The organism is Ruegeria meonggei, assembly GCF_042768335.1.
GTDB classification, from domain to species: domain Bacteria; phylum Pseudomonadota; class Alphaproteobacteria; order Rhodobacterales; family Rhodobacteraceae; genus Ruegeria; species Ruegeria meonggei.
In genome coordinates, this window is sequence record NZ_JAXHBT010000001.1 from 282,366 (window position 1) to 394,721 (window position 112,356).

General features: G+C 57.9%; 113 protein-coding genes and 1 pseudogene (2 of these 114 running past the window's edge). 72 read left to right on the plus strand and 42 right to left on the minus strand.

What is annotated here, in order from left to right; genetic code table 11:
* Nucleotides 1-793: the 5' portion of a c-type cytochrome biogenesis protein CcmI gene (ccmI, locus tag SJY13_RS01410; RefSeq protein ID WP_377186766.1), read on the minus strand. The gene continues 434 nt to the left of window position 1, outside the view; only the first 793 of its 1,227 coding nucleotides appear in the window; it begins with the start codon at nt 791-793; its stop codon lies off the left edge, out of view.
* Between the two features lie 196 nt (nt 794-989).
* Between ccmI and SJY13_RS01415 the strand changes: the two genes are divergently transcribed.
* The 5 genes from SJY13_RS01415 to SJY13_RS01435 all read left to right on the plus strand — a co-directional run bounded on the left by SJY13_RS01415 (nt 990) and on the right by SJY13_RS01435 (nt 7,001).
* Nucleotides 990-2,234 carry a sarcosine oxidase subunit beta family protein gene (locus tag SJY13_RS01415; protein WP_377186769.1) on the plus strand — a complete coding sequence of 415 codons (1,245 nt, stop codon included), beginning with the start codon at nt 990-992 and terminating at the stop codon, nt 2,232-2,234.
* A 76-nt stretch (nt 2,235-2,310) separates the two neighbouring features.
* Nucleotides 2,311-2,640 carry a sarcosine oxidase subunit delta gene (locus tag SJY13_RS01420; protein ID WP_377193527.1) on the plus strand — a complete coding sequence of 110 codons (330 nt, stop codon included), beginning with the start codon at nt 2,311-2,313 and terminating at the stop codon, nt 2,638-2,640.
* A gap of 43 nt (nt 2,641-2,683) precedes the next feature.
* Complete coding sequence (locus tag SJY13_RS01425) at nt 2,684-5,698, plus strand: sarcosine oxidase subunit alpha family protein (RefSeq protein WP_377186772.1); 3,015 nt, start codon at nt 2,684-2,686, stop codon at nt 5,696-5,698.
* Nucleotides 5,691-6,257, plus strand: coding sequence for a sarcosine oxidase subunit gamma (locus SJY13_RS01430; protein ID WP_377186775.1), 567 nt, complete (start codon nt 5,691-5,693; stop codon nt 6,255-6,257). The genes SJY13_RS01425 and SJY13_RS01430 overlap by 8 nt, the downstream gene beginning before the upstream one ends.
* Nucleotides 6,258-6,518: 261 nt before the next feature.
* Entirely contained in the window at nt 6,519-7,001 is a 483-nt protein-coding gene (locus SJY13_RS01435) for a hypothetical protein (RefSeq protein ID WP_377186778.1), read from the plus strand.
* Between the two features lie 492 nt (nt 7,002-7,493).
* Here SJY13_RS01435 and SJY13_RS01440 read toward each other — a convergent pair whose 3' ends face one another.
* Complete coding sequence (locus SJY13_RS01440) at nt 7,494-8,255, minus strand: FkbM family methyltransferase (protein ID WP_377186781.1); 762 nt, start codon at nt 8,253-8,255, stop codon at nt 7,494-7,496.
* 101 nt (nt 8,256-8,356) lie between these two features.
* On the opposite strand from SJY13_RS01440, the gene SJY13_RS01445 reads away from it, so the two are divergent.
* The 3 genes from SJY13_RS01445 to SJY13_RS01455 all read left to right on the plus strand — a co-directional run bounded on the left by SJY13_RS01445 (nt 8,357) and on the right by SJY13_RS01455 (nt 10,611).
* A complete protein-coding gene (locus tag SJY13_RS01445; RefSeq protein WP_377186784.1) occupies nt 8,357-8,956 on the plus strand; it encodes a superoxide dismutase in 600 nt (199 codons plus the stop codon).
* Nucleotides 8,957-8,960: 4 nt separating this feature from the next.
* Nucleotides 8,961-9,056: a twin-arginine translocation signal domain-containing protein gene (locus SJY13_RS01450; RefSeq protein ID WP_377186787.1), complete on the plus strand. Its 96-nt coding sequence runs from the start codon at nt 8,961-8,963 to the stop codon at nt 9,054-9,056.
* A 1,102-nt stretch (nt 9,057-10,158) separates the two neighbouring features.
* Nucleotides 10,159-10,611, plus strand: coding sequence for a host attachment family protein (locus SJY13_RS01455; RefSeq protein WP_085821091.1), 453 nt, complete (start codon nt 10,159-10,161; stop codon nt 10,609-10,611).
* A gap of 42 nt (nt 10,612-10,653) precedes the next feature.
* Here the strand turns inward: SJY13_RS01455 and SJY13_RS01460 are convergent, their stop codons facing one another.
* The gene (locus tag SJY13_RS01460; protein WP_377186790.1) at nt 10,654-11,205 is read right to left on the minus strand and encodes an LOG family protein; all 552 of its coding nucleotides are present in this window, start codon (nt 11,203-11,205) and stop codon (nt 10,654-10,656) included.
* Nucleotides 11,206-11,331: 126 nt separating this feature from the next.
* On the opposite strand from SJY13_RS01460, the gene SJY13_RS01465 reads away from it, so the two are divergent.
* The 3 genes from SJY13_RS01465 (at nt 11,332) to SJY13_RS01475 (ending at nt 14,962) form a co-directional block, all read left to right on the plus strand.
* Nucleotides 11,332-12,624 carry a LysM peptidoglycan-binding domain-containing protein gene (locus SJY13_RS01465; RefSeq protein WP_377186793.1) on the plus strand — a complete coding sequence of 431 codons (1,293 nt, stop codon included), beginning with the start codon at nt 11,332-11,334 and terminating at the stop codon, nt 12,622-12,624.
* A gap of 78 nt (nt 12,625-12,702) precedes the next feature.
* A complete protein-coding gene (locus SJY13_RS01470) occupies nt 12,703-14,508 on the plus strand; it encodes an ABCB family ABC transporter ATP-binding protein/permease (protein WP_377186796.1) in 1,806 nt (601 codons plus the stop codon).
* Nucleotides 14,509-14,563: 55 nt separating this feature from the next.
* Nucleotides 14,564-14,962 (plus strand): DUF2147 domain-containing protein, encoded by a 399-nt coding sequence (locus SJY13_RS01475; protein ID WP_377186799.1) that lies wholly within the window; start codon nt 14,564-14,566, stop codon nt 14,960-14,962.
* 39 nt (nt 14,963-15,001) lie between these two features.
* Here SJY13_RS01475 and SJY13_RS01480 read toward each other — a convergent pair whose 3' ends face one another.
* Together SJY13_RS01480 and SJY13_RS01485 are read right to left on the minus strand one after the other, a co-directional pair.
* Complete coding sequence (locus SJY13_RS01480; protein WP_377186802.1) at nt 15,002-18,799, minus strand: efflux RND transporter permease subunit; 3,798 nt, start codon at nt 18,797-18,799, stop codon at nt 15,002-15,004.
* Nucleotides 18,796-20,028 carry an efflux RND transporter periplasmic adaptor subunit gene (locus SJY13_RS01485; RefSeq protein WP_377186805.1) on the minus strand — a complete coding sequence of 411 codons (1,233 nt, stop codon included), beginning with the start codon at nt 20,026-20,028 and terminating at the stop codon, nt 18,796-18,798. The genes SJY13_RS01480 and SJY13_RS01485 overlap by 4 nt, the downstream gene beginning before the upstream one ends.
* Nucleotides 20,029-20,252: 224 nt before the next feature.
* On the opposite strand from SJY13_RS01485, the gene SJY13_RS01490 reads away from it, so the two are divergent.
* The 5 genes from SJY13_RS01490 (at nt 20,253) to SJY13_RS01510 (ending at nt 25,736) form a co-directional block, all read left to right on the plus strand.
* Entirely contained in the window at nt 20,253-20,924 is a 672-nt protein-coding gene (locus tag SJY13_RS01490; protein WP_377186808.1) for a hypothetical protein, read from the plus strand.
* Between the two features lie 39 nt (nt 20,925-20,963).
* Nucleotides 20,964-22,286 (plus strand): PQQ-like beta-propeller repeat protein, encoded by a 1,323-nt coding sequence (locus SJY13_RS01495; protein ID WP_085820918.1) that lies wholly within the window; start codon nt 20,964-20,966, stop codon nt 22,284-22,286.
* 48 nt (nt 22,287-22,334) lie between these two features.
* A complete protein-coding gene (der, locus tag SJY13_RS01500) occupies nt 22,335-23,798 on the plus strand; it encodes a ribosome biogenesis GTPase Der (RefSeq protein WP_377186811.1) in 1,464 nt (487 codons plus the stop codon).
* A 164-nt stretch (nt 23,799-23,962) separates the two neighbouring features.
* The gene (locus SJY13_RS01505) at nt 23,963-24,949 is read left to right on the plus strand and encodes a fatty acid desaturase (protein WP_377186814.1); all 987 of its coding nucleotides are present in this window, start codon (nt 23,963-23,965) and stop codon (nt 24,947-24,949) included.
* A 91-nt stretch (nt 24,950-25,040) separates the two neighbouring features.
* The gene (locus SJY13_RS01510) at nt 25,041-25,736 is read left to right on the plus strand and encodes a helix-hairpin-helix domain-containing protein (RefSeq protein ID WP_377186817.1); all 696 of its coding nucleotides are present in this window, start codon (nt 25,041-25,043) and stop codon (nt 25,734-25,736) included.
* A 61-nt stretch (nt 25,737-25,797) separates the two neighbouring features.
* Here the strand turns inward: SJY13_RS01510 and serS are convergent, their stop codons facing one another.
* Nucleotides 25,798-27,090 carry a serine--tRNA ligase gene (gene serS, locus SJY13_RS01515; RefSeq protein ID WP_377186820.1) on the minus strand — a complete coding sequence of 431 codons (1,293 nt, stop codon included), beginning with the start codon at nt 27,088-27,090 and terminating at the stop codon, nt 25,798-25,800.
* A gap of 85 nt (nt 27,091-27,175) precedes the next feature.
* Nucleotides 27,176-28,831, minus strand: coding sequence for a mechanosensitive ion channel family protein (locus SJY13_RS01520; protein ID WP_377186823.1), 1,656 nt, complete (start codon nt 28,829-28,831; stop codon nt 27,176-27,178).
* 226 nt (nt 28,832-29,057) lie between these two features.
* Between SJY13_RS01520 and yajC the strand changes: the two genes are divergently transcribed.
* The 10 genes and pseudogenes from yajC (at nt 29,058) to SJY13_RS01570 (ending at nt 36,050) form a co-directional block, all read left to right on the plus strand.
* Nucleotides 29,058-29,345 (plus strand): preprotein translocase subunit YajC, encoded by a 288-nt coding sequence (yajC, locus tag SJY13_RS01525; protein WP_085820913.1) that lies wholly within the window; start codon nt 29,058-29,060, stop codon nt 29,343-29,345.
* A 33-nt stretch (nt 29,346-29,378) separates the two neighbouring features.
* Nucleotides 29,379-31,040, plus strand: coding sequence for a protein translocase subunit SecD (secD, locus tag SJY13_RS01530; RefSeq protein ID WP_377186827.1), 1,662 nt, complete (start codon nt 29,379-29,381; stop codon nt 31,038-31,040).
* A gap of 1 nt (nt 31,041) precedes the next feature.
* On the plus strand, nt 31,042-32,010 hold the full coding sequence (gene secF / locus SJY13_RS01535; RefSeq protein WP_377186830.1) for a protein translocase subunit SecF: 969 nt from the start codon (nt 31,042-31,044) through the stop codon (nt 32,008-32,010).
* A complete protein-coding gene (locus SJY13_RS01540) occupies nt 32,003-32,749 on the plus strand; it encodes a TSUP family transporter (protein WP_377186833.1) in 747 nt (248 codons plus the stop codon). The genes secF and SJY13_RS01540 overlap by 8 nt, the downstream gene beginning before the upstream one ends.
* Nucleotides 32,750-32,758: 9 nt before the next feature.
* On the plus strand, nt 32,759-33,112 hold the full coding sequence (locus SJY13_RS01545; RefSeq protein WP_377186836.1) for an Mth938-like domain-containing protein: 354 nt from the start codon (nt 32,759-32,761) through the stop codon (nt 33,110-33,112).
* 148 nt (nt 33,113-33,260) lie between these two features.
* Nucleotides 33,261-33,875 (plus strand): annotated as a pseudogene (ccmA, locus tag SJY13_RS01550) (heme ABC exporter ATP-binding protein CcmA).
* Entirely contained in the window at nt 33,872-34,528 is a 657-nt protein-coding gene (ccmB, locus tag SJY13_RS01555) for a heme exporter protein CcmB (protein ID WP_377186839.1), read from the plus strand. Before ccmA ends, ccmB begins: the two are co-directional and overlap by 4 nt.
* Before the next feature lie 61 nt (nt 34,529-34,589).
* Nucleotides 34,590-35,363, plus strand: a complete 774-nt coding sequence (locus SJY13_RS01560) for a heme ABC transporter permease (RefSeq protein ID WP_085820906.1) — start codon at nt 34,590-34,592, stop codon at nt 35,361-35,363.
* Nucleotides 35,360-35,518 carry a heme exporter protein CcmD gene (ccmD, locus tag SJY13_RS01565; RefSeq protein ID WP_377186842.1) on the plus strand — a complete coding sequence of 53 codons (159 nt, stop codon included), beginning with the start codon at nt 35,360-35,362 and terminating at the stop codon, nt 35,516-35,518. The genes SJY13_RS01560 and ccmD overlap by 4 nt, the downstream gene beginning before the upstream one ends.
* Nucleotides 35,511-36,050, plus strand: coding sequence for a DsbE family thiol:disulfide interchange protein (locus SJY13_RS01570; RefSeq protein ID WP_377186845.1), 540 nt, complete (start codon nt 35,511-35,513; stop codon nt 36,048-36,050). The genes ccmD and SJY13_RS01570 overlap by 8 nt, the downstream gene beginning before the upstream one ends.
* A 109-nt stretch (nt 36,051-36,159) precedes the next feature.
* Here SJY13_RS01570 and acnA read toward each other — a convergent pair whose 3' ends face one another.
* Nucleotides 36,160-38,850 carry an aconitate hydratase AcnA gene (acnA, locus tag SJY13_RS01575; protein ID WP_377186848.1) on the minus strand — a complete coding sequence of 897 codons (2,691 nt, stop codon included), beginning with the start codon at nt 38,848-38,850 and terminating at the stop codon, nt 36,160-36,162.
* A gap of 235 nt (nt 38,851-39,085) precedes the next feature.
* Between acnA and SJY13_RS01580 the strand changes: the two genes are divergently transcribed.
* Nucleotides 39,086-39,787 (plus strand): DUF1223 domain-containing protein, encoded by a 702-nt coding sequence (locus SJY13_RS01580; protein WP_377186851.1) that lies wholly within the window; start codon nt 39,086-39,088, stop codon nt 39,785-39,787.
* On the opposite strand, the gene SJY13_RS01585 is transcribed toward SJY13_RS01580, so the two are convergent.
* The 5 genes from SJY13_RS01585 to purB all read right to left on the minus strand — a co-directional run bounded on the left by SJY13_RS01585 (nt 39,788) and on the right by purB (nt 44,200).
* Nucleotides 39,788-40,711, minus strand: a complete 924-nt coding sequence (locus SJY13_RS01585) for a lysophospholipid acyltransferase family protein (RefSeq protein ID WP_377186854.1) — start codon at nt 40,709-40,711, stop codon at nt 39,788-39,790. It lies immediately after the preceding gene.
* A gap of 100 nt (nt 40,712-40,811) precedes the next feature.
* A complete protein-coding gene (locus tag SJY13_RS01590; RefSeq protein WP_377186857.1) occupies nt 40,812-41,903 on the minus strand; it encodes a flagellar motor switch protein FliG in 1,092 nt (363 codons plus the stop codon).
* Nucleotides 41,904-41,971: 68 nt separating this feature from the next.
* Nucleotides 41,972-42,514: a tetratricopeptide repeat protein gene (locus SJY13_RS01595; protein ID WP_377186860.1), complete on the minus strand. Its 543-nt coding sequence runs from the start codon at nt 42,512-42,514 to the stop codon at nt 41,972-41,974.
* A 104-nt stretch (nt 42,515-42,618) separates the two neighbouring features.
* Nucleotides 42,619-42,771: a hypothetical protein gene (locus tag SJY13_RS01600; RefSeq protein WP_377186863.1), complete on the minus strand. Its 153-nt coding sequence runs from the start codon at nt 42,769-42,771 to the stop codon at nt 42,619-42,621.
* Nucleotides 42,772-42,895: 124 nt separating this feature from the next.
* On the minus strand, nt 42,896-44,200 hold the full coding sequence (purB, locus tag SJY13_RS01605) for an adenylosuccinate lyase (RefSeq protein WP_377186866.1): 1,305 nt from the start codon (nt 44,198-44,200) through the stop codon (nt 42,896-42,898).
* Between the two features lie 88 nt (nt 44,201-44,288).
* On the opposite strand from purB, the gene SJY13_RS01610 reads away from it, so the two are divergent.
* The 5 genes from SJY13_RS01610 (at nt 44,289) to SJY13_RS01630 (ending at nt 46,740) form a co-directional block, all read left to right on the plus strand.
* Nucleotides 44,289-44,621: a hypothetical protein gene (locus SJY13_RS01610; RefSeq protein ID WP_377186869.1), complete on the plus strand. Its 333-nt coding sequence runs from the start codon at nt 44,289-44,291 to the stop codon at nt 44,619-44,621.
* Nucleotides 44,618-45,040 (plus strand): DUF6314 family protein, encoded by a 423-nt coding sequence (locus tag SJY13_RS01615; RefSeq protein ID WP_377186872.1) that lies wholly within the window; start codon nt 44,618-44,620, stop codon nt 45,038-45,040. The genes SJY13_RS01610 and SJY13_RS01615 overlap by 4 nt, the downstream gene beginning before the upstream one ends.
* A 75-nt stretch (nt 45,041-45,115) precedes the next feature.
* Nucleotides 45,116-45,703, plus strand: coding sequence for a biotin transporter BioY (locus SJY13_RS01620; protein ID WP_377186875.1), 588 nt, complete (start codon nt 45,116-45,118; stop codon nt 45,701-45,703).
* 141 nt (nt 45,704-45,844) lie between these two features.
* Nucleotides 45,845-46,402 carry a hypothetical protein gene (locus SJY13_RS01625; protein WP_234995107.1) on the plus strand — a complete coding sequence of 186 codons (558 nt, stop codon included), beginning with the start codon at nt 45,845-45,847 and terminating at the stop codon, nt 46,400-46,402.
* An 11-nt stretch (nt 46,403-46,413) separates the two neighbouring features.
* Nucleotides 46,414-46,740: a hypothetical protein gene (locus SJY13_RS01630; RefSeq protein WP_377186878.1), complete on the plus strand. Its 327-nt coding sequence runs from the start codon at nt 46,414-46,416 to the stop codon at nt 46,738-46,740.
* A gap of 22 nt (nt 46,741-46,762) precedes the next feature.
* Here SJY13_RS01630 and SJY13_RS01635 read toward each other — a convergent pair whose 3' ends face one another.
* Complete coding sequence (locus SJY13_RS01635; RefSeq protein WP_377186881.1) at nt 46,763-47,977, minus strand: bifunctional alpha/beta hydrolase/OsmC family protein; 1,215 nt, start codon at nt 47,975-47,977, stop codon at nt 46,763-46,765.
* Nucleotides 47,978-48,215: 238 nt separating this feature from the next.
* Here SJY13_RS01635 and SJY13_RS01640 point away from each other — a divergent pair, with 238 nt between their 5' ends.
* Nucleotides 48,216-48,431: a hypothetical protein gene (locus SJY13_RS01640; protein ID WP_377186884.1), complete on the plus strand. Its 216-nt coding sequence runs from the start codon at nt 48,216-48,218 to the stop codon at nt 48,429-48,431.
* On the opposite strand, the gene dddP is transcribed toward SJY13_RS01640, so the two are convergent.
* Nucleotides 48,415-49,758, minus strand: a complete 1,344-nt coding sequence (dddP, locus tag SJY13_RS01645) for a dimethylsulfonioproprionate lyase DddP (RefSeq protein WP_377186887.1) — start codon at nt 49,756-49,758, stop codon at nt 48,415-48,417. The genes SJY13_RS01640 and dddP overlap by 17 nt on opposite strands.
* A gap of 153 nt (nt 49,759-49,911) precedes the next feature.
* On the opposite strand from dddP, the gene SJY13_RS01650 reads away from it, so the two are divergent.
* Nucleotides 49,912-50,625, plus strand: a complete 714-nt coding sequence (locus SJY13_RS01650; RefSeq protein ID WP_377186890.1) for a heme-dependent oxidative N-demethylase family protein — start codon at nt 49,912-49,914, stop codon at nt 50,623-50,625.
* Between the two features lie 36 nt (nt 50,626-50,661).
* On the opposite strand, the gene SJY13_RS01655 is transcribed toward SJY13_RS01650, so the two are convergent.
* The 5 genes from SJY13_RS01655 to SJY13_RS01675 all read right to left on the minus strand — a co-directional run bounded on the left by SJY13_RS01655 (nt 50,662) and on the right by SJY13_RS01675 (nt 55,156).
* Entirely contained in the window at nt 50,662-51,576 is a 915-nt protein-coding gene (locus SJY13_RS01655) for a hypothetical protein (RefSeq protein ID WP_377186893.1), read from the minus strand.
* 199 nt (nt 51,577-51,775) lie between these two features.
* Complete coding sequence (locus SJY13_RS01660; protein ID WP_377186896.1) at nt 51,776-52,564, minus strand: lytic murein transglycosylase; 789 nt, start codon at nt 52,562-52,564, stop codon at nt 51,776-51,778.
* Between the two features lie 67 nt (nt 52,565-52,631).
* Nucleotides 52,632-53,276 (minus strand): MSMEG_1061 family FMN-dependent PPOX-type flavoprotein, encoded by a 645-nt coding sequence (locus SJY13_RS01665; RefSeq protein ID WP_377186899.1) that lies wholly within the window; start codon nt 53,274-53,276, stop codon nt 52,632-52,634.
* 100 nt (nt 53,277-53,376) lie between these two features.
* Nucleotides 53,377-54,783: a type I glutamate--ammonia ligase gene (gene glnA / locus SJY13_RS01670; protein ID WP_085820889.1), complete on the minus strand. Its 1,407-nt coding sequence runs from the start codon at nt 54,781-54,783 to the stop codon at nt 53,377-53,379.
* Between the two features lie 34 nt (nt 54,784-54,817).
* Entirely contained in the window at nt 54,818-55,156 is a 339-nt protein-coding gene (locus SJY13_RS01675; protein ID WP_050602105.1) for a P-II family nitrogen regulator, read from the minus strand.
* Nucleotides 55,157-55,325: 169 nt separating this feature from the next.
* On the opposite strand from SJY13_RS01675, the gene SJY13_RS01680 reads away from it, so the two are divergent.
* The 3 genes from SJY13_RS01680 to tig all read left to right on the plus strand — a co-directional run bounded on the left by SJY13_RS01680 (nt 55,326) and on the right by tig (nt 59,887).
* Nucleotides 55,326-56,945: an NAD(P)H-hydrate dehydratase gene (locus SJY13_RS01680; RefSeq protein ID WP_377186904.1), complete on the plus strand. Its 1,620-nt coding sequence runs from the start codon at nt 55,326-55,328 to the stop codon at nt 56,943-56,945.
* Nucleotides 56,946-57,247: 302 nt separating this feature from the next.
* Entirely contained in the window at nt 57,248-58,372 is a 1,125-nt protein-coding gene (locus SJY13_RS01685; protein WP_377186907.1) for a porin, read from the plus strand.
* 183 nt (nt 58,373-58,555) lie between these two features.
* Nucleotides 58,556-59,887, plus strand: a complete 1,332-nt coding sequence (gene tig, locus SJY13_RS01690) for a trigger factor (RefSeq protein ID WP_085820886.1) — start codon at nt 58,556-58,558, stop codon at nt 59,885-59,887.
* Nucleotides 59,888-59,984: 97 nt separating this feature from the next.
* Here the strand turns inward: tig and SJY13_RS01695 are convergent, their stop codons facing one another.
* The 6 genes from SJY13_RS01695 to rpsF all read right to left on the minus strand — a co-directional run bounded on the left by SJY13_RS01695 (nt 59,985) and on the right by rpsF (nt 63,725).
* A complete protein-coding gene (locus tag SJY13_RS01695) occupies nt 59,985-60,842 on the minus strand; it encodes an acyl-homoserine-lactone synthase (protein WP_377186911.1) in 858 nt (285 codons plus the stop codon).
* Nucleotides 60,843-60,939: 97 nt separating this feature from the next.
* Nucleotides 60,940-61,641 (minus strand): helix-turn-helix transcriptional regulator, encoded by a 702-nt coding sequence (locus SJY13_RS01700; RefSeq protein ID WP_085821084.1) that lies wholly within the window; start codon nt 61,639-61,641, stop codon nt 60,940-60,942.
* Between the two features lie 212 nt (nt 61,642-61,853).
* The gene (locus SJY13_RS01705; RefSeq protein ID WP_085820885.1) at nt 61,854-62,330 is read right to left on the minus strand and encodes a lytic transglycosylase domain-containing protein; all 477 of its coding nucleotides are present in this window, start codon (nt 62,328-62,330) and stop codon (nt 61,854-61,856) included.
* A 153-nt stretch (nt 62,331-62,483) separates the two neighbouring features.
* Nucleotides 62,484-63,104 carry a 50S ribosomal protein L9 gene (gene rplI, locus SJY13_RS01710; RefSeq protein ID WP_085820884.1) on the minus strand — a complete coding sequence of 207 codons (621 nt, stop codon included), beginning with the start codon at nt 63,102-63,104 and terminating at the stop codon, nt 62,484-62,486.
* Nucleotides 63,105-63,116: 12 nt separating this feature from the next.
* Entirely contained in the window at nt 63,117-63,344 is a 228-nt protein-coding gene (rpsR, locus tag SJY13_RS01715) for a 30S ribosomal protein S18 (protein ID WP_005982441.1), read from the minus strand.
* 27 nt (nt 63,345-63,371) lie between these two features.
* Nucleotides 63,372-63,725, minus strand: a complete 354-nt coding sequence (rpsF, locus tag SJY13_RS01720; protein WP_085820883.1) for a 30S ribosomal protein S6 — start codon at nt 63,723-63,725, stop codon at nt 63,372-63,374.
* A gap of 282 nt (nt 63,726-64,007) precedes the next feature.
* Here rpsF and SJY13_RS01725 point away from each other — a divergent pair, with 282 nt between their 5' ends.
* Nucleotides 64,008-64,526, plus strand: a complete 519-nt coding sequence (locus SJY13_RS01725; protein ID WP_377186918.1) for a hypothetical protein — start codon at nt 64,008-64,010, stop codon at nt 64,524-64,526.
* A 127-nt stretch (nt 64,527-64,653) separates the two neighbouring features.
* Nucleotides 64,654-65,226, plus strand: coding sequence for a YceI family protein (locus tag SJY13_RS01730; protein ID WP_377186921.1), 573 nt, complete (start codon nt 64,654-64,656; stop codon nt 65,224-65,226).
* 57 nt (nt 65,227-65,283) lie between these two features.
* On the opposite strand, the gene SJY13_RS01735 is transcribed toward SJY13_RS01730, so the two are convergent.
* Nucleotides 65,284-66,510: a cytochrome b/b6 domain-containing protein gene (locus SJY13_RS01735; protein WP_377186924.1), complete on the minus strand. Its 1,227-nt coding sequence runs from the start codon at nt 66,508-66,510 to the stop codon at nt 65,284-65,286.
* A 170-nt stretch (nt 66,511-66,680) separates the two neighbouring features.
* On the opposite strand from SJY13_RS01735, the gene fabD reads away from it, so the two are divergent.
* From fabD to mltG, 7 genes are all read left to right on the plus strand, one after another.
* A complete protein-coding gene (fabD, locus tag SJY13_RS01740; protein WP_377186927.1) occupies nt 66,681-67,619 on the plus strand; it encodes an ACP S-malonyltransferase in 939 nt (312 codons plus the stop codon).
* A 42-nt stretch (nt 67,620-67,661) separates the two neighbouring features.
* A complete protein-coding gene (gene fabG, locus SJY13_RS01745) occupies nt 67,662-68,399 on the plus strand; it encodes a 3-oxoacyl-[acyl-carrier-protein] reductase (protein ID WP_085820881.1) in 738 nt (245 codons plus the stop codon).
* Between the two features lie 210 nt (nt 68,400-68,609).
* A complete protein-coding gene (locus SJY13_RS01750) occupies nt 68,610-68,843 on the plus strand; it encodes an acyl carrier protein (RefSeq protein WP_005982462.1) in 234 nt (77 codons plus the stop codon).
* 142 nt (nt 68,844-68,985) lie between these two features.
* Nucleotides 68,986-69,525: a GNAT family N-acetyltransferase gene (locus SJY13_RS01755; protein WP_085820880.1), complete on the plus strand. Its 540-nt coding sequence runs from the start codon at nt 68,986-68,988 to the stop codon at nt 69,523-69,525.
* 121 nt (nt 69,526-69,646) lie between these two features.
* The gene (locus SJY13_RS01760) at nt 69,647-70,390 is read left to right on the plus strand and encodes a 1-(5-phosphoribosyl)-5-[(5-phosphoribosylamino)methylideneamino]imidazole-4-carboxamide isomerase (RefSeq protein ID WP_377186932.1); all 744 of its coding nucleotides are present in this window, start codon (nt 69,647-69,649) and stop codon (nt 70,388-70,390) included.
* A gap of 204 nt (nt 70,391-70,594) precedes the next feature.
* The gene (gene fabF / locus SJY13_RS01765; RefSeq protein ID WP_085820878.1) at nt 70,595-71,860 is read left to right on the plus strand and encodes a beta-ketoacyl-ACP synthase II; all 1,266 of its coding nucleotides are present in this window, start codon (nt 70,595-70,597) and stop codon (nt 71,858-71,860) included.
* A complete protein-coding gene (gene mltG, locus SJY13_RS01770; protein WP_085820877.1) occupies nt 71,861-73,021 on the plus strand; it encodes an endolytic transglycosylase MltG in 1,161 nt (386 codons plus the stop codon). It abuts the gene before it with no gap.
* 43 nt (nt 73,022-73,064) lie between these two features.
* Here the strand turns inward: mltG and SJY13_RS01775 are convergent, their stop codons facing one another.
* On the minus strand, nt 73,065-74,327 hold the full coding sequence (locus SJY13_RS01775; RefSeq protein WP_377186936.1) for a DEAD/DEAH box helicase: 1,263 nt from the start codon (nt 74,325-74,327) through the stop codon (nt 73,065-73,067).
* A gap of 270 nt (nt 74,328-74,597) precedes the next feature.
* Nucleotides 74,598-75,425: a LysR family transcriptional regulator gene (locus SJY13_RS01780; protein ID WP_377193529.1), complete on the minus strand. Its 828-nt coding sequence runs from the start codon at nt 75,423-75,425 to the stop codon at nt 74,598-74,600.
* 901 nt (nt 75,426-76,326) lie between these two features.
* Between SJY13_RS01780 and SJY13_RS01785 the strand changes: the two genes are divergently transcribed.
* The 18 genes from SJY13_RS01785 to SJY13_RS01870 all read left to right on the plus strand — a co-directional run bounded on the left by SJY13_RS01785 (nt 76,327) and on the right by SJY13_RS01870 (nt 91,066).
* On the plus strand, nt 76,327-77,613 hold the full coding sequence (locus SJY13_RS01785; protein ID WP_449314364.1) for a DNA-packaging protein: 1,287 nt from the start codon (nt 76,327-76,329) through the stop codon (nt 77,611-77,613).
* A 76-nt stretch (nt 77,614-77,689) separates the two neighbouring features.
* The gene (locus tag SJY13_RS01790) at nt 77,690-78,352 is read left to right on the plus strand and encodes a hypothetical protein (RefSeq protein ID WP_377186939.1); all 663 of its coding nucleotides are present in this window, start codon (nt 77,690-77,692) and stop codon (nt 78,350-78,352) included.
* Between the two features lie 168 nt (nt 78,353-78,520).
* Nucleotides 78,521-79,684, plus strand: coding sequence for a phage portal protein (locus tag SJY13_RS01795; RefSeq protein ID WP_377186942.1), 1,164 nt, complete (start codon nt 78,521-78,523; stop codon nt 79,682-79,684).
* Entirely contained in the window at nt 79,677-79,895 is a 219-nt protein-coding gene (locus SJY13_RS01800) for a GTA head formation protein, RCAP_rcc01685 family (protein WP_377186945.1), read from the plus strand. Before SJY13_RS01795 ends, SJY13_RS01800 begins: the two co-directional genes overlap by 8 nt.
* 26 nt (nt 79,896-79,921) lie before the next feature.
* Nucleotides 79,922-80,467, plus strand: coding sequence for an HK97 family phage prohead protease (locus tag SJY13_RS01805; RefSeq protein WP_377186948.1), 546 nt, complete (start codon nt 79,922-79,924; stop codon nt 80,465-80,467).
* 34 nt (nt 80,468-80,501) lie between these two features.
* Nucleotides 80,502-81,680 (plus strand): phage major capsid protein, encoded by a 1,179-nt coding sequence (locus SJY13_RS01810; RefSeq protein ID WP_377186951.1) that lies wholly within the window; start codon nt 80,502-80,504, stop codon nt 81,678-81,680.
* A 177-nt stretch (nt 81,681-81,857) separates the two neighbouring features.
* Entirely contained in the window at nt 81,858-82,457 is a 600-nt protein-coding gene (locus SJY13_RS01815) for a head-tail connector protein (protein ID WP_377186954.1), read from the plus strand.
* Nucleotides 82,454-82,792, plus strand: a complete 339-nt coding sequence (locus SJY13_RS01820) for a phage head closure protein (RefSeq protein ID WP_377186957.1) — start codon at nt 82,454-82,456, stop codon at nt 82,790-82,792. The genes SJY13_RS01815 and SJY13_RS01820 overlap by 4 nt, the downstream gene beginning before the upstream one ends.
* Nucleotides 82,789-83,202: a DUF3168 domain-containing protein gene (locus SJY13_RS01825; protein ID WP_377186960.1), complete on the plus strand. Its 414-nt coding sequence runs from the start codon at nt 82,789-82,791 to the stop codon at nt 83,200-83,202. Before SJY13_RS01820 ends, SJY13_RS01825 begins: the two co-directional genes overlap by 4 nt.
* Before the next feature lie 20 nt (nt 83,203-83,222).
* Nucleotides 83,223-83,636: a phage major tail protein, TP901-1 family gene (locus SJY13_RS01830; RefSeq protein ID WP_377186963.1), complete on the plus strand. Its 414-nt coding sequence runs from the start codon at nt 83,223-83,225 to the stop codon at nt 83,634-83,636.
* Nucleotides 83,637-83,640: 4 nt separating this feature from the next.
* Complete coding sequence (locus SJY13_RS01835) at nt 83,641-83,961, plus strand: gene transfer agent family protein (RefSeq protein WP_377186966.1); 321 nt, start codon at nt 83,641-83,643, stop codon at nt 83,959-83,961.
* A complete protein-coding gene (locus tag SJY13_RS01840; RefSeq protein ID WP_377186969.1) occupies nt 83,958-84,167 on the plus strand; it encodes a rcc01693 family protein in 210 nt (69 codons plus the stop codon). Before SJY13_RS01835 ends, SJY13_RS01840 begins: the two co-directional genes overlap by 4 nt.
* On the plus strand, nt 84,154-84,816 hold the full coding sequence (locus SJY13_RS01845; protein ID WP_377186972.1) for a phage tail tape measure protein: 663 nt from the start codon (nt 84,154-84,156) through the stop codon (nt 84,814-84,816). Before SJY13_RS01840 ends, SJY13_RS01845 begins: the two co-directional genes overlap by 14 nt.
* Before the next feature lie 15 nt (nt 84,817-84,831).
* On the plus strand, nt 84,832-85,464 hold the full coding sequence (locus SJY13_RS01850; RefSeq protein WP_377186975.1) for a phage distal tail protein, Rcc01695 family: 633 nt from the start codon (nt 84,832-84,834) through the stop codon (nt 85,462-85,464).
* Nucleotides 85,464-86,351: a DUF2163 domain-containing protein gene (locus SJY13_RS01855; protein WP_377186978.1), complete on the plus strand. Its 888-nt coding sequence runs from the start codon at nt 85,464-85,466 to the stop codon at nt 86,349-86,351. Before SJY13_RS01850 ends, SJY13_RS01855 begins: the two co-directional genes overlap by 1 nt.
* Nucleotides 86,348-86,794, plus strand: a complete 447-nt coding sequence (locus tag SJY13_RS01860; RefSeq protein WP_377186981.1) for an NlpC/P60 family protein — start codon at nt 86,348-86,350, stop codon at nt 86,792-86,794. The genes SJY13_RS01855 and SJY13_RS01860 overlap by 4 nt, the downstream gene beginning before the upstream one ends.
* Nucleotides 86,795-90,760: a baseplate multidomain protein megatron gene (locus tag SJY13_RS01865; protein WP_377186984.1), complete on the plus strand. Its 3,966-nt coding sequence runs from the start codon at nt 86,795-86,797 to the stop codon at nt 90,758-90,760.
* A gap of 9 nt (nt 90,761-90,769) precedes the next feature.
* Nucleotides 90,770-91,066, plus strand: coding sequence for a DUF7742 family protein (locus SJY13_RS01870; protein ID WP_377186987.1), 297 nt, complete (start codon nt 90,770-90,772; stop codon nt 91,064-91,066).
* Here SJY13_RS01870 and SJY13_RS01875 read toward each other — a convergent pair.
* Nucleotides 91,047-91,385 carry a TraR/DksA family transcriptional regulator gene (locus SJY13_RS01875; RefSeq protein WP_377186990.1) on the minus strand — a complete coding sequence of 113 codons (339 nt, stop codon included), beginning with the start codon at nt 91,383-91,385 and terminating at the stop codon, nt 91,047-91,049. The two genes, SJY13_RS01870 and SJY13_RS01875, sit on opposite strands and share 20 nt — an antisense overlap.
* Before the next feature lie 84 nt (nt 91,386-91,469).
* On the opposite strand from SJY13_RS01875, the gene cysE reads away from it, so the two are divergent.
* The gene (cysE, locus tag SJY13_RS01880) at nt 91,470-92,279 is read left to right on the plus strand and encodes a serine O-acetyltransferase (protein ID WP_085820872.1); all 810 of its coding nucleotides are present in this window, start codon (nt 91,470-91,472) and stop codon (nt 92,277-92,279) included.
* Between the two features lie 70 nt (nt 92,280-92,349).
* On the opposite strand, the gene SJY13_RS01885 is transcribed toward cysE, so the two are convergent.
* The 5 genes from SJY13_RS01885 to SJY13_RS01905 form a co-directional block, all read right to left on the minus strand.
* Nucleotides 92,350-93,648, minus strand: coding sequence for a pyruvate dehydrogenase complex dihydrolipoamide acetyltransferase (locus SJY13_RS01885; RefSeq protein WP_085820871.1), 1,299 nt, complete (start codon nt 93,646-93,648; stop codon nt 92,350-92,352).
* A gap of 12 nt (nt 93,649-93,660) precedes the next feature.
* On the minus strand, nt 93,661-95,031 hold the full coding sequence (locus tag SJY13_RS01890; protein WP_377186995.1) for a pyruvate dehydrogenase complex E1 component subunit beta: 1,371 nt from the start codon (nt 95,029-95,031) through the stop codon (nt 93,661-93,663).
* A gap of 15 nt (nt 95,032-95,046) precedes the next feature.
* Nucleotides 95,047-96,036 carry a pyruvate dehydrogenase (acetyl-transferring) E1 component subunit alpha gene (gene pdhA / locus SJY13_RS01895; protein ID WP_085820869.1) on the minus strand — a complete coding sequence of 330 codons (990 nt, stop codon included), beginning with the start codon at nt 96,034-96,036 and terminating at the stop codon, nt 95,047-95,049.
* A gap of 133 nt (nt 96,037-96,169) precedes the next feature.
* Nucleotides 96,170-96,469 carry an FtsB family cell division protein gene (locus tag SJY13_RS01900; RefSeq protein ID WP_377186999.1) on the minus strand — a complete coding sequence of 100 codons (300 nt, stop codon included), beginning with the start codon at nt 96,467-96,469 and terminating at the stop codon, nt 96,170-96,172.
* A gap of 126 nt (nt 96,470-96,595) precedes the next feature.
* On the minus strand, nt 96,596-97,786 hold the full coding sequence (locus SJY13_RS01905) for a phosphoglycerate kinase (protein WP_377187002.1): 1,191 nt from the start codon (nt 97,784-97,786) through the stop codon (nt 96,596-96,598).
* Between the two features lie 134 nt (nt 97,787-97,920).
* On the opposite strand from SJY13_RS01905, the gene SJY13_RS01910 reads away from it, so the two are divergent.
* Both SJY13_RS01910 and SJY13_RS01915 read left to right on the plus strand, forming a co-directional pair.
* Nucleotides 97,921-98,427: a peptidylprolyl isomerase gene (locus SJY13_RS01910; RefSeq protein WP_085820867.1), complete on the plus strand. Its 507-nt coding sequence runs from the start codon at nt 97,921-97,923 to the stop codon at nt 98,425-98,427.
* Nucleotides 98,420-98,968, plus strand: coding sequence for a peptidylprolyl isomerase (locus tag SJY13_RS01915; RefSeq protein ID WP_377187006.1), 549 nt, complete (start codon nt 98,420-98,422; stop codon nt 98,966-98,968). Before SJY13_RS01910 ends, SJY13_RS01915 begins: the two co-directional genes overlap by 8 nt.
* A gap of 52 nt (nt 98,969-99,020) precedes the next feature.
* Here the strand turns inward: SJY13_RS01915 and aqpZ are convergent, their stop codons facing one another.
* From aqpZ to SJY13_RS01945, 6 genes are all read right to left on the minus strand, one after another.
* Nucleotides 99,021-99,707 carry an aquaporin Z gene (gene aqpZ, locus SJY13_RS01920; RefSeq protein WP_377187011.1) on the minus strand — a complete coding sequence of 229 codons (687 nt, stop codon included), beginning with the start codon at nt 99,705-99,707 and terminating at the stop codon, nt 99,021-99,023.
* 90 nt (nt 99,708-99,797) lie between these two features.
* A complete protein-coding gene (locus tag SJY13_RS01925) occupies nt 99,798-100,607 on the minus strand; it encodes a M90 family metallopeptidase (RefSeq protein WP_377187014.1) in 810 nt (269 codons plus the stop codon).
* Nucleotides 100,608-100,728: 121 nt separating this feature from the next.
* A complete protein-coding gene (locus tag SJY13_RS01930) occupies nt 100,729-101,229 on the minus strand; it encodes a bactofilin family protein (RefSeq protein WP_085820863.1) in 501 nt (166 codons plus the stop codon).
* On the minus strand, nt 101,219-102,544 hold the full coding sequence (locus tag SJY13_RS01935; protein WP_085820862.1) for a M23 family metallopeptidase: 1,326 nt from the start codon (nt 102,542-102,544) through the stop codon (nt 101,219-101,221). The genes SJY13_RS01930 and SJY13_RS01935 overlap by 11 nt, the downstream gene beginning before the upstream one ends.
* Before the next feature lie 182 nt (nt 102,545-102,726).
* Entirely contained in the window at nt 102,727-103,539 is an 813-nt protein-coding gene (locus SJY13_RS01940) for a ferritin-like domain-containing protein (protein WP_377193533.1), read from the minus strand.
* Between the two features lie 84 nt (nt 103,540-103,623).
* A complete protein-coding gene (locus tag SJY13_RS01945) occupies nt 103,624-104,085 on the minus strand; it encodes a peroxiredoxin (protein ID WP_377187018.1) in 462 nt (153 codons plus the stop codon).
* A 68-nt stretch (nt 104,086-104,153) separates the two neighbouring features.
* On the opposite strand from SJY13_RS01945, the gene SJY13_RS01950 reads away from it, so the two are divergent.
* The 4 genes from SJY13_RS01950 to SJY13_RS01965 all read left to right on the plus strand — a co-directional run bounded on the left by SJY13_RS01950 (nt 104,154) and on the right by SJY13_RS01965 (nt 110,705).
* Nucleotides 104,154-107,543 carry a YhdP family protein gene (locus tag SJY13_RS01950; RefSeq protein ID WP_377187021.1) on the plus strand — a complete coding sequence of 1,130 codons (3,390 nt, stop codon included), beginning with the start codon at nt 104,154-104,156 and terminating at the stop codon, nt 107,541-107,543.
* Between the two features lie 44 nt (nt 107,544-107,587).
* A complete protein-coding gene (gene queA / locus SJY13_RS01955; RefSeq protein WP_377187024.1) occupies nt 107,588-108,634 on the plus strand; it encodes a tRNA preQ1(34) S-adenosylmethionine ribosyltransferase-isomerase QueA in 1,047 nt (348 codons plus the stop codon).
* Nucleotides 108,635-108,745: 111 nt separating this feature from the next.
* The gene (locus tag SJY13_RS01960; RefSeq protein ID WP_377187027.1) at nt 108,746-110,017 is read left to right on the plus strand and encodes an MFS transporter; all 1,272 of its coding nucleotides are present in this window, start codon (nt 108,746-108,748) and stop codon (nt 110,015-110,017) included.
* Nucleotides 110,018-110,126: 109 nt separating this feature from the next.
* Nucleotides 110,127-110,705 carry a DUF924 family protein gene (locus SJY13_RS01965; protein ID WP_085820857.1) on the plus strand — a complete coding sequence of 193 codons (579 nt, stop codon included), beginning with the start codon at nt 110,127-110,129 and terminating at the stop codon, nt 110,703-110,705.
* On the opposite strand, the gene SJY13_RS01970 is transcribed toward SJY13_RS01965, so the two are convergent.
* Nucleotides 110,702-111,136, minus strand: a complete 435-nt coding sequence (locus SJY13_RS01970; RefSeq protein WP_377187031.1) for a hypothetical protein — start codon at nt 111,134-111,136, stop codon at nt 110,702-110,704. The genes SJY13_RS01965 and SJY13_RS01970 overlap by 4 nt on opposite strands.
* A 216-nt stretch (nt 111,137-111,352) precedes the next feature.
* On the opposite strand from SJY13_RS01970, the gene lpdA reads away from it, so the two are divergent.
* Nucleotides 111,353-112,356 carry the 5' portion of a dihydrolipoyl dehydrogenase gene (gene lpdA / locus SJY13_RS01975; RefSeq protein ID WP_085820855.1) on the plus strand. 391 nt of this gene lie beyond the right edge of the window, so only the first 1,004 of its 1,395 coding nucleotides appear in the window; the start codon lies at nt 111,353-111,355; its stop codon lies beyond the right edge, outside the window.

Genomic DNA, 112,356 nt, shown 5'->3' on the forward strand with positions numbered 1-112,356 from the left:
CCTGAACCATCATCTGCCCAAGGTAATACTGGGCCGGTCCGTGGCGTGGATCGCGTCGCAACACTTGTCTCAGGGCCTCTTCAGCCTCGGGTGAGACATAGCCGTTCGCAGACAAGATCATCATCTCGGCCAGATGCGAGTAAGCATCGGCAGGCGCAGTCTCGCCGGTCAGCTCAATCACGCGTTGTTGTGCTTTGTAGGCCGCAGGGTAATTTCCTGTATTCGCCTCATGCTGTGCCAGCAGGATGTGGCCCTGCAGGTCATCGGGGCGTGCGGCAACTGTTTCACGCAGCTGACCCAACAGCGTGGCATAGCTTTCTTCCAGCTGCGGCAACGGGGCGGCCGGGGCTTCCGCCTCGGCTTCGGCCTGACTGGGGCGTTCCGCGCGCAAGGTCTCGGCCATTTCCTTCCGCAACGACAAAGGCTGATCTGGCAGCCCTGCGGCGCCCATCTGACGGTACATCCAGCCTGCGCCGCCCACCAATATGATCGTGACACATGCAATTGCGGTGAAACTGACCCAGCGGGGCGGGCCAGCTTTTTCGGTTTGAGACTGCATTTGCGTGTCAGCCGCCAGAATACGGCGCGAGATTTCTGTCCGAACCCGTTCCGCGTCGGCTTCACCAATGACGCCCCGGGCCAAGTCCCGGTCCACGCCCGCCAGCTGTTCGCGGTACACGCGCAGGTCATAGGCCGCAGCAGGCTCTCGCGTTTTGCGACCGCGCAGCATGGTATAGCCGAGGAAAACCGCGATCAGCAACGCGACTAGAATGGTCAGGGCCCAGAATGACATGGCTTCTCCGATATGGCTGTCCTGACTTAGACCTCTCGGCGCAGGGAAAAAAGGGACAAATGGCCGCGAGCGGACGTCATGTCGCAATAATGGGGGCTATGTCGCAATAATGCGATATTACGGCGTTGCACGGCAGGGGGATGACGTCGTTACGCGGCATATCTTCGCCCAATCACCGAACCGGATGGATTCGCCTATGAAACACTATTCAGCCTTTGCTGTGGCGCGTGAGGCGCTGCGCTATCACACTGGGTGGGAGCGCGCCTGGCGTTCGCCCGAGCCAAAGAAACGCTATGATGTCATCATCATCGGTGCAGGCGGTCATGGTCTGGCGACGGCGTATTATCTTGGCAAGAACTACGGCATCCAGAATGTCGCAGTGATTGAAAAGGGCTGGTTGGGCGGTGGCAACACCGGTCGGAACACCACCATCATCCGTTCGAACTATCTGCAGGATCCCTCCGCGGCGATCTATGAAAAGGCGCGTGGGCTGTACGAGGATCTCAGCCAGGACCTGAACTACAACGTCATGTTCAGCCCGCGCGGCGTGATGATGCTTGCTCAGACTCAGCATGAGATTCGCGGCTATCAGCGCACTGCGCATGCCAACGCGCTACAGGGCGTTCAGACCGAATGGATCGGACCCGACCGCGTCAAGCAATTGGTGCCGATCATCAACATCGACGGACCGCGGTATCCTGTACTGGGGGCGCTGTGGCAGGAACGCGGCGGCACGGCACGCCACGATGCAGTGGCGTGGGGCTATGCCCGCGCCTGTTCGGCCATGGGCATGGACATCATCCAACAGTGTGAAGTGACCGGCGTTCGTTCGCAGGACGGCCGCGTTGTTGGCGTGGATACCACCAAAGGCGCGATTGATTGTGATAAGCTGGGCGTCGTGGTCGCAGGCCATTCCGGTCAGCTGGCCGAGATGGCGGGCTTCCGTCTGCCGCTCGAGGCTATCTCGCTGCAGGCGCTGGTGTCCGAGCCGATCAAACCTTGCATGGACGTGGTTGTGATGGCCAACACTGTGCATGGCTACATGTCGCAATCCGACAAGGGTGAGATGGTGATCGGCGGCGGCACCGACGGGTTCAACAACTACACCCAACGCGGTTCGTTCCACCACATTGAGGAAACAGTCCGCGCCCTGGTCGAAACCTTCCCGATGATCTCGCGCCTGAAAATGCTGCGCCAATGGGGTGGGATTGTGGACATGACCGGTGACCGCTCACCCATCCTGTCAAAAACGCCATTGGGCGGCTGCTTCATCAACTGCGGATGGGGCACCGGTGGATTCAAGGCCATCCCGGGCTCGGGCTGGGGCATGGCGCAACTGATGGCCACGGGCCATTCACCGCTGACCGAAGCCTTCTCGCTGGACCGTTTCAAAGAAGGCCGCTTTATCGACGAAAGCGTCGCGGCTGGGGTGGCGCACTGATGGTGCTGCACGAGGTTTTGAAAACTAAGAACACAAGGCGGCCGACGTGCCTATCAACCGCCAAAAGGATGAACATATGCTGATCCTGAATTGCCCCTACTGTGACGTGGACGCCGAAGAAACCGAACTGTCAGCCGGTGGCGAGGCGCATCTGAAGCGTTTCGGACCGGGATCGTCAGATGGTGATTTTCACGACTATCTGTTCATGCGGGAAAACCCACGGGGCGTGCATTTCGAACGCTGGCGCCATGTGAATGGTTGCGGAAAATGGTTTCACGCGGCCCGCTGCACCCAATCGCTGGAAGTGTTCGGAACCTATTCCGCGCAGGTCACCGAGCCGCCCAAAGAAATCCGCGAGGCGATCTCTGCCAAGCGCCCCGGCTGGACGTGGAGAGAGTTCGAATGATCTGCGCCGCCACATGTAAATCTGCCTGCGAAAGGTCCGCACCATGAGCACCCGTCTCGCAAAACAGGGCCGGCTGATTGACCGGTCGAAACAGGTCACTTTCTCGTTCAACGGCACATCGATGCAGGGATACGAAGGTGACACGCTTGCCTCGGCCCTTCTGGCCAATGATCAGATGATGATGGGCCGGTCGTTCAAGTATCACCGCCCTCGCGGAGTCGTCGCCAGCGGCGCGGAAGAGCCGAACGCTCTGGTCGGGCTGGGGCAGGGTAACCGGTTTGAACCGAACCAGCGCGCCACCACGACAGAGCTGTTCAATGGTCTGACTTCAATTTCTCAGAACCACTGGCCAAACCTGGAATTCGACATTGGTGCTGTGAACACCGCGTTTGCGCGGTTCCTGCCGGCCGGTTTTTATTACAAGACGTTCATCCATCCTAAACCGTTCTGGAAACACGTCTATGAGCCGTTCATCCGACAGTCCGCCGGTCTGGGAAAAGCGCCCGACAAGGACAATCGCGACGCGGACACGTATGAACACTTCTATGCCTTCACCGATATTCTGGTGATCGGCGGCGGTGTGGCTGGTTTGCAGGCGGCAAAAGCGGCGGCGCAATCCGGTGCCAAGGTCATGTTGGTTGAGCAGACTGCACATTGGGGCGGTCGCGCTCCGGTTGATGGCGGCACGATCAATGGCGGGTCTGTGGATAAGTTCGTGGAGCAATTGGTTTCCGAACTCGAAACAATGGACAATGTTACGATGCGATTGCGCTGCATGGGGGCGGGGGTCTATGACCACGGCTATGTGCTGGGATATGAGCGTCTGACCGACCACACTCCGGGCAAACATGGCCCGCGCCATCGCCTGTGGCGCATCCGCGCCAAGCAGGTCGTGACCGCCACCGGCGCGATCGAACGCCCGCTGTCTTTTGCGGGCAATGACGTGCCGGGCGTGATGCTGGCCTCTGCTATGCGCGACTATGTGGTCAATTGGGGCGTGACCCCGGGTGATCGGGTCATCGTAGCCACCAACAATGACGACGCCTATCGCACAGCCATCACCCTGAAACAGGCGGGTGTGGATGTTTTGCGCGTGGTTGACGCGCGCGACACGGCTGGTCCCCTGGCCGAAGAGGCGCGCCAGCTTGGTATCCGTGTTGATCCCGGCAAGGCCATCGCCAAGGTCAAGGGGGGCAAGCGGGTCAAGAAGGTTGCGATCTGCAATCAGGAAGGCATCGGGGGTGCTCGCGAAGAGGTTGAGTGCGACGCGGTTGCCATGTCAGGTGGCTGGTCTCCGGTTGTGCATATGTGGTCCCATTGTGGCGGCAAGCTGATCTGGGATGAAACCCAGGCCCATTTCCGCCCCGATTCCTCGCGCCCGCCGCTGGGCGCGGACGGCGCAGGGTTTGTTGTGGCGGCTGGTGCCTCGAACGGCCCTCTGGCGCTGGGCGATGTGCTGACCGACGCGCAAGCAGCCGGCAAGGCTGCGGCAAAGGCTGCGGGCTTCAAGCCAAAAAATACCAAGGTACCTGTGGGTGAGACCACGGCCGAGGCTCCGATGGCGGCTGTCTGGCTTATGCCCGCCAATGCCGAAATTCAGTTGCGGATGAAATCCTGGCTGGACTTCCAGAACGACGTCAAAGTGTCCGATGTCCAGTTGGCTGCACGTGAAGGCTATGAAAGTGTTGAGCATACCAAGCGGTATACCACGCTGGGTATGGCAACCGACCAGGGTAAATTAAGTAATATAAATGGTTTGGCGATCCTTGCTGATGCGTTGGATTCAGAGATTCCCAAAGTGGGTACGACCACCTTCCGCCCGCCTTACACGCCGATCTCGCTGGCATCCATTGGCGGTGAGGCGCGTGGTGAGGTGTTCCAGCCAATCCGTCAAACCCCGTTGCATGACTGGCACGACCGGAACGGTGCCGATTGGGAGCCGGTCGGTCATTGGCGCCGGACATACGCCTATGTCCGCCCCGGTGAATCGGTGCATGACGCGGTCAATCGCGAGGTCAAGAACACCCGTGAAAACCTCGGACTTCTAGACGCCTCAACGCTGGGCAAATTGATTGTGAAGGGTCCGGATGCAGGCAAGTTCCTGGACATGATGTACACCAACATGATGTCCACGCTGAAGGTCGGAAAATGCCGCTATGGCCTGATGTGTTCGGAAAACGGCTTTCTGATCGACGACGGCGTTGTTGCCCGTATCGACGAAGATACCTGGCTGTGTCACACAACTACGGGTGGAGCGGAACGTATCCATGCCCATATGGAAGAATGGCTGCAGACGGAATGGTGGGACTGGAAAGTCTATGTCGCCAACGTGACCGAGCAATACGCGCAAGTCGCCGTGGTCGGCCCCAACGCCCGCAATGTGTTAGAGAAGCTGGGCGGCATGGATGTCAGCAAGGACGCGCTGCCGTTCATGGAATGGCGCGACGGTCAGATCGGCGGTTTCGACTGCCGCGCCTACCGCATCTCGTTCTCAGGTGAGCTGTCTTATGAGATCGCGGTGCCTGCGTCTCAGGGCCAGGCGTTCTGGGATGCTTTGATGGAGGCCGGAAAAGAATTCCGCGTCATGCCCTACGGTACAGAATGTCTGCATATCTTGCGGGCAGAAAAGGGCTTTATCATGATCGGGGATGAGACCGACGGCACCGTGATCCCGCAAGATCTGGGGCTGCACTGGGCGCTTTCGAAAAAGAAAGAGGACTATCTGGGCAAGCGTGCCCATTCGCGCAGTTACATGTCCGATCCCGAGCGCTGGAAACTGGTCGGGCTTGAGACTGTGGATGGTTCTGTCATTCCCGACGGGGCTTACGCAGTGGGCGAGGGCGTCAACGCCAACGGTCAGCGCAACATGATCGGGCGCGTGACCTCGACCTATTACTCGGCCAATCTGGGCAAGGGCATCGCTATGGGGCTGATCAAGCACGGTCCGGACCGCATGGGTGAGATTGTCGAGTTCCCGGGCACCGACGGCAAATCCTACAAAGCAAAGATCGTGGACCCGGTCTTTTTCGACAAGGACGGGGAGAAGCAGAATGTCTGAACCCATCAGTGCACTGAACCACGCAAGCTTTGACGGCATCGCCAAGGTTGAAGAGATCGGCCTGCAAGGGATGATCACCCTGCGCGGAGATTTGTCGGACAAGGTTCTGGCCAAGGCGGTCAAGGACGCCACCGGGCAGAAAGTCCCCGGCCAGCGTGAGGCTTTGGTCAACGGGGATACCGGGGTTTGCTGGATGTCGACCGACGAATTGCTGATGCTGCTGCCTTACCAAGAGGTTGAGACCAGACTGGCGGCAATGGCCAATGCCCTTAGCGGGACTCATGCGTTGGCGGTCAACGTCTCGGACGCGCGGGCGGTGTTCCGGATCTCAGGCGCCAGCGCGCGCGAGGTTCTGGGCAAACTGGCGCCGGTTGATCTGTCGCCAGAGGCATTCCAGCCCGGTCAAATCCGCCGCTCGCGTCTGGCGCAGGTTGCCGGGGCGTTCTGGATGGATGATGGGGAAACCTTGCGCGTTGTCTGTTTCCGTTCGGCTGCGGATTACGTGTTCAAACTACTGAAAATCGCAGCCCAGCCGGGCAGTGAGGTTGGGGTTTACTGACCTAAGTCTGTTTGCCGACAACTAGAAGGCCGTCCGCATAGCCGGGCGGCCTGTTTGCAGTGTGTGTCATGTTGCCCACAGTAGGAAAAACCCGGACCCATTTTCCTCGGCGTCGTGTTTGTGCGAAACACGTAAGCTTCTTATTGAGACATAAGAGCGCATAGGCAGAAATTCTCCTGCTTTACTTCCTCGTAGCGTGTACGTGGCAAAGGAAAGCCGTTACGTGCTGAAACCGTCATAAATCTGGAGAAGAGTAGAGTTTTGACCATTAAAAAAGTGCTGGCGGCAGGTTTAGCCGCTCTGATAATTACACCTCAAATCGCCGTTTCTGAAACTTATGAAGAAAGTTTCGAGTGTAAATTTGGACCTGGCCTTGTGAATCGCCCTACACCAACACGCGTGGTGTTCTCAGTGGATGAGTTTGGCCGTTCTGCTCTTTTGCATAGGGTTGATATCCCGAAAATCGACACGGGTGTTGGACCTGCTCGGATTAAGCGGGACACACCTAAGGTGTTGTCAATTGCTTGGGTGGGCCAAAACTATGTGTATTCAGCAAGTGGACGCACTTATGCAACAAATAAGTCGCGGTATGACGCTATTGATCTGCTCGATCTAGAGTTTTCGGTGATGTTGAATAGATCAACACTGAAGGCTACCGCCAAGTCTGCGACTTCTATTGCCTATGCTCCGCGAGACGGTTTCGCAAAGGGCGCATGTAAACCTATCACAACCCCGAATTCCTGATTGAGAGGACTAGTTTTGAAACTAATATCTTTGGCCATCGCCGTAGGGTTATGTGCAACAGCGGTACAGGCAGACGTCGTGAACTATGAGTGCGAACTTCACAGCATGGAATCGCGAGGATGGATTCCATCCAAAATGTTCATGAGTGTGGATGCTGCGAGCAAGAAGGCTCGGGTCTATGACGGGGCTATCCGTTCTTCGAATGAACTGGCTGGTCGCCCCGATGAAAAGCCTGCTGATGCAAAGTTCAAAGTGACGCGTAAAAGCCAATACCAGATGTCCTGGCGTGTTAGGCTGAGAGCCAATTCATCGCGCCGGTTCAGAATTGCATACACGGCAACTCTGGACCCCCAAACCAATGCCTTCAAGGTGTCCGCTAGTTTCCCACAGGCCAATGTGACAAACCGTCCAAGCGGTGTCGGTGCATGCAAGCCTGTCTCGTCGCCAACCTTGTTTTAAGATGCAAGCTGGCTGGGTGGCCTTTCGGGTCACTCAGCCGGTCAGCAAAAACGTCTGAAACCCTTCAATTGCCGGGGTCTTCGTAAGACTATGTATTCCTTCGTCGGCACCAGTACTTGTTTGGCAGGACTGGTAAAAGGAAAGAAGACCAGCAAGGTCAGTCATGCGGTTTAACCTCTCATATTCACTGATAAGTGGCGCATGGGTGGACAGGTATAATGCCGGACGGTGCTTTCTCAGAAACGGAATGAGTGTTGGCAACACGGCATATTCAGCCCCCTCGATATCCATCTTGACCAGTGACACGCGAGACAGGTCATTCACCGCCTCAAACTGATCCCACGCGATGGTCAGGGCATCTGTCCCGTGTACGCCGTCATGCAGCAGAGAGCTGGTGGAATCGCCCGGCTCCCCGCGGACCGACGCCATGCGGGCCACTCCGAATTGGTCTGACAGCGCAACGCTAAAAGCCGAGACGTTGCGGATATCGTTCAGGTCCAGGTTCCACGCCAGATGGCGGAATGCGGTGGGGTCGGGTTCAAAGCACCAGACGTGACGCGCCTTACGGGCGCCGTACAGAACCGTTGGGCCGATCCATGCTCCAATATCAATGTAATCGCGATCCGGCGACAGGAACTGGTCGAGCACAGCAAAGGTTTCCGGCTCCCACACGCCAGCGGAGGCTTTGCGCCAGAACTTGGAATGATAGGGATCCAGGCGGAATGGTTCGCCGTTCAGGTGCCCGGCATAGTATCCGCGAGCGCGGTAAAACATCTTGCGCGCCTGTGTCAGCATCGCGGACCTCCGGGTTTTGTGATCTCTGCCCTTGACCTGCGGCCCTTGCCACAGCATTTAACCTGTGGAACCGCAACAATCATTTTCAACAGGGGGCCGAGATGGCTTTTGAACTTCCTGATCTTCCTTATGCACATGACGCGCTGGCAGCCAAGGGCATGTCCGCGGAAACATTGGAATATCACCACGATCTGCACCACAAGGCCTATGTCGACAATGGCAACAAGCTGATCGCCGGCACCGAATGGGACGGCAAGTCGCTGGAAGAGATCATCACCGGCACTTATGATGCGAATGCTGTCGCGCAAAACGGTATCTTTAACAACATCAGCCAGTTGTGGAACCACAACCAGTTCTGGGAAATGATGGGCCCCGGCGGCGCTGCCATGCCCGGTGAGCTGGAAAAAGCTCTGACCGAGAGCTTTGGATCGGTTGACGAATTCAAGTCGCAGTTCAGCGCTGCAGGTGCCGGTCAGTTCGGCTCGGGCTGGGCTTGGCTGGTCAAGAACACTGATGGCTCGCTGGCCGTGACCAAGACCGAGAACGGCGTGAACCCGCTGTGCTTTGGTCAGACCGCGCTGTTGGGTTGCGACGTGTGGGAGCATTCGTACTACATCGATTTCCGCAACAAGCGTCCAGCGTACCTGTCGAACTACCTCGACAATCTGGTGAACTGGGAAAACGTCGCATCGCGGATGTAATCCATTGACCCGAAGAGGGTTCATCAAGGGTCTGCTGGCGGTGACGCTGGCAGGCCTTTTCTGTTTGGGGTGGCTGTTTCTGGTATCGACTTCGCGTTAGCAACCGACATCGAATGACTGCTTGGAGCCCAAAGCGTCCGGTCAACGATGGGCCGCTTGCGCCTTAGGAGAATAAGAAATCCAGCCATGCACTCAGACTATGTGTCTCTCTCTTCATTGGGGTTTGAGCAATGATAACTTACTGAATGGTCAATGAGCGCGTCCCTAAACAAAACTAGGTTGCTACGCTCATGATACGTCATCCGAAATACAGGAGGGAGCAATGTCAATGAACCGGTCTTCCAATGACTGGTCCACCAATTCATATACTTGATCTGCGGCAATCTGTTCCATAATTCAGCTTCAATTTCTGCTGCCTCGTGACCTTCAATGTTTGAAGAAGTATGCGGCCAATTCGACTTTGGGTAATTGCGTCGGACCCAGGACCTGAAGCTGTATATTTGAGACTCGTACTGGTAATGCTTATTTTTTAGAGGCACTTCGGCAATGTAGAGATATCCGTGATCAGTTGCCCTGCCGCGAACTTCATAAGCTTCGCTGAGGTCTAACGTTCGTAGGTTAACGTGCCGATCATACTTCGTTAGATAATTGTTGCCTTCCGTAGGAACGGTTTCTCTTGAAAAGGAAACTGTACATCCATCGATGAAAATATCGGAGTAACCCATGCCTTGTAGCGAACTGAGAACCTTCGCATCGCTGGATGTTTCAGAGGTAGACAGACTTGGAGCGAACGCTACAGCCCAAAAAGCGATACCTGAAATGGCTAGAGTTACTCGCGACGGCCTTTTTGTCATGTTCAACTCATCTTAGTTCAGTGTGGCTCAGACGGTGTAGTATGACGTGACCAGATAGTGGCTTCAACGGCGGTTTTGTCCGCATAACAGGCTTTAGGCAAAAGCCCTTCGACAATGCTGAAGCGCCTCGGTGCCATCACCACTGGAGAAATCCTGCCGACGCGTCAACTTTCGAATTGAGACCTATTGTACCCTGCCCCGCAGTGCATAGCTAAGATGGGCGGAGGGAGAGAGCCGCAAACCACTAAGAAAACCGTCAGGCAACGCGCTGAATGACCTCGGCGCGTCTCGGGTGAGCTGTGCCTGATGGATGAGGGAAAATCACACGAACCATAACAGGAGATCATGATGGTCGCACTTGCACAGGGAACATGGGTTGTCATAGCTGACGGGGAAAAGGCGTTGTTGATGGAGAATATCACCGACGCAGAGGACCCCAATCTGGTGGTCGTTTCGGTTGAGCAGAACGACGTGCCCAGCAACAAACCCTCGGATCGGGCGGGCCGCCGTCCGGATACAGGGCCAAACCAGAAATCGGCCGTCGAAGAAGCCAAATGGAAAACCCATGCGAAATCTCTGTTCGTGCAGGACCTGGCCAATCTGCTGAACCGCAAAGGTCTGAAGGGCGCGTATAAGCGGCTGGTTCTGGTCGCCAGCCCTCATGTACTCGGGTTGCTGCGCAGACGGCTGCACAGCGAAGTGCTGAGCAAGGTAGTCGCCGAGGTTGATAAAACGCTGACCAACCATCCGCTTCACAAGGTAGAACAGATACTGACAAGCCGTCTTAAGCCGGCGGTTTAAGAGATCACCAGACAGCGGGTGGGTTACTGCACCCGCTGCCTTTCAGTTCAGGACCTGACGCAAGGCTGCCATTGCAGTCTCAGGATCATCAACCCAGGTGATGAAGTCCGCCAGCGAAGTATCTGCAAACCCGTGACCGATGACCTGCTGCACCAGTTCGCGCAACGGGTCCCAATATCCGTCCACATTCATGACCAGAATGGGTTTGTCATGCAGGCCAAGTTGCCGCCATGTCAGCGCTTCGAACAGCTCATCCAGTGATCCCGGACCGCCCGGCAGGACCACTACGGCATCCGCGTTCATGATCATGACCTTCTTACGCTCGTGCATCGTCTCGGTGACCACGAAACGCGTCAGGTCTGTCTTGCCGACCTCGCGCTGCAACAGATGTACCGGGATAACGCCAAACGTGTCGCCTCCGGCCGCTTGGGCGGCGCGCGCAACCTCGCCCATCAGCCCCACATCACCGGCACCGTAAACAAGGCGCCAGCCTTCTTGCGCCAGCAACTGGCCAAATCTGTGGGCAGCTTGGGAATATGCGGAATTTGCACCATTGCGTGACCCGCAATACACACACACCGATGTCTGAGACACAATAGGGCTCCTCCGGGCTTGTATCTGGGCTTTTGACCCCTGATAGCGGGATTGATAGATTGGCTCAACCGTCAGGCAGAATGTGTTATAGCCAAAGCACTTGCGCTGCGGAGTGAAAGGAAGCACATGAACGCCAAGTCGGGAAGCGAAAGCTCTGGCATCTCCACATGGTGGGTGATCGCGGGTGTTGTGATTATCGCCGGAGCTGGTGGGTTGTACTTGTCCGGCATCCTTGAAAGTGATCCGCAAGAGGCCGCACCGCAAGCGGATACCGCCACACCAACCGCATCAGATAGTGCTGAGACCACAACACCGGCCAACACAGTCGAGGCCGGTGAACCTGCGCCTGAAACGGGGTCCGATACCCCAGAGGTCGCAGTAGCCGAAGCGCCAACCAATCTACAGGACACGTCGCCAGAAGACGTGGCGCAGGCAGCCGCACCCACGCTGGATCAGATATTTGTCGAACCGGATGGCAACGCGGTTCTGTCCGGCAATGCCGAACCCGGATCCGATGTGCGAGTGTTGCTGGACGGAGAGCAGGTACATAGTTTCACCGTCGACCCCAGCGGTCAGTTCGCCGAATTCGTATCGATCCCGTTCTCTGAGAATGCGCGTGGCTTAACTCTTGAGACCAGCGGTGATCAACCATTGCAGTCGGACGACTATTTGATCGCCGCATTGCCTGAACCCGCGCCCGCAGATGAATCTGTCTCGACCACTGATACGGCAGAGGCCGCGCCTGTCCCCAACTCTCCTTCTCAGACAGAGAGCGCTGAGACGGCCCCACAGGCAACCGCGGACGATACCGAACAAGTGGCAGAGGCCGCACCCGAGGAAAGGGCGGAGGACCCACAGGATCAACAGGTGGCCATATTGCGCTCTGGCGAGGACGGGGTGGAACTTGTGCAGGCCCCAACCGTACAATCGCAGGCACCGGAACAGGTTGCGCTGGATACGGTCGGTTACTCCAGCACCGGAGACGTTGAGCTGACAGGCCGGGTTCCGGACGGCTCGGTCGTTCGGTTGTATCTGGACAACCAGCTTGTCGACGACCTGACCCCGACCGACGACGGCAAATGGCGCAGTGAGTTGCAGGGCATCGATCCCGGCATCTATAACTTGCGTGTGGATGAGGTCGCAGCCGATGGCACGGTCGTCAGCCGATTGGAGACCCCGTTCAAGCGCGAGCCTGTCGAGGTTCTGCGCGCTGCTGAAGCGCCCCAGACCACCGGAGAGGAGCCTCAGGCAGCGCCTATCCGCTCGGTTACCGTGCAGGAGGGCGACACCCTCTGGGCGATCTCGCGAGAGCGTTTTGGTGACGGTATCCTCTACGTGAAGCTGTTCGAAGCCAACCGGGATGCGATTCGCGATCCTGATCTGATCTATCCCGGTCAGGTTTTCACGTTCCCCGAATAAACCTTGCCTCTGGCCCTTCCGGGGGCAGGGGGCTATCTCTGACCGCAGACTAGGTACGTGATGAGACGGACAGCCCAGATGCAATCTGACGACATCCCCCAAACCGACGAGCGCAGTTCAGGCTGGCGCACGATCCGTAAAGTCGCTCCGTATCTGTGGCCCGAGGATGAGCCCTGGGTAAAGCGTCGCGTAGTATTAGCCATGTGTATGTTGGTCGTGGCCAAGCTGATCGCGGTCTATACGCCGATCCTGTACAAAGGCGCGGTTGACGGTCTGGCCGGCGAGGGTGTGCCGCCCTTGGCGCTGGGCGCGGTTGGGTTGACTGTGGCCTATGGCGTTGCGCGGATGATGACCGTGGGCTTTCAGCAATTGCGCGATGCGGCCTTTGCGCCGGTCGGTCAGCGCGCGCTGCGCGCACTGGCGTTGGTGACGTTTCAGCATATCCATCAGCTTTCGATGCGTTATCACGTGACCCGCCGAACCGGAGGCCTGAGCCGCATTATCGAGCGCGGCGTGAAAGGTGTAGAATTCCTGTTGCGGTTCTTGCTGTTTTCCATCGGACCGCTGATCCTTGAGCTGTTGTTGGTCGCGATCATCCTGATGTGGCTGTTCGATGTCTGGTATCTGGTCGTCGTGGCGGTGACCATCGCGCTGTATATCTGGTTCACCTTTGCCGTGACCGAATGGCGGGTGAAGCTGCGGCGCGAGATGAATGATCAGGACACCGAGGCCAACCAGCGCGCGATAGACAGCTTACTGAACTTTGAAACCGTCAAGTATTTCAACGCAGAAACCCGCGAAGCTGCGCGCTATGATGTGTCGATGAAGGCCTATGCCGGAGCAGCGCTTAAGACTGCCTATTCGCTGGCCTTCCTGAATTTCGGGCAGTCTTTCCTGATCACCTGCGGCCTGATCGGTGTAATGGTTCTGGCGGCGGTGGGGGTGCAGAACGGCACGTTGACCGTTGGCGATTTTGTTATGGTCAACGCCTACATGATCCAGATCACCGTGCCATTGAATTTTCTGGGTACGGTGTACCGTGAAATTCGCCAGTCGCTTGTGGATATGGGTCAGATGTTTGATCTGCTGGAACAACCCGCCGAGGTGGCCGACAAGTCCAACGCCGCTGATCTGGCTGTGACCGGGGGTGAAGTGACGCTGGACAACGTCCATTTCGGCTATGATGCGGATCGGGAAATCCTCAAAGGAGTCTCTTTGACGGTTCCGGCGGGACAGACGGTGGCCATCGTTGGGGCCACAGGGTCTGGGAAATCCACCATTGGACGGCTGCTGTTTCGCTTTTATGATGTAACCGCCGGAGCATTGAAGATCGATGGGCAAGACGTGCGGGACGTGACGCAATCCAGTCTGCATGCGGCAATCGGCGTGGTGCCGCAGGATACGGTTCTGTTCAACGACACGATCCGGTACAACATCGCCTATGGCCGCGACGGGGCCACGCAAGAGGATGTCGAAGCTGCCGCCAGGGCTGCGCAGATTCATGACTTCATCGCCACGCTTCCCGAAGGCTATGACACCACAGTGGGTGAGCGCGGGTTGAAACTGTCAGGCGGAGAAAAACAACGCGTCGGCATTGCACGCACCTTGCTGAAGAACCCGCCGATCTTGCTGCTGGACGAAGCGACCTCGGCGCTGGACACGGATACCGAACAGGACATCAAGGACGCGCTGGCGCGGGCGGGCGAGGGTCGGACCGTTCTGACCATCGCCCACCGTCTCAGCACCATTGCCGAAGCGGATCGTATCGTAGTGCTGGAGCAGGGCGAGATTCTGGAACAGGGCACCCATGATGAGTTGCTGCAGCGTGAAGGCCGCTATGCCCAGCTGTGGAGCCGCCAGCAATCGGATGCGCAAGCTGCCTGAGCGGCGTTGCGGTCAGCCCGTGCTATACTGACGAACACAAGCGAAAGGTGATGCCATGTCAAAACGCATACACGGCCTTGCGATCGCAGCGGCTTTTGCCCTGCTAATGCCTGCTCTGGCGGCGGCGGATCCAATCGTCGGCGTCTGGAAGACGGAACCGGATCGCAAGAACCTGACCTCTCACATCAAGATCACGGCCTGTGGCAAGAACTTCTGTGGCCAGATTCAATCTGCTTATGACAGTTCGGGTAAAGAGGTTCAGACCCCCAATATCGGCAAAAAGCTGTTTTGGGATGTGTCCAGCCAGGGGGATGGCGCATACGGAGGAGGTGAGTTCTGGGTGCCGCTGATCAATGTTGATGCGGTGCCGCAAATGACCCTGCAGGGCGATACGCTCAAGGTTAAAGGGTGCGAACATCACCTGTGCGCGCATCAGACCTGGACCCGCCTTTGACGAAAAACGGGGCCGGTGAAACCCGACCCCGCTTAATAGTCATTCCGCAGCTTTCAACGGGGACCCCGGCGGCTGATCCGCGGTCGCGGTACGGTCTGGTTCGGCGGGCTGAAAGGTCGGGTCGTCGCTCCAGACAACCTCGGTCGTTTGGGCCTGTCGTGCAGCCTTGCCAATCGCCATGTCCTGCGCAGCAATGCTGGATTGCCCGCCTGTGGCGCGTGCCAGAAGCTTGCCCAGCCACACCGCATAGGTTGTCACCCACACCCGCAAGGCCAGGAACGCGGGCGTCAGGATCAGTGTCAGAACCGTTGCAACACCCAACCCGAAGACAACGGCCGTTGCCAGTTGTTTCCACCACAGCGCGGTCGGGCTGTCGATGGAATACCCGCCGTTGATAAAGTCCAGAGACAGTCCGAACATCATCGGCGTCAGACCTGCCATTGTGGTCAGGGTGGTCAGCAAAACCGGACGAATGCGCGCCTCGGCCGTGCGGACAATCGCCTCGATCCGAGGCATATAGCGGCTATATTCCTGGTAGGTGTCGATCAGAACAATGTTGTTGTTCACCACGATCCCCGCAAGCGCCACAATCCCTGTCCCGGTCATGATGATCGAGAAGGGCTGTTCCATCAATATCATCCCGAGCAGCACGCCTGTGGACGACAGCACAACGGCCAGCAACACCAGAACCGAGTTGTAGAACGAGTTGAACTGCGCGAGCAGGATGACGAACATCAAACCCAGCGCGCCCATGAACGCATTCACAAGGAACGCACCAGATTCTGCCTGATCTTCCTGATCGCCGGTCCATTCCCAGCTGATGGTGTTGCCGAATGGCGTGGTGTTCAACCATTCGGTCAGAACCGCAATTCGTTCGTTCGGATTGATAAGCGAGATCAGCGCGTCGCCGGACGTCATCGCCGTACGCAAGTCATCCACATTGTCGGCGCCGGTCATCAGTACCAGTTCGAAATCGGCACCACCGGGGCCGGTTAGAACCGTGCCTGTCGAGGTGTACCCTTCGGTGACTGCACGCACGACGGCAAGGCGTTGTTCCGTCCCATCCGGGTTTGTGGTCACAACTTTGCTGAGGCCAGGTTCGACATCAGCCTTAACGTCGTAATAACGCTGTTGGTCGACCCTGTTGATCTCGGCCAACTTGGCCACGGGTTGGCGCGTTACGAAGTTCGACAACGGCACCAGCCCGTCCAGCGTGCGTACCTTGAGCGTATCAAGGGTGGACAGAACCCGATCCTGATCGGGAAGACGCACACGTATCTCGATCTCTTCATCCACGTTGTCGGGCCGCATCTCACCCAGCAATAGGCCGCGTGTGACCAGCTGTACCATCGCGCCTACGGTGGCCACATCCGCGCCAAAGCGGCCCGCCTTGGCCACATCGACGTCGATCTGCCAGTCGATGCCGGGCAGGGGCAGGGTGTCTTCGATCGTAATCAAACCCGGAGTCGTATCGAACATCTCACGCGTGGTTTTGGTGGCTGCTGTCAACTCCTCCCAACTGTCACCTTTGATCCGAAGGTGAACGGGTTTGGCTGAGGCAGGACCCTGTTCCAGGGGCAGGATCTCAACCACAATGCCGGGCAACGTCGCCAGTTCCGCATTCAACTGGTCCAACACAAAGTCACCATCGTAATCCGGCGCTATGGTCTGACGGTCCAGTAAGCCTCCAAGGATCGGTTCCGAGATATTCGGGCGATCCTCCCATGGTATGATCTCGAACTGCACCCGACCAACCGTGTCGGCGGGGGCTTGCGCGCCGCCATTGTTTTGGTCCAATCCGCCTTGTCCGGCAAAGGAAAAGACATTGATCACCGCAGGGTGTGCGCTGATGATCTGCTCGGCGGCCAGCACCATTTCGTCCTTTTCGGTCAGCGATATGTTGCCGCGCGCACGGACATAGGCCGTGGCCTGTTCCGGCTCGCTTTCGACAAAGAATTCGACACCGCGCGATTCCTGCGGGAACCAAACAAACGCGACGAAGTAAACAAGCCCAAAGACAGTGGCGATTGATACAACTGGCATGATCGGATTGCCGACCAGAAACCTGATTACTACGCCAACAACAGTGTGTTCACGTGCAGAATGGACGTGCTGATCCGGCGCGCGTTCGATTTTTGCAGCACTCAGTGTGACCGACCCGGCAAAGGCCCCGAACAGGAACAGCAAGGCGCCGAATACCACGCCTCCGGATGCGCCTTCCGGCATCAGGTATCCGGGGTTCAACATCTGCATGGCACCCAGGAAAATCAAATACAAAGACGGAGGTACCATCACCGCCCGTACCCACCACGGGGTACGCCCGCGCAACCAGGTTGAGGTCCGGTCGAACACGCGGCTGAGGCGACCGGATACACCGCCCATCACGGGCAGATAGATCAGCGCCACGATCAGCGAGGCGGACAGAACGAAGATCAGTGTGACGGGCAGCATCCCCATGAACTCACCAGGAACACCGGGCCAGAACAGCATGGGCAGGAAGGCGCACAGCGTGGTGGCTGTCGACGAAACGATGGGCCAGAACATCCGCTGGGCGGCCTCGACATAGGCGTGCATCGGGCCGACGCCATCCTTGATGCGCTTGTCAGCATATTCGACGACCACAATGGCCCCGTCGACCAACATCCCGACGGCCAGGATCAATCCGAACATCACGATGTTGGAAATACTGACCCCCATGACGGCAAGAAACGCAAAGCACAACAGGAACGAGGTCGGGATTGCAAAACCCACCAGCAACGCGGCACGCGTGCCCAATGAGGCCAGCACCACAATCATCACCAGCGCAATAGCGGTCAGAACCGAGCCTTCCAGCTGTCTGACCATCGAGCCGACAATGCGGCTTTGGTCATTTGACGTGCCAAGCTCGATTGCGGCCTGCATCTCGGGCGGCCATTTGGCTTTGGCTGCGTCTATGGTCGTTTTGACCTCATCGACCGTGTCGATCAGGTTATAGCCTTTGCGTTTGACCACCTGCAGAGCAACCGTCGGTTCGCCGTTAAAGCGGGCAGTGCCTTCGCGGTCTTCAAAGGTATAGTTGATCTGGGCGAGTTCTCCCAACGTCACGACACGGTCGCCGTTGACCTTGACCGGCAACCCATAGACGTCCTGTGTGGTTTTGAACGACGATGGTATCTTGACCGAAAAGGTGCCTTGTTCAGTTTCGACCTCACCAGCCGCAATCAACTGGTTGTTGTTCTGCACGACCGTGATCAACTCACCTGCGGTGACGTTGTAGGCTTCCAGCCTCAGAGGGTCGATGATGACTTCAAGCAATTCGTCTCGGTTACCAGCGATACCGGCTTCGAGCACCGAATCCATCGCTTCCAGATCGTCCTGCAAATCTTTGGCCACGCGCGCCATTGTGCGTTCGGGCACTGCGCCGGTCAAATTCACGATGACGATTGGGAATTCAGAAAAGTTGATCTCGGTCAGCGAATATTGCTCGGCCCCTTCGGGGAAATCAGCCTGTGCACTGTTCATGGCGTCGCGTACATCCGCCATGATCGCGGTTTTGTCCCAGCCGAAATCGAACTCCAGCGCCACGCCAGCATACCCTTCTGCGGCGGTCGAGGTCATCTCTTTCAGGCCGTCCAGATCCGCCAGTTCGGTTTCCATCGGTTTGACCAGAAGGTTTTCCAAATCCTCGGCAGAGATGCCGGGGAACTGGACGGAAACGAACAGGGCCGGAATCTCAATATCCGGCTCACCCTCTTTGGGAAGGCCAACATAGGCGAACCCGCCGACAATCAGTGAGATCACCACAAAGGCGATAACCATTCGGGCCCGGCCAGCGGCCCAACTGACGATACCGGTCATTGTTGAGTTTCCCTATAGTTTGGCACTACTTTGACGCCCTTGGTGACAAACTCGTGCCCGACGACGATGATGTCGACCTCTTCTGGCAACCCGTCGACCCAGACGCCTTCGGCTGTGTCGCGCAGCAGGCGGATCGGCATAAAATCCACGACATCGCCTTCGCCAACCGTGCGGACGCCAACCTGACCTTCGTTGTTCAGGGTCAGGGCAGATTGCGGTAGCATATGTGCTTTTGTGCCCTCGGCCGCGATGCGGATATCGGCGGTTTGGCCGTCACGAATGGCCAGATCGGGGTTCGGGACGGTGATTTCGACTTCGAAGGTGCGGGTGGTTTCATCTGCTGACCGGCTGAGGAAGGTCACCAGACCCGCAACCTGCGGGCCCGTTATCAGATGCGCCGAAGCCTCAGAACCGACGACAACCCGGTTGACCTCGGCCTCGGGCACAAACCCAACCAGCTTGATGGGATCCAGTTGAATGACGGTCGCACATAGCGATCCCGGCTGCATCAGGCTGCCCAATTCGGCGGTGTCGCTTTCCAGCAGGCCCTTGAAGGGCGCTTCGATGGTTTGACGCTCGATCTCTCGTTGCGCGGCTTCGACTTCAGCCGATGCGGCTTCGATTCCGGCGCGGGTAGCTTCAAGCCCTGCCTCGGCGGTTTTGATGCCGGCCTCAGCGGACCGCATCGCCGCTTCGCTTGAAATCCTGCGGGTTTCCGACCCGAAACCCGTTTCCGACAGCTTGTTGGCCGCTTTCAGGTTGATCTCGGCTTCGGCAACCAGCGCATGGGCTTCTTCCAGACGGGCCTCGGCCTCGGGGACACGGCTTTTGGCCTCAAGCTTGCCTGCCATCGCTTCGGCCAGACTTGCCGGGCGGGTGCCTGGATCCAGCTCGCACAGCAGGTCGCCCGGTTCGACAAATGTGCCTTTACGCTTGGGTTCCGAGATCACGGTCGAGGTCGTCTCGGCCAGAACCTCAACCTGACGATTGGCCTTGGTCTGGCCGCGCAGCAGCACCGCGCTGTCAATTTCCTGTGCAGATGACCTAAGGGCAACTACACCCATAACGGTCTGATCGACGGGATCGTTCCCACCAGATTCTGTAGCAGAGGCGGTATCCGACTCTCCTTCGCCGCGACCCGCGAAGGCGAAAAGGGCGTCTCGTTCAAAGACCAAAAAGAACAGGGCGACAACCACCAAAATCGCATTCACGAATGAAATCAAACGCATACAGAATATCTCCCAAAATTCTTCGCCGACTTTTCAACGACGTGCATGCCTAAAAATGGGGGCACGAATGTCCCTTTTCCATACTGAACTGAATAGTTCGGTTCAAATATTTGCGCAAGGGTCGCTTGCCGCGGCGGAAATGTACGAATTCGAGCCCTTGGCTTAATCAAGGCACCGGGGTATGACATGGCGCTAAATAGCAGAATACAGCCCAGGGAGCGGGGATGAGCGACACCGACAGTTTTATTGAAGAGGTGACAGAAGAGGTCCGCCGTGACCGTCTGTTCCTGTTGCTTCGCCGTTGGGGGTGGATTGGTGTTCTGGTTGTGGTTCTGATCGTTGGCGGAGCCGCGTTCAATGAATTCCGCAAAGCCCGGACCACCGGTCAGGCTGAAAGCCTTGGGGACGCGATCCTTGGTGCGCTGGAACAGAACGACTCGGCCGAACGCGCCGCGGCGTTGTCCGGTGTTGATGCGGCAACGCCCGGTGGGGATGCGGTTCTGAACATGCTGCTGTCTTCTTCACAGATTGAGGCCGGATCCCGTCAAGAGGCGGTGGACAGTCTGAACACCATTGCCGTTCAGGGCGACCTGCCGGACATCTATCGCGCCATTGCATCCTTCAAGGCGTTGTTGCTGCAATCCGAATCCATGCCGGTGGCTGATCGTCGCCAGCAATTCGAAGCTTTGGCTGCGCCAGGCGCTCCCTTGCGGTTGCTGGCCGAGGAACAACTGGCCCTGATCGACGTCTCGGAAGGAAAAGTTGATTCGGCCATCGAACGGCTGCAAGCAATGCGTCAGGACGCAGAGATCGGTGTGGATCTGCAACAACGTGCAGCACAATTGATTGTCGCGCTTGGCGGCGAACCGGAACCGCTGGTGGCCCAGCAGGGTTGATCAGGCGGCGGAAATAATGACAGGCGAGTTCGGAGTATCATGGTGACAAGTCTTTTCTCCCGCATTGGATTGTCGGTTGCGGCCGTTTCACTGACCGCGCTTGCCGCCTGTCAGGAACCCGAGGTTATTCTGCCGGGCGCGCGTGAAGACATTCGCCCTGCATCTGACACCGAGACCGTAGAGACGCGCGGCGCAAAACCGATCAGCCTTCCGGCGCAGAAGACTAATGCCAGCTGGTCGCAAAGCGCTGGCACACCGGCCTTCCGTACGACCAACGCTGCGCTGCGTGCCACGCCGCAGCGGCTGTGGTCTGCCTCGATCGGCAAGGGTGATTCACGCAAGCAACGGATTACGGCTGAACCGGTAGTGGCGGGGGGGCTGATTTATACGCTGGATTCCGGCGCGACTGTTTCTGCGGTGTCACCGCAGGGGCAGGTCGCGTGGAACACGAACCTGATCCCTGCAACAGACGGCGACGCGGATGCAACGGGTGGCGGTATGGCCTATTCCAATGGCGTACTTTACGTCTCGTCCGGGTTTGGGCGACTGACTGCACTGGACGCCAAGACCGGCGCGATCCGGTGGCAAAAGCGCCTGAATGCAACCGGCAGCGGCGCGCCGCTGATCAGTGATGGGCTATTGTATCTGGTTGCCGGGGACGAAACCGGCTGGACCATCGACACCAAGGATGGTCGCATCGCCTGGCAGATTGAAGGCACGCCCAGTGTCGGAAACGTTCTGGGCGCTCCGGCCCCGGTCATCGCTTCGGAATTTGCAGTCTTTGCCTTTGGTTCGGGTGATATCGCCGCAACCTTCAAGCGCGGCGGTATTCGCCGCTGGAACGCCTCGGTCGCGGGTGGGCGTCGCGGGCGTGCAGCTGCTCAGATTGTGGATGTCACCGGTGGGCCGATGGTTGTTGGGGACACGATCTATATCGGTAACCACTCTGGCCGGACCGTCGCGTTCGACGCTGGCTCGGGTGAGCGGAAATGGACAGCGGATGAAGGCGCTGTTGATACGGTCTGGGCTGCAGGCAACAGCATCTTCCTGATCAGCGACCGCAGCCAACTGGTGCGGTTGGACGCCTCAGATGGCTCAATCGTCTGGGCGCAGGACTTGCCGGGCTTTGTCAAAGACAAACCCAACAAACGCGGTCCGATCTTTGCCCATTATGGCCCGATCCTTGCGGGTGGACGCATTGTGATCGCATCAAATGACGGTTATCTGAGGTTCTACAATCCGGTTGACGGCGCGCTGGTTCACCGTGCCGAAGTGCCTGGCGGCGCGACAACGGCCCCGGTTGTGGCAGGGCAGACGCTGTACGTCGTTTCCACCAAAGGTGATCTACACGCTTTCCGTTGACGACAAGATGCGCTAAAGGGCGCGTCTGAGTCTTGAAAGTTGAGTATCATGTCGCTGACCCTCGCCATCGTGGGGCGCCCCAATGTGGGCAAATCCACCCTGTTCAACCGCCTTGTGGGCAAACGTCTGGCCCTGGTCGATGACCAGCCCGGCGTAACGCGTGATCTGCGCGAAGGCGAAGGGCGTCTGGGCGATCTGCGCTTTACCGTGATCGACACCGCCGGGCTTGAGGACGCAACCGACGACAGCCTTGAGGGCCGTATGCGCCGTCTGACCGAGCGTGCGGTGGACATGGCAGATGTCTGTCTGTTCATGATCGATGCCCGTACGGGGCTGACACCCACCGATGAGATGTTTGCCGAGATCCTGCGCAAACGGTCCAAGCACGTGATCCTGGCCGCCAACAAGGCCGAAGGCAACGCAGCCGATGCCGGTGTGCTTGAGGCCTATAATCTGGGCCTGGGTGAGCCTGTCCGCCTGTCGGGTGAACACGGTGAGGGGATGACCGACCTTTATGCCCACCTGATGCCACTGGCCGACGCAGCCGAAGAGCGGGCGGTGGATGATACCCCCCAAACCGACATCGAACTGGACGAGGACGGAGAGGGTGAGTTGCCTTTGATCTCCGCTGCAAAACCGCTGCAAGTGGCGGTTGTCGGACGCCCGAACGCGGGCAAGTCTACTCTGATCAATAAGATCATTGGCGAAGAACGCCTGCTGACCGGCCCTGAGGCCGGGATCACGCGCGATGCCATCAGCCTGCGCCTTGACTGGGCAGACCCCGATGGGGGCAGCACGCCGATGCGTATTTTTGACACGGCTGGGATGCGCAAAAAGGCCAAAGTACAAGAAAAGCTGGAAAAGCTGTCCGTCTCAGACGGGTTGCGGGCCGTAAAATTTGCCGAGGTTGTGGTGGTTCTGTTGGACGCTGCCATTCCTTTTGAACAGCAAGACCTGCGCATCGCCGATCTGGCCGAACGGGAAGGCCGCGCCGTTGTCGTGGCCGTCAACAAATGGGACATCGAAGAGGATAAGCAGGACAAGCTGCGCGACCTCAAAGAGTCGTTCGAGCGCCTGTTGCCGCAACTGCGGGGCGCCCCTTTGATCACCGTATCGGCCAAGACAGGCCGGGGGCTGGAACGGCTGCGCGCCGCCATCCTGCGCGCCCATGATGTTTGGAATCGTCGCGTCCCCACGGCAGCACTGAACCGTTGGCTGACAGCCATGCTAGAGCAGCACCCGCCACCAGCACCGCAGGGCCGCCGGATCAAGTTGCGTTATATGACGCAGGTCAAGACCCGCCCGCCGGGTTTTGTGGTCATGTGCTCGCACCCCGACAAGATGCCCGAAAGCTATTCACGCTATCTGGTCAACGGTCTGCGCGAGGTGTTTGACATGCCCGGAACGCCCATCCGCCTGACGTTGCGAGGGCAGGGCGACAAGAACCCGTATAAGGGACGGCGCAAGAAAAACGCCGGTGCCTTGGCAAAACATCTCAAGGGCAGGGCGTAACTGCGCCAATTTTCAGCATTTTAAGCTCAGGGGCGTGACACTCCCCTGACTGCGCGCTAGCATTCAGTGGCGTGCATCTGTTTTTGCGCGCGCTGCATGTATGCGGGCGTTCCGCACTTAATTTTGAAATCACATTGAACCGGGCCATCGTGGGAGCGGACTGGATGGATCTGAGGGAATACACTCGACAATACGCGGTGCAGGACAACAGATTGGCCGCGATAAGCTATTTTGGAACTTTTGCGGTGTATTTCACATCGCTTGCGCTTGCGATTTCTTATGTGGATCGGTGGTACATCATGATCCCCGCAGGGATCGCTTTTGCCTTTTCCGCCGTGCGCCTTTATGTGCTGCAACACGATTGCGGCCATCACTCCCTGTTTGAAATCCGTCTGCAGAATGAATGGGCCGGGCACGGTTTGTCGCCCTTCACATTTGCCCCGTTCGAGGTGATGAAGCAGAACCACAATCTGCACCATTCCGGGATCGGTAATCTGGAACATCGCGAAACCGGTGAAATCCACACCATGACGGTGCGGGAATGGAACGCTGCAGATTGGAAAAGCCGATTGTTTTACAGGCTTTACCGCAATCCATTCATCCTGGTGCCTCTGGGATCGTTGTTCACCTACTTCATCCGCTATCGCTGGCCCAAGAACACGGTGCGCTTTGGCGTGACGGGGGTGCTGTTGCATAACCTGTCCATCGTGGTCTTCCTTGGGCTTCTGTATCTGATTGCCGGGTCCACCGGCATTGTGGTCTGGTTGATCTTTTCCTTTCTGGGCGGAATGCTGGGCGTGTTCCTTGTCTACCTGCAGCACAATTTCGAGGATACCTATTGGGACCGACGTCCTGATCTGAACCCGCAACTGGCTGCGCTGCAGGGATCATCGGCACTGGATTTCGGATGGTGGTTTGACAATGCGGTGGCTTGCATCACGTTGCACGACATCCACCACTTTAACGCGCGCATCCCGTCCTATCGGCTGCGGGCGTGCCATTATAACCTGCCGCCCGAATACACGCCGCGCCGGATCAAGTTTCCCGAGGCCGTGGCGGCGCTGAACTTGAAGCTATGGGATGAGGACGCCAAACGACTTGTTCCATTCCCCAAAAAGAACCGAACCGGTAATCTGGCCCATAGCAACTAACGCTCAGGGGCCAATGGGCTAGCCGGCAGCTTGCAAATGCGTATATCGGCTGTATATACGAAACGACTGGGAGAGAAAGGAAGGACTCGTAATGACCGCAGTGACGACCGTTAAAGGGGTGGGTGAGACGCTTGCAAAAGCGCTGGCTGCCAATGGCTTTAATACCGCTGAAGCCATCGCTAAGGCTAAACCCGCAGACCTGGTCAAAGCCCCCCGCATTGGTGCGGCCCGTGCGCTGGTGCTGATTGCCGCAGCAAAGACCGCGATTGCGGCCAAGCCGACAGCCGCGAAACCGGCCGCAGCGAAACCAACGACCCGCCGCGCGCCTACGCGAAAGCCCTCTGCAGCGAAAGCTGCCGCCGCTAAACCTGCCGCAGCAAAAACCTCGGCTGCAAAACCTGCGGTCAAGAAACCGGCTGTTGCAAAGCCCGCGACCCGCAAACCAGCTGCGCGGAAAACCGTAGCGGCCGCTGCCGCCGACAAGCGTGCCGCTGCCGCCGCTGAAAAACGCGCTGCCGAGGCTGCCCGTAAGGCGGCCGAGGAAAAAGCTGCGGCCGAAGCCGCTGCCGCCAAAGCCCGTAAAAAAGCCAAAGCCAAGGCAAAGGCTGAAAAGGCCGCCAAGAAGCTGCAGGAAATGGAGGCCGCGTTCTCGAAAGCCAAGGACAAGGTGAAGGCCAAGTCCAAAAAGGACAAGAAGTCCAAGAAGGGCGACAAGAAAAAAGACCAGAAGAAGAAAGACGGCAAAAAGAAAGACAAAAAGAAGGATAAGAAAAAGGCGAAGAAGTAAGCCTTCTCCGCCTTCAAGTGTTTTTCGAAATCGGCGTCGCGCTCTGCGTGCGCCGGTTTCCTTATGCCAGCGTGCCGTCCAGTTGCAGCGTCAGCTTGCCGCCCAGATAGGGGGCCAAAACGTTTGGCAATGTTACGGTTCCGTCTGCGTTTTGGCCATTTTCCAGAACAGAGATCAGACACCGACCAACGGCCAACCCAGATCCGTTCAGGGTGTGAACGTATTCCGGTTTACCACCGCCTTCGGGGCGGAAACGTGCGTTCATGCGGCGGGCCTGAAAGTCACCGGTGGTCGAGACCGAGCTGATCTCGCGGTAGGCATCCTGCCCGGGCAGCCAGGCTTCGATGTCATAGGTCCGGCGTGCGCCAAAACCCATATCGCCGGTGCACAGAATCACCGTGCGGTAGGGGATGCCCAGTTGTTCCAACAGATCCTCGGCACAGCGCAGCATGCGCTTTTGTTCTGCGTCTGACTCATCTGGGTGCGTGACCGAGACCATTTCGACCTTTTCGAACTGATGCTGTCGCAACATCCCGGCTGTGTCCTTACCGGCGCTGCCCGCTTCGGACCGGAAACAGACAGTATGCGCGGTCATGCGGATGGGTAGGGCGCTTTGGTCCAGAATGTCACCCGAAACAGAATAAGTCAGCGTCACTTCGGACGTTGGAATCAGCCACCAACCATTGGTGGTCTGGTAACTGTCCTCGCCAAATTTCGGCAGCTTGTCCGTGCCGTACATGGCTTCATCGCGGACCAGAACCGGGGTCAGCATTTCGGTCAGACCGTTCTTGTCGATATGCGTATCGATCATGAACTGCGCCAGCGCCCGGTGGGTTCGGGCGACACCTTTGGACAGGTTCACAAACCGACTGCCGCTGGTTTTGGCTGCAGTCTCAAAGTCCATCGCTGCGGCCACGGCCGGGATGTCGTAATGTTCCTTGGGTGCGAAATCAAAAGCGCGCGGCGTGCCCCAGCGATTGACCTCGACATTGTCGTCCTCGTCTGCGCCTTCGGGCACGTCCTCGGCTGGAATGTTGGCGATACGAGCCAGTTGATCGGTTAGCAGCGCGTCCAGATCCTTGGCCTCGGTCTGCATCCGGGCAATCTCGGCTTTTTTGTCGGCGACCAGTGCGCGCAGGCGCTGGAATTCGACCTCATCGCCGCGGCCTTTGGCGGCGCCAACCTCTTTCGAGGCTTTGTTCTGCTCGGCCTGTGCGGTCTCAGCCGCCAGAATCTTGGCCCGGCGACTTTCGTCCAGCCGCAGCAATTCTGACGACACCGACGCGTCCCCACGGCGCGCAAGGGCGGCGTCGAAGGCGGCGGGGTTTTCGCGAATAGCGCGGATGTCGTGCATGGTTCAGATCCTTAAACATGTGAATCACTGCAGCCGCTTATGCACCATCTGAATGGCAGGGTGTAGCACGCGTTTGAAATTACACCTACTTGTCCAGATCTTCCTCGGTTTGATGCGCCAGATGACCGTCCCAGTCTTCGGCCGGGATTTTTGGCTCTGGCGGATCAGCGATGTAAGAGGGCGTCATAATCTGTACATTGTTCTCGTTGAACACGGCCACGATGTTACGGTGCAGGTCCGAGCGAATCTTCGGAATGATGCTGCCGCGTGTCGAATACCCGTTGATCTGATAGTTGATCGCGTAATCCGCCAGAGCAGTCCACAGAACAAACGGCTCGGGCTTGGCCTTGATGCCTTTGGTGCGATTGGCGGCCTCGATCAGCATGGCCTCAATCTTGTCCGAGGGTTCCTCATAGCCGATGCCCACAGTCGTGTGCAGCAACAGCCCGCTGCCATCTGTTTTCTTTGAAAAGTTTACCACATCCGAGTTCATCAGCTGGGCATTCGGAATCGAGATCAACTCATTCTTGATTGATTTCAGATGCGTTTCCATCAGCTTTATCTGCACCACATCGCCTATGTGTTCTCCGATCTGAATGCGGTCCCCGATTGAGGTTGAGCGGCGATAGATCACGAACAACCCTGCCAGCATGTTTGATACGACCGAGTTTGCACCCAGCGACAGCATGGCACCCACAAGAATAGTCAGTCCCTGAAAAGCGGCTGAGTCGGACCCGGGAATATAGGGCACCGCAAATACCAGAGCGATCATGATAACAACGACACGGGCGATATTGAAGGTTGGATTCACCCAGTGCTTTTCGAAATCCCCCAGATCAAATGTTCCGGCCTCAACCGCGTCAAAGAACACGCGCATGCCTTTGATTACATACATCGTGACCCAGGTGATCAGGACCAGCATGATTAGGTTGGGGATATAGCTGATGATGCCCTGAAAGATCACAAGTACGGGTTCTGTCAGATAGGTTAGCAGCAGCTGCGCGAAATATCGGGTTTCAGCGAAGGAAAGCAGGACAAAGGACAGATAGTAGTAAAAGCCCAGAAAGAAGATGATAAGCAGAACGAAGTTCAACCCATACCGGACCAACGCTGCAATCGCCTCAGCCTGAACACTTTTTGCGGTGGCCGTCTCTACATCCTTCAGGTGACGTTTGACAAATTTCAGGGTGCGTCGCCGGATGCTGCGATGTAGCCATAGGATTGCTACTACGAAGACTATGAAACCAAAGGTCCAGCCCGCCGCTTCAATGGCACCGGAGACGCGCGCCTGCTCGGTTCGGTTGGCCCGGTAGGCGATGATCGCCTCTTCGATGGCCTGACCGTGCAAGAAGCTGAGAACATCGAGCTCCATCTGATCCAGCTCGGCGTCCGCTTCGGTGACAATCGTGACCTGGACGTCATCCGCCAGAATAAGCGTACCCAGCTCGGTGTCTTCAAACACAATCGCGACGGTTGTGCTGGTAGAGGCCTCTGCGACTTCAATGATGGCGTCCTGCACCCGTTCGACGCGGTCGGATGCCGGCAGCGCGCTGGATCCACGCAGAAAGAAAAGCGTCTCGCCGTCGACAATGACTGGGGCTTTGAACGTTTCGGACTGTTCCTCGTCCACACGAAGGTCTTCAGCGATATCCTGCGCTGCCGCCGCAAAGGGCAGAGTGATCAACAAGACCGCAACAAGCAGTCGGGCAACCATGCCAAAGGATTGAAAAAATTGCGTCATTGGACCTCCCGCTTTTCAACTATATCCGAGCGGGCCTATCTTCCTAGGGGGTAACTGAACCGGCGGTCCTAAACTTTGGAAAATATGGAACACCCGCCACAGGTAACGGTGTTTTCCAAAGAAAAAATTCGATGCGCCGCCTGTCCTTGCAAACAGGCATTTCAAAGAATAGGTTCTCGCCAAATTTGCGGAGACTTCCGCATCTCCAAAACAAAAGGAATATCCTATGGAAGGTGGCGCAATCGCCCAGTTTCTCCCGCTGGTTCTGATCTTCGCGATCATGTACTTCCTGCTGATCCGTCCGCAGCAGAAAAAGATGAAACAACATCAGGCAATGGTCGAGGCCGTGCGCCGAGGCGATCAGGTTGTCACCCAGGGTGGGCTGATCGGCAAAGTGGCCAAGGTTAAGGAAGGCGACAACGAGATCGAGGTCGAGATCGCCGAAGGCGTCAAGGTTCGTGTGGTCAAATCGACCATCGCGCAGGTTTTGAACAAGACCGAGCCTGCGAAGTAACTTCGCGCTACAATTCCTTGAAAAGGCAGGGTAATGCTGCAAATTGATACCTGGAAGCGGGTTCTGATCTGGTCGGTCTGCGTGATCGGCCTGCTGATGGCCCTGCCGAATGCGTTTTACACGCGCGTTGAGCAATCAAACGATGCCAAGGCCGAGATCGAGCTTGGCATCGACACTCCCGAGCTGCAGACCGAAGCGGCGCAATGGCCGAACTGGCTGCCATCTTCGCTGGTCAATCTGGGCCTTGATTTGCGCGGCGGTGCGCATCTGCTAGCCGAAGTGAAGGTCGAAGATGTTTACGAATCCCGCATGGAAGCGATGTGGCCGGAAATCCGCGATGCACTGCGCGATGAGCGCGCCACCGTGGGCACAATCCGCAAACAAGAGTCGGCCCCAGACGAGATTTGCGTGCGCATCAGCCAGCCCGAGGGCATGTCCCGCGCGTTGGAGGTTGTGCGCGGACTGGCCCGTCAGGTACAGACCCTGACCGGCGTGGGGGCAACCGATATCGAAGCCCGCGCCGAAGGTGAGACCATTGTGGTGCAGCTGTCAGAGGCCGAAAAGCTGGCCTCGAACGATCGCACCGTACGTCAGTCGCTGGAAATCATCCGACGCCGGATCGACGAGGTCGGCACGCGGGAACCTACCATTCAGCGCCAAGGTGCAGATCGTATACTGATCCAGGTGCCGGGCATCGGCAGTGCGGGTGAGCTGAAAGAAATCATCGGAACGACAGCGCAGCTGACCTTCAACCCGGTTGTGCGGCGCGGTACCGATCCAGACGCAGTGCCGGGCGTCGGCGAAGAAGTTGTACCGTCAATTGATGAATCCGGCGTTTTCTACACGTTGGATTCAGCCCCCGTCGTAACCGGCGAGGAGCTGGTGGATGCGCAGCCTGCGTTTGACCAAAACGGTCGTCCGGCGGTCAGCTTCCGGTTCAACACGTCTGGCGCGCGCAAATTCGGCGACTATACGCTGGAAAACATCGGCGCTCCATTTGCCATTGTTCTGGATGACGAGGTGATCTCGGCCCCGGTGATCCAAAGCCATATACCGGGCGGATCGGGCATCATCACCGGCAACTTCACCGTTGAAGAAAGCACCAACCTGGCCGTGCTGCTGCGCGCAGGCGCGTTGCCCGCCGGGCTGGAGTTCCTCGAAGAACGCACCATCGGTCCTGAATTGGGGCAGGACAGTATCGACGCAGGCAAGGTCGCCACCATCGTGGCTTTTGTTGCGGTACTGGTGTTCATGGCGCTCAGCTATGGCTTGTTTGGCGTCTTCGCCAACATCGCGCTGATCATCAATGTTGGCTTGTTGTTCGGTTTGCTGTCGCTGATCGGTGCCACGCTGACCTTGCCGGGGATCGCGGGGATTGTTCTGACGGTGGGTATGGCGGTGGACGCCAACGTGCTGATCTTTGAACGTATCCGCGAGGAACTGAAATCCGCCAGAGGACCAGCCCGCGCGATTGAGCTGGGCTATGAAAAGGCGCTGTCGGCTATTCTTGATGCGAATGTGACCACATTCATCACCGCGGTGATCCTGTTTGCCATGGGCAGCGGCCCCGTACGCGGCTTTGCCATTACGCTGGGTCTAGGCATTCTGACCTCGGTCTTCACCGCGATCTTCGTGACGCGTCTGATGATCGTTCTGTGGTTCGAACGCCGCCGCCCGAAAACGATCGAGGTTTGACATGAGACTTAAACTGGTACCCCAGAACACCTCGTTCGATTTCTTCAGCCGCTGGAAAATCTGGCTGGGCATCTCGGCGCTGATGATGGTCGTCGCATTCACCTCGTTCATGCTGCAAGGGTTGAACTTTGGCATCGATTTTCGTGGCGGGACAACGATCCGAACCGAAAGCGCGCAGCTCATCGATGTTGGTGCCTATCGCGACGCAATCGCCCCGTTGGAGCTGGGTGATGTCACGATAACCGAGATTTTCGACCCAACCTTCGGGCCGGATGAGAATGTTGCGATGATCCGCATTCAGGCCCAGGCCGATGCCGAGGCCGTCTCAGCCGCTACAGTCACCGCGGTTGAAGAGGCCCTCAAGGTTGCAGCACCGGATATCGAATTTGTGTCCGTCGAATCCGTCGGCCCCAAAGTGTCAGGTGAGTTGATCCAGACCGCCGTAATTGCGGTCGTGCTCGCCATTGGCGCGGTGCTTGTCTATATCTGGCTTCGTTTCGAATGGCAGTTTGCGTTGGGGGCCGTGTCCGCACTTGTGCATGACGTGATCCTGACCATTGGGATATTTTCGGAACTGCAGATCCGGTTCGATCTGGCCATCATCGCGGCCTTGCTGACCATTGTGGGCTATTCGCTGAACGACACAGTGGTTGTGTTCGACCGCGTTCGGGAAAATCTGCGCAAATACAAAAAGAAAGACCTCAAAGAGGTTCTTAACATCTCGATCAACGAAACGCTCAGCCGGACGGTCATGACCTCGGTCACCACGCTATTGGCGCTGATCTCGCTCTATGTGCTGGGCGGGGACGTGATCCGGGGCTTTGTATTTGCGATGATCTGGGGCGTAATCGTCGGAACCTATTCGTCGGTCTTCGTGGCCTCGACCATTCTGTTGTGGCTGGGCGTCAAGCGCGACTGGTCCAAACCGTCAAATACGTCTGGCAATCAATTTGCCAACATCGATGCCTGAGTATTTTGGCCAGTCCCCCACGGGGCTGGCCATTATTCTATGCGCCGCGTTTCTCAGCGGCGTTGTGCGTGGGTTTTCCGGATTCGGAACCGCGCTGATTTTCCTTCCGATTGCCACACCCTTTCTCGGACCGTTCGGCGCTCTGATCGGCCTTACGATCATGGATATCTTCGGACCTCTGCCCAACCTGCGCCGCGCCTGGCGGGACGTCGAGCGGGGAGATCTGGTTCGGCTCGTGGCTGGGTGTGCACTGTTGCTGCCTGTTGGCCTGTGGCTGCTGACGCAAGTTGCGCCCGAGGTTTTCCGCTATACCGTCAGCATATTGGCGATCTTCATGCTGGCCGTACTGATCCTGGGGCTGCGGTACCACGGGCATGTTGGCCGGACGATGGTGGCCGGTATCGGCGCAACCGCCGGATTTCTGGGCGGGATCGCGGGCCTGCCAGGACCGGCCGTGATCCTGTTCTACATGTCTCGTCCGCTGCCAGTCGAGGTGATCCGCGCCACGATCCTGTTGTTCCTATTTGCATTCGATTTCCTTATCCTCGGATATCTGACAGGGATGGGGCGTGTCACTTGGCCTACATTGGCGTTGGGTCTGTTGCTGGCCGTCCCGAATGTAGCAGGCAATTGGTTGGGGGGCTGGTTGTTCCGACCAGAACGCGAAAAACTGTACCGCGCCGCCGCCTATCTGGCGATTGCTCTTGCGGCCTTGTCGGGACTGCCGCTTTGGGGCTAGAACACCGCCATGCGCCTGAATGAGATCACCTATAACAACGCAACCCCGATTGATGGGTACGGCCCCGGGTTTTTCCGGATCGGCGGCCAAATCCATGAAGGTACGGTGCTGACAGGCCCAACAGGTACGACCGCATGGGGCGGATACGACGATCAAACGGCGCTGCTTAAACTGAACGATCACGTGGATGTTCTGTTGATCGGCACTGGCGCCGCGCTGACCCATATTCCAAAGGACCTGCGTACCGCCTTGGAAAACGCCGGGATTGGCGTCGAGATCATGAACTCTCCGGCTGCATGCCGCACCTATAACGTGCTGCTGTCCGAAGGGCGGCGCATCGCGCTGGCGCTGTTACCGGTCTGAGCTGATCCGCCCTTCATCTGGCTAAAAATATCCCGGGGAGCGCGAGGGGCTGGCCCCTCGCTTCGCCCGCACTCAAATACGCTATCACTAAACACACTGCGGCAAATCTCGCCTTTTGCCTCTGACGGCAATGAGATAAGCGGGACCCATGACTTTGACCGTAACCGATCTGGCCATCGCCCGTGGCGGCGTTCCCGTGCTCGAAGGGCTCAGCTTTTCGCTGCCCTCCGGCAAAGCGCTGATCCTGCGGGGGCCAAACGGGATCGGTAAGACAACGCTGCTGCGCACATTGGCGGGACTGCAACCGCCTCTGGCAGGCAGAATTGAGGGGGCAGAGGATCAGATCGCCTATGCCTCGCATTCTGACGGTCTAAAGCCGACGCTGACAGTGGTGGAAAACCTGTCTTTCTGGGCCTCGGTCTTTGGGATTTAAGATATTCAGCCCGCTTTGGACGCTTTTGCCCTGAACGATCTCTCAGACCGCCACGCGGGGAACCTGTCTGCAGGGCAGAAACGCCGCCTGGGATTGGCGCGAATGCTGGTCACCGGGCGGCCGATCTGGATGCTGGACGAACCCACGGTGTCGCTGGACAAAAATGCGGTGCGAATGTTCTCTGATGCCGTGCGCGCGCATCTGGGGCAGGGCGGGTCCGCCTTGATCGCCACACATATCGAACTTGGCCTGGACGGAGAGGTTTTGGACGTGGGCCTCAATAAAGCCAAACCCAAACCCATCGACGATTTCGACGGAGGCTTCCTGTGATCGCCCTGTTGCTGCGCGACCTTAAGCTGGCCTTCCGTGCAGGCGGAGGTTTTGGCCTGGGGCTGGCGTTTTTCCTGATCGTCACCGTTCTGGTGCCTTTTTCCGTGGGCCCGCAATCCTCTTTGCTGTCCACTATCGCGCCGGGTGCGCTTTGGCTGGGGGCGCTCTTGGCTTGCCTGTTGTCGTTGGATCGTCTTCTCGCGCTGGATTGGGAGGACGGCTCGTTGGACCTGCTCGCAACTGCACCCCTGCCGCTGGAAGCGGTCGTCACGATCAAGGCGCTGGCCCACTGGCTGACCACTGGCCTGCCGCTGGTTCTGGCCGCGCCGTTTCTGGGCGTGCTGCTGAATTTGCCCGTGCCGGGGTTCCTTTGGCTGGTTATCTCACTTCTGGTCGGCACTCCGGCGATGAGCGTTATCGGAACTTTCGGTGCGGCCCTTACGGTGGGCCTGAAACGCGGTGGGCTGCTGCTGTCGCTGCTTGTTTTACCGCTTTACGTGCCAACCCTGATCTTTGGGGCCGAGGTGGCGCGACGTGGGGCTACGGGGATGGAAACGCAGACGCCATTGCTGATGCTGGCAGGGATTACTGCTGCGACGATTGCCCTGTTGCCCTTTGCCAGTGCTGCTGTTTTGCGCATCAACCTGCGGTGACGCAGTGAAACTTTGACAGATGTCAATTGAGAACCAACTCGACTCGGATTAGATAAAGCTCATGTCTATCGCAGCCAAAGCCAACGCCCTCTGGGAATATGCCAACCCGCGAAAGTTCCTCTCGACCAGTGAACGCGTGATGCCTTTCTTCTGGATGGCTTCGGCGGTCTGCATCGTTGTGGGTTTAGTGTGGGGGTTCTTTTTCACGCCGGATGACTACAAACAGGGATCGACGGTTAAGATCATCTACCTGCATGTGCCCGCGGCATTGATGGCCATAAACTGTTGGCTGATGATGCTGGTGACATCACTGGTGTGGTTGGTCCGGCGCCACCATGTCAGCGCGCTGGCGGCGCGTGCGGCGGCCCCGGTTGGCATTGTGATGACGCTGATCGCACTAGCAACAGGCGCGATCTGGGGGCAACCGATGTGGGGCACTTGGTGGGCCTGGGATCCGCGCCTGACCTCGTTCCTGATCCTGTTCCTGTTCTATTTGGGTTACGTTGCCTTGTGGGAGGCGATCGAAGACCCTGATACCGCGGCTGACCTGACCTCGGTCTTGTGTTTGGTGGGATCGGTATTTGCGATCCTCAGCCGCTATGCGGTGAATTTCTGGAACCAGGGTCTGCATCAGGGTGCGTCGGTGATGCGAACCGCCGCCGTGACCGGAGCGGATACGGAAGAAAAAGTCAGCAACATCTATTTCTACCCACTGATGCTATGCATCGTCGGGTTTGTTCTGCTCTTCATTGCGCTGGTCTTGTATCGCACCGGCACGGAAATCCGAGTGCGGCGGATCAAGGCGCTGCTGGCGCGCGAGAGGGTAAGCGGATGATGCCGGATCTTGGAAAATACGCCGACACAGTTCTGTGGTCCTACGCGGCCTCTATCGGGTTGCTGATGGCGCTGATTGTGTTCAGCATACTGCGCGGGCGCAAGATCCGGGCTGAGATGGAGAAGATCGAACAAAGGATGACGCGCAATGGCTAAGATCTCACCGCTGATGATCGCGCCGCCCCTGATTTTCGGCGCATTTGCTGTGCTGGCCGGGATCGGAATGTTCCGCGACGACCCCAATGCTTTACCATCGGCGCGCGAAGGGCAGCCAGCTCCGCCCGTTGTTCTGACCGAATTTGCCGGAAAACCTGGGTTTGATGACGACACACTGCGTGATGGCGAAGTCAAGCTTGTCAACTACTGGGCCAGCTGGTGCGCGCCCTGCCGGGTAGAGCATCCAAACCTGCAGGCCTTGGCGGACGAAGGTATCCCGGTCTACGGCATCAACTACAAAGATCAGTTGGAAAATGCCGAATCCTTCCTGTCAGAACTGGGCGATCCCTATGATGGGATCGGACGGGATGAACAGGGCCGTATGGGTTTGGATTGGGGTGTTTACGGCGTTCCGGAAACCTATGTGATCGACGGTGAAGGTACGATCATCCTACGCTTTGCCGGTCCGATTACGCAGCGGGTCATCGAAAGCACGATCCGTCCTGCATTGGAAGAAGCTGCCGGAAACTAACGGCACTTCTCCTTCTTCTTTTCACAAACACTCCGGAGCGCGAGGCGGCGCCTCGCAACAAAAAAGGACGCCCGAAGGCGTCCTTTGTCGATCTGTTCTCAACAGGTGTTTAACCAGCCTTGGCCAGATTCCGCAGTACGTAGTGCAGCACGCCGCCGTTTTCGATGTACTCGATCTCGGGCGCTGTATCGATGCGGCACTTCAGGGTAATGGTCTTCTCGGTTCCGTCACCGTAGACAATCGTGCAAGGCACTTCCTGCTGTGGCTGGATTGTGTCCAGGCCATGGATCGAGACGGTCTCATCCCCTGTCAGACCCAGTGATTTGCGCGTGTCACCCCCGGTAAATTCGAACGGGATGACACCCATGCCAACCAGGTTCGAGCGGTGGATGCGCTCAAAGCTTTCGGCGATCACAGCTTTGACGCCCAGCAGCGCCGTACCTTTGGCCGCCCAGTCGCGCGAGGACCCGGCACCATACTGTTCGCCGCCAAAGACGACCAGCGGCGTGCCCTGTTCCTGATAAGCCATCGACGCATCATAGACGGAGGTCTGTTGACCATCGGGTCCCTTGGTGTACCCGCCTTCAACACCATCCAGCATCTCGTTCTTGACGCGGATGTTGGCGAATGTGCCGCGCATCATGATCTCGTGATTACCACGGCGCGATCCGTACGAGTTGAACTCACGCGGTTGCACCTGACGGTCGATCAGATACTGGCCGGCAGGAGTTGTCGTTGCAAACGACCCCGCAGGCGAGATGTGATCAGTGGTAATCATGTCACCCAGGATCAGCAGAATCTTGGCGCCGTCAATGTTCGAGATAGTGCCCGGCTCGGCCCCCATACCTTGGAAATAGGGCGGGTTCTGGATGTAGGTCGAGGTCGGTGGCCAATCATAGGTCTCTTGCTGCGGAACTTCGACCTCTTGCCATTTCTCGTCGCCCTTGAAGACGTCGGCATATTTCGACTGGAACGCTTCGCGGGTTACGGTCTGTTCTACCAGCTCGGCAACTTCCTGTGTCGTAGGCCAGATATCTTTCATGTAGACATCGTTGCCGTCCTTGTCCTGACCGATCGGTTCCGAAGTCAGGTCGATATCCAGCGTACCAGCCAGCGCATAAACCACAACCAGCGGCGGTGAGGCCAGATAGTTGGCGCGCACATCAGGTGAGATGCGGCCTTCGAAGTTCCGGTTACCCGACAGAACCGAGGTGGCAACCAAATCGCCTTCGGCAATTGCTTCGGACAGTTCGGCCTGAATGGGACCCGAGTTGCCGATACAGGTGGTGCAGCCGTAACCCACGAGGTTAAAGCCGATCTTGTCCAGGTCTTCCTGCAGGCCAGCGGCCTCAAGATAGGCAGAGACGACTTGCGACCCCGGTGCCAGCGAGGTTTTCACCCAGGGCTGACGGTTCAAGCCCAGAGCAGCGGCTTTGCGCGCCACCAGACCCGCGCCGATCATCACGTAGGGGTTGGACGTGTTGGTGCAGGAAGTGATCGAGGCGATCACGACCTTGCCCGATTCCAAGGTGTAATCTTCGCCTTTGACCGCGACTTCTTTGCCCATGGGACGCTTGAACGTCTCTTCCATCTCTTTGGTGAAAGCGGTCTTGGCGTCGGTCAGTGCAACATAATCCTGCGGGCGTTTGGGGCCCGAGATCGCGGGCACGATGGTGCCCATGTCCAGCGACAGGGTGTCGGTGTAGACCGGCGCATAGTCCGCGCCGCGCCAAAAGCCGTTTTCCTTGGCATAGGCTTCGACCAGCGCGATACGATCCTCGTCGCGCCCAGTGTTGCGCATGTAGCGCAGCGTTTCGCCGTCGATCGGGAAAAAGCCGCAGGTCGCGCCGTATTCCGGTGCCATGTTGGCAATGGTTGCGCGGTCGGCCAGCGGCAGACGATCCAGACCTTCGCCGTAGAATTCGACGAATTTGCCGACAACGCCTTTTTCACGCAGCATTTCCACGACCTTCAGAACCAGATCGGTGCCGGTGGTGCCTTCGAGCAGGGCGCCGGTCAGCTCAAAGCCCACAACTTCGGGGATCAGCATCGAAATCGGCTGACCCAGCATCGCGGCTTCGGCCTCGATCCCGCCGACACCCCAGCCCAGAACGGCCATGCCGTTGACCATGGTGGTGTGGCTGTCGGTGCCGACCAGCGTGTCGGGATAGGCGACCTCATCCCCGTTCTGGTCCGTATCGGTCCAGACGGTCTGGGCCAGATATTCCAGGTTTACCTGGTGGCAGATGCCAGTTCCGGGGGGGACAACGCGGAAATTGTTGAATGCGTTCTGGCCCCATTTCAGGAACTGATAGCGTTCCATGTTCCGTTCGTATTCACGATCGACGTTCATCTGGAACGCGCGCGGGTTGCCGAATTCGTCAATCATGACCGAGTGGTCGATGACCAGATCAACCGGGTTCAGCGGGTTGATCTTTTGAGCGTCACCACCCAGGCCGTTGATGCCGTCGCGCATGGCTGCCAGATCGACCACGGCGGGAACACCGGTGAAGTCCTGCATCAGAACGCGGGCAGGGCGATAGGCGATCTCGCGCGGGTTCTTACCACCTTTGGCACCCCATTCGGCAAACGCCTTAATATCGTCAACCGAGATCGAGAATCCGTCATCTTCGAACCGAAGCATGTTTTCCAACACTACTTTCAAAGCGGCAGGCAGTTTCGAGAAATCACCCAGGCCGGCTTCTTGTGCGGCGGGGATCGAGTAATAGGAAATGGACTTGCCATTCACGCTCAGGCTGCGGCGTGTATTGGCGGTATCCTGTCCGACTTTGATGGGCATCTGTGGCCTCCCTCTCAAATGACGTGGATTTAGGGGTTCGCTGGGTGCCTTCTGCATCACCAAAGCGTTCGGTTCAAGGTCCAAGACGCCAGGTGCGGCAATTTTTGTATACCATTGCACACATTTTTGGGTTTGAGGGCCTGCCCGGTCTCAAGAAACGTTGATTGGAGGTTGAGCGACAATCGGTTTAGACCATTTGGGCATCCGGCGAAAAACCCATCAGACTGAGGTAACTATGTTCAAACCGACCGCAATCGCGACAGCGCTTACCGTTTTTTTCGCTTCATCAGCTGTGGCGGAAAGCGATCCGGTGGTGGTTGAGCTTTTTACCTCGCAAGGGTGTTCGTCCTGCCCGCCAGCAGACCGGATCCTGCACGATCTGGTAAAGCGAGACGACGTGATCGGCCTGGCCTTGCATGTGGATTACTGGGACTACATCGGTTGGAAAGACGCGTATGCCGACCCTGATCACACTTTGCGCCAGCGCGCTTATGCGCGTCAGGGCGGGCGGTCGATGATCTATACCCCTCAGATGGTTGTGAACGGTCAGCAAGACGTTGTTGGCGCACAAGCGCGCGACCTTGATCGTTTGATTGACGCGCATCTCAAGGCGGCGCCGCAAGCATCGGTTAAAGCGAGCAGGTCAGGCGGTGATGTGACGGTTGACGTGACCCCGGTCGAATTGCCCGAAGGCGAGATCTACGATGTGCGGGTGGTGCAGTATTCTCCGATGCGCCATGCCTCCATCCGCCGGGGTGAGCTGGCCGGGCACGAGCTAGACTATGCAAATGTTGTGGAATCCTGGCTGATGGCGGGGCAGTGGGACGGGGCTGCACCGCAACAATTTTCTGCTGTGCTGACCTCGGAACTGCCAGCCGTCGTCTTGGTGCAGCAGGCCGGGCATGGCCCGATCGTGGCCGCCGCGCACGTCAAGTAGTCAGGGCATATCCTCGGGCTGCACACCCAATCCGTTCCAAGCTTTCCAGCGCCGGTAAATCCAAAACCATTGACCCATATGTTGGCGGACCACGGCCTCGAGGTCGTCATTGGTGAACTGGGTCATGGTTTTGGGATCCGTATGCGGCACCGGGTCGTGCAACACGATTTCAAAGTCGATGCCGTTGGGCTCTCGCACCGCATAGCAGGGGATCAGCACCGCGTTGTACTTCATCGCGAGTTCGGCGTTCAACACCGAGGTCACGGCGGGTTTGCCGAAGAACATCAACTCTTCGCCGCCATGGGCGTGAAGGTCCGAAACGATGGCGATGATGCCGCTTTTCTTTAGCGACCGGACCATTTCCACCATTCCACGCCGACCTTGTTCGAACATAGGTGCGCCGGTTTTATAGAAGGCATCGACGTACATGTCGTTGAAGTAAGGGTTTGCCATGCGCCGGTACAGGCAGCCAATGGGCTGGCCGCTATGGGCCTGCAGTGCAATGCGCGCCGCCAGATAGTGGCCAAAGTGGGCAGTAATCATCATGACCGGGCGGCCTTCGGCCAGCGCAGCATCAAAGGCCGCAAGACCCGGGCCCGAGATATTGGCGTTTCTCTGGCGTTCAGAGAATCCCTCTGGCGAAAAATGCTCCATTATCGCGCGACCCGCATTGTCGGGAACGGCGCGACAGATGCGCTTGATTTCATCCTCGGAAAGGTCAGGGCAGGTAAGCTTGAGATTGCTGCGCACCCGTTTGGTGAACCCAACCAAAGGGGCGAGGCCACGCGCGATCGCCCCCATCGTGGCAACACGCCGTTCATAAGGTATCCAGCGCATTACGCCAATCACACCTTTCAGAAACAGACCGGTCACATAGTATTTTCTAAGCTCACCGCGGCTTAGTTCCGACTTTTCGACGGGCATATTTGGTCTCACCGGCTGTTGCGATTTGCCGGGTCAGACATACAAGGCGCGTTCCCCGACCACAAGCGTTCCGATGGATCGTTTGCCTAAGCACTACGGGTTAGTCTTCGCTGTCTTCCTCGACAAGGGTGATCGCACCTTCGTCCACCAGGGTTCGAACAGCGCCAACAATCTGAGTCATTGCCTCTTCGGCATCCGATTGCCTGACCTTGCCGCGTTCGGCGATCTCCTCACGTAGGTTTTCGGCCATCCTCGCGGACGTGTTGGCCAGCAGAAACTCGGCGGCGGTTCGATCCGCATCTGAGGTTCCCCCAGCCAATGCTGTAACCAGAACGGCCTGATCGACGCCGCGCAGGATGGCAGGTGCATCCCGGGGCAGGATCCTTGCGGGGATATGGGCGAACGTAAAGATCGACTGACGCACAACGGTGGCGAAATCCGAATCCTCTTCGTCCAGTGCGTCCAACAACCCGTCCCGCGTTGACGCGGCTGACTGGTTCAGGATCGCCCCGACGCGCGCACCGGGCCCGTCGGCAAAGGCTTGTGAGGGGCGCTGATCCAGCTGTGCCGCCAGCGACCAGCCGATGCGTTCCACCGCTTCGGGAGAAACATTGGCGGTTTTCGACACGGCATAGGTGATCCGGCGCGCAATCGGGCCGGGCAGGTGACCCAACAATTGCGCGGCCTTGGCGGTTTCCAGTTTGGACAGCATCACCGCGGCGATCTCGGTGCTTTCCGCTTGCGCCATTGCGGCCAGATCTTCGGTCGGGATTTCACGCAAACGCTGCCAGGGATCTCCGATCTGCCGCACGCCTGCAACTTTGCGCAGCCGCGCCGCCGTTGCCGGGGCGATCTTGCCGTCTACCGCATCCAGCGCCCCGGCCAAACCATGGGGGAAGGACAGGCCGACGCTGTCCAGCGCCTCGGCGAACTCCTGCGCGACCGAATCCAGTGTCACCCGATCCACAAGGCCCATTTCACCTAGCTGATGGGTCAGCTTTTCCTGCAGCGCATCGGGAAGTTCTTCCAGCGGTATATCGGCGCCCTCATTCAGCAGAAGCCGAACAACTACAGCGGCCTTTTGCCGATTACTTAGCGAACGCGCGACGACACGGGACGCGTCGCCAGTCTGTTCTGCGGCTGGGGTGGCTGCGCCAGACGCAACCTGTATCAAAGTGTTTGTGTCCTGCATCTGCCTGCGGTGCCAAAGTTCTGTTCCACAGGCAGATTACAGAGAGTCGGGTAAAGAAAAACTGAAGCCTAGTAACTATAAGTCAGCCCGGTACGTATCGCCTCGCGCAGCGAGGCTTCGGCCCAAGTGCCGTCCCCGCCACGCGCTTTGATTTCGCGCCACTGTTCGATGGCCAGATCGGTGCGTCCTTCAGCGACAAAACCTTGCGCCATGTACGAACGGGCCAGAATATTGTCCGGGTTAGCCTTGATCGCGTTCTCGTAGAAAACGTTCGCCAGTTCCAGTTCGCCCATCTTGCGGTACGTAAACCCCCAATAGGTCAGCACGCGGTCGTCACTCTGATCCATAACCCGCAGAACGTCCTGTGCGTTTTCGAACTGCCCGTCATAGGCAAGTTCGCGCGCGGCACTATAAAGCTCATCTTGGGTAAAGTTGGTTTTGTCTGGTTTCACACAGCGTCCGCGATCCTTGTCATAGACACGACCGAACAGGCATTTCTTTGTTGTGTTTGTCGGCTTGGGCGGGTTGGCACCGCCACCACCCGCGGCGTGCAAGGCTGGGGCAAAGGCAAAGGCCTGAATGGCGATTGCAGAAGCTAGTACGAGACGCATTTTCCTACTCCGTTCACTGGGCTGCTCTGATCAAGCATAGCGTGATCTTCTAAAAAGCTAACAATCGCGGGCTCGCTTTTATTCACAAGTAGGAAAGAAAATTCTTAGCTGTTGATGATTTCAGTGCAGCTTTGGCTTTCAGTGTCCCAAGAACTGCCAGGCGCGCAGGATTGGGTTTGCTTGGAATGGCCGCTACAGGCCAGCGCAACCGAGGCACAGCAACCAAAGGCCAAGGCGCAGATGAGTGTACGGATCATAGTGTTTCTCCTGTTCGGAAATACTCCGCAACCATACCCGATTTCGACCGGCCTGGCAAAAACAACAAGGCCCGGGTCGCGTCGCGCGCGCCCGAGCCTGCTGAACTGTTTGATAGGTCTGGATTTATTCGCCAAACACGCGGGCGAAAATCGTGTCGACATGCTTGGTGTGATAGCCGAGGTCAAACTTTTCCTCGATCTCGTCGACGCCAAGCGCGGCGGTTACATCCGCATCGCCCAAAAGTTCGGTTTTGAAGTCCTTGCCTTCTTCCCAGACTTTCATCGCGTTGCGCTGCACCAGACGATAGGCGTCTTCTCGGCTGACACCGGCCTGGGTCAGGGCCAGCAGCACGCGTTGGCTCATCACTAGACCGCGGAACTTTTTCATGTTGGCCAGCATGTTTTCAGGGTAGACGACCAGCTTGTCGATCACGCCGGTCAGGCGAGACAGGGCAAAGTCCAACGTAATGGTTGTGTCGGGACCGATGTTGCGTTCCACGGACGAATGCGAGATGTCGCGCTCATGCCAGAGCGCCACGTTTTCCATCGCAGGCACCACGGCCATACGGACCAGACGGGCAAGACCAGTCAGGTTTTCCGTCAGTACCGGGTTGCGTTTGTGCGGCATGGCCGACGATCCTTTTTGGCCTTTTGAGAAAAACTCCTCGGCCTCCAGAACCTCGGTCCGCTGCATGTGGCGAACTTCGGTGGCGATGTTTTCGATGCTGCTGGCGATCACGCCCAACGTGGCAAAGAACGCAGCGTGACGGTCCCGTGGGATGACCTGTGTGCTGATCGGCTCGGGCACCAGGCCCAGTTTGTCGCAGACATGGTCTTCTACCCGGGGGTCGATATTGGCGAAAGTGCCGACTGCACCGCTGATCGCGCCGGTGGCAATCTCGGCCCGAGCATCGCGCATACGGGACAGGTTGCGGTCCATCTCGGCGTAGAAACGGGCGAAGGTCAGGCCCATGGTTGTCGGCTCGGCGTGGATACCGTGGCTGCGGCCGATGCGGACGGTGTCCTTATGTTCGATCGCGCGGCGCTTGAGCGCGGCCAGCAGACCTTCGAGATCAGCGATCAGGATATCGGCGGCGCGGGTCAGCTGCACGTTAAAGCAGGTGTCCAACACGTCCGAACTGGTCATGCCCTGATGCACAAACCGCGCCTCGTCGCTGCCGACATGCTCGGCCAGATGGGTGAGAAAGGCGATGACGTCATGCTTGGTGACGGCCTCGATCTCGTCAATGCGGGCTACGTCGAACTCCACATCCTTGGCTTTCCACACGGCCTCGGCGTTTTCACGCGGGATCACGCCCAGATCAGCCATGGCATCGCAGGCATAGGCCTCGATCTCGTACCAGATGCGGAACTTGGTCTCGGGCGACCAGATGGCGACCATGTCGGGGCGGGAGTAACGTGGAATCATTGGCAGCGGCACCTTTTTATGATTGGGATGAGGCGTTGGCGTGGGGTTTAAACGCACCCGCACAAGGGAACAAGGCGCGAGTGCAGGTATGAGACGGTTTGCCCTGATTTTAGCCCTCTGGCCCGGGGTTTTGGCCGCGGAAGATTTCCAGCGGCTGAGCGGGGACGAGATTCTGTCTGCACTGGTTGGCAAGAAGCTGGGCTATGGCGACGGCGTCTGGCAGACATTCGAGGGCGCGATGGGAACGCAGTATTTCTCGGGCCGTCCCAGCGCGGGTCGTTGGGCGATACGCAATGACCAATATTGCTCGGTTTGGCCGCCATCTGATCTGTGGGCTTGTTATGACGTGCTGCAAAGCGGGGATGTGATCCGGTTTGTTGATGAGAGCGGTGGTGCCACAGACGGGACCTATGCCGAATGAATTTGCCCACTAGCCTTGCTGATTTCGAAGGCCACTGGGCATTGACGCGCACCATCCGCGATGCGCGGGCCGGGCAGGTGGTGCAGGCCGAAGGTGTGGCGCATCTGCACCGAGGTGCGGACGGGCTGATCTATGAAGAAGAGGTGACGCTGCGCATTCCCGGCCAACCCGAGATGAAAGGTACCCGCAGGTATCAATGGCGCGATGGTGCGGATCACGTGGTGATTCATTTCGACGATGGCCGCTATTTTCATGCGCTCAGGCTGGGTGTGCCGCGGGTGTCTGATCACCATGATTGCCCGCCTGACAGCTATGATGCAGATTATGATTTCACTGCCTGGCCGCGCTGGAGCGTGCGCTGGAACGTAGCAGGACCCCGAAAATCGTACGAAATGGACACCGAATACATGCTGCGATAGCGTAATCATCTTGCAGATGCGGCGCTGGCAGGGCATTCCTGTCGCAGAATCTCGGTCCGCTAAGGGAGAAAACACATGAATGCAAACGTACTGGCCAACGCATTTGGCCCGCGTGAGGGGACAGCACTCCGCGTCAAACAGGTTGTTCTGGTCGTGCTGGGCATCGTTGCCCTGGCAATCGCCGCAAAAATCAAAGTGCCAATGTGGCCGGTTCCGATCACGATGGGAACCTTTGCCGTTCTAACCATCGGCACCGCCTATGGCGCGCGTCTGGGTCTGGTCACCATGATGGGCTACCTGCTGATCGGTGCGCTGGGCTTTGATGTCTTCGCAGGATCATCGGCGGAAAAATTTGGCCTGACTTACATGATGGGCGGCACCGGTGGATATCTGGTCGGCTATGTGCTGGCTGTGTTGGCCTTGGGTGCGCTGGCCGCACGCGGCTGGGACCGCTCAGTTGGCAAGATGGCGCTGGCGCTGGTGCTGGCCAACGTGCTGATCTATGTACCTGGCCTGCTGTGGCTGGGTCAGCTGTACGGATGGGACAAGCCGATCCTGGAATGGGGTCTGACACCGTTCCTGGTTGGTGATGTGATCAAGCTGGCGCTGGCTGCGCTGTTGATTCCCGGCCTGTGGAAACTGGTGGGCAACGCCCGCAGCTGATTTCCGGCAAATAAACAAAAACACACCCGCGTCCGGAGGTTTCCGGGCGCGGGTTTTTTTGTTGCCGGGGTAACGAGATACTGGACAATTCCTGCCGCTGCGGTTCAAGCTGAACCCTCAGACAAAACAGGTTATTGAGATATGCGTATTCTTTTGAGTTCCGCGTTGCCGATCTGCACAGCGATGTGGCTGACGGCCAGCCCTTTATCGGCCGAGACGCCGGTAACCTACACCGATCAGGGGCGTGGGTTGTTCTCCTTTGCTGTTCCCGATTTCTGGACATTGCGCACCGGTGGCCCGCGCGAGATTGAAGACACCGATCTGGGCGATCCGCGCGCTGTTGCGCGTGTCATGGGCGTGCGTCCGGTAACCGATGATAATGTCTGGATGGGGTTCGTTTCACCCAGCGGAATACGTTCGATAGAAGACGGTCTCAGATATCTCGAGGACGTGGATAAGTTTCTGGTCAAGAACCCGACCGTTTCGGACACTAGCCGCACCCGCATCGGCGGATTACCCGCCCATGTCATTCGGGGCACGGGCAATCGGGACGGGCGTGGCGTGAATTTTACCGCAGCTGTGATTGACCTGCCCAAAGGGCGCATCGCCGTTGTGGTGACGATCCTGCGCGAGGGTGCTGATCCGGCATATGTCGAAGACCTGAACGCCGTGTTCGCGTCGTTCCGGGCCCTGCAGTGAGGAGAGCGCACATGACCCGCAGATTTTTTAAACGCGCGATCCTGGCTTTGGGCCTTGGGGCTGCAAGCCTGACATTGTCGGCCTGTGATGGAGTCACGGTTGGTGTGGGCTATGGCTATGACCCATTCTACAACTCGATGCTGTGGAATGATTACTATCACGATGTCGACGTGGATATCGATGTGGACCGGCCAAATCGCCCGCGTCCACCCGAAGGAAGACCCCCAAACAGGCCGAACCCACCTGTTGGGAAACCACCCGCGCGTCCGCGTCCGCCGGTGGCACGCCCGCCTTCGGCCAGACCACCCATTCACCGTCCGGCGCCGCGCAGGCGCTGAACGGGGGCGGGTGCCTAAAGTGTCAGGTCAGCAATTCCGTGGTAATGCGGGCTGACCCTTCCAGCGTGCGGTGGACAGGGCATTTATCCGCGATTTCAAGCAATCGGGCGCGTTGTTCGTGATCCAACGGGCCCTCAAGGCAAATCTTGCGCCGAAACTGATCGACCTTGCCGTCCCCGGCCAGGCCCGCGTCCTGTGCGTGGACCTTGTCGTGGCACACATCAACGGTGACGCTGGTCAGCGGCCATTTTTTCCGCCGCGCGTACATGCGGATTGTCATCGAGGTGCAGGCCCCCAGACCGGAAGACACAAAGCCATAAGGAGACATACCCCGATCAGTTCCACCGTACGAGGCCGGTTCGTCGGCCACAGCGTGGTGCCGGGGTCCGGATTGAATATCCTGCTGGAACCCATCGGGATCAGCCTCGGTCACGCGCACAACCCCTTCGGGCGCGCCCGGAGGCGGGGCAGGTGGGTTCAGCGCGACATAACGCGAAACCCAGGCCGATATCACGTCGGCCGCGTAATCGGCGTCCGAGGCGCGGGTGATCAGATGATCGGCATCATCCAGCGTCACAAAACTTTTGGGGTGTTTGGCGGCCAGAAAGATTGTGCTGGCATTATCGATGCTGACGGTTTCATCCCTTGGTGCGTGCAGGATCAGCAGCGCCGCCTTTAGGTCGGCAATCGCGGGCGTCAACGCGGTTTCCGAAATGTCATCAACAAAGGCTTTGCCTATCCGGAAGGGACGACCGCCCAGCGTGACCTCGGCCGAGCCTTCCTGTTGAATCTGTGTCATCGCGGCCTCAAAGTGATGGGCGACATGGCCGGGATCGGCGGGCGCACCCAGAGTGACCACGGCCTTGACGCTGGGAATTCCGGCGCGCGCGCGCAAAACGGCGGCCCCGCCCAGGGAATGTCCGATCAACAGGGCAGGCGCCATGTTTCGCTCAGCCAGGTAGTGCGACGCCGCCAGCAGGTCTTCGATATTCGAGGTGAAGGTTGTGTTAGCAAACTCTCCGCCTGAGTGCCCCAGACCGGTGAAATCAAACCGCAGGACAGCGATGCCCATTGTGGTCAACCGGGCCGCAATACGGCGGGCGGCCGGGATGTCTTTTGAGCAGGTAAAACAATGCGCAAACAAAGCCGTCGCCAGTACCGGCCCATCGGGCAAGTCAAGGCGCGCAGCCAACTGGTTGCCGTCGTGACCGGCAAAAGTAATGCGTTCGGTGGGCATGTCAGGTCCTTACGTATCGGGTTGGAACCAATATTGTGTGCTTGCGCCGCATGGCTCAACCCCATTGTAAGAGGCGTCACGGGAAGGTGAGTGAATAGTACGAAAATCCCCGGGTGGTCGCGGCGGTTCTCGAGGGTTCAATTTTTGTAATGTATAACCGGTCAATTATTCGTTTTAATAATTAAAGCCGTGCCTCCATCTTACAGCTATACGCAAGTTCTCAGCCAAGGAGGCTCACATGGCACATATCGCAACCGCCCCGCGTGGCATCATTTTTCGTCCCGACATTCTGGCGGCAATTGCGCTGGCCGGCGTGCTTGGGTTCACGTTTGGCCAAAACTGGTCTTCGCCGACGTCATCCAACGTCGCGGCCAGCGCGCCGCTGTCCGAGGACTGGCACGGCAATGTCCGCCGGTCGCATTGGTCACCCCACGGCGTTACTCCAAGCCCATGAGCTGCGGGTCGAACGGGTAGGTCGAGAGGTTTTCATAGCCGTCCTCGGTGATCAGGACCTGATCTTCGAGCTTGATAGAGAAATCGCCACCGACCTCACCCACCGCCGCTTCGACGCACAGCACCATGCCGGGCTCTAACGCATAGTCGTAGGCGCCCGCCACGGCCTTGTCCGGATAGGCGACCAGTGGCCATTCATCACACAATCCCACTCCATGCATCAGGCAGCCATATTTCTGGGCCTGAAACTTGTCGTCCAGTGTGTGGCAATTTGCGGTCAGATCCGGGATCATCACACCGGGTTTCAGCATCTCCATGTTGGTCATGATGTGTTCATGCGCATGCTGCATGGCATAGACCATGTCGGGCCGAGGTTTCTGATCCCCGATCCACCAAGTGCGTGAGATATCGACGCATATTCCGTATGACCCGACCAGGTCGGTATCAAAGGCGATAATTTCATTGTTCTGCGTGATCCGCGGTCCGCATTCCTGAAACCAGGGGTTGGTGCGCTGACCCGACGCCAGCAACCGCGTTTCGATCCATTCACCGCCCCGGCGGATGTTCTCGGCATGCAGGATGGCCCAGATATCATCTTCCGAGGTCTTGCCGTCGCCGACATTCGCCCGCGCAAAGCGCTCCATTTCCACAACGGCGGTTTCACAGGCATGGTTGGCGCAACGCATGGCCAGAATCTCATCCGGGCCTTTTACCGCGCGGGACTTTTCGGTGACCTCTTCGCCTTCCATGATCTCAAAGCCCTGCGCCTCGAGCGCGCGCAGGCCGTGCAGCATGATCTTGTCCACTGCCAGCCGTTTGTTGCCGCCGGCATGTTCCTCAATCAGCACCCGCACCTCGTTCGAGAACACATCTGCTGCCACGTCGACCTTGTCACCGCGGTCAAAGTAGAACAGGTCTGCGCCTGAGCGTTGTTCACGCACTAAAGGGTTGAATTTGGACAGAAACGGCGAGTTTTTGTAATCCCAAATCACCATGTACCCATCGGCACATAACAGTACGGCACGGAACGGGTTGTGGGTATTCCACAGCTGCATATTCGTGCTGTCGGTGGCATAGCGAATGTTGAGGGGGTCGAACATCAGCAGACCGCCATAGCCGCGATCCGCGATGGCCTTGGTCAGGCGTGTCCACCGGTATTCCCGCATCTTTGCAAGGTCAGGCAATACCAACCCGGCGGCGTCCCATTCAGCAAAGGCCAGCTGCGTGGGGCCAATCTCGACCCGGTCCATATCGTTGGGTGTGCCGTCGCCCAGGGTTGCCCCCTTGGTCGGATCGATCTTACGGGTATCCCGATAGTGTTGGTTCATGCTGGGCCTCCCTGCCTAATTATTAAGCGTGTAGAAACATTTCGGAAGCGTCTTGGTATTTTGCGACGACCTGTCCGTCGCTTTTTGACCGACAAACAGACGCGCGGATGGTAGATCGGGGCATGACGACCATCCTGCAAACCTCCATCCCGTATGATCCGCTCAACCCGCGTGCCCTTACCCGGCATCCAGCCCACCAGTATGGACAATTGGCTGCTGCGCGACGACGCGTTTGCAGCTCAGATGCAACGGCGAGAGGCCTTACTGGCCAATCACCGGTCTGATGTGTTGGCCCTGGACCCGGAAGCAGAACCGGCAGCGCAGGAGCTGTTGGAGCTGGTCCTGACCCACGCCTACGGTGGTGTTGCGGATCAGGTGACGCGACCGGACGGGCAGACGGTTTTAATAGATCGTTCCCGGCCCTTGGATACCTTGTGCAAACTGGTGCAGGAGGACCTGTGCATTCTGCAAAAACGTGGAGATGAACATGTTCTGACCGGCGCCATATTGTGTTTTCCAGCCAGTTGGAGCTTGTCCGAGAAATTTCTGCGACCGTTGATCGACATTCATAATCCGGTCGACAGCTATGACATAAATATCGCGCGGCGCGTGCAGCGTCTGTTTGACGGGATACAGCCGGGCCGACCGCTGTGGCGGTTCAACGCGCTGACCTATGAGGACGCTGAACTGTTCCAACCGCGCAGTGCCAATGCGCCACGCAGAGAAAGAAACGCGCAGACCGCACCGTATCTGCGCAGTGAACGGCAGACATTGTTACGGTTGCCTGAAACACGGGCGGTGATATTCTCGATCCACACCTATGTTCTTGAGTTGGAGCACCTGCCAAAAATGGAAAACCCCGCCTGATGGCGGGGCCTCCAAGGAGGGTCTTTCTAATTTGTGCTACATGCCTAGCACATTAGCAACACCGGCGAATGCCCCGCTTGTGCTGAGAGCGGAAATTGCGACGGTGTAGGCAAGTACCTGAGTGTTCAGGCGAAAATCTTCGCCCTTGATCAGGTTAACAGCGGCCATAGAGGCCGCGATCGGAACTGACACACTGGCCACGGCACCCGTCAATCCCCAACTTGTCAGTCGCAGGATGTCACTGGGTTGCTCGTGATCGAGGGGGCGTGTGTCGCCGTCCCGATCAATAGGCTGCTCGATGGTTTCTGTCCGAAAAGCAATGCTGAGCAATTGCTCGTCCGACAACTGGATCGGCCGGGCTGCTGGTTTCAGCGCCTGTTTTTGTGGCTCATCCAGGCCTTCTTCTGCAGGAATGTCCATGCCCGCGAACGGGCCGGAAACTGCCTCGAATATCTGTCTTCTGTCCCTCTGTTTGGACGGGGTCAGTGTGCCAAACGCACTCATGAACTGTTCAATAGTCAGAACTGTGTTTGGCGATAGCCACTCCACACGTTGTGTCGCGCAGATATCGACCATCCGGTAAAGGATCACCACCATCATCAACTCTGAAACTTCGCTGTCGTCCAGCAAAGGCGAGACCGGAGAGATCGTGATCACCAGCCGGTTCTTCGGCAGGGTCACACTCGGGCGGTGGGCAGTTTTCAAACCTGCGGCCCGGTCCATACGTTCGAACCGCTCTGTGGTCTCGGGCACCTGAGTGTCCAGCGTGAGGCGCACCAGATACTGACTGGTCACGATGCTGGCCTCGTTGAGGCTTGTCAGAGTTTTGCGCTCGACCAGGTGACCATAGTCTTCAAGGGTCATCGCAACGATGGCACCAAAGCGCTCGATCGCGCCTTCTGTCTCGCCGTCGAATTGCAGACCGCCATGATAGCTGTGCTTCGGGTTCACCGCACTGTCCTTTGTCGCAAACTGTCTTGGGAAACAATTTACCGGGCGATATGGGACAGATTTAGGCAAAAATGGAAAAAAATGAAAAAAACGCAGGATTGATTACGCTATGGAAACCAAGGCATTTTGAGGGCCATTTAATCTCTGTGGCAACAATGTGGCCGGATTGGGTTCGGCAATTGCAATGCCGTCAACCGGCTTACCCATCGATTCGTGCAGCCATAATGGCAATGGATTGCTGATAGACCGAGGCGGCGTTCCACTGCTGAATCACCGCGAAATTTGGTTGCCCCGGTTGATAACCCCGACCCGGTTTCCATCCTTTCTTACGCAGAAAATTGGCGGTTGAGGCCAGCGAGTCGGTCATGTTGTAGAAATCAACCCGACCATCACCGGTGGCATCGACCCCATAGGTCAGAGCATTGCCGGGCAGGAATTGCGTGTGCCCAAGTTCGCCATGTTTTGCCCCTTTTGTACCTGTCGTAATGCTGCCTTGATCAACCAGTTTCAAGGCTCCGATGGCGTGGGGAACAAAGAACTTGGATCGTCGACAATCATAGGCAAGTGTTGTGATTGCGGAAACGATCTGACTGTCTCCCATGAAATTCCCAAACCCTGTTTCCATGCCGTGAATGGCAATCAGAACACCAGAGGGGACGCCATACTGACGTTCAAGCGCGGCATAGAATTGCGGATTGCGTGCCTTGCGCTTGCGCCCCTGTGCCACGATGGTATCGGCCCCCCGCACCCGCATGAATTTGTCCAGCGAGTACTTAAAGCTCTTCTGATTTCGGTCCGCGGCAATGGTGCGGGTGGCGTATTGCGATTGCGCCAAGGCCTGCAACCCCTTCTTTTTGACGCCCGCCTTTCGGGCTTGTTTGGCAAAGCTTGATTTCCACGATTCAAATCCAGCACCGGTGTTGCCGCATGATGCAGACAAAGCAGGAGAGGCAAGCAACAGGGCAATGGCGAAAACTAAACGAAGCATGGCGGGCAATCCGATCCGATCAAAATCCACGCTCAGCGTAACCGCAGCGAGGGTATTGGCAAAGAGGTTAGTACAAGTCCAATTCACCGCTTTTCTTGAGATGTTCGAACCATTCCTCGGGAGTGGATTTGATCCTCGCGTGTTTCACCATCATCGCATTCATATTGGGCAGCTGCGACGAGTCCGGCCAGTCGCCGGGCTGCCACAGATGGGATCGCATCACGCACTTTGGGCAATGGGCAAAGACGGTTTCGACGTGGATCAAAAGCGCCAGCTTAGGCGGGTGATTATTCACGGTCATTGTTGCCAGCAGGTTCGGATCAGCAGAGATTCGGGCGGTGCCACGAATGCGCAGCGTCTCCATTTTTCCGGGAACAAAGAAAATTACGCTGACCCGTGGGTCCTTGAGGACATTGTGGAAGGTGTCCACGCGCTTGTTGCCCGGGCGGTCGGGGATCGCAAACATAGTGTCCGAGAGGATTTGAACAAACCCGGCTGGATCACCGCGCGGCGAGATGTCCAGATGCCCGTCAGGATTGGCCGAGGCAATTAGGCAGAAAGACGAGATGGCAATAAAGTCCCGACACATCTGATCTAGGGCGGACAGTTCTTTGTCGATAATCTGGGGCAGGGGGACTCCAGCTATTTTCTCCAATTCCTCGGCCGAGTTCACAAAGTCGGTGTAACTCGAGAAGGAGTTATCTGATGACATGAGTTCTCTCCTAACTGGGTAGCCAGAGTGTGAAAGATCATGCCAAACGAAACAAGGGCGCCCGAACGGACGCCCTTGCCTTTGAAGAGTCGCGCCTAGATCAGCAGCTGTAGTACATGCCGTACTCAACCGGGTGCGGGGTGTGTTCGTAAGTTTCGACCTCTTCCATCTTCAGCGCGATATAGCCGTCGATCTGGTCTTTGGTGAACACGTCGCCCTGCAGCAGGAAGTCGTGATCCGATGCCAGCGCTTCCAGTGCTTCGCGCAGGCTGCCGCAGACGGTCGGGATGTCGGCCAGTTCTTCGGCGGGCAGATCGTACAGGTTTTTGTCCATGGCTTCGCCCGGATCGATCTTGTTCTTGATGCCGTCCAGGCCGGCCATCAGCAGCGCAGCAAAGCACAGGTAAGGGTTCGCCGCCGGGTCAGGGAAGCGGGCCTCAACGCGTTTGGCTTTCGGGCTTTCGGTCCACGGAATACGGACACAACCCGAACGGTTGCGGGCCGAGTAGGCGCGCAGAACAGGGGCCTCGAAGCCCGGGATCAGACGCTTGTAGCTATTGGTCGCGGGGTTGGTGAAGGCGTTCAGGGTCTTGGCGTGCTTCAGGACACCACCAATGAAAAACAGCGCCTCGTCCGACAGATCAGCGTATTTGTCGCCTGCAAACAGCGGTTTGCCGTCTTTCCAAATCGACATGTTCACGTGCATGCCGGTGCCGTTGTCGCCTGCGATCGGCTTCGGCATGAACGTAGCCGATTTCCCGTAGGCGTGTGCGACATTGTGGATGACGTACTTGTATTTCTGAAGCTCGTCGGCCTGTTTGGTCAGGCTGTCAAAGATCAGACCCAGTTCGTGCTGGCAGGACGCAACTTCGTGGTGATGCTTGTCGACCTTCATGCCCAGACGTTTCATGGTCGACAGCATTTCCGAGCGCAGATCCTGTGCTTCGTCAACGGGGTTTACCGGAAAGTAGCCACCTTTGACGCCGGGACGATGGCCCATATTGCCCATCTCGTATTCGGTGTCGGTGTTCCAGGACGCGTCTGTTGCATCAACTTCATAGGACACCTTGTTGATGCTGTTGGAAAAACGAACATCGTCAAACAGGAAGAATTCCGCTTCGGGGCCCATATAGGCGACGTCACCGATGCCGGACGCTTTCAAGTAGGCTTCGGCTTTCTGCGCGGTGCCGCGCGGGTCACGCTCATAAGCTTCGCCCGTGTCGGGCTCCACGACCGAGCAGTGCACACAGATCGTTTTTTCCGCATAGAACGGATCGACATAGGCGCTTTCGGTGTCGACCATCAGCTTCATGTCCGATGCTTCGATCGACTTCCAGCCTGCGATGGACGATCCGTCGAACATAAAGCCCTCTTCGAGGAAGTCCTCGTCGACCTGATCGGACATCAGGGTCACGTGTTGCAGCTTGCCGCGCGGGTCGGTGAAACGGACGTCGACATATTCGGCGCCTTCGTCCTTGATCAGCTGAAGAACTGCGTCCTTGCTCATTCTCTTATTCCTCTGAATTGAAGATTTGGTCTTGTTACAGTGCGTCCGAGCCGGTCTCGCCGGTGCGGATGCGAATAGCTTGTTCAACGGGCGAGACAAAAATTTTGCCGTCGCCGATCTTGTCTGTCTTGGCGGCGGAAACGATGGCCTCGATGGCGGCATCGACCTGATCGTCATCCAGGACGACCTCGACCTTCACCTTGGGCAGAAAGTCGACCACGTATTCCGCCCCGCGATAGAGTTCGGTGTGGCCTTTTTGACGGCCAAAACCCTTGACCTCGATCACGCTGAGGCCCTGGACGCCGACGTCCTGCAATGCCTCTTTCACTTCGTCCAGTTTGAACGGCTTGATGATCGCTTCGATCTTCTTCATCCCGGGCTCCCTTTAATGCTTGTCAGGATGGCACTGACCACGTCTAAGTTCGGTCAGCAATCTGATTGCGAAATTGGCGGTGTGCAGGTGCAAAGAATATAGGCGGGGGTCTAAATTTTGACCATTTTGCACAAAAAATAATCAGAATTGAATCGCTGAAGGACTTGAGATGACGGAATTGCTGACAGCGGCGCAGATGCGGGCCATCGAACAGGCAGCGATTAAGTCCGGTCAGGTGACAGGATTGGAGCTGATGGAGCGCGCAGGTCGCGGCGTCGTCGAGGCGATTTTCGAGGAGTGGCCGGAGCTGGCAAAATTCTCTGGCAAAGCTGTGATTTTGTGCGGGCCGGGGAACAATGGTGGTGATGGGTTCGTCGTTGCGCGGCTGTTGAAAGAGCGGGGCTGGGAGGTGGACGTCTTAGTGTTGGGAAGGCCCGAGAAGCTGCCACCCGATGCCCTTACAAATTACGAGCGATGGTGCACGCTTGATGAAAGCTCGGTTACTGAAATGAGTAGACTGGCCGATGCGCGCATTTCAGGCACGTGCCAGCTTTTTGAAGCGGACATCGTCGTGGATGCGCTGTTTGGTACTGGTCTTACGCGTCCCCTTGGTTGGGCACATAATGAAGTTTGGGAAGCCTTTGATCTGGATACGGGGGCTATCAACCGAATGGTGGCGATAGACGTTCCGTCTGGGCTTTGTGCAGATAGTGGTCGGGTTCTCAGTGAGTTGGAGCGGACCGAGGATAGAGACCCGCATCGCGTCACCGCATCGGAGATTCCGTTCCACGCAACTCAAGCCGAGTTAACTGTGACGTTTCATCGTGCAAAAACTGGGCACCTATTGTCGGATTTTGCAAATACATGCGGCAAATTGGTGATTAAAGATATTGGGTTAGGGTCAAACTGCGCCAGTTGGAAAAATGAGTTTGTCACCGCTGGGTCTGTATCAGCCGATCACTTGGCCAAAAGTCCCGGGGCCAACAAGTTTTCTCATGGCCACGCGCTGATCCTATCAGGAGCGCCCGGCAAAACCGGTGCCGCACGGCTGGCGGCGCGGGGGGCTTTGCGTATCGGGGCGGGGTTGGTGACGCTGGGTGTACCGCCTGCGGCGCAGTTGGAAGTGGCCGCGCAAGTCACAGCCATCATGTTGCAGCGGGTCGATGGTGCTGAGGCGCTTTCGGATATTTTGCGCGATGAGCGGATGAATGCGCTTTGCTTCGGCCCTGGATTGGGGCTCGAGCGTGCACGCGCGCTGGCACCTGTGGCACTGGCGGCAGGGCGACCGACAGTGCTGGACGCGGACGGGCTGACAGCCTTTGCTGATGATCCTTCAGTTTTGTTTGGTATGTTGCATGAGGGTTGCGTTCTTACCCCGCACGGAGGGGAGTTCGCACGGCTGTTCCCGGACATTGCTGCGAAGTTGAACGCGATCCCGACCAAAGGCCCGGCTTTTTCCAAGGTGGACGCAACGCGCGAGGCCGCGGAACGGGCAGGGTGCGTGGTTCTGTTCAAGGGACCAGACACAGTGATTGCCGCGCCAGATGAGCGGTGTTCTATCAGCTCGGCTTTCTATGACCGTTCCGCCCCGTGGTTGGCGACAGCCGGGTCAGGCGATGTTTTGGCGGGGTTTATCACTGGATTGCTGGCGCGCGGGTTTGATGCCATGGCAGCCGCTGAAACGGCGGCATGGCTGCATGTGGAATGCGCGCTTACGTTTGGGCCGGGTTTGATTGCCGAAGATCTTCCCGAGCAGCTACCTAAAGTTCTAAAAGAACTGAATATTTGATTGCTTGAGCGGCTTTTGGCCGACGAGACCGGCTTTCGGCTGTAAATGGCCGACGGCCTTGCCGCCAAGTCAAAGCGAATGTTTGCCAGACACATAACCAGCCGTCAGAATTTTCCAAGAGCATGTCTCTGGCCGCAGGGAAGCTGCGGATAACAATTTGAAAATAATCGGATTAATTCCGGCCATTCAAAGCCTGAGTGGCGATTGTGTAATAGCTTGACACTATGGGCGAAGCCTCTGAACCCTCAGCCATCTGAGCGTAATCCGGAGGTACCTGAAACCGGAATTTCAAGGTGAGTGAGATGACCCAGAACTTAAAACTGTCTTCGATAGCTGCAATACTGACCGCGACGACGGCAATTCCAGCCGCGGCTGAGCTTAAGTACGAAAACAACAGTGGCGGCTACGTCCTGTTCTACGGCCAACTAAACCCGGCAATTGTCTCGGTAGATGATGGTGAAGAAACAGAAACCCGTTTGCTGGACAACGACTTGTCCAACAGCCGGGTGGGGCTGCGCCTGATGCAACCTTACGGCAGCAATGAGTTCATGTTCCGGTTTGAAACCGGTCTGGGTCTTCCAAGCACCGGAACCGCCAACCAGAATGGCACCAATACCAATGGCTGGACCCGCGAAGACATCCGCCATGTCGATTTCTCGTTGAAAGGCGGATACGGTAAATTCTCGGCGGGGCAGGGCAGCATGGCATCTGACGGGGCTGCGGAAGTGGATCTGTCTTATGTGGGAACTGCGCTTTATTCGTTTACAAACGATGAAAACGGCGCGTTTTTCTACCGCGATCCTAACGGGATGTTGAGCACCATCACTGTTGGCGACTCGTCCAGCAACTTTGACGGCGCACGCCGCGGACGTATCCGATACGATACGGCGGATTTCAACGGGTTCTCGGCCGCCATTGCCTATGGTCAGAACATATTGTCCAGCAGTGATGATGACGACTATTACGATATCGCGGTTTCCTACAAAAATACCTTTGCCGGCGGCGTTGAGTTCGCGGCCTCTGTCGCCTACGCCGTGCGCGACTTTGATGGCAGCTCGGGCGAACGGAAAGATACCATTGGGTCTGCTTCGGTTCTGTTGCCCAGCGGGTTCAGCTTTACTGCCGCACTGGGGTCGCGTGATGATACGGCGGCGGGGGCCAGTGATCCGAATTACTGGTACACGAAACTGGCCTATGAAGGGGATTGGGTGTCCTGGGGCAAAACCGGCGTCGGTGTCGACTATTTCGACGGGTCGGATTTCGAAAATGACGGTTCAAGCACCAAATCCTGGGGTATCGCTGTCGTCCAGCGCTTTGACAGTATCAACACAGATGCCTACCTGAAATACCGCAACCACGACTTCGACGACACAGTCGATTTTGACCAGAACGAAGCCTGGGTTTTAGGCGCGCGCTGGAGATTCTGATCCAGCCCCGTAAAACAAACGGCGCCTCGGTTCTGTCCGGGGCGTTTTTTTGTCCAAATAGGCGGCAAAACAAGGCTGATCCGGGCTTTGCCCCCTTGCACGCAGGCGGCTGGGCAAATAGAAGGCGTCAAATTTGCCCGGCGCGCCGTTTTGCGCGCCCCGAATCCTATGGGGACTACCATAATGCAGGTTACCGAGACGCTGAACGAAGGTTTGAAACGCGGCTACAATATCGTCGTATCCGCAGCTGAGCTGGACGACAAAGTTAACGAGAAACTGGTCGAAGCGCAGCCTGAAGTCGAGATGAAAGGTTTCCGCAAAGGTAAGGTGCCGATGGCCCTGCTGAAAAAGCAGTTTGGCCAACGCCTGATGGGCGAAGCGATGCAGGAGAGCATTGACGGCGCCATGAACCAGCATTTCGAGGACAGCGGTGAGCGTCCTGCGCTGCAGCCCGAGGTCAAAATGACCAACGAGGACTGGAAAGAAGGTGACGACGTTGAGGTCGCTATGTCCTACGAGGCCCTGCCGGAGATCCCCGAGGTTGACCTGAAATCGGTCGAGTTGGAAAAGCTGGTTGTCAAAGCTGACGACGCAGCCATCGAAGAGGCACTGACTAACCTGGCCGAAACCGCGCAAGACTTTAAGGCGCGCCGCAAGGGGTCTAAAGCCAAGGATGGCGATCAGGTTGTGATCGACTTCGTTGGTAAAGTGGACGGAGAAGAATTCGAAGGTGGCTCGGCCGAAGACTATCCGCTGGTGCTGGGCTCCAACAGCTTTATCCCTGGCTTTGAAGAGCAACTGGTTGGCGTGAAAGCCGAAGAAGAAAAAGACGTCAGCGTTGCCTTCCCTGAGGAATACGGCGCCGAGCATTTGGCTGGTAAAGATGCTGTGTTCACGTGCACAGTGAAAGAAGTAAAAGAGCCAGTTGCCGCTGAAATCAACGACGAGCTGGCCACCAAGTTTGGTGCCGAAGACCTGGCGGCTCTGAAAGGTCAAATTGCCGAGCGTCTGGAAGCGGAGTACTCGGGTGCCTCGCGTGCCGTCATGAAGCGGGCCCTGCTGGACGCTCTGGACGAGAAAGTATCGTTCGACCTGCCGCCGTCGCTGGTTGAGGCCGAAGCCAAGCAAATCGCCCACCAGCTGTGGCACGAGGAAAACCCGGACGTGGAAGGTCACGACCACCCCGAGATCGAGCCTACTGATGAGCACAACAAACTGGCCGAGCGCCGCGTGCGTTTGGGCCTGCTGCTGGCTGAACTGGGCCAGAAGGCCGAGGTTGAAGTAACCGATGCCGAGATGACCCAGGCGATCATGAACCAGGCGCGACAGTACCCGGGTCAGGAGCGTCAGTTCTTTGAATTCGTGCAGCAGAACGCTCAGATGCAGCAGCAGCTGCGTGCGCCGCTGTTCGAAGACAAGGTCATCGATTACGTGTTTGAGCTGGCTCAGGTTGCAGACAAAGACGTCAGCAAAGACGATCTGCAGAAAGCCGTTGAGGCACTGGAAGAGGAGTAACCCTCTTCCGCCCATCCCCATATGGGCACAAAAAGAACGGAGCCGTCTAAAAAAGACGGCTCCGTGTGGGTGGCTTTGTGCTTATGAGGTGAGGGGGTCAGGCCTCATTAGCAAAAGCGCGGGGGGTTCGTAGCAGAGCAGTCTTCTGCTCGGGCGTAAACCGGTCCGAAAGCGTTTCGATCAGTCTGAGAACCGCATCTACTTCGTCTTTCGTCGTTGCCGAATTCATCTGTTCGACAAAGTATTTCTCTAACCGGTTAAGCGGCTGGTGGTCGAAATTCGCCACGCCCGGCTTTTCCTGCACCTTGGTGCGGGCACAGAGTTCCAGCGCCTCTTCATCGCTGAGGAAGACATCATGTTCGATGCTCGCATAGTCCCGGATGCCCGAGATGCGTTCGTCTGAACAATCCATCAGCGCCGCCATTGCCACCACTTTACCCATTGGCTTGGCCGTGCCGAGATAGTCATAGGGGGCATTCCCTGACCGTTGCAGGACGCGGTTCATGACCGGGTCGATTACTGCAATAGAGTCGAGCACGCCGGCTGCTTTGGCGTATTCGAATGATCCGATCATGACCTCGCTGGTCACGTAGGACACCGAGTTTTCACCTCGTCCACGCCCCAGTTTCTTGGTGTCCACGCAAAAGCGCGTTGCTTCCCAAACCTGTGAGCTGCGGATCGGCGCATCGCCGTCCAGAATTGAATGAAAGACGTCGGACAACATATGTGGCCCTGTGGTTTGCAGTAGTCTCATGCACCCAACGACGTCCCCCGAGTTGTTGATGCTGACTACATGTGCAGGATGCAGGTCGTCAAAGTGGTCGCGTTCGCGCCCATCCTTGATATTCACGTCCCAACCCAAGCGGTCGCCGAAAACGCGCGCGCGCAGTTTGAACATCTCATCCAGTACGTCTTTGAACTTATCTTGGTTGATACCATCAATTACGATGATCATTTCCATCCCCCTACAGTCTTGTTACCGTAAAGTTGAGGTTAACCAAGATATTGCCTTAGACTATTGGGGGTATCCCGTAGAAAACGGGTTTTTTTCATTAACCAGGGGCAATTAGGCCAAATCCTATGGCCCGTCCAATGGCTTGCGCTGTGGTCAAAGCGCCCAATTTTTCACGGCCCGACCGCATGTGCACTTCGACCGTGCGGTGGGATATCGACAAAATGTCACCAATATCTTGCTGTGATTTGCCCTCGGCTACCCATTGCAGGATCTCTTTTTCGCGTGTGGAAAGCGAGGGAAGATACAAAGCTTTGGCAAGAACGCCCGATTGCATAACAGTGTCATGCGCATGAACGGCCGCCATTTGCAAGTCGCCCATCACGTGCTTTTTCATCTTTTCCCACTCAGCGTCTGAACAATCGCGTGTAACGTTGAGCAGACCACATTCTCCGTACGGACCACGGACCGGAACGGTTAACCCACGAGGGGTAATGCCAAAATCATTGGCGTCGCGGAATACGGCGTTGAATTTCTCGTCGTGATTGAAGCGACCCCAATCGACCGGAGCAATGCTGAGAACAGATTGATAGATAGTTGGATCGAAGTGGTGGAAGCCGTGGCTGCCATAGTGAATTTTCCACTCGTCGGGATAATTTGCATATCCCTGCACGTCACCCTTCATAGGGTTCAATGTGGCATAAGACGCATAGTCGAAGCCAAGCTCGTCGCAGACAGAGTTTATTATGTCAGCCGTCGACCTTTCCTCGTGATCGAGCGCGGCCAAGTCTATGAGTTTCACTTGTCCAACCCTTGTCCGGCTATTCTTCTCCCCAAAGAAAAGCCAAATCTGTCCATGTATCCTATACGCTGCGTCATTTTCCGTGCTTTGTGCAAGCCATTTGTGCAAGGGACACATGCAAAATGCGTATTTCGTGCAACATGGTCGCCCAATGGTGCTTTTTCAATACATAGCTCAAGAAGATCCAATCTCGACCGTTTTCGCATCGGTGCTTAATTTGGCCTCAGCCCGGTCTCGACCAACATTCCGCGGGCTTTTGCTTCGGGGTAGTAGCCCTTGGCGTATAGGAATATCGCGCGTTGCTGATCACCGTCGGATAACAACCAGGCGCCACGAAGGTACTTTCCTGCAAACTCTAGATTCGTGTCTGCGTCTAGCAGGCCCTGCGAGTTGCCAGAGTATCCCATCGACCTGGCGGTGGCGGGCAGGATTTGCAACAGGCCGTAATATGGGCGGTTTACGGCCCAAGGGCGATGGGTACTTTCCCGAATTGCCAGTTTATGAACAAGCTCGCGCGGCAGTTCGTAATGATCCGCCCATGTGTTGATCGACGCGCGCAGCTCGGGCGTTTCGTTGGGGTATAGCGGGGGATCGAACGCGGCCTGGCTAGAAACATCAGGGCCACCGCACGCGGCGAGAGGGGCAACAAGCAACATGGCAAGAACGCCGCGGCGCAAGAGATTGGTCATCTTTGAACTCCGAATTTCAGATCGCGATGATATGGGTTGGTGATCTGGCCGCAAGCGTAGGAATGAATTTTGGCTGAATTTTGCCCGTTTAGCGTGTGCACAAAAAAAAGGCCGCACAAAATGTGCGGCCTCTTGGATTTTACTTCAGCCGGATCAGGCTTTGGCTTCGTCTTCTTCAGCCGGAGCTTCTTCGGCAACCAGATCGTCGTCTTCCGAAGCAGCAGACCCGATGTCGTCGAACAGTTCGGCGATTTCGAATTCAGCGGCTGCTTCTTCTTCGGCGGCCAGTTCCTGGATTGATTTACCCGACGCCTGCAGTTCCGCTTCTTCTTGCGAACGGGCGACGTTCATATTGATCTTTACCTCGACCTCGGGGTGCAGTTTGACTGCGACCGAGTGCAGACCCAGATCTTTGATCGGTGCGATCAGGATGACCTGTTTCTTGTCGACGGTAAAACCAGCCTCGGTTGCGGCGTCTGCGGCGTCACGCGGGGTGACCGAACCATACAGAGCGCCGGCATCCGATGCCGAGCGAATCACGATGAACTGCTGTCCATCCAGCTTTTCAGCCAGCGCTTCAGCTTCTTGCTTGGTTTCCAGGTTGCGGGCCTCAAGCTGTGCTTTCTGGGCTTCGAACGAGGCGATATTGGCCTCGGACGCGCTCAGCGCTTTGCCTTGGGGCAGCAGGAAGTTGCGGGCAAATCCAGGCTTAACGTCAACGACGTCGCCCATTTGGCCCAGTTTCGCAACGCGTTCCAGAAGGATAACTTGCATATCAGTCTCTCCTTACTTCACAGCGTAGGGCAGCAGGGCGAGGAAGCGGGCGCGCTTGATAGCACGGGCCAGTTCACGCTGCTTTTTTGCCGAAACGGCGGTGATGCGCGAGGGAACGATCTTGCCACGCTCAGAGATGTAGCGCTGCAGCAGACGGGTGTCTTTATAGTCGATCTTCGGCGCGTTATCGCCCGAGAACGGGCAGACCTTGCGGCGGCGGAAAAATGGTTTTGCGGCCATGGTTTATGTCCTTTCGTCAGGCGTTGATCAGCGGCGCTCGCGGCGGCCTTCGCGCTCGTCGCGCTTCTGCATCTGGACCGAAGGGCCCTCGTTGTGCTCGTCGACCTTGATGGTCAGAACGCGCATAACATCGTCATGCAGGCGCATCAGGCGCTCCATTTCCTGAACGGCGCCAGCGGGGGCGTCGGTCTTCAGGTAGGAATAGTGACCCTTGCGGTTCTTGTTGATCTTGTAGGCCATCGTCTTGACGCCCCAATACTCGCTGTCGATGACGTTGCCGCCATTGTCAGCCAGAACGGTGCCGAAATGTTCGACGAGGCTTTCTGCCTGCGCGTTGGACAAATCCTGACGCGCGATCATTACATGCTCATACAGCGGCATGTGCACTCCTGTTTCTATCAAGGCGCATTTCATAGGCGGGGCCAGGTTTCCTTCGCGACCCTGCCACGAGAGGCTGCGCGATTCATACGATTAGCGAAGGATGGCCCCATATACACGTTTGCACAGCAGGGGCAAGGCCTGCCACAGATGCCCTTGTGAAGTCGTGCTATTTCCACTGCGTCGCCCAATTCCTGACTCTTTTCGGCTCAAAGTTGTTTTGCATACCGGGGACTAACCGGACTGACCGACCCCAGACGGCAACCTGAGAACAGGGTGAAAGAAATGACGGCGATTAACACGAATTCCTTCGAACGGTCCGCGACCAACGCGAACTTTGAAAAGTCAGTACCAGTTTTGATCGCCTTTGCGCCGAACTGGAAGGTCAGAATGGTTCTGTCTCGCGTGGTTGGCGCGTTTCTGATCGTCATAGCCTTTTCAATGTGGATCATGCAGGGCTCCGCCATGTCAGCCGAGGTTTGGCCGATCAAACTTGCAGCATCTATGATGTTCCTGATGGTTGGGGTCAGCCTGTTGACTGTCCAACTGCTGGATGCCCGCCCAGACGCTTACTTCGATCCGATCCGCCGCGAAGTGCGCGTTCTGCAAAAGAATGAAAACGGACGTCCTCAGACCGTTCTGCGCCGTAGCTATGACACTTTGGGTGGTGCTCGATTTGCGGACAACGAGGTCGAATTGTTTGACGTCGACGGCAGCCTGCTGATGAAGCTGCCACTACAATCGGCGGATGTCAGCCGAGCGCTCAAGGGTCAGTTGAGCGGAAGTGTAACAATCTTCGCCTGATTTTTATTCTGTTCATATAGGAACAGAAGTTGTTAGCGAATATAGGTTGTGTGCCGCCCTTGGGCGGCACATTTTCGTTACCGAGCAACCCAAACGGTTTGCATCCACAAAAATTGCGGAGATTGTCATGAAATCCACCCTTCTTGCAGCTGTTCTGGCCGTTTCGGCCACATCGGCATTCGCCAGTGCCGAGAAGTACGTTCTGGACCCCAGCCACAGCCAGGTCGTTTTCAACTATAACCACCTTGGTTTTTCAACTACCTACGGCATGTTCTCGGGCTTTGAGGGCGAGATCATGTTCGACCAGGAAAACCCTGCTGCCTCAAGCGTTAACGTTTCCATGCCTGTTGTTGAGATGTTTACTGGCTGGAAGCCGCGCGAAGATCACTTTATGACCGAGGATTTTTTCGGCGTGGCCGAAGGCGATATGATCACCTTTGCTTCGACCGGTATCGAAGTCACCGGTGAGAACACCGCAAACATCACCGGCGACCTGACCATGAACGGTGTCACCAAGTCGGTTGTTCTGGACGCGAAGCTGAACCAGGTGGGTGAACACCCGATGGCTGGCAAGCCTTGGGCCGGCTTCGACGCGACGACCACTGTGGTACGCAGCGAGTTTGATCTGGGTCAGTTCGCACCGTTCGTCGGGGACGAAGTCGAAATTCACATTTCGGTGGAAGCTCAGAAAGCTGAATAATTCGGTTTCAGTAGTTTGAAACATAACCGCCGGGGCATTGATCCCCCGGCGGTTTTTTTATTCTGCGCGTTTGGCAGTCAAGTCGATTGAGACAATGACCGTAAAGCCCAGTGACTCTTCGGTGGGTTGCGATGTGCCTACGTCGAAATCCATTCGGTTCAACTCCAACTGGCCCGACATGACAGCGGTGTCGTCCTGTAGGGCGAGCGTAAATGGCAGCACCATATCTACGGATTTGTCACGAATGGTCAGAGTGCCGCGCGCCTCATAGCCTGCATCGGTCTTGAATAATTCGGCCTTGAATTGAGCGGTTGGGAACTGGGCACTGTTGAAGAAATCGGCACCCATGGCCTGATCGGTGACTGTTCCCAGGCTTAGTGATGTGATGGCGATGGTGACATCCGCCGATCCGGCAAGTCCGGGCTCGGGCGGGTCTTCAAATGCAATTGCTGCGGTCCAGTCGGCAAAGCTGCCGGTCACGGGGCTGCCCAATTGCGAAATTGTGATCGACAGCGACCCTTCCTGCACCTGCCAGTCCGACTGCACTTCGGTCAGCTCAGTGGTATCGGTTGCGGGTGTGGAATGGTCGGAAAAGACACCAATTGACCAGCCGCCGACCAAAATGGCGCACCAAACCATCAGCGCGGCAAACGCGGGAACCAGCGAATGGTGCTGCTGGGGCGGCTGAGGCGCGTCAGACTGACCGGGCAGCATTCGGCGCAAGGTGCTGTCCTTGTCTATGACGTGGTGCTTGAGCGCTCCGGCGATATGCAGGGCAAGGGATCCGGCCAGAACCCAGATGAACAGCCAATGCAGACCCGCGGTTACCTCTGCCAGAAAGACGGATTTCGGAACAAAGGGAAGGTCTTGTCCAAAGGGCCACAGGATTGGCGCAAACCCTTCGGCGGCAGCGTGGTGTACCCAGCCTGTCAACGGCACCAGTACAAGCGCGGCATACAGCATCCAATGAACGGTTTCGGCAGCAAAGGTCTCGGGTTTGTTCTCAGCATTCAAAAGCCCGGGTTTTGTTTGACTCACCGCCCACAGAATACGCGCCAGGGCGACAAAGAACACGGTCACCCCCACGGTTTTGTGGATCGAGAACAGGAGGGCTGCGCGCGCGATATCCGCTTCGGTAGTGGGGATTGCAGGGTCGTAGATCTCATGGGCCAGATCATTGGCGATCCAGCCCAGTGGCAATACGGTGAATATCAACAGCGCCGTCAGCCAGTGAAAGGTCTTGGTTACAGTGCCGTAGCTGGAGAAAGTGTTGGTCGTTGGCATCGAGCGCTCCGGGCTGGGTTGGGTGCGATCAACCTATAGCCATGGCGCAGGGACTCAATAGCGACATATGCACAGCATAGGTGCCAGAGTGCAGAGGTCAGGCAACGCTTGTGCCGCGCCCGCACACGGTTTACACCCCGCTGCAACCTAACGTCATCCAAGAGGTTGCAATGACACGCGCATTTGTTTTCCCGGGGCAGGGCGCCCAGACCATCGGCATGGGCAAAGCTCTGGCCGAGGCATATCCCGCCGCACAGGCCGTTTTCGATGAGGTGGACGCCGCGCTGGGCGAAAAGCTGAGCAGCCTGATCTGGGACGGCGATATCGCGGAACTGACCCTGACCCAGAACGCACAGCCGGCCCTGATGGCAACGTCGATCGCTGCAATGCGTGCGCTTGAGGCTGAAGGGGTTTCAGTGACAGATGCGGCGTTTGTGGCTGGCCACTCTCTTGGAGAGTACTCGGCGCTGGCTGCGGCCGGGGCGTTGACGATTGCCGACACCGCTCACCTGTTGCGGACGCGTGGGCAAGCTATGCAAAGCGCGGTGCCTGTGGGCGAAGGTGCGATGGCAGCCATTCTGGGTCTGGATCTTGAAGCTGTGCGTTCCGTTGCCGAAGCTGCCGCGCAGGGCGAGGTCTGTCAGGCTGCAAATGACAACGATCCGACGCAGGTTGTGGTATCCGGTGCAAAGGCAGCAGTCGAGCGTGCCGCCGAGATCGCCAAGGAAAAAGGCGCAAAACGTGCGGTGATGCTGCCGGTCAGCGCCCCTTTCCATTGCGCGCTGATGCAGCCTGCTGCGGATGTGATGGCCGAAGCCCTGGTAAGCGTTGAAATCAAAGCTCCGGCTGTGCCTCTGATTGCCAATGTGCGGGCCGAAGCGGTCACGGACCCGGACCTGATCCGCCAACTGCTGGTCGAACAGGTTACCGGATCCGTGCGCTGGCGTGAAAGCGTGCAATACATCGCAGCGCAAGGCGTGACAGAAACGTGGGAGATCGGGGCCGGGAAGGCTCTGACCGGGATGATCCGCAAAATCGACCGTGCGATTGCAGGCAAAGCTGTTGGCACACCCGATGACGTGCAGAATGTGACACAGGCCGAATCGTAGAATACACGCGCGCCGCAAGAGACGCGCCAAGAGGGAAATCGAATGTTTGATTTGACAGGTAAGACCGCATTGATCACCGGCGCATCCGGTGGCATCGGCGGTGAGATCGCGCGTGTTCTGCACGGTGCGGGGGCAACGGTTGGGTTGTCGGGCACAAGGGTTGAGCCGCTGCAGACACTGGCCGCTGAACTGGGTGAACGGGCGCATGTCCTGCCGTGTAACCTCAGCGATGCCGAGTCCGTGGCTGCCCTGCCGAAACAGGCCGCCGAGGTGATGGGTTCGGTTGACATTCTGGTCAACAACGCGGGCATCACCCGCGATAACCTGTTCATGCGCATGTCGGATGAAGAATGGCAAAGCGTGATTGACGTCAATCTGACCTCGACCGCGATGCTGTGCAAAGGTGTGTTGCGCGGCATGATGAAGGCGCGCTGGGGGCGGATCATCAACATCTCGTCCGTTGTGGGTGCCACCGGCAATCCTGGTCAGGCCAACTATGCCGCGTCCAAGGCGGGTATGATCGGCATGACCAAATCGCTGGCCTATGAAGTCGCCAGTCGCGGCATCACGGCCAACGCGGTTGCGCCCGGATTCATCACCACGGCCATGACCGACAAGCTGACTGATGATCAGAAGTCCGGCATTTTGCAGCAAGTGCCCGCCGGACGTATGGGTGATGCAGCGGAAATTGCGTCGGCAGTTTTGTACCTTGCCAGTACCGAAGCCGGATATGTTACCGGAACCACCTTGCATGTGAACGGTGGTATGGCCATGTTGTGAGCGCGGATCGAGGCGGGCGCGAAAGCGTTTGCCTTGGGCGTTGTCTGTGCTATAGGCGGCGCATGAATGCAGGGGTCGACCAAAAAGGTCGGCCTTCTACTTTCCCGGTAATCGGGGACCTAAACCGCCCAGACCGGGCAAATCAAAGCCAGCCTGAGCGGGCAAGGGCTGAACCGGGCACTATGCCCTGAAATGGAATGAGGAATAGACATGAGCGACGTCGCAGATCGCGTTAAAAAGATCGTTGTTGAGCACCTGGGTGTTGAAGAAGACAAAGTGACGGAAAACGCGTCCTTCATCGACGATCTGGGCGCAGACAGCCTGGACACTGTTGAGCTGGTAATGGCCTTCGAAGAAGAGTTCGGCATCGAGATTCCGGATGACGCAGCCGAAACCATCCAGACCTTTGGCGACGCCGTCAAATTCATCTCTGAAGCGTCCTAAACGCTGAGAGATCGTCAAAAAGCGGCGCTTCCGGGCAACGGAGGCGCCGTTTTTTTATAATTGTTTACAATTCAGGCTTGTCAGGCCGCCCTTTCGTTCGCAACGTTTCGCCTGAGGCGCAATATTTCAGAGCGGGCAGGGCATGATACGATCCACCCCAATGATAAACACGGCACGCTTGACGCTCTGCGCCATGCGACCCGAGGATTTCAACCGGTTCGCCGAGATTTGGCGGAACCCTTGCATCGTGCGGCATGTCGGTGGGCAACCACGGTCGCGGGGCGAAGCATGGGATTCTTTTCTGCGGAATGCAGGGCACTGGCAAATGGCCGGATTCGGGCAATGGGCAGTTGTCCAGCAATCGAATCGGCAGATGATCGGTCAGTCCGGATTTTTCTATGCAAACCGGGAAATGGGCGAAGACTTTGACAACTTCCCCGAGGCGGGCTGGATACTTGTGCCAGAAGCGCAAGGACAGGGGTTGGGCCTGGAAGCGGCTCAGGCTGCGCATGAGTGGTTTGACCGAATTATGCCTGGCCCGTTGGTCGCGATGATCGACGCCACTAACGTAACCTCGCAAAAACTGGCGGAAAAACTTGGTTATGTCTCGATGCGTGAATGCGACTACAGAGACACCCCAGTTCATCTGTTCAAAAGAAACGGGCCGCCGGCGCGCAACTGATACGCAGAATTGCGCCGATGCCGCAAAACGTCCGTAGTTTGCCGATACTGGTAAAAGCCAAGGTCATCTTGGTGTGTATGTTATAGTGGATTTGAAAGCGATTGAGCGGAGGAACAGGCTCATGAGGATTTACCCCACTATGGAACTGCAGAACGGCCGGTGCGTGACACTGGACAAGGGCCGTTTGGACGATGCCATGATTTGGCACGTGAATCCCGTTGAAACAGCGCGCAGCTGGGCCGCTGAAGGTGCGGAATGGATGCACCTGACCGACTTCGATGCTATCGAAGGGCGCGACACAAACGCTGAACTGGTCGAAGAGATCATTCGCTCGGCCGAGATCCCTGTCCAGCTGGCTGGTGGTATGCGCACGCGTGAACAGGTTGAGCACTGGATCGGCAAGGGCGCAGGGCGGATTGTAATCGGCACTTTGGCGGCGTGGGATCCGAACCTAGTGAAAGAGCTGGCCAAGTTGTACCCGGATCAAATCGTTCTGGCGGTGGATGTTTGGCAAGGCCAGGTCATGACTGAAGGCTGGCGCAGTCAAAGTGCGTTTACACCCGATGCGTTTATCGAAGCGTTTGCTGGCACCCCATTTGCAGCGATTCTTGTCACTGATATCGACAGTGATGTTGAAGATGTTGAGGCTCAGCTGGGGCTGATTTCCGGCCTGGCCGAGAAATCCCGCACACCAGTGATTGCCAGCGGCGTTGTGCGCACCGTCGATGATATCTCACGCTTGGCGTATATTCACAACATATCCGGAGCAATTGTCGGACGCGCGCTTTTCCGCAAGTCTCTGATGCTGGGCGATGTTCTTGAAGTGGCCAAAACGGCCCGGGAACCTGTGGCGCAGTTCCAGTAAACTATAGGGAAAGCAAAAAAGCCGCCTCTCGCCGGTTCGTGCAAGGGGCGGTTTTTCTTTTCTGTCGGCATCTCGTTGCGTTGGCCCGAAATTGCCATCACTGGCGGGTTGATGCCGGAACACTGTACACCGTTGCTCTTGCCCCCGGACCCCGGGCCGGGGTATGAGCGGTTCTCATAACAGGAAGCAGGCAAGAGGCACTTCATGCGCAGAGTCGTTGTAACTGGTCTGGGATTGGTCACTCCTTTAGCCAGCGGGGTCGAGGAATCTTGGTCGCGGCTGTTGGACGGGGAATCCGGTGCAGGTCCGATCACTCAGTTCGATGCAGAGGCAAGCGGGGTCACCACGACCTATGCCTGCGAGGTCCCGCGCGGAGACGGGACCAATGGGACATTTAACCCCGACGATTGGTTGCCGCCAAAAGAGCAGCGCAAGATCGAAGATTTTATTCTGTATTCCATCGCGGCGGCCGACATGGCCTGTCAGGATGCGGATTGGCTGCCCGAGGACGAAGAGGCGCGCCTGCGTACTGGTGTTCTGATTGGTTCGGGGATTGGTGGCCTTGGGTCCATTGCCGAAACGGCCAACCTGATCCGCGACAAAGGTCCACGCAGGGTGTCCCCGTTCTTTATTCCCGGGGCGCTGATCAACCTGGCGTCCGGTCAGGTTTCGATCCGTCACGGGTTCAAGGGGCCGAACCACTCGGTTGTAACTGCGTGTTCGACCGGGGCGCACGCCATTGGTGACGCCAGCCGGATTATCCGTGCGGGCGATGCGGATGTGATGGTTGCAGGCGGCGGCGAAGGCTGCATCTGTGAAATTGGTATTGCGGGCTTTAACGCCTGCAAGGCGCTGTCGACCAAGTATGCCGACAACCCCAAAGCGGCCAGCCGTCCCTATGATCAGGATCGCGACGGGTTTGTCATGGGCGAAGGCTCTGGCATTGTGGTTCTGGAAGAATACGAGCACGCCAAAGCACGGGGTGCGAAGATCTATGCCGAGGTTCTGGGCTATGGCATGTCCGGTGATGCCTATCACATCACCGCGCCGTCCGAGGATGGCGACGGTGCCGAACGCTCAATGCGGGCCGCGCTGCGCAGCGCCGGGCTGGAGCCTACGGATCTGGATTACATCAATGCTCACGGCACCTCGACCATGGCGGACACGATTGAGCTGGGTGCGGTAGAACGCCTGCTGGGTGACCATGCCAGCAGTGCCACCATGACCTCGACCAAATCGGCGACGGGTCACCTTTTGGGGGCTGCCGGTGCGATTGAGGCGATCTTCTCGATCCTCGCGATCCGTGATCAGGTTGCGCCACCGACTATCAATCTGGACAACCCAGCCGTTGAAACCCCAATTGACCTTGCCCCGAATGCCAAGCGCGAGCGTGAGATCAACGTGGCGCTGTCGAACTCGTTCGGGTTTGGCGGCACCAACGCCAGCGTGATTTTCGGAAAGGTCAGCTAGATGTGGCGGGCTCTTGCGTCAAATGCGCTGACCGTTTTGGTGGTCGGTTTGTTTATGGTGGGTGGCCTTATCCTGTGGGGTCAGTCGCGTTACAAAGATGCGGGCCCGCTGGAAACCGCCATTTGTCTGCAGGTCATCGGCGGCTCAAACATGGGGGACGTCAGTCGCGAGCTTGAAGATCAGGGGGCTATCAGCAGCGCGATGATCTTCAGGATGGCGGCGGATTACACGGACAAAGCCGCGCAACTGAAAGCAGGCAGTTTTCTGGTCCGCGAGGGTGCTTCGATGGAACACATAATCGACGAGATCACCAGCAGCGGTGCCAGCACTTGCGGATCCGAGATCGAATACCGCATTGGCGTCACACGAATTCAGACCCGGGTGCGGGAACTGGACCCGGCGACACTGGATTTCGTTGAAATCGCCAGCTTCGATGCTGCCGAGGACGAAGCCCCTGCCACTTATACCGAAAAGCGGGAGGATGCAGATACACGGTACCGTGTCTCAGTGGCCGAAGGCGTGACCTCGTGGCAGGTGGCCGAAGCGTTGAAGGGCATTGATGCATTGACGGGTGAGGTGAGCGCAATCCCGACCGAAGGCATGTTGGCCCCCGACAGCTATGATCTGACAGCAGGCGATGATCGCAATGCGGTCCTGCAAAAGATGCAGGACAGACAGCAGCTGCGGATCAACGCGGTTTGGGAAAGCCGTCAGGACGGTCTGCCGATCAACAGCCCAGAAGAGATGTTGATCCTCGCCTCGATCATAGAAAAGGAAACCGGTGTCCCGCAAGAGCGTGGCCAGGTTGCCAGCGTCTTTGTGAACCGGCTGGAGCAGGGCATGAAGCTGCAAACGGACCCGACGGTGATCTATGGTGTCACCAAAGGTCAGGGCACTTTGGGGCGTGGCCTGCGCCGGAGTGAGCTGCGCCGGGCAACGCCCTGGAATACCTATGTGATTGACGGTTTGCCGCCGACACCGATTGCCAACCCTGGTCTCGCCAGTCTTGAGGCAGCAGTTGCTCCGGAACAGACAGATTATGTCTTCTTTGTTGCTGATGGCACCGGAGGGCACGCATTTGCCGAAACGCTGCAAGAGCACAACCGCAACGTAGCCAAATGGCGCGAGATTGAAGCCGAGCGTCAGAGCTCGGGCAACTAAAGAGAAACGAGCTGCCTTTTGGGCAGCTCGCTGAACTCACACCTTACGCAGCAGGACGCCGACGTGGGCGACGCCGCTTTGACGGTGCCGGCTTTGAACCTGTGTTGGCCCCATGTGACTTGGAGCCGCGTCCCCGGAAGCCGCCACGTTTGCTGGGCTTCTTCGCCTCGGCGAATTCCGGCATCTTGCCGCTGGCGACCGGTATTTCGATCTTCATCACTTTCTGGATCTGGAGCAGTTGGTCCAGCTCATCAGGCGCGCAAAAGGCGATGGCTTCACCGTCACGACCGGCACGCGCAGTACGACCGATGCGGTGGACATAGTTGTCAGGCACATCAGGCAGATCGTAGTTGACCACATAGGCGACGCCCGGGATATCAATCCCCCGTGCGGCCACGTCCGTGGCAACCAGAACGTTGATTTCCCCAGCCCGGAACGCCTTGATGGCCCTGTCGCGCTGACCTTGGCTTTTGTTGCCGTGGATCGAGGCCGCGTTGAAGCCATCAGCCACAAGGCCTTTCATCAGCTTTTCGGCACCATGTTTCGTGCGTGCAAAGACTAGTGTCAGAGCGTCCAGATCCCGAGACAGAATTTCGCGCAGCTTCTTTGGCTTTTCAGGTTTGCTGACGAAGTGCACCGATTGCGTGACTTTGTCAGCCGCTTTACCCGGAGGCGAGACCTGAACCCGCTGTGGGTTGGTCAGATAGGCTTGGCTTAGTTCTTCCATTTGTTTCGGCATCGTGGCTGAAAACAGCATAGTCTGACGCGGGGTGCCCAGTTGCGGTGCGATTTTGCGAAGGGCGTGAATAAAGCCCATATCCAGCATCTGATCCGCCTCATCCAGCACAAGATGCCGAACCGAGCTAAGGTCAACGGCGCGGCGCTCCATCAGGTCGATAAGACGACCCGGAGTGGCGACGAGAATGTCGGTGCCACGTGCCAGGAACGAGATTTGCCTGCTGATGGACTGCCCGCCGACAACGGTTGCGACGCGCAGTTTTGTGGTTTTCGTCAGATTGCGCAGGCTGTCGGCGATCTGGTTAACCAGTTCGCGGGTCGGCGCCAGGATCAGTGCCTTGGCCATCTTCGGGGCCGGTTTGCCGGGCTGAGCTAAAAGGTGATCGATCAGCGGCAGGCCAAAAGCTAAAGTCTTGCCTGTGCCGGTTTGAGCCAGGCCAAGAATATCGTGGCCTTTCATGGCCAGCGGGATCGCTTGGTTCTGGATCGGGGTGGGTTGCGTAAACTTGGCGCTTTTTAGCGCGTCATTCAGAGCCGGGGCAAGGCCCAGCATGTCGAAGTCGAACAAATAACATTCCTTTGTAATCCGCGCTGACAGATCAGCGCGGACAAGAGAGACTGGTCACGCGAAGAGCGCGACCGGGCAGGGGCTTTGCAAGGCCTCGGGACGCACAGGCGAATCCTGCAGTGTCTGGCCATCGCATCAAGAACCCTGCGTGAATGGGAACCGGAGAAAAGTTTTGCGCTGTGGGGGCCGAACAGAGGCCACCGATGCTCACGCTTCAGCGCTGTCTTGTGGGGCACATGAAGGTTTGGGGAAGAAATGTCAAGTCGAGGGTCAGCTCGGCACGCGCTTTAGTATCACAGCCCGCATCCGATCAATTGTTCTACGCACCTCTGGAAGACTGCGGTCATCCTGATGTGTGACAAGCCACTGGTCGTGTGAGAGTTCGGGAATGATGTTGCCGACTTGGGTCAGCTCTGGGAATTTCTCACCAATAAATGTGGGTAGCAAAGCATGCCCTACGCCAGAAAGAGCTAAGTCCAGGCTGTCCCGCGGTGACTTGACTTCACACACCGCATCGGCGCCGGTTCTTTTGTCCAACCACCGTGCAGATGGCGTGTCCGCCAGCACTTTGATCCATTGCTCGGGGGCATTAGAAGTTCCGTACGGAGCGAACTGCACCTGATTCAGCTTTTGGCCAGCTAGCCCGTCTTCAGTGGGTCGTCGGTTTCGGAACCCAATCACGATCTGACGCTGAAGAATGCTCAAGTCCTGCTCGCTAGACAGGAACCTTAGACGGATGTCAGGTGGTTCGCCGACAATTTCTCGAAGGTGAAAGAGCAACAAATGTGTTGTCCAGGTTCCAGCCGACACTTTGACCAGAGGTTTTTGCGTCTGGGAGGTCGATGCCAATACCCGTAATATCTGTGGTTCAATCGAAGAAAGGTCTGAAAGCAAACGCTCGCCGTCGCGCGTTAATTCATACCCTCTGTCGTGTCGATGAAAGAGATCACACCCTAAAGCGCGTTCTATGGCTAACATGCGCCGACCCAATGTAGCAGCACTGCTACCTGTTGCGCGGGCCGCTGCAGACAGCCCACCCTCACGCGCTACAGCAAGGAAAAGGCGGAGGTCATCCCAATTTCCATTCTTTTCAAAAATGAAATGAACCCATCAATACGTTTCGTTTCCTGATCGAATTTTGACTGTTAGACCGGTCGTAGTCAATTGGATTTGCGCTGTACACCGTCAACAGGCAGCCATTTTTCGATAGGAAAAAAGATGGGTTCCAAGCCTTGCAGTTCTAACAACCCCGATACTCCGTTCCCCAAAGCAAAGAGGTCGAAAGCTCTTTGCGAAGAGGGTGAATTTATGGAAGAGCATGGCGGGATCGGGGCGAGAATAACTTTCCTGATTGTGGAAGGTGTTGCCGAGATCGTTTCCTTTCCTTTGAGGGTTCTAAGGATGCGGAGGTTGCATATTCGTACAAGGCGCTTTCATTTGAGGAAGGATTTCGAGTAGTGCACGGCCCAAAGTGTAAAAAATAAGCGACTTTACAGTGCGTTGGATGTTGCACTGCTGTTGCGCGAAATCTTGACTTTGCGCGCTTACTATCGCATAAGTTGTGTCATGCTAGAAGAAGTGGGCAACGGCCCCGGGGTAACCCGGTGGCCGTTTTTCGTTTCTCTCGTGCGGAAACACTCACGCATGAGGTCACAGGCAAACATGACTTTGATTACCCCGGAAGAGCGTATGTCCCAGACGGCGGAACTTTTGCAGTCGCTTGAGACATCCATTCGCGGTCTGCGCCAAGCAGCGGAAGAATTGCGCAGGCAGATCGGAACCGGGGAGGATGCAGATCTTGCTGGTACAGGCAAGCAACTCGGGCAGTTAGAGGGGCTGATCCGAAGTTGCCAGAAAGTGGAGACAAGCTTTGTCGAACAACATCACAGACAGGCCGGAATTGCCCAAGGTGGATACGCAATCGACCTTGAGCGCGCTCGATTTGAGGTCGGGTGCAGGTTGGCTCGCCTCCGCCGATGCTGCGGTTCGGGACAGATTTCTGAGTGAGATCGGGGAGGGGGGGCTGTGCGCCCTCCCTTTCCTGTTCGAGTTCTGGGCGCTGCCGCATCAGGTGCCGCCCGAAGGCGACTGGCGGTCCTGGGTCATTATGGGCGGGCGCGGGGCTGGTAAAACGCGGGCCGGGGCTGAATGGGTGCGACATGTGGTTGAAGGCCCGAAACCTCTTGATAAAGGGGCAGCCAGTCGGGTGGCGCTGCTGGGCGAAACCTTCGATCAGGTGCGCGATGTAATGATCTTTGGGGATAGCGGGATATTGCAATGCTCTCCGCCGGATCGGCGGCCGCAGTGGAAGGCGTCCGAGCGCAAGCTGATTTGGCCGAACGGGGCTGAGGCGCAGGCGTTTTCAGCACATGACCCCGAAGGGCTCCGGGGACCACAATTCGATGCGGCTTGGGTGGACGAACTAGCTAAGTGGAAGAAAGCTGGTGAGACTTGGGATATGTTGCAGTTTGCACTGCGGCTTGGGGATCAGCCACAGGTGTGCGTGACGACCACGCCCCGGAACGTAAAGGCTTTGAAGGCGTTGCTGGCGTCTCCGTCTACTGTGCAGACCCATGCGCCGACCGAGGCGAACCAGGCCAATCTGGCGGACTCGTTTTTGACCGAAGTGCGGGCGCGATATGCAGGCACGCGGTTGGGGAGGCAGGAGTTGGACGGAGTGCTGCTGTCGGACGCTGAGGGCGCTCTGTGGACTGGGTCGATGCTGGAGGCGGCGCGCTGTGTGCCGGTGCCTGATTTGGATCGGATCGTGGTGGCGCTGGACCCGGCGGTGACGGCGGGGTCGGATGCGGATGCCTGCGGGATCGTGGTCGTGGGGGCTCAGGTGAAAGGGCCGCCCGAGGACTGGCGCGCCTATGTGCTGGCCGATCGGACGGTACAGGGCGTTGGTCCGGCGGGTTGGGCAAAGGCCGCGATTGACGCGATGGATGAGTTCGGAGCCGAACGTCTGGTGGCCGAGGTCAATCAGGGCGGGCAACTGGTGGAAGAGGTCGTGCGGCAAGTGGACCCTCTGGTCCCGTACCGCGCGGTGCGGGCGTCACGCGGCAAGGTCGCGCGGGCCGAGCCGGTGGCGGCTTTGTATGAGCAGGGGCGGGTGTCTCATGTGGCCGGGTTGGACGCGCTGGAGGAGCAGATGTGCCAGATGACTGCGCGCGGGTATCAGGGGCAGGGCTCACCCGACAGGGTCGACGCGCTGGTCTGGGCGCTGCATGAGTTGGTTGTGGGTCCTGCGGGAGCGTATCGACGGCCTAGGGTACGGAGTTTGTGAAACGCTACTTCGTTGGAGTGTGTTTTCTGATGCGCCCTAAACCGATTTTATCTGGTTTCAAGGGTTTAAGCGCTGTATGGCCAATCGTATGTCACATGTTACTGTCACAGCTCTCCGTACGCCTGACTTGGAAGAAATCCTTACTCCAAAAGAACGTTTGCTTTGGTCAGGTCGTCCGGGTTGTGGCTTGAAGTTTTTTCAAGCTGTAGGCGAAGAACGTAAGTTACAAGTATTTGTTCTAGTAGCACTTGTTGCGCTTTGGGCGACGCTACCATTAATAGATGCTGACCCAGATGCACGTTTCGGTCGATTTAAAGCGCTGTTCATGTATTGCATTGCAACGGTAGCCTTGCTTTCTTTTTCGGCCTACCTCGCCACTCAACGCCAGTTTGTTTTGAGCAATTTGATCTACTACGTTACCGATACACGCGTAGTCATCTGTCGTTTGGGAAGAAATTGGAGACTTAGCACCAAGCTTTTTGTCGTTTCGTGCGAACATTCAACGGCATTTCCATACGAGGTGCTTCCCACCCGGCCCTATCCGTCGCTAAGGGTAGGAACCCTGCTTTCAGAACAACAGGTTCAATTCCTAGGGTTTGGTTTGTCGCATGCAGGTCATCCGGATCGGTTTGCTCGTGGTGTTGAACCGATTTTCCTGGACTACTTGGCAAATTCAGATCAGTTGCTTGCGATGATAAGGTCTTGTGCAGAAGATCGAAAGGTGGCGAATAACGCCTGATTTGAAAGATCGTTTCTATCAGAGAACCGTTTTATTTTTAAAGGCTTGTTTTTTATCCTGTTACCGCTGTTGCGCACCCCCCGTACGCCCCATTCCCAAGGCTTAAACTTCTTTCCGTCATAACTCTTTTCAACAAGCCGGGCAGAGCGGCGGCAGAAAGGAGCACAGATGGTATTCGATTTCTTGCGCCGTGGAACGGCTTGCGAGGCACCCGAGACAAAGGCAAGTGCTGCGGGACCAGTGATGGCGTGGCAAACGGGCGGGCGCGTGGCGTGGAGCCCTCGGGACACGGTATCGCTGACGCGGACGGGGTTTTCGGGGAACCCGGTGGGGTTTCGCTCGGTCAAACTGATTGCCGAGGCGGCGGCGGCCCTGCCGTTGGTTTTGCAGGATCAGGCACAGCGCTATGAGACGCACCCGGTTTTGAGCCTGATGCGGCGCCCGAATGCGGCACAGGGCCGGGCAGAGTTGATGGAGGCTGTGTTCGGACAGTTGCTGCTGTCCGGCAATGCCTATGTTGAGGCTGTGCAGGCCGAAGACGGTCTGCCGGTAGAGCTGCATGTCCTGCGCTCGGACCGGATGAGCGTAGTGCCTGGGGCAGATGGATGGCCCAAGTCGTATGACTACACCGCCGGCGGCAAGACGCACCGGTTCGCAGCCGACGCCATCTGCCACATCAAGTCCTTCCATCCGCAGGACGATCACTATGGGTTTTCGCCAATGCAGGCCGCTGCGATGGCGATTGATGTGCACAACAGCGCGTCGCGGTGGTCGAAATCGCTGTTGGACAATGCAGCGCGACCGTCCGGAGCACTGGTGTGGAAGGGCGGAGACGGCCACGGTGTGATGGCCGAAGACCAGTTCCGTCGCCTGAGTGATGAGATCGAACAGAACTATCGCGGTGCGCGCAATGCGGGACGACCGATGGTTCTGGAAGGGGGGTTGGACTGGAAACCGATGGGTTTCTCGCCCTCTGACATGGAGTTTCAAAAGACCAAAGAAGCCGCCGCCCGCGAGATCGCGTTGGCCTTTGGGGTCCCGCCTATGTTGCTGGGGATCCAGGGTGACGCGACCTATTCGAACTATCAGGAGGCCAACCGGGCGTTTTATCGCCTGACCGTGCTGCCCCTGGTGACGCGGGTGGCGGCGGCGGTGTCAGAGTGGCTGTCGGGCTTTAACGGCGAAGAGCTGATGCTGAAACCCGACATGGATCAGGTGCCGGCGCTGTCCGCTGAGCGCGATGCGCAATGGACGCGGGTCAGTCGGGCCGAGTTCCTGACGGATGCCGAGAAGCGGTCGCTGTTGGGGCTGCCGGAGCGTGCCGATGAGTGAGGGGTATCCTCCATTTGACTGTGCGCCGGGCTTGCGTCTTGCCGCGCATGAAAGGGTGGCTGAAATCCAGCATGCGCATCTGTGCCGAAGGCTGGATCGGATTGAAGAGATGATGGAGCGGCTGGAAAAGCGGTTATGGCTGACGGTCTACGGCGTCGCGGCCGTAATTCTGGCGCAGGTGTTTCAGTCATTTCTGGTTGCAACGCCGTGAATTCAAAAGCTTACGAGGAGGTGTTCATGGATTTGGAACACAAGTTTGCACGGTTCGGAGACGGGCTGTCGGTGACCGAAGATGCGGTGATCGAAGGATATGCCAGTCTGTTTGGTCAGGTCGATCAAGGCTGTGACGTGGTTCAAAAAGGAGCCTATCGCGCCTCTCTAGCCAAGTTGGATAAGGCGGGCCAGCGGGTCAAAATGCTGTGGCAGCACGATCCGGTCCAACCCATCGGGGTCTGGGACGAAGTGCATGAGGATAACAAGGGCTTGTGGGTCAAAGGACGTCTTCTGGAAAGCACCCAAAAAGGGCGCGAGGCAGCAGAATTGATCCGTGCGGGTGCGATTGATGGCCTGTCGATTGGCTATCGTACCACCCGGGCTTCGAAGAATGACAAGGGCCAGCGGCTCTTGACCGAACTGGAGCTGTGGGAAGTGTCGCTGGTGACCTTCCCGATGCTGCCCAGTGCGCGGGTGGCGGCCAAGGGAACAGATCCCGAGGCCGAGAACACCTGGCGCAGTATTGCCGAGGTGTTCAACACCGCCCGGCAGGAGCTGGCGCGAACCTAGCGCGCCTCAAACCCACCCCAAAAAGGAAGTGCTGATGAGCAAGACCGAGACCCCGGCCTTGACCGGAGAGGGTGTGCCCCTGGTTCAGGAGGTGAAGCAGGTAATGACTGGCTTCGTGAATGAATACAAGGGTTTGAAGGCTGAAGTTAAAGCCAAACTGCAACAGACAGAAGAGCGACTGACCATGCTGGATCGTAAATCAACCATCGCGGCGCGTCCGCACCTTGCGGCCTCAATCGACGACGGCGCACCGCATCAGAAGGCCTTTGACGCTTATGTGCGCTGTGGTGACGACGATGGTTTGCGCGGGCTGGATATGGAGGCCAAAACGTTGTCGAGCGCGGTGAACAGCGATGGCGGCTATTTGGTGGATCCGCAGACCGCTGAAGTCATCAAATCGGTGCTGAAATCCACCGCTTCGATCCGGTCGATTGCATCGGTGGTGAATGTCGAGGCGAACTCGTTCGATGTGCTGATCGACCACACGGATGTGGGTGCAGGCTGGGCGGATGAGGCCTCGGGTGCGACTGAGACGGCGACCCCGTCGATCGATCGCATTTCGATCGCGCTGCACGAGCTGAGCGCGTTGCCCAAAGCCTCGCAACGTCTGCTGGATGACAGCGCTTTTGACGTTGAAGGCTGGCTGGCTGGCCGTATTGCCGACAAGTTTGCCCGCGCCGAGGCCTCGGCCTTTATCAACGGTGATGGGGCCGATAAGCCGAAGGGCGTTCTGGACCACGCCAAGGTGGACAATGACGTCTGGGCTTGGGGCAATATCGGTTATGTCCCGACCGGGATCGATGCGGGGGTCGATGCGGATTCGATTGTTGATGTTGTTTACGCGTTGGGCGCGCAATACCGGGTCAACGGCACCTTTGTCATGAACTCGAAAACTGCGGGGCTGATCCGCAAGCTGAAGGACAGCGATGGACGCTTCCTGTGGTCTGACGGTCTAGCCGCAGGTGAGCCGGCACGTCTGATGGGCTACCCGGTTCTGATCGCCGAGGACATGCCGGATGCGGGCACCGACAGCTTCTCAATCGCATTTGGTGACTTCCAGGCCGGTTACACCATTGCCGAGCGCCCCGATCTGCGCGTGCTGCGCGATCCGTTCAGCGCTAAGCCGCATGTCCTGTTCTACGCGACCAAGCGCGTGGGCGGCGATGTGAGCGACTTTGCCGCGATCAAGCTGGTGAAATTCGGCACCGCCTAAGCGGTGGCGGATCCGGGGGGCTGGGCAACCGGCCCTCCGGGCGGCGGGTACGGGCCGGGGTGAGATCCCCTGCGTTGTCTAGCTGCTCCCCTCCGTCCGAGCAACGTGGGGCGGCGCGTGCCCGTCAATTCCTGAGGATGCGGCCCCCGGAGGGGTCCGAGATTGCGGAGTGAATGGATGATGTTGATCGAAGAAACCGCCATCGCGGATGCGGCGCTGCCGGTGGATCAGTTCAAGGCGCATCTGCGGTTGGGAACCGGCTTTGCCGAGGACAACGTGCAGGACGAGGTGCTGAAGAGCTTTCTGCGGGCGGCGATTGCAGCGATCGAGGCGCGCACTGGGAAGGTGCTGATCGAGCGGAGTTTTTCCTGGAGCCTGACCAACTGGCGTGCACCTGCGGGTGAAGTGTTGCCCGTAGCCCCGGTGAAGACCATAGACATGGTCACTGTTGCGGATGCGGCAGGCACCACAGGACCTGCGGCGCCTGACAGTTATCGGTTGGAGCAGGACAGCCAACGCCCCCGACTGCGCCCGGTGAAGTCGACCCTGCCCGGGATTGCCACGGGGGGCTCGGTGAAGATCGCTTTTACGGCCGGGATGTCGCCGGATTGGGGTGGATTACCTGCTGATCTGGGGCAGGCGGTTCTGTTGCTGGCAGCGCATTACTACGAATATCGCGACGAAACCGCGCTTGGGGCCGGGTGCATGCCGTTTGGCGTGACCAGCCTGATCCAGCGGTATCGGATTGTGCGCTTTGGCGCCGGGGTGACGCAATGAAAGCGCCGCGGTTGAACCGAAAGCTGGCGCTTGAAGCTCCGGTGCGCGTGCCGGACGGCGCTGGCGGGTACACCGAAACCTGGCAAGCGCTGGGAACGGTCTGGGCTGAGGTCACCGCACGCAGCGGGTCCGAGCGTCAGATCGCCGGAGTTCCTGTTTCGCGGGTCGGGTACCGCATCGTGGTTCGCGGCGCGCCGGAAGGATCAAGCATGCGCCCGTCACCGGACCAGAGGTTTGCAGAAGGCACACGCCGTTTTGTCATCCGCGCGGTCGCGGATCGTGACCCGCGGGGGCAGTACCTGACCTGTTTCGCAGATGAAGAGGTGGCGGCATGAGTTACGGCGTATCAGCGGCCTTGCAGGAGGCGGTGTTTCAACTGCTGTCCGGCGATGCACAGGTCGGAACTCTGGCAGGCGGCGCGATCTATGACGCAGTGCCCGCCGGATCAGTGCCCCAGACCTATGTGACGCTGGGTCCGGAAGAGGTGCGAGAGGCCTCGGACCGTTCCGGCGCAGGGGCCGTGCATCGGTTCACGGTGTCGGTCGTGTCCGAAGCTGCCGGGTTTGGCGCGGCCAAGACGTTGGCGGGTGCAGTGTGTGACGCGCTGGAGGGCGCGCCGCTGTCCCTGAACCGGGGGCGCGTGGTGGGGCTGTGGTTCGAACGCGCCTCGGCTCGGCGTACAGGAACCGGCGGGGCAATCCGCCAGATCGATCTGAGATTCCGCGCCCGCGTGGAAGACGACTAAGCAATCAACGGAGAGAGTATATGGCTGCCCGGAACGGTAAGGACCTGTTGGTCAAAGTGGATATGAACGGCTCGGACCTTTTTGAGACCATCGCGGGGCTACGTGCCACGCGGGTCAGTTTCAACGCGGAAAGTGTGGATGTCACCAGTCTTGAAAGCCAAGGAGGCTGGCGCGAGTTGCTGTCAGGAGCCGGGGTGAAATCTGCGGCAATCTCGGGCTCTGGCGTGTTCAAGGACGCTGGCACGGATGAACGTGCGCGTCAGCTGTTCTTTAACGGTGAGACCCCGAGTTTTCAGGTGATCATCCCCGATTTCGGTATCGTCGAAGGGGCGTTTCAGGTCACTGGCATTGAGTATGCCGGCTCTCATAACGGTGAGGCGACTTATGAGATGAGCCTGGCGAGCGCCGGGGCGCTCAGCTTTACGGCGCTGTAATCCGATGGCCAATCCATGGGCGGGTGAGGTGGCATTGACCATCGATGGAGAGCGGCGGGTGCTCAAACTGACATTGGGCGCTTTGGCTGAACTGGAACAGGATCTGGGCACCGGGTCGCTGGTTGAACTGGTGCAGAGGTTCGAGGGCGGGGCCTATTCCAGCAGTGATGTGCTGGGGTTGATCGTGGCCGGTCTGCGGGGCGGCGGGGCGGATGTGACCCGTGCCGACCTGTTGCGGGCCGAGATCGAAGGCGGCCCGATGGCCGGTGCACGTGCGGCGGCCGAGCTGCTGGCACGGACCTTCATGGTGCCGGAGCAGACATGAGTGGGTTCGACTGGCCCGCCCTGATGCGCGCCGGATTGGTCGGTCTGCGTTTGTCGCCAGAGCAGTTCTGGCGGCTGACCCCGGTCGAGCTGCGGCTGATGCTGGGACAGGGTGCAGGGATGCCCGCGATGAACCGGGCGGGTTTGGACGCATTGTTGTCGGCCTATCCGGACAAGAAACAAGGAGAGCGTGATGACGGATCGTGACGGGTTGGAAGACCTGCAGGAACGGGGCGAGGCGCTGGGCGACTCGCTTGGTGATGCGGCGTCGATGGCTGCGGCTTTTGATGGCCAGATGAAACGGATCAGCGCAGCGTTTGAGGAAACCGGTAAGGACGTCGCAACGTTGGAACGCGGCATGTCCGGCGGCCTGCGCAAGGCCTTCGACGGCGTGGTGCTGGACGGTATGAACCTGTCCGATGCGCTGGACGTGCTGAAAAACTCGATGATCCGGACGGCCTATTCCGCTGCGATCAAACCTGTAACTGACCACTTTGGCGGCATGTTGGCCGGTGGGATTGGCGGCTTGGTGAAGGGGCTATTGCCTTTCGCGGATGGCGGCAGTTTCAGCCAGGGCAGGGTGATGCCTTTCGCCAATGGGGGCGTCATCAGCGGCCCGACCACTTTCCCGATGCGTGGCGGCACCGGATTGATGGGGGAGGCAGGCCCCGAGGCCATCATGCCACTGGCACGCGGAGCGGATGGAAAGCTGGGTGTGCGGACCTCGGGCGGTGGTGGCGCAGTGAACGTAGTAATGAATATCACCACACCTGACGTACAGGGTTTCCGACGCAGCCAGGGTCAGATCGCCGCTCAGATGAGCCGTGCGTTGGGACGCGGCAATCGCAACAGATAGATCAAGGAGCAGGCCATGAATTTCCACGAAGTGAGATTTCCTGCCAGCCTGAGCTTTGGCTCGGTCGGTGGTCCCGAGCGGCGCACGGATATCGTGACGCTGGCCAACGGATTCGAAGAACGCAATACGCCATGGGCCCATTCGCGTCGGCGCTATGATGCCGGGCTGGGGATGCGGTCGCTGGATGATGTCGAGACGCTGATTGCGTTTTTCGAGGCGCGACAGGGACAGATGTTCGGGTTCCGCTGGAAAGACTGGTCGGACTACAAGTCTGGGCCTGCCACGGCAGACATCGACAAGGGCGACCAGGTAATTGCGCGTGGAAATGGAAAACAGACAGAGTTTCAAATTGTTAAGACTTATAACTCAGGTGGTTTTAGTTATGTCCGTCCTATCCTCAAGCCTGTATTGGGAACAGTAAAGCTGGGCCTTGAGCAGGATGAGGTGCGCGAAGGCGTCGATTTTGAGGTCGACCTCTCGCGCGGGTTGGTCACGTTTGCAGATCCACCGCCCGAGCAGGTAGAAATCACAGCTGGATTTGAGTTCGACGTCCCGGTCCGCTTTGACACGGATAAGATCCAGACCAGCGTAGCCAGCTTTCAGGCAGGTGACGTGCCAAACGTCCCGGTGGTCGAGGTGCGTGTCTGATGGGCGGGGATAAACAAGGTCTGCAGACCCATCTGCAAAGCGGGTTGACCACAACATGCCGGTGCTGGGCCATCACGCGCCAGGACGGGCAGGTCTATGGCTTTACTGACCACGATATGGAGCTGAGCTTTGGCGGGATAGCCTTCAAGGCAAGCTCGGGCTTGACCGCGACAGCGATTGAGCAAGCCACCGGTCTGTCCATCGACAATTCCGAGGCGATGGGGGCACTGTCTGATGCCGCCGTGACGGAAGACGATATCGAGGCAGGTCGGTTCGACGGGGCTGAGGTTCGTGCCTGGTTGGTGAACTGGGCCGCACCTGATCAGCGCATGCTGCAGTTCAGGGGCTCAATCGGTGAGTTGCGACGTGGGGGCGGAGCCTTTCACGCTGAATTGCGTGGTCTGACGGACCTTTTGAACCGTCCGATGGGGCGGATCTATCAAAAGCCTTGTACCGCCGTTCTGGGGGATGGTGCGTGTAAGTTCAACGTCAAGGCACCGGGGTACCAAGCCACGGCTGAGATCGTGGCTTTGACCGGGTCGAGTGTCCTACGACTGAAAGGCGCAACTGCACCGGATGGTGCGTGGTTCAAACGCGGTAGATTGGATGTTGTGTCTGGCAAGGCAGCGGGGCTTTGGGCCTCAATCAAGCAGGACAGGCGGGTTGAGGGTGGGCGGAATGTCACCCTGTGGTCCGGGATTAGCGGCGGCCTGGCGGTTGGTGATCGGGTCAAATTGACTGCCGGCTGCAGCAAAACAATGGATACGTGCAGAAAGAAGTTCAACAACGTGTTGAATTTTCAAGGTTTCCCGGACCTGCCGGGCGAAGACTGGGTCATGGCTGTGCCGAAGAAAGGCAATTCGAATTCAGGAGGGAGCCTGCGATGAGTGTTCTGCGGCAAAAGATCGTGGACGAGGCACGCAGCTGGCTGGGGACGCCCTATGTTCACCAGGCCTCGGTCAAAGGTGCAGGCACGGATTGCCTGGGCCTGCTGCGTGGTGTGTGGCGCGCGCAGCTTGGGCAAGAGCCCGAGGTGGTGCCGACATACAGCATGGACTGGTCTGAACCGCAGGGGGACGAGCGCATGTGGGCCGCCGCACACCGGCATCTTGTTGAAAAACGCCCTGATCAACCCGAACCCGGCGATGTTTTGCTGTTTCGAATGCGTCAGGGCCGTGTCGCCAAACACGTTGGGATCGTCAGCGAAACGGGGGACGTCCCCCGTTTCGTGCACGCCTATTCCGGGTACGGCGTGGTCGAAAACGCTCTGAGCGAGCCGTGGCGGCGACGGGTTGTCGCCTGTTTTGAATTCCCGCTGGAGGACATGTGAATGGCTACAATTGTACTTTCTGCAGCTGGGGCTGCGCTTGGTGGCGCTCTTGGTGGCACTGTGGCGGGCTTGTCGACTGCGGTTATCGGTCGGGCGATTGGTGCGACACTGGGGCGGGTCATTGACCAGCGTTTGATGAGCCAATCCGTTATGGGCGGGGGCAGCGAAGTTGTCGAAACCGGTCGTCTTGACCGGTTTCGCCTGACCGAATCTGGAGAAGGCGCGCCCGTTGCCACGATTTATGGGCGGATGCGGGTCGGCGGTCAGGTGATCTGGGCTTCGGACTTTCTGGAAACCAAAAGCACCAGTTCCACGACGCAATCTGGTGGGGGCGGTGGCAAAGGTTCACCCAAACCACCCGAGGTGACGGCGACAACCCACAGCTACAGTTATTCGATCTCTCTGGCGATCGCAGTGGGTGAGGGATACATCGCCGATGTCTCGCGTATCTGGGCCGATGGTGAAGAGCTGGAGCGCGCTGGGCTGAATTTGCGCGTTTGCCACGGCGCGAGCAATCAATTGCCAGACCCGTTGATCGAATCCGTCGAAGGGGCCGGAAATGTCCCGGCCTATCGCGGGACGGCTTACGTTGTGGTCGAGGATCTGCAGCTGGCGGACTTTGGTAATCGGGTGCCGCAGTTTTCGTTCGAAGTGGTGCGGCAGGAACAATCCGGGTTGCCGCGTACCGGGGCAGCCTTGTCCAGAACCGTCCGGGGCGTTGCGCTTATGCCGGGCACCGGTGAATATGCTTTGGCCAGTACGCAGGTGAACTACTCCAAAGGGCCGGGGCAGAGCTGGGCGGCCAATGTCCATTCCGCGTCCGGTCTGCCGGATCTGGTAACGTCGACCCGGGCCTTGCAGACCGAGTTGCCGGCCTGCGACGCGGCTTCGTTGATCGTGTCCTGGTTCGGCAATGATTTGCGCTGTGGGCATTGTCAGCTAAAGCCGAAGGTTTTGCACAAGACCATCGAGGGCAAGAACATGCCCTGGAGCGTGGCCGGGGTAAACCGCAGCGCGGCTGAGATGTTGGTGTCCGACGACCAACGCCCTGTGTATGGAGCCACGCCAGCGGATGCCTCGGTGGTGCAGGCGATCCGGCACCTAAAGACGTCAGGCAAGCGCGTGATGTTCTATCCGTTTATCCTGATGGATCAATTGCGCGGCAACGGCCTGCCCAATCCGTGGTCTGACGCCCCGAACCAGCCGCATCTGCCCTGGCGAGGACGCATCACTCTGAGCAAGGCACCTGGCCAAAATGGCTCACCGGATCAGACCGCGGCGGCGGACAGTCAGGTTGCCTCGTTCTTTGGGCAAGCCCGCGCCAGCGACTTTTCTATCGGCGATGGGATCGTATCCTATACTGGACCCCAGGAATGGAGCCTGCGCCGGTTCATTCTGCATTATGCAGCACTGTGCAAGGCAGCGGGGGGTGTGGATTCATTCTGCATCAGCTCGGAAATGCGAGGTCTGACCCAAATTCGTGGGTTTTCCGGGTTTCCAGCTGTGGCGCAATTGCGTGCGCTTGCAGCTGAAGCCCGCGCGATTTTGGGGTCCGGCACTAAAATCGGATACGCGGCGGATTGGAGCGAATATTTCGGTTATCAACCAAATGATGGAAGCGGCGACCGGTACTTTCATTTGGATCCACTATGGGCCGATGACAATATCGATTTCATCGGCATCGACAATTACATGCCTTTGTCTGACTGGCGGGATGGCGAGGATCACCTGGACGTTAAAGCCGGTGCAGATGCGATCTATGATATCAAGTACTTGCGCGGCAACATTGAAGGCGGCGAGGGGTATGACTGGTATTATGCCTCGCCCGAAGAAGCAAAGGCCCAGATACGCACGCCCATTGAAGATGCGGACCATGACGAGCCGTGGGTCTGGCGTTACAAAGACATGCGCAACTGGTGGTCGCAGCCGCATCACGAGCGGATAGCTGGAGTTCGTCAAAGCAACCGGACCCAGTGGGTGCCGGGCTCCAAGCCGATCTGGTTCACCGAACTTGGCTGTGCGGCGGTGGACAAGGGCACCAACCAGCCGAACAAGTTTCTGGACCCCAAATCCTCGGAATCCAGCCTGCCGCGGTACTCGAACGGGCTGCGCGACGATTTCATTCAGACACAGTATCTGAGTGCCATGTTGGGCTATTGGTCGAACCCCAAGTTCAACCCAGTGTCAGATGCCTATGGCGGTCGGATGATCGACATGGCCAATGCCTATGTCTGGGCCTGGGACGCCCGCCCATATCCGACCTTTCCCAATCTGCTCAGCCAGTGGAGCGACGGGGCGAACTATGCGCGCGGTCATTGGCTGAACGGACGATCCGGGTCACGCACGCTGGCCTCTGTAGTTACCGAAATTTGCCATGGGGCTGGCGTGACGGACATCGATGTCTCGCGCCTGTACGGGGTCGTCCGCGGATACGCGGTCGAAGACGTCTCAAGCGCGCGCGCAGCCTTGCAGCCGCTGATGCTGCGCTATGGGTTCGACGCCATCGAACGCGACGGTGTGTTGCTGTTTCAGATGCGTGATGGTCGCGGTGCGATTGATCTGGATGCTCAGCAGTTGGCAGACAGTTCTGATATCGATGGCCGCGTCGAATACCGCCGAGAGGCCGAGGCCGAGATGACGGGCCGTGTTCGTCTGCGCTTTGTGCAATCGGATTCAGACTACGATATCGTGTCGGAGGAGGCTGTCTTGCCCGACACCCAAACCCAAACCGTATCGGTGAATGAGATGCCCTTATCCCTGACCCGGGGCGAGGGGCGCCAAACCGTTGAACGGTGGCTGAGTGAGGCGCGGGTTTCGCGAGAGACTGCCCGCTTTGCATTGCCGCCATCGATGCTGCACGTGGGGGCCGGAGATGTCGTGCAACTGACCGGAGAAGGTGGTAGTGCGCGCTATCGCATTGACCGTCTGGAACAGGCGGACTTGCAATTGGCGGATGCAGTTCGGATCGAGCCTGCAGTTTATGCACCAGCCGACCTGCCCGACGATGTCGTGACAGAAAAGCCATTTGTGGCGCCTGTTCCGGTTCTGCCTCTGTTCATGGACTTGCCGCTGATCACGGGGTCGGAAGTGCCGCATGCGCCCTATCTGGCAACGACAGCAAACCCTTGGCCTGGCAATGTCGCTGTCTATTCGGCAGCAAGTGACGAAGATTACACTCTGCAAGAGGTGATCTCGGGTCAGGCGGTCATTGGGTTCACGGATACGCCACTGAGACGAGCCAGCGCAGGCATCTGGGACGAAGGTGCGCCATTGCGCGTCAAACTGATCGGAGGGGTGTTGACATCGCGCCCGCGCGCAGCGCTGTTGAATGGTGCCAACCTAGCCGCGATTGGGGATGGAACGCCCGGCAATTGGGAGGTTTTTCAGTTCGCCGATGCGTCGCTGCAAGAGTCTGGCGTCTACACCCTGTCCGGACGTCTGCGCGGGCAGTTGGGAACCGATGCCAATATGCCGGATATCTGGCCGGAAGGATCGACGTTCGTCTTGTTGGACCAGCGGGTCTATCAGACCGGCTTGCTGCGATCAGAGCGGCGGGTGGCAAAGCACTATCGCATCGGTCCGGCAACACGCGGCTACGACGACCCTTCATTTTCGCATCATGTCGAGGCGTTTGAGGGGAATGGATTGCGGCCCTACGCGCCTGTGCATGTGCAGGCGACGCGATCTTCTACCGGGGATCACCTGACGTGGATTCGACGTACACGGCTGGACGGCGACGATTGGGCCGGTCTTGAGGTACCGCTTGCTGAAGAGAGCGAATCCTACATCGTACAAGTCTGGGCCAATGGTGCGCAGGTTCGGGAACAGATCGTGACTGAGCCAATCTGGCTATATACAGCGGCAATGAAGGCGACTGATGGAGTGAACGGTACCTACGACGTTCAGGTGGCGCAGGTCTCAGCCAGCTATGGGCCTGGCTTGTTCGCCCACCTGACAGTCAGGTGACCCTCTAGCATGCGTCCGATCCTTCACGGCGATGTCACTGCGGCGGCGCAAGTCTTGTTGATCGCGCCGCGAGAGGATCGCGATCGCCTGTGCGCCCGCATGATCTGCGAAGCTGAACTGGCCGACAAACATGTCGGTCAGACGGGGCGGTTGCATCCTTTGTTCGGCAATGGGTCCCTGATGGCTGCAGCCCGCAATCGGCAGTTGGCGGAGGAACCCAGTTTCGACAATCTGCAATATTGCCAGTGCTTTGAGTTGGTTCTGCGGCATTTGATCGAGCGTCAGCTTACCCGGACGCACAGCTGACACATTTGGTCGCAGCAAGATCCAGGTTTAACCGGCCAGCCGGTATCTCATCGCCGCAATCTTCGCAGTATCCGAACTCACCTTCTTGAATTCGGCTCAGCGCGATCTGCAACCGATGCGTTTCAAGGTCGCGATTGGCTTGTTGGGCCTTGGCCATGGCCTGGCTTTGAAGGGCGTCCATTCTGCTCAACCTGCCAACGGCTTGCTGGTCCAGTTCGACAACGGCCTGAGCCTTTTTTCCAGAATCGGATTGCTCGGCCAATGCTGACAATCGTGCCTTTATTCGCGCTTTGAATTCTGCCAACACAGTGTCATTCATTTTCGTTACCCTGCAGTTCACGGGTTTGCGTTTGGTGTTTTTGTAACTAAATGGCATTCTAGGCGCAGCAAAGGATCAAAAGCCATGTTGGAAAAGCGCAGTCAGGTTACCTCTGTCGACCCGGTCTGGAACCGCATAGCGACCGAAGCTCAGGCGGCCGTCGAAGACGAGCCACTGATGGGTGGGCTGGTCCATGCCTGTATTCTGCACCACCGCAGCCTTGAGAGGGCTTTGTCCTATCGGGTCGCAGCCAAGCTGTGCTCGAACGAAATGTCGATGATGGTGCTGCGTGAAATCGTCGATGAGGCTTATGCCGACGATCCGAAACTGCTAGAGGCGGCACGCGCCGATCTGATGGCAGTTTACGAGCGCGACCCAGCGTGCCACCGCCTGCTGCAGCCGATCCTGTACTTCAAGGGCTATCAGGCGATGCAGGCCTATCGCGTTGCCCACTGGCTGTGGAACAAGGGGCGACATGACCTTGCATATTTCTTCCAGATGCGCTCGTCCGAGATTTTTGGCATCGACATTCACCCGGCCGCCAAAATCGGCAAGGGCATCATGATCGACCACGCACATTCGATTGTGATCGGTGAAACAGCTATCGTTGGCGACAACGTTTCGATGCTGCATTCGGTCACTCTGGGTGGAACTGGCAAAGAAGAAGAGCAGCGTCATCCGACGATCGGTGATGGCGTGCTGATCGGGGCTGGTGCCAAGGTGTTGGGCAATATCGAAGTGGGGCCTTGCAGCCGCATCGCAGCTGGCTCTGTTGTGTTGCAAGAGGTTCCAGCCTGCAAAACCGTTGCCGGAATTCCCGCCAAGATTGTCGGTGAGGCCGGGTGCGACCAGCCCTCGATCTCGATGGATCATATGTTGGGCAAGGACCAGTAAGCCTGAACCAACAGACAAAAAAGGCCGCCTCATTGAGTGAAGCGGCCTTTTTTATTGATCAGATTCCGTATCAGGCCAGCATGACCATCGGGTTTTCCAGATTGTCGACAATCGCCTGCAGCAACTGCGCACCCAGAGCACCGTCAATAACCCGGTGATCGACCGACATGGTGACGGACATGACGGTTGCAACGGTCAGTTCTCCGTCATCGCCCACAACCGGCTTTTTCACACCTGTTCCGACGGCCAGAATGCCCGAATGGGGCGGGTTCACGATGGCGTCGAAATTGTCGATGCCGAACATGCCCAGGTTCGAAACAGCGAAGGTGCCGCCCTGGTATTCATGCGGTGCCAGTTTACGTTCGCGTGCACGCCCGGCGAGGTCCTTCATTTCGGTCGACAGCGCGGACAGAGATTTGGTGTCGGCATCCTGAAGCACTGGGGTGAACAGCCCGCCTTCGATGGCAACCGCAACGGCCACATCGGACGGTTTCAATTGCAGTACCCGGTCGCCCGCCCAGACAGCATTACAGGCGGGAACCTGTTGCAACGCGTTGGCGACGGCTTTGATGATGAAGTCGTTGACACTCAGCTTTACGCCGCGCGCTTCCAGCTGTTTGTTTAGCTGGCTGCGGAATTTCAGCAGGGCATCCAGCTTGATGTCGCGGCGCAGATAGAAATGCGGGATGGTCTGCTTGGCCTCGGACAGGCGCGCAGCAATGATCTTGCGCATACCGTCCAGCTTGATTTCTTCGTATTCACGCCCTTCATACATCCGCGCGACGGCATCCGCCGAAGGTCCAGCCGGAACTGGGGCAGCGGGCGCTGCGGCAGCAACGGCAGGTGCCGCAACCGGAGCCGTGGCAGTTGCACCTTCGACATCGACTTTCACAATACGCCCATGCGGGCCGGAACCGATGATCTGCCCCAGATCGAGACCTTTCTGTGCAGCAATCCTACGGGCCAGAGGTGACGCAAAAACACGTCCACCATCCGCCTTGATTGGAGAGGCCGGGGCTGGTGCAGGCGCCTCGGGGGCCGCTGGCGCGGCCGCCTCGTTGCCCGCGGCGGCAGGTGCCGCTTCGGGCGTCGTGGCGGGAGTTGTCGCGATATCACCAGCGCTTTCGCCATCTTCCAGCAGAACCGCAATGATGGTGTTAACCTTGACCCCTTCGGTTCCCTCAGCGATCAGGATCTTGCCAATGGTGCCTTCGTCCACGGCCTCGAACTCCATCGTGGCCTTGTCGGTTTCGATCTCGGCCAGCAGGTCGCCAGAGGAGACGGTGTCGCCTTCCTTAACCAGCCATTTGGCAAGCGTGCCTTCCTCCATCGTCGGTGAAAGGGCGGGCATCAGAATTTCTGTGGGCATCTGTGTCGCTCCTTACCGGTAAGTCACTTGCTTGACGGCGGCGATCACCTCATCGGTGGTCACCAGCGCCAGTTTTTCGAGATTCGCGGCATAGGGCATGGGCACGTCCTTGCCGGTGCAGTTGATGACGGGCGCGTCGAGGTAGTCGAACGCTTCCTGCATCACCACGGATGAGATGTAGCTGCCGACCGAGCCCTGCGGCCAACCTTCTTCGACGGTCACCAAACGGTTGGTTTTCATCACCGAATTGATGATCGCACCGGTGTCCATCGGGCGGATGGTGCGCAAGTCGATCACCTCGGCACTGATGCCGTCTTCGGCCAGCTTGTCCGCGGCTTCCAGCGCGAACTGCATGCCGATGCCAAAGCTGACGATTGTCACGTCCGAGCCTTCGCGCCAGATGCGGGCCTTGCCCAGCGGGATGGTCAGGTCATCCACCTTTGGCATGTCGAAGGATCGACCGTAGAGGATTTCGTTTTCCAGAAAGACCACCGGGTTGGGATCGCGAATGGCGGATTTCAGCAGGCCTTTGGCATCTGCTGCCGAATAAGGTGCGACCACTTTCAGCCCTGGCACCTGCATGTACCATGCCGTGTAATCCTGAGAGTGCTGGGCTGCGACGCGCGCTGCAGCCCCGTTAGGACCCCGGAACACGATTGGACATCCCATCTGACCGCCGGACATGTAAAGTGTCTTGGCAGCCGAGTTGATGATCTGGTCCATCGCCTGCATCGCGAAGTTGAAGGTCATGAACTCGACAATTGGCTTCAATCCAGCCATGGCGGACCCAACCGCAATACCAGTGAACCCGTGTTCGGTGATTGGCGTGTCGATCACGCGTTTGCCGCCGAATTCGTCCAGCAGACCTTGCGAGATTTTGTATGCGCCCTGATATTCGGCGACTTCTTCGCCCATCAGGAAAACATCTTCGTCGCCGCGCATTTCCTCGGCCATTGCATCACGCAAAGCCTCGCGCACGGTCACTTGCGTCATCTCGGCATCTGCGGGCCAGTCGGGCGAGTGGTCCACCACCGGTGCGGCGGGGGCCGACGCAGAAGCAGCGGCCTCAACCGCCGCAGGGGCGGCCTCGGTCACTGCTGCGGCTGCGGGCGCAGCCACGGGCAGGGCGGAGGCGTCTTCGCCTTCTTCGATCAGAACCGCGATGGGGGTATTTACCTTGACCCCCTCGGTGCCTTCAGCGATCAGGATTTTACCAACGATGCCTTCATCGACGGCTTCGAACTCCATTGTCGCCTTGTCGGTTTCAATCTCGGCCATGATGTCGCCGCTTGATACGGTGTCGCCTTCTTTGACCAGCCATTTGGCCAATGTGCCTTCTTCCATCGTTGGTGAAAGGGCGGGCATGAGAATTTCGGTTGCCATGTCTTATTCGTCCTCTCAGGCGTAGATATCTGTCCAGAGCTCGTCCAGCGACGGCTCGGGGCTTTCTTTCGAGAATTCTGCGGCCTGATTGACGATCTCTTTGATCTCTTTGTCGATCGCCTTCAGATCATCCTCGCTTGCGTGTTTGCCGGACAGGAGCAGCTCGCGCACATGTTCGATGGGGTCGCTTTGTTCCCGGACTTTCTGAACCTCTTCGCGGGTGCGGTACTTGGCCGGGTCGGACATCGAATGGCCGCGATAGCGGTAGGTTTTGATTTCCAGAATGTAGGGGCCCTTACCAGCACGGCAGTGGGCCACAGCCTTTTCACCGGCTTCTTTGACCGCCAGAACATCCATGCCGTTGACGATCTCACCCGGGATGCCAAAGGCCTCGCCGCGATGGTAGATGTCCTTGGTCGAGGTCGAGCGCGCCTGAGAGGTGCCCATGGCGTATTGGTTGTTCTCGATCACAAACACAACGGGCAGGTCCCAAAGTGCAGCCATGTTAAAGGTTTCATAAACCTGACCCTGGTTCGCCGCACCGTCGCCGAAATAGGCAAAGGTCACACGTCCATTACCCTTGTACTTGTCGGCAAAGGCAAGACCAGCACCCAGAGGTACCTGGGCAGCAACGATGCCATGACCACCGTAGAAGTTCTTCTCTTTCGAGAACATGTGCATAGAGCCGCCTTTGCCCTTGGACAATCCACCCTCGCGTCCGGTCAGTTCGGCCATCACGCCGCCGGGTTCCATTCCGCAGGCCAGCATGTGGCCGTGATCGCGGTATGAGGTGATCCGCTTGTCACCTTCTTCGGCCGCAGCCTCCAGGCCGACAACAACGGCTTCTTGCCCGATATAAAGGTGACAGAAGCCGCCAATCAGACCCATGCCATACAGCTGGCCTGCCTTTTCCTCGAATCGGCGGATCAGCAGCATCTCGCGATAAAAGGTGGTCAGTTCTTCCGCAGAAACATTTGGTTTCTTTGTGGTTTTTCGCGCAGCCATAGTGGCGATCTCCCCCTCTCGGCAAGATAGTTTAGCGTTAAACTATTTCATAAAGCATTTCGGGCATTCTGGCGAGGGGAAATGTGACGCAGCGACAGCGCCCGCGCAGCCTATCTGTTGCAGTATGTGAGGATCAGCGGATTACGATCTCATCCGAGCGGATCATGCCCAGAACCGAGCGCGCCTGTTGATCCAGAAGGTCCAGATCCAGATAGGTGTCAGACAGGCGGCGCGTCAGGTTTTCCATCTCGGTGATCTCGCCGTCAAGCTTGGCAAGATCGCGCGACAGAGCGTCCCGTTCCGCTGCAATCTCGACCCGTCGGAACAGGCCATAGTCGCCCTGCACGGCAGCAAAGGTGAAATACACACCCAGCATAAACGCTACCATGAAGAAAAAGACTGCGCCCAAACCGGGCCGATGGGAACGGGACACTCTGTTTACCGCCGTATGAAGTCTGCCTCAAAAACGTGCCCTTTGCGGGCATCTGTTTGCACTATGTCACAGGTGATTCGGCTTGTGAATCCCCTGATTCGACAAAATGTGGTGTGGCGGTATTTTTCAGCCTTCCAGTGCCGCAACCCCGGGCAATGCCTTGCCTTCCATCCATTCAAGGAAAGCACCACCCGCGGTTGAGATGTAAGAGAAATCCTTGGCCGCACCCGATGCGTTCAGCGCCGCGACCGTGTCCCCGCCACCAGCAACCGCAATCAGCTGCCCGGATCGCGTAAGTGCTGCGGCTTTCAGGGCGGCTGCGTTGGTGGCGGCATCAAAAGGTTCAATCTCGAACGCGCCAAGCGGGCCATTCCAGATCAGGGTCTGGCTTTTGGCGAAAATCTCGGTGATGGCGGCAACGCTTTCCGGTCCGGCATCCAGGATCATGCCGTCATTGGTGCATTGATCAGCGGGCAAAACCTGATGTGGGGCGTCGGCTTCGAACTTTTCAGCGACCACAATGTCGACAGGCAGGACTATCGTACACCCAGAGTTTTCGGCCTTGGCCAAAATCTCGACAGCCATGTCTTTCATTGCGGTTTCGGCCAAAGACTTGCCGACGTTCAGGCCCTTGGCGACCAGAAAGGTGTTGGCCATGCCACCGCCAATCACCAGATAGTCTACTTTGTCGACAAGATTGCCCAGAAGTTCCAGCTTGGTCGAAACCTTCGCCCCCCCAACAACTGCAGTAACGGGCCGTTTGGGTGCTCCAAGAGCACCTTCAAGTGCTTCCAGCTCGGCCTGCATCAAGCGTCCGGCACAGGCCGGCAGCAGGCGCGCAATGGCTTCGGTCGAGCTGTGCGCGCGGTGCGCGGCCGAGAACGCGTCGTTGCAGTAGGCCTCGCCCAGTTTGGCCATTCCCGCAGCAAGATCTGCGTCGTTTTTGGTTTCTGCGGCGTGGAAGCGGGTGTTTTCCAACAGCAGGACCTGACCGGGTTGCAGTTGTTCAGCGGCCAGTTCGGCCGCGGTGCCGACGCAATCGGCGGCAAACAGAACCTCGACGCCGAAAGCTGCTTCAAGCGTCGGGACCAGCTGTTTCAGCGACAGGTTCTCGCGCCGTTCGCCGCCCGGACGTCCGAAATGAGCAAGCAGGATCGGCTTGCCGCCAGCCGAAAGGATGTCTTTGACCGATGGCACGATACGTTGAATGCGCGTAGCATCGGTTACAACCCCGTCCACAACCGGAACATTGATATCAACGCGCACCAGCACGCGTTTGCCGTTCAGGTCCATATCGTCCAGTGTCTTCCAGCTCATGGTGCATTCCTCGGAAATGTGAATAGGGTTTAGGCGGTTCTTTTCCTGCATTTTGCCTTCAGGTCAATGCGTCACTTGGCTTTCACGCGCCCGGGGAATAGGTATTTGCCCAAGACTAATGACAGGAGGGCCTAATGGCCGAGATCAAGGATCCCGAAAACACAATCATCGTCGAACTGACGGGCGGCAACGTCGTCATCGAGCTGCTGCCGGATGTTGCTCCGCAGCACAGCGCCCGGATGAAAGAACTGGCACGCGGTGGTGAATATGACAACGTGGCTTTTCACCGTGTGATCGACGGCTTCATGGCCCAGACCGGTGATGTGCAGCACGGCGATATGGAAGATGGGTTCAACCTGCGCATGGCAGGCACGGGCGGTTCTTCGCTGCCGAATGTACCGGCTGAGTTCTCGAAGCTGCCGCATGATCGTGGCACCCTGGGCGCGGCACGGTCGCAGAACCCGGATTCGGCAAACTCGCAGTTCTTCATCAATTTCAAGGACAACCACTTCCTGAACGGTCAGTACACAGTTTATGGCCGCGTGATTGATGGGATGGAGCATGTGGACGCCATAACCAAAGGTGAACCGCCTGCGAACCCGGACCGCATGATCAGCGTCAAGGTCGCGGCAGATGTATAAACTGGCTGCTGTATTTGCCCTGATGGCCAGCCCCGCGCTGGCCACAGGCCTTGAGATCGAGATCGAGGGCGAAGGGGCCAACGGCACCATCACCGTCGATCTGTTCGAGGACATAGCCCCCAAACATGTCGAGCAGATTTCGACACTGGCTGGCGAAGGCAAGTATGACGGGGTCGTCTTTCATCGGGTCATCGACGGCTTTATGGCTCAGACCGGTGATGTCGAGCACGGCAAGCTGGGTGGTGACATGCGCCGTGCGGGGACCGGAGGGTCCGACCGGCCCGATCTGCCGGCCGAGTTTTCGGATATCTCATTTGATCGCGGTGTGATCGGCATGGCACGGGCTCAGGATCCCGAAAGCGCCAATTCACAATTCTTCATCATGTTTGCTCCGGGCCCGTTTCTGGATGGTCAATACACCGTTGTGGGTGAGGTGACTGGCGGAATGGAGGTTGTGGATGCGATCAAGCGGGGCGATGGCCCAAATGGCGCGGTCATCGGTCAACCTGATGTGATGAAAAGCGTGAAGCCAATCGAATAAAAAAAGGCCCCGAAACGTATATCGCTTCGGGGTCTTTTTCTGACGTGGACGGTTAATCTTCGCCCATAGCCTTCCAGATCAGCGCACCGATTGCGCCGCCGATCAGGGGAGCCACCCAGAACAGCCACAGTTGCGCAAGCGCTGGGCCATCGGCGAACAGGGCAACCCCTGTGGACCGTGCCGGGTTCACGGACGTGTTTGTCACCGGGATCGAGATCAGGTGGATCAGCGTCAGGCCCAACCCGATGGCAATCGGGGCGAAGCCTGCGGGTGCTCTTTCAGATGTGGCGCCTAGAATGATCATGATGAAGAACGCGGTTAGGACGATCTCGATCACAAGCGCGGACATCAACGAATAGCCCTCGGGTGACGCGACCCCATACCCGTTCGAGGCAAATCCGCCGACACCTTCGAACCCGGGCGCGCCGCTGACGATCACATACAGTACTGTTGCCGCCAAGATTGCTCCGATCACCTGCGCGATCCAATAGGGCAGCAGGTCTTTGGCCGGGAACCTGCCTCCGATCATCAAGCCCAGACTGACCGCCGGGTTGAAATGCCCGCCAGAGATGTGACCGACCGCATAGGCCATGGTCAGGACGGTCAGGCCAAAGGCAAAGGAAACACCCAGCCAGCCGATACCGACATCCGCAACGCCTGCCGCCAGTACAGCGCTTCCGCAACCACCCAGCACCAGCCAGAACGTACCGAAGAATTCGGCCATGAGTTTTGATGACATGAAAAGCCCTCCTGAAAACAATAGGTTTCAGTGTAATTCAAAAAACCTTTTTTGTTAAATTTTCTGGAATTGGGCCTGCGCCGCTGGGGCTTATTCCCAAGTGGACGGGTCCAGCCGGAACAGTTTGGACAGCTGGCCATACACCTCGGGCACGGCCTTCTTCAATTGTCGGGGCTGTTCAAAGAAGACTTCGACGGAAACCGCAAAAAACTCTTCATGGCCTACTGCGCCATAGGGGTCGATGACCGTATGCTGGCCTGTTTCCACCGCGCGTACATGGGCGTCATAGGCGGTCAAAAAGACGCGTTCCCATTCGGCAAAGCTCTGCCCGTTGCTCAGGATTGGGACACCGTTGGTGCCGCCGGACAGGTCATCAATCTGATGGGCAAACTCGTGCAGCACGACATTCTGGCCGTCCCGGTCATCCAGCGCCCCTTGCGCGCTATGAGACCAGGACAGGATCACGGGACCGCGGTCCCAGCTTTCGCCGGTGCGCACGATCTCTTTTTCGCTGACGACATAGCCGTCCTGCCTGCGCTGCCGGGACTTAAAGGCGCTGGGATAGATCAGGATGGTGGTCAGATGGTCGTACCAGAGGTCGCTGTTGACGATCAGCAGGCAGGCCTGTGCGGCAATGGCTAGCTGCATCTCTTCGGTAACGTCCAGCCCGTCACAGCCATAAAAGCTGACCTGATCCAGAAACAGGTTGACCTTGCCGTCCAGATTGGCCCGCAAATCGGTTGGAAGTCGCCGAACAAGCGGCACCTGCAGGTCGATGATGGCGCGTTGATGGTCTGTCAGGGGGGTGGCCAAAAGCTGATGACGGGCCTGGGACTTGGACCAATGGCGATACAGAAAAAAGCCTGCGACTATCAGCAGAAGGGCAAAAAAGATCAACATGTCAGAACTCTATACGGACCATTCTGGGCTTGGAACCGGAGTTTATGATCAAGTCAGCCCGTCAAATGAAAAACGCCGCAGGCTAGGCTGCGGCGCTTTGCTCGTCTGATATCGCTTGGCGTTACTGCTTGACTTCAGCCGCCGGATTGGCGCCCGATTTGCCGCTGCGGCCCGGGTTCAGCGGGTCGTCCTGACGTTGTACGGAACCTTCGAAATGCGCGCCGCTTTCGATTGCGATGGTCTTGTGGATGATGTCGCCTTCGACCCGTGCGGTCGAGGTCAGGCGCACCTTCAGGCCACGGACGCGGCCTACGATGCGGCCATTGATGACCACGTCATCGGCAGTGACTTCGCCTTTGATCGTCGCGGTTTCGCCGATGGTCAGCAGATGTGCGCGGATATCGCCTTCGACCGTGCCTTCGACCTGAATGTCACCCGACGTCTTCAGGTTGCCGGTGATGTGCAGGTCAGAGGACAAAACCGACGCCGGAGGCTTGGGCTTGGGCGCGGTGCTGGCCTTGGTTTCCGCCGGTGCGGGGGTTGCCGGTGTGGCCGGAGCGGCAGGCTTGGCTGCCTCGGGGGCGTTGGTTCCGGGCTCGTTGATTTTGCTCTTAGAAAACATTTCTCGCAGCCTTGATGTAAGTCATTGGGTTAACTGGTTTTCCGTTTGCACGCACCTCATAGTGCAGATGCGTGCCGGTAGACCGTCCGGTGCTACCCATATCAGCAATATGATCCCCGCGCGAGACCCTTTGACCAACCTTGACCCGTATCTTGGTGTTATGGGCGTAAAGTGTCTCAATTCCAAACGCGTGCCTGATTTTTACCAGACGTCCGAAACCGGACTGCCAGCCCGCGTGCGTCACCACTCCATCGGCGGTTGCAAAGATGTCCGTTCCTGTTGCTCCGGCGAAGTCCACACCGTTATGCATGCGGCGGCCACCGGTTTTGGGATCACGCCTGGTGCCAAAGCCGCTGGTGAACCGCACGACGGAATTCACGGGGCTGGCAAAAGGCGCTTTTTCGGCTGCAATACGGTACAGGTTCAGCTGATCCATCTGTTGCAGCAGAGTGTTTGCGCGGATCTCGTCGGGGGTCAGGTCCTCACCGCGCGTGCTGAAGGATAAAGGGGTCAGCGGGCCGCCCATACCGCTGTATCCGCGCCGCACTTCTTCGATTATGCGGTCGGTGGGCATACCGGCCTGGCGGAACATCTTGTCCAGCGGTTCGACCGAGATCACCATGGCCTCTTCCAGCTGACGGAAAATCTCATCGCTGCGTTCCTGCATCAGCTGGATTTCCAGCTCAAGCTCGTCCCGCTGGTCCAGCGCGTTCTGGGCATTGGCGGCGATCTGATCGCGTTCTTCGGCAGTACGGACCAAAGCCTCGGTCATGAAACCCATCTGTTGGGGGGCTGCGGCCGAAGCCATATACATGTCGCTGTCACCGCCATCCTGCTGCATTTTGGCCAGCTCGGTCCGGGCATCTTCGCGCTGTTTCATGGTGGCGCGCAGGGTCGTCTGGATGACTTCGATTCCGGTTTCCAACTCGCGGCGGCGATTTTCCGATGCCAACAGTTCCGATTGCATCGCCGAGATCTGCTCCAGCGCCGCATTAAAGCGGTCTTGTGCTGCCAGAGCTTCATGGGCGCGCGAGTCGCGCTCTGTCGATAGGATATTCAGGCGGTCTTGATAGGTCGCCTGATCGCGTTTTGCCTGTTCCCGGAAATTGCCTGATCCGATGCTGTCCATAAGCAGGATTGCCGTTGCAACCGTGGTCCAGCCAACGATCACTGCAACCCCGGCGACAGCAAATAACTGAGTTTCCGAACTGAGCCGGATGAACCGTGTGTCATTGTCAGATTTCAGAAAGACCCGGCGTTCCGGGAAATGCCGCTCGAGCAGCGAGTGTAATTTGATTGCAAGACGGGTTCGCACGCGTCCTTACCTCTCATCCCCAAGATCGGGACCGGTCGTGAGCGATAGCCGTCCCTTGGGCGAAGTGCATAGAGGTCCCGTTTGATTTGGGCAAGTTTGTTAACCAGTTCACACAACAAAGGGTGTTATTCCCGCCAATTCTCGGCGGGAAATTGCCGATAACGTCAACTTGAGCGTGTTTATTACGCTTGGCCGGGCGGTGGCAGGTCTTCGGTCAGGGGCCAGTAGAAATCGGGCGGTAGCCCGGCCTCCGCGCGTTTTTCCTCGTTGAAAGGTGGTTTCAGCACCCCGTGGAAATAGCGCCGGACCAGTTTGTGGAATACTTCTTTGGGGTCGGCATTCTCGCGTCCGCACAGAAAGTGGAACCATTTTGAACCATAGGCGACATGGGCGACCTCTTCGGCATAAATCACTTCTAGCGCGGCAATAGCTTGATCGGCCTTGGCCTTGCGAAAGATGTCGATCATGCCGGGCGTTACGTCCAGCCCGCGCGCTTCCAGCACCATGGGCACAACCGCCAGCCGACCCATCAGGTCTTGGGTGGTGTCTTCGGCGGCCCGCCACATACCGGCATGGGCGGGCAGGGCGCCGTAATGGCTGTCCATCTGTTCCAAACAGTCGCAGACCATCTCGAAATGGCGCGATTCTTCTTCGGCGCATTTGACCCAGTCATCGTAGAAACCAATGGGCATCGGGACGTGACCGAACCGAGCGATGATGTCCCAATGCAGGTCAACGGCGTTCAACTCGATATGAGCAACCGCGTGCAGCAGGGCGACGCGGCCAGCAGGAGTGCCGGGTTTACGTTTTGGAACTTCGCGGGGGGACAGCAGCTCGGGCTGATCCGGACGGGCGGGTTGCAGTGGAGGGGTGGCTGTTCCGACCTCAATTGCGGGGGCCTTACCCTTTCGGGACGCAAACCACGCGGCGGCATGGCGTTTGGACAGAACGGTTTTTTCCCGCCCGTTCGCCGTGTTCAGAACTTCGGTCGCCATCTGGGTCAGGGTTTTGGGCACCAGCACTCTCCGATTACTTGGATGCGCGGGTCATAAACCGGATGGCGACCGTGGTCGAGAGGGTCACAGGGCGCGCACGGCCTCCAGAACCTCATCCACATGGCCGGGCACTTTCACCTTGCGCCAGGCTTGGGCGATCTTACCGTCGCTGCCAATCACAAAGGTCGACCGCTCGATCCCCATCGACTTGCGACCATACATGTTCTTTTCGACCCACACGCCATAGTCCTCACAGACCGAAGACCCCTCGTCCGACAGAAGCGGCGTGGTCAGGCTGTGTTTAGCGACAAACTTGTCATGCTTGGCGACACTATCGCGCGAGATGCCGAAAACTTGAGCGCCCACATCCGCAAAGGCTTGAAGTTGTTCCGAGAAACCGATGGATTCCTTGGTGCAGCCCGGCGTATCATCGCGGGGATAGAAGAACAGAACGACGGTGCCGCCGCGCAGGTCTGACAGCGTCACCTCGCCGCCTCCGTCGCGGGGTAATGTGAAATCAGGGGCGATGTCTGTAACGTCGGGCATTGGAAACTCCGCTAAAGTTTTTTATGGGCTGCCCGACATCATAGGGCGGTGTCGGCGGGTTGAAAGGCGTGGATAGAAAATTGGTGCAGCACAAAGACAGCAGTGCGACGCAGCCGGAGAAACCTCCGCGCCGCCGGTCGCGCCGTCGTAAGGCTGCGCATTGGTCGCTTGGGACCACTCTGTCCGTTGGTCTATTGGTCTTCGCAGGTTGGTTCTTTCTGTTTGGACAGAACCTGCACGCGCCGGAATGGGTCAAGAAAAAGGTCGAGCAACGGCTCGAACACAGCCTCGGCGGGCTGCAGTTTCGTTTTGGCGACGCCAGTTTCATCGTGAACGAAGATTGGCGCCCCCGGATCAGGCTGACCGATGTGACAATCAGCGATGCAGCGGGTCAGCAGATTGCCCAGGTGGCGGATATGCGCACACGCCTGTCCATGCGCGGGTTGCTGAGGGGGCAGATCCGACCACGGCGCATTATCCTGAGGGATGCGCAGATCGCACTGACGCGCGGGGTGGATGGGGCGCTGTCGCTGACGGTTGGATCGGGCAGTGCTCCGGTGCAGCAGGCACCTGACCTAGCGCAGCTTATCGAGGCCTCGGATGACGTTTTCCTGTCTCCCATCCTGTCGGGTCTTAGATCGGTTGAGCTGGAATCGTTGACGCTGGACTATCAGGACCTGCGGCTGGGGCGGGCCTGGGTTTTTGACGGCGGCCACATCACGATGACCCGCAGCGGTGATGAAATGCGGCTCGCCACCGGGTTTTCCATTCTGACCGGCCGTGACTATGCCAGTTCGATCGAGGCCAACTATACCAGCGTTCTGGGTACGCCGCAGGCACAGTTCGGGTTTACCATCACCGACCTGCCGGCCGAGGACCTTGCCAGCCAAAGCCTTGCGCTATCCTGGCTGCAGGTTCTCAAAGCGCCCATTTCCGGGGCCCTGCGCGGTAGCATCGACGACAACGCCGCGCTTGGGCCGTTGTTCGCGACACTCAACCTTGGGTCGGGTGCAGTGCAGCCGACACAGGAAACACGGCCCATACCATTCGATTCAGCCCGGACCTACTTTACCTATAATCCCGTTCAGCAAGAGCTGGATTTTAACGAAGTGTCTGTGGTCTCTGCCTGGGGATCAATAAAAGCAGAGGGCAAAGCATTCCTGCAGGGCATAGAAAACGGTGCGTTGGACAGCCTGACGTCGCAACTGCGGCTCAGCAGCATTAACATCAACCCCGCTGGCCTGTTCCCGGAACCGCTGAAACTGGCGCGCGCGGATCTGGATATCCAGATGAAGCTGAACCCGTTCGAGATGCGGCTCGGGCAGATGACGGTTGAAGATGCCGATCACAGATTGTTTGCCACAGGACAATTGATTGGCAAGCCAGAGGGCTGGGCGGCCAAACTTGACGCTCATCTCGACAATATGGATTCGGATCAGTTAATGAATTACTGGCCCGAGCTGTTGGCGCCAAAGCCAAGGCTTTGGGTGACCGAAAACGTCTATAAAGGGCAATTATCGGACGTTGATTTTGCGTTGCGTCTGCAACCGGGTAACAAGCCGGACATCTATCTGGACTTTGGTTTCGATGAGGCGACGATCCGCTTTGCCAAAACCTTGCCGCCGATTCAGAACGCACAAGGTCAGGCCAGTCTGATCAACCGCCGGTTCACCGCCACTGCCGAATCTGGCGAGGTCATCGCTGATGAAGGCGGTGCCATCGATGCCTCCGGCACGTCGTTCATAATCCCGGATACCGGTATCAAGAAGCTGTCGCCATCAATCACACGGATCAGTGCTGTTGGCAGCACGACGGCTGCATTGTCGCTGCTGGACCGACCCCCGCTGGAACTGCTGAGCAAGGCCGGCCTGCCGGTAGATCTGGCATCGGGTCAAGTCAGCCTGACCGGCACCCTGTCACTTCCGATGAAAAAGGGACTGAAATTCGAAGAGACCGAATTTCACTTTCTGGGCGAAATCGGTGACGTGCAAAGTGACCGTCTGGTGCCGGGCTTTTCGGTCAGCGCGGACCGGCTGAAGCTGACTGGCGATCAAACCGCAGTGGAAGTTGCCGGGCAGGGGCTGTTTGGCGACGTACCTATGCAAGCTACTTGGCGGCAACCGATCGGAGGCACCGAACCTCAGCGCAGCGAACTGACCGGTCAGATCGAACTGTCCCCTCGGCTGATGACCGAGATCAAGGCTGGCCTGCCGCGGGGTATGCTGACTGGGCGGGGCAGCGCCGAGCTTACGCTGGGCATCGGTGCGGGCGAGCCGCCGAAACTGACGGCCACATCCGACCTGTCAGGTGTTGCACTGGCCATTCCTGAACTGGGCTGGCGCAAAGGGCCAGGCACAAAAGGAACCATGACAGTTGCGGCGACCTTGGGCGATGCGTTGCGTGTGGACGAACTGAAACTTGACGCCGCAGGATTGCGTACAACAGCGTCTATTTCCTTTGCAGCCGGAAACTTTGAGCGCGTTGAGTTCAGCTCGTTCGAGGTGGGAAACTGGCTGGCGGTCCCGGCTGAACTGGTCAGCCGTGGCACTGCCGTTCCCGATATCCGCGTTCTGGGCGGCGTCATTAACTTGGGGTTGGCAACGTTCGGCGATGGTGGCGGTGGCGGCGGAGGAGGAGGCTCGGGTAACGGGCCTAAGCTGGACGCTGTTCTGGATCGCTTGCAGGTAACTGAATCCGTGGCACTGACCGGCTTTACCGGCGCGTTTCAAACCACTGGAGGAATTACGGGTGCTTTTTCCGCCAGCGTCAACGGAGGTGCCCCCGTGCGCGGGCAGGTTACCCCGCGTGCAGGCCGCAGCGCTGTTAACCTGACCTCGGGCGATGCGGGCGCCGTGTTGCGATCAGCCGGTTTGATCACCCAGGCGCGCGGCGGGTCTCTGGACCTGCAACTGGAACCGGTGGCAGGCCCGGGAACCTATGACGTCATCCTGAAAATTACCAACACGCGGATCACGGACGCCCCAGCCATGGCCGCACTGCTGAACGCCATCAGCCTTGTTGGGTTGATAGATGAAATGGCGGGGCAAGGTATCTTTTTCTCGACCATCGAAAGCCGTATGCGGATCACCCCGACCGAGATCAAAGTCCTCAGCGGCAGCGCTGTAGGCCCGTCGATGGGGCTGTCTTTTGATGGCACGATCGATACGGTGGCCGGACTGCTAAACCTGCGCGGCGCGATTTCTCCGATCTATCTGGTGAACGCGATCGGCAGCGTCTTCACTAAAAAGGGCGAGGGTGTGATTGGCTTTAACTACACCCTGACAGGCCCGCTGACCCAGCCGAAAGTCGCGGTGAATCCGCTATCCGGTTTGGCCCCGCTGTTCCTGCGCAATCTGCTGAGGAAACCGGCACCCACGGTCACTGACGGGCCAAATGCTCAACGCCCGAAACCGGACAAGCCGAAACGGACGTATGGGGCCCCTGAATTGGAACGCTGAACGGGGATGTGGCCGAATCTCATAAGTCCCTGTATGGCGCGTCCATGAAACTCAGCGATTTTGATTTCTACCTGCCCGAAGACCTGATTGCCACGCGGCCCGCCAGCCCGCGCTCCTCAGCGCGTCTGCTGGCCGCCACAGGGGACGCGATTGCGGATGCGCATGTCTATAACTTGCCCGAGTGGCTGCGTCCGGGGGATCGGCTGGTCCTGAACGACACCCGCGTGATCCCGGCACGTCTGAACGGACGACGCCACCGCAACAGCGCGCAGGGCCCGGTTTCCGCCGCGATTGAGGTCACGTTGCTTGACCCGCAGGCCGATGGCACCTGGGCGGCACTGATCAAGCCGCTAAAAAAGGTAAAGCCCGGCGAAGAGATCCGGTTCTCGGACGATCTGAGCGCTACGCTGGACCGGGTCGAGGACGGCCAGGCCCATTTGCGTTTCAACCTGACGGGCGAGGATTTCGACGCGGCGCTGGAACAGGCTGGCGCAATGCCTTTGCCGCCTTACATCGCGGCCAAACGCCCGGCGGATGAACAGGACAAGTCCGACTACCAGACAATATGGGCGCGCTACTCCGGAGCGGTTGCCGCGCCCACGGCATCGCTCCATTTCGATGATGCATTGATGCAGGCGCTTGACGCACGGGGTGTTACATTCAGCCATGTTACCTTGCACGTAGGCGCAGGCACTTTCCTGCCGGTCAAGGTCGAGGACGTGACCACTCACAAGATGCACGCCGAATGGGGTCGGGTCAGCGCCACCGCGGCCAAGGAAATCCGCGCCACCAAGGCCGCTGGAGGGCGCGTTGTTCCGGTCGGGACAACTGCGCTGCGCCTGATCGAAAGCGCTGCGCGCTCGGGTCGGATCGAACCGTGGGAAGGTGAGACGGACATTTTCATCTATCCTGGGTTTCAGTTCCATGTCACCGATGCGCTGATGACCAATTTTCATTTACCGAAATCTACGTTGTTGATGCTGGTTTCTGCCCTGATGGGGCAGGACCGGATGCGTGATGTCTATGCGCACGCAATCGCGCAGAAATACCGTTTCTTTTCTTATGGCGATGCGTCGCTTTTGATCCCGTAAGGGGCGTGTTGTCGGGATCGGATCGTGGCAATGTCGTAGACAAGCGGGCTCAGAGCCGTTTTTCATATCAAAACGTATCCAGAGATTAGTCGGCATTTCACGGAGGCCCCAATGATTCAGGTCCTGTCCAGCGCGTGGGCGCTTCTTCTTGGTATGGGTCTGCTGATGGTCGGCAATGGCCTGCAGGGCACTATCCTCGGCGTCCGGGGTGAGATCGAGGGGTTTTCGACCCTGCAGATGTCTTTTGTGATGTCGGCCTATTTCCTGGGCTTTCTGGGCGGCTCGCGACTGGCCCCCGAGATGATCCGGCGCGTAGGGCATGTGCGCGTGTTTGCAGCGCTGGCCTCGTTTATCTCAGCGGTGATGATCATGTACCCGCTGCTGACCGATCAGATCGCGTGGATTCTGGGCCGTGTAATCATTGGGTTCTGCTTTTCCGGCGTGTATGTCACGGCTGAAAGCTGGCTGAACAATGCTGCCAGCAATGAAAATCGCGGGCAAGCGCTGTCGCTTTACATGATTGTGCAGATGACGGGAATCATCAGCGCCCAAGGTTTGATGCTCATTGGCGATCCAAATGGGTACGAGACATTCGTAATTGCATCCATTCTGGTTTCAGTGTCGTTCGCGCCGATTTTGTTGTCCATTTCGCCTACGCCCGCGTTCGACACAACCAAACCAATGACATTGCGTGAGTTGATGGGAAAATCACCGCTGGGCTGTGTTGGGATGTTCCTTCTGGGCGGTGTATTCTCGGCACAATTCGGTATGGCTTCGGTTTACGGCGCGCGTGCTGGTCTGTCGCTGGTCGAAATCTCGACCTTCATCGCGACGTTTTACATTGGGGCGGTGGTGCTGCAATACCCGCTGGGATGGTTCTCGGATCGGATGGATCGGCGTTTCCTGATCATGTTGGTGGCCATCACCGGAGCCTGTGGATCTGTTGCGGGCATGATGTTCGGGGTGAATTTCCCGATCCTGCTTGTCGCGTCTTTTGTGATCGGCGGTATGTCAAACCCGCTTTATTCCTTGCTTATTGCGCATGCCAACGACTTTCTCGAACACGAGGATATGGCCGCGGCGTCGGGTGGGTTGATCTTTATCAACGGCACGGGGGCCATCGCGGGGCCGCTGATCACCGGTTGGCTTATGGGGGATGCGGTGTTCGGGCCAGCAGGGTTCTTTCTGTTTATTGCAACGCTGCTTGTCTTGATAGCATGTTATGCTTTGTATCGAATGACACAGCGCGCGGCGATCCCGGTTGACGAAACCGGAACGATGTCTCCGCTATACCCCACGGCCTCTCCTGTTGCGTTGGAAGTGGCACAGGAAGTCGCCATCGAGGCCGCCGAAGCCGAGCAGGAATCGCAAGATGTTGCCTAGCACACAGAAATATGTCGCAAGTGTTGCAATTTTTTACTGTCACAAATCTGTAAAACGGCATTAAATGACGTTACGTCCCTGGGGAGGGCAACACGACGGAGTTAGGGCAATGGTAGGTCCTGAAGAAGTATTGAGTTTTTGGTTAGATGAGGTCGGTCCCAAGGGTTGGTATCTACAGGACGACGCTTTGGATGCCGAAATTCGCGAACGGTTTTTGACCACTTGGCAAGCCGCGAGTGAAGGCAGGTTTTCTCTCTGGTTAACCTATCCAAGCGGATCATTGGCGTACGTCATTCTGATGGATCAATTCCCACGTAACATGTTCCGTGACAGCGCCAAGGCGTTTTCGTCGGATCGTGCTGCCTTGTCGGCTGCGAAATGCGCTGTGGACAAGGGCTGGGATCTGAAGATCGACGAACCGGCGCGGCAGTTCTTTTATCTGCCGATGATGCACTCGGAAAACCTGTGTGATCAGGAACGCTGTGTGCGCCTGATGTGTCAGAACATTAACGACAGTGATTCAAGCAACCTGTTGCATGCGCGCGCGCATCGAGAAGTGATCCGCCAATTTGGTCGTTTCCCTTATCGCAACGAAGCGCTGTCTCGTCCCATGACCGAGCATGAGGCGGCGTATGTTGACATGGGTGGGTACGGTGTAACGGTGCGAGAACTTCAAGCTGCCGGCTAGGACGCCGGCACACATCCGCGAACTGCAGTGATCCGGTCGACGACCACGTCGGCCGAATTTTCTATGGCTGTGTTAATAAGCAGGCCAGGAGTGTCCAGGAGCTCGGCAACCCGCTGCTGCGAGGTCTGCATCTGTTGCTCCAACGCGTCAAGCTTGGTCAGGGTATCGGAAATCCGTTGCGCCGCGGCGCTGTTTTCCGTGATATCCGACACCTGAAGCGCGGCAAGGTCACTGCGCAGCGCTGTAAGTTCTCCTCGTACGCCCTGAATTTCTGTTCGCAGCGGGGCAACGATTTGTACCTTCTCCGCGAAAACTGTGGTCACATCTTCAACGGTCGAGGCAAGTTTCCATCCCAAAAACAAGCACAATGCCACTAGAATGAGCGTGGCGTTCAGCAGGGCAAGCAGCAAATTCTTAAGCGTTCTGGCCATGGTAAGACTTTCAAATAACTTAGTTTCTACAAATGCCAGGGATGCCCGGCCCCTATCTTCTAGCCATTGAAACCTGCCCGGTATAGGCTGAAAACTGCATGACACACATGTGTTGACCCGGCGTCCGTTTTGTCGCGGCGGGATAGTATTGATGCGTTTTGCAATTTAGTTTAATGGTAAACTAAATCTTCAACCGACCTGTGCCGAGAGGGAAGCATGGCTGCAAATTCTTTTGATCTGATCGTAATCGGCTCGGGTCCGGGTGGGTACGTTGCCGCCATCCGCGCGGCGCAGTTGGGCCTGAAAACAGTTGTTGTCGAACGAGAGCATCTTGGAGGCATCTGCTTGAACTGGGGTTGTATCCCGACCAAAGCTCTGCTGCGCTCGTCCGAGGTGTTCCACCTGATGGAGCGCGCCAAGGATTTTGGCCTGAAAGCGGACAAGATCGGCTATGATCTCGACGCCGTTGTCAAACGCTCGCGCGGGGTTGCTGCGCAGCTTTCCGGTGGAATTGGACATCTGCTGAAGAAAAACAAAGTCGCCGTTGTGATGGGAGAGGCCACGATTCCCGCCAAGGGCAAGGTTTCTGTCAAAACCGACAAAGGGACCGAGGAACTGACGGCTAAGTCCATTATTCTGGCCACTGGCGCACGCGCCCGTGAATTGCCGGGGTTAGAAGCCGATGGAGATCTGGTCTGGACCTACAAACACGCGCTGCAGCCGCCGCGGATGCCGAAAAAGCTGTTGGTTATCGGCTCGGGCGCGATCGGGATCGAATTCGCCAGTTTCTATAATACACTGGGTGCTGACACGACCGTGGTCGAGGTCATGGACCGTGTGCTGCCGGTCGAGGACGCGGAGATCAGCGCCTTTGCTAAGAAAGCGTTCGCCAAACAAGGCATGACCATCATGGAAAAGGCGATGGTCAAGCAGTTGGATCGTGCCAAGGGCAAGGTTACTGCGCATATCGAAGTTAAAGGGAAGGTCGAGAAACACGAGTTCGACACCGTGATTTCCGCTGTTGGAATTGTCGGCAATGTCGAGAATCTGGGGCTGGAAGCTCTGGGCGTCAAAATCGACCGAACGCATGTGGTGACTGATGAGTACTGTCGCACTGGTGTCGATGGGCTCTATGCCATTGGCGACATCGCGGGCGCACCGTGGCTGGCACATAAGGCAAGCCATGAGGGCGTGATGGTGGCCGAGTTGATCGCGGGCAA

Excerpts from the sequence above, each read along its gene's own strand:
- secF (WP_377186830.1), top strand. The coding sequence starts at position 31,042 with ATGAGACTTAAACTGGTACCCCAGAACACCTCGTTCGATTTCTTCAGC.
- SJY13_RS01520 (WP_377186823.1), bottom strand. The coding sequence starts at position 28,831 with ATGACGCAATTTTTTCAATCCTTTGGCATGGTTGCCCGACTGCTTGTT.
- SJY13_RS01835 (WP_377186966.1), top strand. The coding sequence starts at position 83,641 with ATGGCCAATCCATGGGCGGGTGAGGTGGCATTGACCATCGATGGAGAG.
- SJY13_RS01870 (WP_377186987.1), top strand. The coding sequence starts at position 90,770 with ATGCGTCCGATCCTTCACGGCGATGTCACTGCGGCGGCGCAAGTCTTG.
- SJY13_RS01595 (WP_377186860.1), bottom strand. The coding sequence starts at position 42,514 with ATGCGTCTCGTACTAGCTTCTGCAATCGCCATTCAGGCCTTTGCCTTT.
- SJY13_RS01840 (WP_377186969.1), top strand. The coding sequence starts at position 83,958 with ATGAGTGGGTTCGACTGGCCCGCCCTGATGCGCGCCGGATTGGTCGGT.
- SJY13_RS01480 (WP_377186802.1), bottom strand. The coding sequence starts at position 18,799 with ATGACCGGTATCGTCAGTTGGGCCGCTGGCCGGGCCCGAATGGTTATC.
- SJY13_RS01675 (WP_050602105.1), bottom strand. The coding sequence starts at position 55,156 with ATGAAGAAGATCGAAGCGATCATCAAGCCGTTCAAACTGGACGAAGTG.
- SJY13_RS01790 (WP_377186939.1), top strand. The coding sequence starts at position 77,690 with ATGGCCAATCGTATGTCACATGTTACTGTCACAGCTCTCCGTACGCCT.
- queA (WP_377187024.1), top strand. The coding sequence starts at position 107,588 with ATGAAACTCAGCGATTTTGATTTCTACCTGCCCGAAGACCTGATTGCC.
- SJY13_RS01610 (WP_377186869.1), top strand. The coding sequence starts at position 44,289 with ATGAGACGGTTTGCCCTGATTTTAGCCCTCTGGCCCGGGGTTTTGGCC.
- SJY13_RS01960 (WP_377187027.1), top strand. The coding sequence starts at position 108,746 with ATGATTCAGGTCCTGTCCAGCGCGTGGGCGCTTCTTCTTGGTATGGGT.
- SJY13_RS01855 (WP_377186978.1), top strand. The coding sequence starts at position 85,464 with ATGGGCGGGGATAAACAAGGTCTGCAGACCCATCTGCAAAGCGGGTTG.
- SJY13_RS01705 (WP_085820885.1), bottom strand. The coding sequence starts at position 62,330 with ATGACCAATCTCTTGCGCCGCGGCGTTCTTGCCATGTTGCTTGTTGCC.
- SJY13_RS01815 (WP_377186954.1), top strand. The coding sequence starts at position 81,858 with ATGATGTTGATCGAAGAAACCGCCATCGCGGATGCGGCGCTGCCGGTG.
- rpsR (WP_005982441.1), bottom strand. The coding sequence starts at position 63,344 with ATGGCCGCAAAACCATTTTTCCGCCGCCGCAAGGTCTGCCCGTTCTCG.
- acnA (WP_377186848.1), bottom strand. The coding sequence starts at position 38,850 with ATGCCCATCAAAGTCGGACAGGATACCGCCAATACACGCCGCAGCCTG.
- secD (WP_377186827.1), top strand. The coding sequence starts at position 29,379 with ATGCTGCAAATTGATACCTGGAAGCGGGTTCTGATCTGGTCGGTCTGC.
- SJY13_RS01850 (WP_377186975.1), top strand. The coding sequence starts at position 84,832 with ATGAATTTCCACGAAGTGAGATTTCCTGCCAGCCTGAGCTTTGGCTCG.
- SJY13_RS01625 (WP_234995107.1), top strand. The coding sequence starts at position 45,845 with ATGCGTATTCTTTTGAGTTCCGCGTTGCCGATCTGCACAGCGATGTGG.
- SJY13_RS01820 (WP_377186957.1), top strand. The coding sequence starts at position 82,454 with ATGAAAGCGCCGCGGTTGAACCGAAAGCTGGCGCTTGAAGCTCCGGTG.
- SJY13_RS01420 (WP_377193527.1), top strand. The coding sequence starts at position 2,311 with ATGCTGATCCTGAATTGCCCCTACTGTGACGTGGACGCCGAAGAAACC.
- SJY13_RS01755 (WP_085820880.1), top strand. The coding sequence starts at position 68,986 with ATGATACGATCCACCCCAATGATAAACACGGCACGCTTGACGCTCTGC.
- SJY13_RS01860 (WP_377186981.1), top strand. The coding sequence starts at position 86,348 with ATGAGTGTTCTGCGGCAAAAGATCGTGGACGAGGCACGCAGCTGGCTG.
- SJY13_RS01580 (WP_377186851.1), top strand. The coding sequence starts at position 39,086 with ATGTTCAAACCGACCGCAATCGCGACAGCGCTTACCGTTTTTTTCGCT.
- SJY13_RS01570 (WP_377186845.1), top strand. The coding sequence starts at position 35,511 with ATGGCTAAGATCTCACCGCTGATGATCGCGCCGCCCCTGATTTTCGGC.
- aqpZ (WP_377187011.1), bottom strand. The coding sequence starts at position 99,707 with ATGTCATCAAAACTCATGGCCGAATTCTTCGGTACGTTCTGGCTGGTG.
- SJY13_RS01430 (WP_377186775.1), top strand. The coding sequence starts at position 5,691 with ATGTCTGAACCCATCAGTGCACTGAACCACGCAAGCTTTGACGGCATC.
- SJY13_RS01425 (WP_377186772.1), top strand. The coding sequence starts at position 2,684 with ATGAGCACCCGTCTCGCAAAACAGGGCCGGCTGATTGACCGGTCGAAA.
- SJY13_RS01510 (WP_377186817.1), top strand. The coding sequence starts at position 25,041 with ATGACCGCAGTGACGACCGTTAAAGGGGTGGGTGAGACGCTTGCAAAA.
- SJY13_RS01455 (WP_085821091.1), top strand. The coding sequence starts at position 10,159 with ATGGTCGCACTTGCACAGGGAACATGGGTTGTCATAGCTGACGGGGAA.
- fabD (WP_377186927.1), top strand. The coding sequence starts at position 66,681 with ATGACACGCGCATTTGTTTTCCCGGGGCAGGGCGCCCAGACCATCGGC.
- SJY13_RS01590 (WP_377186857.1), bottom strand. The coding sequence starts at position 41,903 with ATGCAGGACACAAACACTTTGATACAGGTTGCGTCTGGCGCAGCCACC.
- pdhA (WP_085820869.1), bottom strand. The coding sequence starts at position 96,036 with ATGGCTGCGCGAAAAACCACAAAGAAACCAAATGTTTCTGCGGAAGAA.
- SJY13_RS01905 (WP_377187002.1), bottom strand. The coding sequence starts at position 97,786 with ATGAGCTGGAAGACACTGGACGATATGGACCTGAACGGCAAACGCGTG.
- SJY13_RS01465 (WP_377186793.1), top strand. The coding sequence starts at position 11,332 with ATGAACGCCAAGTCGGGAAGCGAAAGCTCTGGCATCTCCACATGGTGG.
- rpsF (WP_085820883.1), bottom strand. The coding sequence starts at position 63,725 with ATGCCGCTGTATGAGCATGTAATGATCGCGCGTCAGGATTTGTCCAAC.
- SJY13_RS01805 (WP_377186948.1), top strand. The coding sequence starts at position 79,922 with ATGGATTTGGAACACAAGTTTGCACGGTTCGGAGACGGGCTGTCGGTG.
- purB (WP_377186866.1), bottom strand. The coding sequence starts at position 44,200 with ATGATTCCACGTTACTCCCGCCCCGACATGGTCGCCATCTGGTCGCCC.
- SJY13_RS01725 (WP_377186918.1), top strand. The coding sequence starts at position 64,008 with ATGACGGCGATTAACACGAATTCCTTCGAACGGTCCGCGACCAACGCG.
- SJY13_RS01415 (WP_377186769.1), top strand. The coding sequence starts at position 990 with ATGAAACACTATTCAGCCTTTGCTGTGGCGCGTGAGGCGCTGCGCTAT.
- SJY13_RS01695 (WP_377186911.1), bottom strand. The coding sequence starts at position 60,842 with ATGATCATCGTAATTGATGGTATCAACCAAGATAAGTTCAAAGACGTA.
- fabG (WP_085820881.1), top strand. The coding sequence starts at position 67,662 with ATGTTTGATTTGACAGGTAAGACCGCATTGATCACCGGCGCATCCGGT.
- SJY13_RS01865 (WP_377186984.1), top strand. The coding sequence starts at position 86,795 with ATGGCTACAATTGTACTTTCTGCAGCTGGGGCTGCGCTTGGTGGCGCT.
- SJY13_RS01830 (WP_377186963.1), top strand. The coding sequence starts at position 83,223 with ATGGCTGCCCGGAACGGTAAGGACCTGTTGGTCAAAGTGGATATGAAC.
- SJY13_RS01490 (WP_377186808.1), top strand. The coding sequence starts at position 20,253 with ATGAGCGACACCGACAGTTTTATTGAAGAGGTGACAGAAGAGGTCCGC.
- SJY13_RS01890 (WP_377186995.1), bottom strand. The coding sequence starts at position 95,031 with ATGGCAACCGAAATTCTCATGCCCGCCCTTTCACCAACGATGGAAGAA.
- SJY13_RS01680 (WP_377186904.1), top strand. The coding sequence starts at position 55,326 with ATGACGGAATTGCTGACAGCGGCGCAGATGCGGGCCATCGAACAGGCA.
- SJY13_RS01585 (WP_377186854.1), bottom strand. The coding sequence starts at position 40,711 with ATGCCCGTCGAAAAGTCGGAACTAAGCCGCGGTGAGCTTAGAAAATAC.
- SJY13_RS01730 (WP_377186921.1), top strand. The coding sequence starts at position 64,654 with ATGAAATCCACCCTTCTTGCAGCTGTTCTGGCCGTTTCGGCCACATCG.
- SJY13_RS01845 (WP_377186972.1), top strand. The coding sequence starts at position 84,154 with ATGACGGATCGTGACGGGTTGGAAGACCTGCAGGAACGGGGCGAGGCG.
- SJY13_RS01560 (WP_085820906.1), top strand. The coding sequence starts at position 34,590 with ATGTCTATCGCAGCCAAAGCCAACGCCCTCTGGGAATATGCCAACCCG.
- mltG (WP_085820877.1), top strand. The coding sequence starts at position 71,861 with ATGTGGCGGGCTCTTGCGTCAAATGCGCTGACCGTTTTGGTGGTCGGT.
- SJY13_RS01470 (WP_377186796.1), top strand. The coding sequence starts at position 12,703 with ATGCAATCTGACGACATCCCCCAAACCGACGAGCGCAGTTCAGGCTGG.
- SJY13_RS01800 (WP_377186945.1), top strand. The coding sequence starts at position 79,677 with ATGAGTGAGGGGTATCCTCCATTTGACTGTGCGCCGGGCTTGCGTCTT.
- SJY13_RS01940 (WP_377193533.1), bottom strand. The coding sequence starts at position 103,539 with ATGGCGACCGAAGTTCTGAACACGGCGAACGGGCGGGAAAAAACCGTT.
- SJY13_RS01620 (WP_377186875.1), top strand. The coding sequence starts at position 45,116 with ATGAATGCAAACGTACTGGCCAACGCATTTGGCCCGCGTGAGGGGACA.
- SJY13_RS01640 (WP_377186884.1), top strand. The coding sequence starts at position 48,216 with ATGGCACATATCGCAACCGCCCCGCGTGGCATCATTTTTCGTCCCGAC.
- ccmD (WP_377186842.1), top strand. The coding sequence starts at position 35,360 with ATGATGCCGGATCTTGGAAAATACGCCGACACAGTTCTGTGGTCCTAC.
- SJY13_RS01970 (WP_377187031.1), bottom strand. The coding sequence starts at position 111,136 with ATGGCCAGAACGCTTAAGAATTTGCTGCTTGCCCTGCTGAACGCCACG.
- SJY13_RS01600 (WP_377186863.1), bottom strand. The coding sequence starts at position 42,771 with ATGATCCGTACACTCATCTGCGCCTTGGCCTTTGGTTGCTGTGCCTCG.
- yajC (WP_085820913.1), top strand. The coding sequence starts at position 29,058 with ATGGAAGGTGGCGCAATCGCCCAGTTTCTCCCGCTGGTTCTGATCTTC.
- rplI (WP_085820884.1), bottom strand. The coding sequence starts at position 63,104 with ATGCAAGTTATCCTTCTGGAACGCGTTGCGAAACTGGGCCAAATGGGC.
- dddP (WP_377186887.1), bottom strand. The coding sequence starts at position 49,758 with ATGAACCAACACTATCGGGATACCCGTAAGATCGATCCGACCAAGGGG.
- cysE (WP_085820872.1), top strand. The coding sequence starts at position 91,470 with ATGTTGGAAAAGCGCAGTCAGGTTACCTCTGTCGACCCGGTCTGGAAC.
- SJY13_RS01445 (WP_377186784.1), top strand. The coding sequence starts at position 8,357 with ATGGCTTTTGAACTTCCTGATCTTCCTTATGCACATGACGCGCTGGCA.
- SJY13_RS01735 (WP_377186924.1), bottom strand. The coding sequence starts at position 66,510 with ATGCCAACGACCAACACTTTCTCCAGCTACGGCACTGTAACCAAGACC.
- SJY13_RS01485 (WP_377186805.1), bottom strand. The coding sequence starts at position 20,028 with ATGCGTTTGATTTCATTCGTGAATGCGATTTTGGTGGTTGTCGCCCTG.
- glnA (WP_085820889.1), bottom strand. The coding sequence starts at position 54,783 with ATGAGCAAGGACGCAGTTCTTCAGCTGATCAAGGACGAAGGCGCCGAA.
- SJY13_RS01635 (WP_377186881.1), bottom strand. The coding sequence starts at position 47,977 with ATGCCCACCGAACGCATTACTTTTGCCGGTCACGACGGCAACCAGTTG.
- tig (WP_085820886.1), top strand. The coding sequence starts at position 58,556 with ATGCAGGTTACCGAGACGCTGAACGAAGGTTTGAAACGCGGCTACAAT.
- SJY13_RS01910 (WP_085820867.1), top strand. The coding sequence starts at position 97,921 with ATGGCCGAGATCAAGGATCCCGAAAACACAATCATCGTCGAACTGACG.
- SJY13_RS01495 (WP_085820918.1), top strand. The coding sequence starts at position 20,964 with ATGGTGACAAGTCTTTTCTCCCGCATTGGATTGTCGGTTGCGGCCGTT.
- fabF (WP_085820878.1), top strand. The coding sequence starts at position 70,595 with ATGCGCAGAGTCGTTGTAACTGGTCTGGGATTGGTCACTCCTTTAGCC.
- SJY13_RS01665 (WP_377186899.1), bottom strand. The coding sequence starts at position 53,276 with ATGTCATCAGATAACTCCTTCTCGAGTTACACCGACTTTGTGAACTCG.
- SJY13_RS01750 (WP_005982462.1), top strand. The coding sequence starts at position 68,610 with ATGAGCGACGTCGCAGATCGCGTTAAAAAGATCGTTGTTGAGCACCTG.
- SJY13_RS01650 (WP_377186890.1), top strand. The coding sequence starts at position 49,912 with ATGATCCGCTCAACCCGCGTGCCCTTACCCGGCATCCAGCCCACCAGT.
- SJY13_RS01505 (WP_377186814.1), top strand. The coding sequence starts at position 23,963 with ATGGATCTGAGGGAATACACTCGACAATACGCGGTGCAGGACAACAGA.
- SJY13_RS01540 (WP_377186833.1), top strand. The coding sequence starts at position 32,003 with ATGCCTGAGTATTTTGGCCAGTCCCCCACGGGGCTGGCCATTATTCTA.
- SJY13_RS01915 (WP_377187006.1), top strand. The coding sequence starts at position 98,420 with ATGTATAAACTGGCTGCTGTATTTGCCCTGATGGCCAGCCCCGCGCTG.
- SJY13_RS01925 (WP_377187014.1), bottom strand. The coding sequence starts at position 100,607 with ATGTTGATCTTTTTTGCCCTTCTGCTGATAGTCGCAGGCTTTTTTCTG.
- SJY13_RS01885 (WP_085820871.1), bottom strand. The coding sequence starts at position 93,648 with ATGCCCACAGAAATTCTGATGCCCGCCCTTTCACCGACGATGGAGGAA.
- serS (WP_377186820.1), bottom strand. The coding sequence starts at position 27,090 with ATGCACGACATCCGCGCTATTCGCGAAAACCCCGCCGCCTTCGACGCC.
- SJY13_RS01685 (WP_377186907.1), top strand. The coding sequence starts at position 57,248 with ATGACCCAGAACTTAAAACTGTCTTCGATAGCTGCAATACTGACCGCG.
- SJY13_RS01965 (WP_085820857.1), top strand. The coding sequence starts at position 110,127 with ATGGTAGGTCCTGAAGAAGTATTGAGTTTTTGGTTAGATGAGGTCGGT.
- SJY13_RS01660 (WP_377186896.1), bottom strand. The coding sequence starts at position 52,564 with ATGCTTCGTTTAGTTTTCGCCATTGCCCTGTTGCTTGCCTCTCCTGCT.
- SJY13_RS01930 (WP_085820863.1), bottom strand. The coding sequence starts at position 101,229 with ATGTTTTCTAAGAGCAAAATCAACGAGCCCGGAACCAACGCCCCCGAG.
- SJY13_RS01810 (WP_377186951.1), top strand. The coding sequence starts at position 80,502 with ATGAGCAAGACCGAGACCCCGGCCTTGACCGGAGAGGGTGTGCCCCTG.
- der (WP_377186811.1), top strand. The coding sequence starts at position 22,335 with ATGTCGCTGACCCTCGCCATCGTGGGGCGCCCCAATGTGGGCAAATCC.
- SJY13_RS01795 (WP_377186942.1), top strand. The coding sequence starts at position 78,521 with ATGGTATTCGATTTCTTGCGCCGTGGAACGGCTTGCGAGGCACCCGAG.
- SJY13_RS01760 (WP_377186932.1), top strand. The coding sequence starts at position 69,647 with ATGAGGATTTACCCCACTATGGAACTGCAGAACGGCCGGTGCGTGACA.
- SJY13_RS01475 (WP_377186799.1), top strand. The coding sequence starts at position 14,564 with ATGTCAAAACGCATACACGGCCTTGCGATCGCAGCGGCTTTTGCCCTG.
- SJY13_RS01630 (WP_377186878.1), top strand. The coding sequence starts at position 46,414 with ATGACCCGCAGATTTTTTAAACGCGCGATCCTGGCTTTGGGCCTTGGG.
- SJY13_RS01825 (WP_377186960.1), top strand. The coding sequence starts at position 82,789 with ATGAGTTACGGCGTATCAGCGGCCTTGCAGGAGGCGGTGTTTCAACTG.
- SJY13_RS01440 (WP_377186781.1), bottom strand. The coding sequence starts at position 8,255 with ATGCTGACACAGGCGCGCAAGATGTTTTACCGCGCTCGCGGATACTAT.
- SJY13_RS01875 (WP_377186990.1), bottom strand. The coding sequence starts at position 91,385 with ATGAATGACACTGTGTTGGCAGAATTCAAAGCGCGAATAAAGGCACGA.
- SJY13_RS01545 (WP_377186836.1), top strand. The coding sequence starts at position 32,759 with ATGCGCCTGAATGAGATCACCTATAACAACGCAACCCCGATTGATGGG.
- SJY13_RS01615 (WP_377186872.1), top strand. The coding sequence starts at position 44,618 with ATGAATTTGCCCACTAGCCTTGCTGATTTCGAAGGCCACTGGGCATTG.
- SJY13_RS01945 (WP_377187018.1), bottom strand. The coding sequence starts at position 104,085 with ATGCCCGACGTTACAGACATCGCCCCTGATTTCACATTACCCCGCGAC.